This window comes from Marinobacter sp. DSM 26671 (genome assembly GCF_900112835.1).
In the GTDB taxonomy this organism is placed as follows: domain Bacteria; phylum Pseudomonadota; class Gammaproteobacteria; order Pseudomonadales; family Oleiphilaceae; genus Marinobacter; species Marinobacter flavimaris.
In genome coordinates this window covers 144,287-259,629 of sequence record NZ_FONF01000001.1, presented here as the reverse complement: position 1 = coordinate 259,629, position 115,343 = coordinate 144,287, and the positions used below count along the sequence as shown (strand labels likewise).

102 protein-coding genes and 1 pseudogene (2 of these 103 running past the window's edge) are annotated in these 115,343 nt (G+C 57.0%); 56 read left to right on the top strand and 47 right to left on the bottom strand.

Annotated features, from left to right (window positions below):
• Positions 1–612, bottom strand: partial view of a MurR/RpiR family transcriptional regulator gene (locus tag BM035_RS01125; RefSeq protein WP_008174607.1) — the 5' portion only. Its footprint begins 261 nt before the window's first position; the window shows 612 of its 873 coding nt (coding positions 1–612); it begins with the start codon at positions 610–612; the stop codon falls past the left edge of the window.
• A 211-nt stretch (positions 613–823) separates the two neighbouring features.
• On the opposite strand from BM035_RS01125, the gene zwf reads away from it, so the two are divergent.
• From zwf to BM035_RS01110, 3 genes are read left to right on the top strand one after another with little or no spacing between them, the layout of a single operon-like run.
• Complete coding sequence (gene zwf, locus BM035_RS01120) at positions 824–2,299, top strand: glucose-6-phosphate dehydrogenase (RefSeq protein ID WP_062782442.1); 1,476 nt, start codon at positions 824–826, stop codon at positions 2,297–2,299.
• On the top strand, positions 2,292–3,005 hold the full coding sequence (gene pgl, locus BM035_RS01115) for a 6-phosphogluconolactonase (RefSeq protein ID WP_008174611.1): 714 nt from the start codon (positions 2,292–2,294) through the stop codon (positions 3,003–3,005). The genes zwf and pgl overlap by 8 nt, the downstream gene beginning before the upstream one ends.
• Positions 3,006–3,022: 17 nt before the next feature.
• Complete coding sequence (locus BM035_RS01110) at positions 3,023–3,682, top strand: bifunctional 4-hydroxy-2-oxoglutarate aldolase/2-dehydro-3-deoxy-phosphogluconate aldolase (protein WP_175497316.1); 660 nt, start codon at positions 3,023–3,025, stop codon at positions 3,680–3,682.
• Positions 3,683–4,109: 427 nt separating this feature from the next.
• Here the strand turns inward: BM035_RS01110 and pyk are convergent, their stop codons facing one another.
• A complete protein-coding gene (gene pyk / locus BM035_RS01105) occupies positions 4,110–5,558 on the bottom strand; it encodes a pyruvate kinase (RefSeq protein ID WP_092029884.1) in 1,449 nt (482 codons plus the stop codon).
• 68 nt (positions 5,559–5,626) lie between these two features.
• On the bottom strand, positions 5,627–6,631 hold the full coding sequence (gene gap / locus BM035_RS01100) for a type I glyceraldehyde-3-phosphate dehydrogenase (RefSeq protein WP_092029882.1): 1,005 nt from the start codon (positions 6,629–6,631) through the stop codon (positions 5,627–5,629).
• Between the two features lie 169 nt (positions 6,632–6,800).
• Here gap and edd point away from each other — a divergent pair, with 169 nt between their 5' ends.
• Together edd and BM035_RS01090 are read left to right on the top strand one after the other, a co-directional pair.
• Positions 6,801–8,621, top strand: coding sequence for a phosphogluconate dehydratase (edd, locus tag BM035_RS01095; protein WP_092029880.1), 1,821 nt, complete (start codon positions 6,801–6,803; stop codon positions 8,619–8,621).
• Positions 8,618–9,583 (top strand): glucokinase, encoded by a 966-nt coding sequence (locus BM035_RS01090; protein WP_092029879.1) that lies wholly within the window; start codon positions 8,618–8,620, stop codon positions 9,581–9,583. Before edd ends, BM035_RS01090 begins: the two co-directional genes overlap by 4 nt.
• Positions 9,584–9,604: 21 nt before the next feature.
• Here the strand turns inward: BM035_RS01090 and BM035_RS01085 are convergent, their stop codons facing one another.
• Complete coding sequence (locus BM035_RS01085; protein WP_092029877.1) at positions 9,605–10,345, bottom strand: nitroreductase family protein; 741 nt, start codon at positions 10,343–10,345, stop codon at positions 9,605–9,607.
• Positions 10,346–10,437: 92 nt separating this feature from the next.
• Between BM035_RS01085 and BM035_RS01080 the strand changes: the two genes are divergently transcribed.
• On the top strand, positions 10,438–11,046 hold the full coding sequence (locus BM035_RS01080) for a uracil-DNA glycosylase family protein (protein ID WP_092029875.1): 609 nt from the start codon (positions 10,438–10,440) through the stop codon (positions 11,044–11,046).
• A 51-nt stretch (positions 11,047–11,097) separates the two neighbouring features.
• Here the strand turns inward: BM035_RS01080 and BM035_RS01075 are convergent, their stop codons facing one another.
• Positions 11,098–12,849 (bottom strand): ABC transporter substrate-binding protein, encoded by a 1,752-nt coding sequence (locus BM035_RS01075; RefSeq protein WP_254775331.1) that lies wholly within the window; start codon positions 12,847–12,849, stop codon positions 11,098–11,100.
• A gap of 370 nt (positions 12,850–13,219) precedes the next feature.
• Here BM035_RS01075 and BM035_RS01070 point away from each other — a divergent pair, with 370 nt between their 5' ends.
• Complete coding sequence (locus tag BM035_RS01070; RefSeq protein ID WP_092029872.1) at positions 13,220–14,347, top strand: porin; 1,128 nt, start codon at positions 13,220–13,222, stop codon at positions 14,345–14,347.
• A 301-nt stretch (positions 14,348–14,648) separates the two neighbouring features.
• Here the strand turns inward: BM035_RS01070 and glpD are convergent, their stop codons facing one another.
• Both glpD and BM035_RS01060 read right to left on the bottom strand, forming a co-directional pair.
• Positions 14,649–16,178 (bottom strand): glycerol-3-phosphate dehydrogenase, encoded by a 1,530-nt coding sequence (glpD, locus tag BM035_RS01065; protein ID WP_092029870.1) that lies wholly within the window; start codon positions 16,176–16,178, stop codon positions 14,649–14,651.
• Between the two features lie 180 nt (positions 16,179–16,358).
• On the bottom strand, positions 16,359–17,117 hold the full coding sequence (locus BM035_RS01060; RefSeq protein WP_053112348.1) for a DeoR/GlpR family transcriptional regulator: 759 nt from the start codon (positions 17,115–17,117) through the stop codon (positions 16,359–16,361).
• Between the two features lie 204 nt (positions 17,118–17,321).
• Here BM035_RS01060 and glpK point away from each other — a divergent pair, with 204 nt between their 5' ends.
• The gene (gene glpK, locus BM035_RS01055; RefSeq protein ID WP_092029869.1) at positions 17,322–18,794 is read left to right on the top strand and encodes a glycerol kinase GlpK; all 1,473 of its coding nucleotides are present in this window, start codon (positions 17,322–17,324) and stop codon (positions 18,792–18,794) included.
• A gap of 28 nt (positions 18,795–18,822) precedes the next feature.
• On the opposite strand, the gene BM035_RS01050 is transcribed toward glpK, so the two are convergent.
• Positions 18,823–20,703, bottom strand: coding sequence for a sigma-54-dependent Fis family transcriptional regulator (locus BM035_RS01050; RefSeq protein WP_092029867.1), 1,881 nt, complete (start codon positions 20,701–20,703; stop codon positions 18,823–18,825).
• Positions 20,704–21,037: 334 nt separating this feature from the next.
• Between BM035_RS01050 and BM035_RS01045 the strand changes: the two genes are divergently transcribed.
• From BM035_RS01045 to BM035_RS01000, 10 genes are all read left to right on the top strand, one after another.
• Positions 21,038–22,132, top strand: a complete 1,095-nt coding sequence (locus BM035_RS01045) for an ABC transporter ATP-binding protein (protein ID WP_014577503.1) — start codon at positions 21,038–21,040, stop codon at positions 22,130–22,132.
• Positions 22,132–23,232: an ABC transporter ATP-binding protein gene (locus tag BM035_RS01040; RefSeq protein WP_092029865.1), complete on the top strand. Its 1,101-nt coding sequence runs from the start codon at positions 22,132–22,134 to the stop codon at positions 23,230–23,232. The genes BM035_RS01045 and BM035_RS01040 overlap by 1 nt, the downstream gene beginning before the upstream one ends.
• On the top strand, positions 23,232–24,098 hold the full coding sequence (locus BM035_RS01035) for a carbohydrate ABC transporter permease (protein WP_014577501.1): 867 nt from the start codon (positions 23,232–23,234) through the stop codon (positions 24,096–24,098). The genes BM035_RS01040 and BM035_RS01035 overlap by 1 nt, the downstream gene beginning before the upstream one ends.
• A gap of 10 nt (positions 24,099–24,108) precedes the next feature.
• Complete coding sequence (locus BM035_RS01030) at positions 24,109–24,915, top strand: carbohydrate ABC transporter permease (protein WP_008174643.1); 807 nt, start codon at positions 24,109–24,111, stop codon at positions 24,913–24,915.
• A gap of 11 nt (positions 24,916–24,926) precedes the next feature.
• Positions 24,927–25,202 (top strand): DUF2160 domain-containing protein, encoded by a 276-nt coding sequence (locus BM035_RS01025; RefSeq protein WP_014577499.1) that lies wholly within the window; start codon positions 24,927–24,929, stop codon positions 25,200–25,202.
• A 221-nt stretch (positions 25,203–25,423) separates the two neighbouring features.
• A complete protein-coding gene (locus BM035_RS01020) occupies positions 25,424–27,166 on the top strand; it encodes an ABC transporter substrate-binding protein (protein ID WP_014577497.1) in 1,743 nt (580 codons plus the stop codon).
• Positions 27,167–27,379: 213 nt separating this feature from the next.
• Positions 27,380–29,386 (top strand): methyl-accepting chemotaxis protein, encoded by a 2,007-nt coding sequence (locus BM035_RS01015; RefSeq protein ID WP_092029864.1) that lies wholly within the window; start codon positions 27,380–27,382, stop codon positions 29,384–29,386.
• Between the two features lie 163 nt (positions 29,387–29,549).
• Positions 29,550–30,851, top strand: coding sequence for a phosphopyruvate hydratase (gene eno, locus BM035_RS01010; protein WP_041645293.1), 1,302 nt, complete (start codon positions 29,550–29,552; stop codon positions 30,849–30,851).
• Between the two features lie 22 nt (positions 30,852–30,873).
• Entirely contained in the window at positions 30,874–31,680 is an 807-nt protein-coding gene (tpiA, locus tag BM035_RS01005; RefSeq protein WP_092029862.1) for a triose-phosphate isomerase, read from the top strand.
• 11 nt (positions 31,681–31,691) lie between these two features.
• On the top strand, positions 31,692–33,323 hold the full coding sequence (locus tag BM035_RS01000; protein ID WP_014577493.1) for an NADP-dependent glyceraldehyde-3-phosphate dehydrogenase: 1,632 nt from the start codon (positions 31,692–31,694) through the stop codon (positions 33,321–33,323).
• A gap of 23 nt (positions 33,324–33,346) precedes the next feature.
• Here the strand turns inward: BM035_RS01000 and BM035_RS00995 are convergent, their stop codons facing one another.
• Positions 33,347–34,597, bottom strand: a complete 1,251-nt coding sequence (locus BM035_RS00995) for a substrate-binding protein (protein WP_092029861.1) — start codon at positions 34,595–34,597, stop codon at positions 33,347–33,349.
• A gap of 401 nt (positions 34,598–34,998) precedes the next feature.
• Here BM035_RS00995 and BM035_RS00990 point away from each other — a divergent pair, with 401 nt between their 5' ends.
• Positions 34,999–35,892: an FAD:protein FMN transferase gene (locus BM035_RS00990; protein ID WP_008174651.1), complete on the top strand. Its 894-nt coding sequence runs from the start codon at positions 34,999–35,001 to the stop codon at positions 35,890–35,892.
• Between the two features lie 21 nt (positions 35,893–35,913).
• Here BM035_RS00990 and BM035_RS00985 read toward each other — a convergent pair whose 3' ends face one another.
• The 3 genes from BM035_RS00985 to BM035_RS00975 are packed head-to-tail and all read right to left on the bottom strand — an operon-like array spanning position 35,914 to position 41,218.
• Complete coding sequence (locus BM035_RS00985; RefSeq protein ID WP_092029860.1) at positions 35,914–37,473, bottom strand: general secretion pathway protein GspF; 1,560 nt, start codon at positions 37,471–37,473, stop codon at positions 35,914–35,916.
• Between the two features lie 12 nt (positions 37,474–37,485).
• Positions 37,486–39,951 carry a LamG domain-containing protein gene (locus BM035_RS00980; protein WP_175497315.1) on the bottom strand — a complete coding sequence of 822 codons (2,466 nt, stop codon included), beginning with the start codon at positions 39,949–39,951 and terminating at the stop codon, positions 37,486–37,488.
• Positions 39,952–39,982: 31 nt separating this feature from the next.
• Positions 39,983–41,218, bottom strand: coding sequence for a hypothetical protein (locus BM035_RS00975; RefSeq protein ID WP_092029857.1), 1,236 nt, complete (start codon positions 41,216–41,218; stop codon positions 39,983–39,985).
• 170 nt (positions 41,219–41,388) lie between these two features.
• On the opposite strand from BM035_RS00975, the gene BM035_RS00970 reads away from it, so the two are divergent.
• The 15 genes from BM035_RS00970 (at position 41,389) to BM035_RS00900 (ending at position 56,561) form a co-directional block, all read left to right on the top strand.
• A complete protein-coding gene (locus BM035_RS00970; RefSeq protein ID WP_092029855.1) occupies positions 41,389–44,091 on the top strand; it encodes an HzsA-related protein in 2,703 nt (900 codons plus the stop codon).
• A gap of 22 nt (positions 44,092–44,113) precedes the next feature.
• Positions 44,114–44,866: an SH3 domain-containing protein gene (locus BM035_RS00965; RefSeq protein ID WP_014577485.1), complete on the top strand. Its 753-nt coding sequence runs from the start codon at positions 44,114–44,116 to the stop codon at positions 44,864–44,866.
• A complete protein-coding gene (locus BM035_RS00960) occupies positions 44,836–45,480 on the top strand; it encodes an outer membrane beta-barrel domain-containing protein (protein WP_092029853.1) in 645 nt (214 codons plus the stop codon). Before BM035_RS00965 ends, BM035_RS00960 begins: the two co-directional genes overlap by 31 nt.
• Positions 45,481–45,491: 11 nt before the next feature.
• Positions 45,492–45,995: a TlpA family protein disulfide reductase gene (locus tag BM035_RS00955; RefSeq protein ID WP_014577483.1), complete on the top strand. Its 504-nt coding sequence runs from the start codon at positions 45,492–45,494 to the stop codon at positions 45,993–45,995.
• 18 nt (positions 45,996–46,013) lie between these two features.
• Complete coding sequence (locus BM035_RS00950; protein ID WP_039882064.1) at positions 46,014–46,250, top strand: DUF4266 domain-containing protein; 237 nt, start codon at positions 46,014–46,016, stop codon at positions 46,248–46,250.
• Entirely contained in the window at positions 46,237–47,397 is a 1,161-nt protein-coding gene (locus tag BM035_RS00945) for a DUF3570 domain-containing protein (protein WP_039882068.1), read from the top strand. The genes BM035_RS00950 and BM035_RS00945 overlap by 14 nt, the downstream gene beginning before the upstream one ends.
• Before the next feature lie 19 nt (positions 47,398–47,416).
• On the top strand, positions 47,417–47,968 hold the full coding sequence (locus BM035_RS00940) for an AraC family transcriptional regulator (protein WP_092029852.1): 552 nt from the start codon (positions 47,417–47,419) through the stop codon (positions 47,966–47,968).
• Positions 47,969–47,976: 8 nt separating this feature from the next.
• Entirely contained in the window at positions 47,977–49,920 is a 1,944-nt protein-coding gene (locus tag BM035_RS00935; protein ID WP_254775329.1) for a hypothetical protein, read from the top strand.
• Positions 49,913–52,798, top strand: coding sequence for a tetratricopeptide repeat protein (locus BM035_RS00930; protein ID WP_049784480.1), 2,886 nt, complete (start codon positions 49,913–49,915; stop codon positions 52,796–52,798). Before BM035_RS00935 ends, BM035_RS00930 begins: the two co-directional genes overlap by 8 nt.
• Positions 52,785–53,354, top strand: coding sequence for a tetratricopeptide repeat protein (locus BM035_RS00925; RefSeq protein ID WP_053112302.1), 570 nt, complete (start codon positions 52,785–52,787; stop codon positions 53,352–53,354). The genes BM035_RS00930 and BM035_RS00925 overlap by 14 nt, the downstream gene beginning before the upstream one ends.
• Positions 53,355–53,369: 15 nt before the next feature.
• Entirely contained in the window at positions 53,370–53,675 is a 306-nt protein-coding gene (locus tag BM035_RS00920) for a hypothetical protein (RefSeq protein WP_053112299.1), read from the top strand.
• Between the two features lie 139 nt (positions 53,676–53,814).
• Positions 53,815–54,522: a MotA/TolQ/ExbB proton channel family protein gene (locus tag BM035_RS00915; RefSeq protein ID WP_014577476.1), complete on the top strand. Its 708-nt coding sequence runs from the start codon at positions 53,815–53,817 to the stop codon at positions 54,520–54,522.
• A 25-nt stretch (positions 54,523–54,547) separates the two neighbouring features.
• Positions 54,548–55,060: an ExbD/TolR family protein gene (locus BM035_RS00910; RefSeq protein ID WP_092029849.1), complete on the top strand. Its 513-nt coding sequence runs from the start codon at positions 54,548–54,550 to the stop codon at positions 55,058–55,060.
• Positions 55,057–55,557, top strand: coding sequence for an ExbD/TolR family protein (locus BM035_RS00905; RefSeq protein ID WP_092029847.1), 501 nt, complete (start codon positions 55,057–55,059; stop codon positions 55,555–55,557). Before BM035_RS00910 ends, BM035_RS00905 begins: the two co-directional genes overlap by 4 nt.
• Before the next feature lie 2 nt (positions 55,558–55,559).
• Positions 55,560–56,561 carry an AgmX/PglI C-terminal domain-containing protein gene (locus tag BM035_RS00900; RefSeq protein ID WP_092029845.1) on the top strand — a complete coding sequence of 334 codons (1,002 nt, stop codon included), beginning with the start codon at positions 55,560–55,562 and terminating at the stop codon, positions 56,559–56,561.
• Positions 56,562–56,585: 24 nt separating this feature from the next.
• Here the strand turns inward: BM035_RS00900 and BM035_RS00895 are convergent, their stop codons facing one another.
• The 3 genes from BM035_RS00895 to BM035_RS00885 all read right to left on the bottom strand — a co-directional run bounded on the left by BM035_RS00895 (position 56,586) and on the right by BM035_RS00885 (position 60,194).
• Complete coding sequence (locus tag BM035_RS00895; RefSeq protein ID WP_008174680.1) at positions 56,586–57,950, bottom strand: sodium:solute symporter family transporter; 1,365 nt, start codon at positions 57,948–57,950, stop codon at positions 56,586–56,588.
• Between the two features lie 99 nt (positions 57,951–58,049).
• A complete protein-coding gene (locus tag BM035_RS00890) occupies positions 58,050–59,852 on the bottom strand; it encodes a PHA/PHB synthase family protein (protein ID WP_092029843.1) in 1,803 nt (600 codons plus the stop codon).
• Positions 59,853–59,861: 9 nt separating this feature from the next.
• Complete coding sequence (locus BM035_RS00885; RefSeq protein ID WP_008174685.1) at positions 59,862–60,194, bottom strand: phasin family protein; 333 nt, start codon at positions 60,192–60,194, stop codon at positions 59,862–59,864.
• A 143-nt stretch (positions 60,195–60,337) separates the two neighbouring features.
• On the opposite strand from BM035_RS00885, the gene BM035_RS00880 reads away from it, so the two are divergent.
• From BM035_RS00880 to BM035_RS00830, 11 genes and pseudogenes are all read left to right on the top strand, one after another.
• Positions 60,338–60,658 (top strand): TraR/DksA family transcriptional regulator, encoded by a 321-nt coding sequence (locus BM035_RS00880; RefSeq protein ID WP_008174687.1) that lies wholly within the window; start codon positions 60,338–60,340, stop codon positions 60,656–60,658.
• 8 nt (positions 60,659–60,666) lie between these two features.
• Entirely contained in the window at positions 60,667–61,398 is a 732-nt protein-coding gene (locus tag BM035_RS00875; protein ID WP_008174689.1) for an ABC transporter ATP-binding protein, read from the top strand.
• A gap of 21 nt (positions 61,399–61,419) precedes the next feature.
• Positions 61,420–63,801: an ABC transporter permease gene (locus tag BM035_RS00870; RefSeq protein ID WP_092029842.1), complete on the top strand. Its 2,382-nt coding sequence runs from the start codon at positions 61,420–61,422 to the stop codon at positions 63,799–63,801.
• Positions 63,802–63,833: 32 nt separating this feature from the next.
• Positions 63,834–65,039: an efflux RND transporter periplasmic adaptor subunit gene (locus BM035_RS00865; RefSeq protein WP_092029840.1), complete on the top strand. Its 1,206-nt coding sequence runs from the start codon at positions 63,834–63,836 to the stop codon at positions 65,037–65,039.
• A gap of 98 nt (positions 65,040–65,137) precedes the next feature.
• Positions 65,138–66,886 carry an N-acyl-D-amino-acid deacylase family protein gene (locus BM035_RS00860; protein ID WP_092029839.1) on the top strand — a complete coding sequence of 583 codons (1,749 nt, stop codon included), beginning with the start codon at positions 65,138–65,140 and terminating at the stop codon, positions 66,884–66,886.
• 20 nt (positions 66,887–66,906) lie between these two features.
• On the top strand, positions 66,907–67,512 hold the full coding sequence (locus tag BM035_RS00855; protein ID WP_008174699.1) for a DUF2238 domain-containing protein: 606 nt from the start codon (positions 66,907–66,909) through the stop codon (positions 67,510–67,512).
• A 51-nt stretch (positions 67,513–67,563) separates the two neighbouring features.
• Positions 67,564–68,678 (top strand): annotated as a pseudogene (locus BM035_RS00850) (SLC13 family permease).
• 203 nt (positions 68,679–68,881) lie between these two features.
• A complete protein-coding gene (locus BM035_RS00845) occupies positions 68,882–69,682 on the top strand; it encodes a C39 family peptidase (RefSeq protein WP_092029837.1) in 801 nt (266 codons plus the stop codon).
• 54 nt (positions 69,683–69,736) lie between these two features.
• Positions 69,737–70,747: a hypothetical protein gene (locus BM035_RS00840; protein WP_008174703.1), complete on the top strand. Its 1,011-nt coding sequence runs from the start codon at positions 69,737–69,739 to the stop codon at positions 70,745–70,747.
• Positions 70,748–70,785: 38 nt separating this feature from the next.
• Complete coding sequence (locus BM035_RS00835) at positions 70,786–72,411, top strand: OmpP1/FadL family transporter (protein WP_092029836.1); 1,626 nt, start codon at positions 70,786–70,788, stop codon at positions 72,409–72,411.
• Positions 72,412–72,474: 63 nt separating this feature from the next.
• The gene (locus BM035_RS00830; RefSeq protein ID WP_092029834.1) at positions 72,475–73,539 is read left to right on the top strand and encodes a MalM family protein; all 1,065 of its coding nucleotides are present in this window, start codon (positions 72,475–72,477) and stop codon (positions 73,537–73,539) included.
• 4 nt (positions 73,540–73,543) lie between these two features.
• Here BM035_RS00830 and BM035_RS00825 read toward each other — a convergent pair whose 3' ends face one another.
• Genes BM035_RS00825 through BM035_RS00815 form a run of 3 tightly spaced genes read right to left on the bottom strand, consistent with a single transcriptional unit; the run spans position 73,544 to position 75,959 of the window.
• Positions 73,544–74,575 carry a polysaccharide deacetylase family protein gene (locus BM035_RS00825; protein WP_092029832.1) on the bottom strand — a complete coding sequence of 344 codons (1,032 nt, stop codon included), beginning with the start codon at positions 74,573–74,575 and terminating at the stop codon, positions 73,544–73,546.
• Positions 74,576–74,620: 45 nt separating this feature from the next.
• A complete protein-coding gene (locus tag BM035_RS00820) occupies positions 74,621–75,295 on the bottom strand; it encodes a DNA-J related domain-containing protein (RefSeq protein ID WP_092029830.1) in 675 nt (224 codons plus the stop codon).
• Positions 75,296–75,314: 19 nt separating this feature from the next.
• The gene (locus BM035_RS00815) at positions 75,315–75,959 is read right to left on the bottom strand and encodes a TetR/AcrR family transcriptional regulator (RefSeq protein ID WP_092029828.1); all 645 of its coding nucleotides are present in this window, start codon (positions 75,957–75,959) and stop codon (positions 75,315–75,317) included.
• Between the two features lie 72 nt (positions 75,960–76,031).
• On the opposite strand from BM035_RS00815, the gene ttcA reads away from it, so the two are divergent.
• Positions 76,032–76,946: a tRNA 2-thiocytidine(32) synthetase TtcA gene (ttcA, locus tag BM035_RS00810; protein WP_092029827.1), complete on the top strand. Its 915-nt coding sequence runs from the start codon at positions 76,032–76,034 to the stop codon at positions 76,944–76,946.
• 4 nt (positions 76,947–76,950) lie between these two features.
• Here the strand turns inward: ttcA and BM035_RS00805 are convergent, their stop codons facing one another.
• The 9 genes from BM035_RS00805 to ccoN form a co-directional block, all read right to left on the bottom strand.
• On the bottom strand, positions 76,951–77,640 hold the full coding sequence (locus BM035_RS00805) for a sulfite exporter TauE/SafE family protein (RefSeq protein WP_092029825.1): 690 nt from the start codon (positions 77,638–77,640) through the stop codon (positions 76,951–76,953).
• Entirely contained in the window at positions 77,637–77,897 is a 261-nt protein-coding gene (gene ccoS / locus BM035_RS00800) for a cbb3-type cytochrome oxidase assembly protein CcoS (protein ID WP_039882065.1), read from the bottom strand. Before ccoS ends, BM035_RS00805 begins: the two co-directional genes overlap by 4 nt.
• Before the next feature lie 37 nt (positions 77,898–77,934).
• The gene (locus tag BM035_RS00795) at positions 77,935–80,382 is read right to left on the bottom strand and encodes a heavy metal translocating P-type ATPase (RefSeq protein WP_008174723.1); all 2,448 of its coding nucleotides are present in this window, start codon (positions 80,380–80,382) and stop codon (positions 77,935–77,937) included.
• Positions 80,379–80,894, bottom strand: a complete 516-nt coding sequence (locus BM035_RS00790) for a FixH family protein (RefSeq protein WP_008174725.1) — start codon at positions 80,892–80,894, stop codon at positions 80,379–80,381. The genes BM035_RS00795 and BM035_RS00790 overlap by 4 nt, the downstream gene beginning before the upstream one ends.
• A 44-nt stretch (positions 80,895–80,938) precedes the next feature.
• Positions 80,939–82,369: a cytochrome c oxidase accessory protein CcoG gene (ccoG, locus tag BM035_RS00785; RefSeq protein ID WP_092029823.1), complete on the bottom strand. Its 1,431-nt coding sequence runs from the start codon at positions 82,367–82,369 to the stop codon at positions 80,939–80,941.
• A gap of 127 nt (positions 82,370–82,496) precedes the next feature.
• Complete coding sequence (gene ccoP, locus BM035_RS00780) at positions 82,497–83,387, bottom strand: cytochrome-c oxidase, cbb3-type subunit III (RefSeq protein ID WP_092029821.1); 891 nt, start codon at positions 83,385–83,387, stop codon at positions 82,497–82,499.
• A complete protein-coding gene (locus tag BM035_RS00775; RefSeq protein WP_008174730.1) occupies positions 83,384–83,569 on the bottom strand; it encodes a CcoQ/FixQ family Cbb3-type cytochrome c oxidase assembly chaperone in 186 nt (61 codons plus the stop codon). The genes ccoP and BM035_RS00775 overlap by 4 nt, the downstream gene beginning before the upstream one ends.
• Positions 83,570–83,572: 3 nt before the next feature.
• On the bottom strand, positions 83,573–84,181 hold the full coding sequence (gene ccoO, locus BM035_RS00770) for a cytochrome-c oxidase, cbb3-type subunit II (RefSeq protein WP_092029819.1): 609 nt from the start codon (positions 84,179–84,181) through the stop codon (positions 83,573–83,575).
• Positions 84,182–84,196: 15 nt separating this feature from the next.
• Positions 84,197–85,627, bottom strand: coding sequence for a cytochrome-c oxidase, cbb3-type subunit I (ccoN, locus tag BM035_RS00765; RefSeq protein ID WP_008174734.1), 1,431 nt, complete (start codon positions 85,625–85,627; stop codon positions 84,197–84,199).
• Between the two features lie 220 nt (positions 85,628–85,847).
• On the opposite strand from ccoN, the gene BM035_RS00760 reads away from it, so the two are divergent.
• Complete coding sequence (locus tag BM035_RS00760) at positions 85,848–86,489, top strand: alpha/beta family hydrolase (RefSeq protein ID WP_092029817.1); 642 nt, start codon at positions 85,848–85,850, stop codon at positions 86,487–86,489.
• A 9-nt stretch (positions 86,490–86,498) separates the two neighbouring features.
• On the opposite strand, the gene BM035_RS00755 is transcribed toward BM035_RS00760, so the two are convergent.
• A complete protein-coding gene (locus tag BM035_RS00755) occupies positions 86,499–88,340 on the bottom strand; it encodes a sensor domain-containing diguanylate cyclase (RefSeq protein WP_092029815.1) in 1,842 nt (613 codons plus the stop codon).
• 112 nt (positions 88,341–88,452) lie between these two features.
• On the opposite strand from BM035_RS00755, the gene rlmM reads away from it, so the two are divergent.
• Positions 88,453–89,529: a 23S rRNA (cytidine(2498)-2'-O)-methyltransferase RlmM gene (rlmM, locus tag BM035_RS00750; RefSeq protein WP_092029813.1), complete on the top strand. Its 1,077-nt coding sequence runs from the start codon at positions 88,453–88,455 to the stop codon at positions 89,527–89,529.
• Here the strand turns inward: rlmM and BM035_RS00745 are convergent.
• The gene (locus tag BM035_RS00745; RefSeq protein WP_014577445.1) at positions 89,526–89,816 is read right to left on the bottom strand and encodes an antibiotic biosynthesis monooxygenase family protein; all 291 of its coding nucleotides are present in this window, start codon (positions 89,814–89,816) and stop codon (positions 89,526–89,528) included. The two genes, rlmM and BM035_RS00745, sit on opposite strands and share 4 nt — an antisense overlap.
• An 86-nt stretch (positions 89,817–89,902) precedes the next feature.
• Here BM035_RS00745 and tusA point away from each other — a divergent pair, with 86 nt between their 5' ends.
• Positions 89,903–90,142 carry a sulfurtransferase TusA gene (gene tusA / locus BM035_RS00740; protein WP_014577444.1) on the top strand — a complete coding sequence of 80 codons (240 nt, stop codon included), beginning with the start codon at positions 89,903–89,905 and terminating at the stop codon, positions 90,140–90,142.
• Positions 90,143–90,154: 12 nt separating this feature from the next.
• On the opposite strand, the gene dsbD is transcribed toward tusA, so the two are convergent.
• Positions 90,155–92,050, bottom strand: coding sequence for a protein-disulfide reductase DsbD (gene dsbD, locus BM035_RS00735; protein WP_092029811.1), 1,896 nt, complete (start codon positions 92,048–92,050; stop codon positions 90,155–90,157).
• A gap of 187 nt (positions 92,051–92,237) precedes the next feature.
• Here dsbD and BM035_RS00730 point away from each other — a divergent pair, with 187 nt between their 5' ends.
• The 3 genes from BM035_RS00730 to pdxB are packed head-to-tail and all read left to right on the top strand — an operon-like array spanning position 92,238 to position 95,251.
• Complete coding sequence (locus BM035_RS00730) at positions 92,238–92,792, top strand: elongation factor P hydroxylase (RefSeq protein ID WP_092029810.1); 555 nt, start codon at positions 92,238–92,240, stop codon at positions 92,790–92,792.
• Between the two features lie 6 nt (positions 92,793–92,798).
• Entirely contained in the window at positions 92,799–94,082 is a 1,284-nt protein-coding gene (locus tag BM035_RS00725) for a DEAD/DEAH box helicase (protein ID WP_053112247.1), read from the top strand.
• 17 nt (positions 94,083–94,099) lie between these two features.
• A complete protein-coding gene (pdxB, locus tag BM035_RS00720; protein WP_092029808.1) occupies positions 94,100–95,251 on the top strand; it encodes a 4-phosphoerythronate dehydrogenase PdxB in 1,152 nt (383 codons plus the stop codon).
• A gap of 49 nt (positions 95,252–95,300) precedes the next feature.
• Here the strand turns inward: pdxB and htpX are convergent, their stop codons facing one another.
• The 3 genes from htpX to BM035_RS00705 form a co-directional block, all read right to left on the bottom strand.
• The gene (htpX, locus tag BM035_RS00715) at positions 95,301–96,182 is read right to left on the bottom strand and encodes a protease HtpX (protein ID WP_053112243.1); all 882 of its coding nucleotides are present in this window, start codon (positions 96,180–96,182) and stop codon (positions 95,301–95,303) included.
• Positions 96,183–96,277: 95 nt separating this feature from the next.
• Positions 96,278–96,748 carry a hypothetical protein gene (locus tag BM035_RS00710; protein ID WP_088557032.1) on the bottom strand — a complete coding sequence of 157 codons (471 nt, stop codon included), beginning with the start codon at positions 96,746–96,748 and terminating at the stop codon, positions 96,278–96,280.
• 11 nt (positions 96,749–96,759) lie between these two features.
• Positions 96,760–97,974: a pyridoxal phosphate-dependent aminotransferase gene (locus tag BM035_RS00705; protein WP_014577437.1), complete on the bottom strand. Its 1,215-nt coding sequence runs from the start codon at positions 97,972–97,974 to the stop codon at positions 96,760–96,762.
• Between the two features lie 252 nt (positions 97,975–98,226).
• Here BM035_RS00705 and BM035_RS00700 point away from each other — a divergent pair, with 252 nt between their 5' ends.
• Positions 98,227–98,718: a glutathione peroxidase gene (locus BM035_RS00700; protein ID WP_092029806.1), complete on the top strand. Its 492-nt coding sequence runs from the start codon at positions 98,227–98,229 to the stop codon at positions 98,716–98,718.
• Positions 98,719–98,727: 9 nt separating this feature from the next.
• On the opposite strand, the gene BM035_RS00695 is transcribed toward BM035_RS00700, so the two are convergent.
• Positions 98,728–101,055 (bottom strand): hybrid sensor histidine kinase/response regulator, encoded by a 2,328-nt coding sequence (locus tag BM035_RS00695; RefSeq protein WP_092029804.1) that lies wholly within the window; start codon positions 101,053–101,055, stop codon positions 98,728–98,730.
• A gap of 53 nt (positions 101,056–101,108) precedes the next feature.
• Positions 101,109–101,876, bottom strand: coding sequence for a hypothetical protein (locus tag BM035_RS00690; protein WP_014577434.1), 768 nt, complete (start codon positions 101,874–101,876; stop codon positions 101,109–101,111).
• 235 nt (positions 101,877–102,111) lie between these two features.
• Between BM035_RS00690 and BM035_RS00685 the strand changes: the two genes are divergently transcribed.
• Complete coding sequence (locus BM035_RS00685) at positions 102,112–103,122, top strand: LysR family transcriptional regulator (protein WP_039882066.1); 1,011 nt, start codon at positions 102,112–102,114, stop codon at positions 103,120–103,122.
• Here the strand turns inward: BM035_RS00685 and BM035_RS00680 are convergent.
• The 8 genes from BM035_RS00680 to BM035_RS23105 all read right to left on the bottom strand — a co-directional run bounded on the left by BM035_RS00680 (position 103,111) and on the right by BM035_RS23105 (position 110,162).
• Positions 103,111–104,076, bottom strand: a complete 966-nt coding sequence (locus tag BM035_RS00680) for a GNAT family N-acetyltransferase (protein ID WP_092029802.1) — start codon at positions 104,074–104,076, stop codon at positions 103,111–103,113. The two genes, BM035_RS00685 and BM035_RS00680, sit on opposite strands and share 12 nt — an antisense overlap.
• Positions 104,077–104,081: 5 nt before the next feature.
• Positions 104,082–105,233 carry a cupin domain-containing protein gene (locus tag BM035_RS00675; RefSeq protein ID WP_008174755.1) on the bottom strand — a complete coding sequence of 384 codons (1,152 nt, stop codon included), beginning with the start codon at positions 105,231–105,233 and terminating at the stop codon, positions 104,082–104,084.
• A gap of 17 nt (positions 105,234–105,250) precedes the next feature.
• The gene (gene purB / locus BM035_RS00670; RefSeq protein WP_092029800.1) at positions 105,251–106,618 is read right to left on the bottom strand and encodes an adenylosuccinate lyase; all 1,368 of its coding nucleotides are present in this window, start codon (positions 106,616–106,618) and stop codon (positions 105,251–105,253) included.
• Between the two features lie 87 nt (positions 106,619–106,705).
• Positions 106,706–107,350 (bottom strand): high frequency lysogenization protein HflD, encoded by a 645-nt coding sequence (hflD, locus tag BM035_RS00665; RefSeq protein WP_008174761.1) that lies wholly within the window; start codon positions 107,348–107,350, stop codon positions 106,706–106,708.
• Entirely contained in the window at positions 107,347–108,534 is a 1,188-nt protein-coding gene (gene mnmA, locus BM035_RS00660; RefSeq protein ID WP_092029799.1) for a tRNA 2-thiouridine(34) synthase MnmA, read from the bottom strand. The genes hflD and mnmA overlap by 4 nt, the downstream gene beginning before the upstream one ends.
• Before the next feature lie 36 nt (positions 108,535–108,570).
• Positions 108,571–109,035 carry an NUDIX hydrolase gene (locus tag BM035_RS00655; RefSeq protein ID WP_092029797.1) on the bottom strand — a complete coding sequence of 155 codons (465 nt, stop codon included), beginning with the start codon at positions 109,033–109,035 and terminating at the stop codon, positions 108,571–108,573.
• Entirely contained in the window at positions 109,032–109,664 is a 633-nt protein-coding gene (locus tag BM035_RS00650) for a pseudouridine synthase (RefSeq protein WP_008169204.1), read from the bottom strand. Before BM035_RS00650 ends, BM035_RS00655 begins: the two co-directional genes overlap by 4 nt.
• Before the next feature lie 186 nt (positions 109,665–109,850).
• Positions 109,851–110,162: a cold shock domain-containing protein gene (locus BM035_RS23105; RefSeq protein WP_092029795.1), complete on the bottom strand. Its 312-nt coding sequence runs from the start codon at positions 110,160–110,162 to the stop codon at positions 109,851–109,853.
• Positions 110,163–110,468: 306 nt separating this feature from the next.
• Between BM035_RS23105 and clpS the strand changes: the two genes are divergently transcribed.
• Both clpS and clpA read left to right on the top strand, forming a co-directional pair.
• Positions 110,469–110,828 carry an ATP-dependent Clp protease adapter ClpS gene (clpS, locus tag BM035_RS00640; RefSeq protein WP_008169202.1) on the top strand — a complete coding sequence of 120 codons (360 nt, stop codon included), beginning with the start codon at positions 110,469–110,471 and terminating at the stop codon, positions 110,826–110,828.
• Positions 110,829–110,846: 18 nt separating this feature from the next.
• The gene (gene clpA, locus BM035_RS00635) at positions 110,847–113,117 is read left to right on the top strand and encodes an ATP-dependent Clp protease ATP-binding subunit ClpA (protein ID WP_092029794.1); all 2,271 of its coding nucleotides are present in this window, start codon (positions 110,847–110,849) and stop codon (positions 113,115–113,117) included.
• A 106-nt stretch (positions 113,118–113,223) separates the two neighbouring features.
• Here clpA and infA read toward each other — a convergent pair whose 3' ends face one another.
• From infA to trxB, 4 genes are all read right to left on the bottom strand, one after another.
• Positions 113,224–113,442 (bottom strand): translation initiation factor IF-1, encoded by a 219-nt coding sequence (gene infA, locus BM035_RS00630; protein ID WP_008169200.1) that lies wholly within the window; start codon positions 113,440–113,442, stop codon positions 113,224–113,226.
• An 80-nt stretch (positions 113,443–113,522) separates the two neighbouring features.
• Positions 113,523–114,236: an arginyltransferase gene (locus BM035_RS00625; protein WP_008169199.1), complete on the bottom strand. Its 714-nt coding sequence runs from the start codon at positions 114,234–114,236 to the stop codon at positions 113,523–113,525.
• Positions 114,237–114,950, bottom strand: coding sequence for a leucyl/phenylalanyl-tRNA--protein transferase (gene aat / locus BM035_RS00620; RefSeq protein ID WP_092029793.1), 714 nt, complete (start codon positions 114,948–114,950; stop codon positions 114,237–114,239). It abuts the gene before it with no gap.
• 200 nt (positions 114,951–115,150) lie between these two features.
• A protein-coding gene (gene trxB, locus BM035_RS00615) for a thioredoxin-disulfide reductase (protein WP_008169196.1) crosses the window boundary here: on the bottom strand, positions 115,151–115,343 show its final stretch. Its footprint extends 761 nt past the window's final position; only the last 193 of its 954 coding nucleotides appear in the window; the start codon falls outside the window, past its right edge; the stop codon is at positions 115,151–115,153.

Below are 115,343 nucleotides of genomic sequence, written 5' to 3'. Positions count from 1 at the left end.
TGCGATATCCACGGTTTCCCGGGTGCGGCCCGTGTAGGAAATGAGCACGATAACATCGCCCACGTTTGCTCCGGCCGCCACCATGCGCTGCATCAGGGCGTCGTCGTAGGACATGACCGGGATATTGAAGCGGAAAAACTTGTGCTGGGCATCCATAGCCACAGCAGCAGATCCGCCCATGCCAAAGAAATTGATCTGTTTGGCCTGGATCAGGTAATCAATGGCCGTTGCCAGGGCTTTCGGGTCGAGCGCTTGCCGAGCCTTGTCCAGGCTGGCAATGGTACTGAGCATGATCTTGTCTGCGAATTCGGCAACGGTGTCGTCGGGCTCCACGTTCTGGCCGATATAGGGGGTGCCGGTAGCGATACTCTGGGCGAGGCGAATCTTGAAATCCGGGAAACCTGTTGCCGAGAAACCCCGGCAGAAACGGTTAACGGTGGGTTCGCTGACGTCGGCGGCTCTCGCCAGGGCAGCTATGCTGTAACGGGTGGCCGCGCTTGGGTCACGGAGAATGGCCTCGGCCACTTTCCGCTCGGATTTGTTAAGGGTCTCCAGCCTGGACTGGATGTCCTCAAGCAGATTGTCGTCACGGTGCGCCTGGTTCGCGGCCATCAATGGTACTCCCTGAATCATGGGCGGTCGTTGTCTTGAAAACGCGGTGATTATACCGCTTTTTTACCGGTTTTGGGGTAGTAAAAGTATCACGAAACGCAGTTTTTTCTTGGAAAAACGATTTTTGGATGTCATTATTTGGTTAAAATTACTACATTGAGTTCTGTCGTCGAGTTTTTGCGACGGACTGCCCACCAGAGAGAAGGAACCAATGGTCAACAAGATCAATACCCGTTGTGACCTGATGCTCTTCGGAGCCTTGGGTGACCTTGCCCAGCGAAAACTGTTTCCGGCGCTGTACCAGCTTGAGCGCGCCAACCTCTTGGCGGAGGGGAGCCGGGTCCTGGCCATTGCCCGCTCAGATGCCGATACCGAGACCGTGCGCCAGCAGTTGTTTGACAAGCTGAAGCAGTACGTAAAGCCGGAAGAGTTCGATGCTGGACTGGCCGAATCCTTCCTTAAGCGGGTCGATTACCAGATTTTGGATTTTAACGAACCCGACGCTTTTGGTGTGCTCAACGAGTGGCGTGATGATGCCAATAATGAGCTTATTGTTTATATGGCCACCCCGCCGTCCATGTATGGCGTCATAGCCCGAAATCTGCGGGCCGCCAGTTGCTGCACCGAGAAGACGCGGGTAGTGGTCGAGAAGCCGATCGGTCACGACCTGGAGTCGTCGAAGGTGATCAACGATGAGCTTGGCGAGGTCTACAACGAGAACCAGCTGTTCCGGATTGATCATTACCTGGGTAAGGAAACGGTCCAGAACCTGATCGCTCTGCGTTTTGCCAACAACCTGTTTGCCTCCCAGTGGGACCAGAACCACATTTCCCACGTGGAGATCACGGTGGCCGAGAGCGTTGGCATCGAGGGACGGTGGGGCTATTTCGACAAAGCTGGCCAGATTCGCGATATGATCCAGAATCACCTGCTTCAGCTGTTATGCCTGATCGCCATGGACCCGCCCTCGGACCTGTCTGCCGACAGCATCCGGGATGAGAAGGTCAAGGTTCTCAAGGCCTTGAAGCGCATAACGCCCGATATGATGGACAGTTACGTGGTGCGTGGCCAGTACACCGCCGGCACCAGTAACGGCAGGCCGGTGCCCGGCTATCTGGAGGAGGAGGGGGCAAACAAGGGCAGCGCTACTGAAACTTTCGTTGCCCTGAAAGCAGAGATCGACAACTGGCGCTGGTCAGGTGTCCCGTTTTACATTCGCACTGGTAAACGCCTCCCCGAAAAGCTGTCCCAGATCATCATCCACTTCAAGCCTGCGCCGCATTACATTTTTGATCCGGACCAGAAGCACCTTGCCAACAACAAGCTGATTATCCGTCTTCAGCCTGACGAAGGCATGGCCCTGAAGATCCTCACCAAGGACCAGGGCCTGGATAAGGGCATGCGACTTCGTCAAGGCCCTCTGGAGCTCACCTTTTCTGAGACCTTTGTTACCGATCGGATTCCCGACGCCTACGAGCGTTTGCTTTGGGAGGTAATGAAGGGTAACCAGTACCTGTTCGTGCGCCGTGACGAGGTGGAGTATGCCTGGCGCTGGGTCGATCAGGTTATTCGGAACTGGAAGGATGGCGGCGAGCCGCCAAAACGTTACGCGGCGGGAACCTGGGGCCCCGTTGCTTCCATCGCCATGATTACCCGGGATGGCAGGAGCTGGTATGAAGATGTCTGATCTGCGTTTGCCCGAGGGTGTCAGTGATCGCTCAGGTGAAACCGCTGATGGCGTGGCCCTGGATCTTGCTGATGCCGTGGCGGGATTTCTGGCGGCCCGCCTGAGAGAGGTGCCCAGGGCGAGCCTGGTGGTATCCGGCGGTTCCACGCCGCTGCCATTTTTCAGGGCGCTGTCCGGCAAGGATCTGGATTGGGGCAGGGTAGACGTTCTGCTGGCGGATGAGCGTTGGGTGGAAGAAAACGATGACGCCAGCAATACCCGCCTGGTTCGGGAGAACCTGCTGCAGAATAAGGCGGCCTCGGCCCGGTTCCTGTCGCTCAAACAGCCTGGTGCGACACCCTCAGAGGGTCTTGAGCGAGTGAAGGCCGAGCTCGTGAACCTGGCCCTGCCCATCGACGTGCTGATTCTTGGTATGGGCAACGACGGCCATACCGCCTCACTGTTTCCCGACGCACCCGAATTGGAAAGTGCGATGAATCCTGAATGCCAGGAAATCGTTGCGCCCGCCACGCCCGCGTCGCAGCCGCAGAAACGCATCACCTTGACCTGGCCACCCCTGAGGGATGCCCGATTTACCGCGTTGCATCTGAAGGGCGAGGACAAACTGCAGACACTGGACCGTGCTATGTCTGAACCGGACAAGGTGCTCGAGATGCCAATCAGAGCTTTCCTGAAACCAGGCCTCCAGGTGTTCTGGAGTCCCTGAAACGCCCGACATTTGTTATGGAGAAAACCGTGAGCCAACTTTCCGATTACCATCGCGAGCGCGTCAGGGCAGTACTGCAATCCTCACCCCTGGTGCCGGTCATCGCCATTCAGGACCTCGACGACGCCGTGCCCCTTTGCCAGGCTCTCGTTGATGGCGGCATCAACGTCCTCGAAATTACCCTGCGCACTGAACACGGCCTAAAAGCCATCGAAGAAGTCCGCAAAGCCATCCCGGATGCGTGGGTCGGGGCGGGCACCGTTACCAGCATTGCCCAGTACCGACAGGTAGAGGCCGCTGGCGCCCAGTTCGTAATCACCCCGGGCGTAACCGAAGCCATTCTGGAATTCGGCCTGACCTCCGAAGCCCCGCTGTTGCCGGGCATTGCCACCATCTCGGAAATGATGATTGGCTATAACCTCGGCTACCGCGAATTCAAATTCTTCCCCGCCGAAGTCGCCGGCGGCATCCCGGCCCTCAATGCCTTCAGCGGGCCATTCCCGGACGTTACCTTCTGCCCAACAGGCGGCATCCGCCGCAACACCGCGGCAGACTACCTGGCCCTCGGCAACGTCCAGGCCGTTGGTGGCACCTGGTTGACCCCTGCAGATGTGGTGGCGGCTAAAGACTGGGCGCAGATTACCGGGATTGCGCGGGGGAGTCTGGCGGACCTCTGACTTTGGTCTTGTTCTCGTTCTTGTAGCCTGAAGGTTTCGGCATTTGCGCGCTTCTGGGCGGGGCTGACGGGAAACGCTACGAGCACATCCATGTGCGCTTGGCGCTGGCCATCCATGGCCAGCGACATTCCCGTCAGCCCCGCCCAGAAGCGCTTAGCAAAACTTCCGATAACGCGAGTATTCGTCGCAACTTTGTAGGTCTCAATAGTCGAGAAACTGTCACGCCGAGAAAACTGCAACATTCTGAACGAGGGAGTGGGGTTCCCCTTTCCAAAAATGTCTGTGGCCAAGGATGGCCACAGCCAAGCGCACATGGATGTGCTCGTAGCGTTTTTTTGGAAAGGGGAACCCCACTGCCGATTCGCACATTGCCGCAGGCTACAAGGCCACGCACCAATCGACTAAGGGCTGGAAAGAAGGCTTACAGTCAGCGAATATCAGAACCAACCCGAACAATCTTCATGGTATTGGTACCACCCTGGGCATTCACATAGTCACCCTTGGTAATCACCACCAGATCCCCTTCCTTGACTGCACCCTGATTAACCAGCTCCGACACCGCCAAAGCGTTGGTCCGCTCGTTCGGAATCTTGGCAGAATCGAAAGGCACCGTCTGAACGCCACGGAACATAACGACCCGATGCTGGGTGGAGTGATGGCGCGAAAACGCAAAGATTGGCAGGCTCGATTTGATGCGAGACATCAACCTTGGCGTGGCACCCGTCTCGGTCATGCAGATAATGGCCGAGACACCCTCAAGGTGGTTCGCTGCGTACATGGCGGAAAGAGCGATAGCTTCATCAACTTCCTCCATGCTCTCGTGAATCCGGTGTTTGGACTGATGCATCGACGGATGCTTCTCTGCGCCCAGGCAAATGCGCACCATGGCTTCGACTGCTTCCTTGGGATAATCACCCACGGCCGTTTCCGCAGACAGCATCACTGCATCGGTATAGTCCATCACCGCGTTGGCAACGTCTGAGACTTCGGCTCGCGTTGGCATGGGGCTGGTGATCATCGACTCCATCATCTGCGTGGCCGTGATCACCGCGCGGTTGAGAACGCGGGCGCGGGAGATGATGTGCTTCTGTACGCCCACCAACTGGGCGTCGCCGATTTCAACGGCCAGATCGCCACGGGCAACCATCACGGCATCGGATGCTTCGATTACCGCGTCCAGGGCTTCGACATCGTCGGCAAGCTCTGCCCGTTCGATTTTGGCGACTAGGCCGGCGTCAGAGCCTGCTTCCTTAAGCAGGCGCCGGGCGATGTGCATATCCTCGGCGGTGCGAACAAACGAAACCGCCACGTAATCCGCGCCCAGTTTGGCGGCTGTGACGATGTCCTGCTTGTCCTTTTCCGTCAGTGCCTCAGCGGACAGGCCGCCGCCGCGCTTGTTCAGGCCCTTGTTATTCGAGAGCGGGCCTCCGATAAGCACGGTGGAAGTGATGCTGTGGTCGCTGACCGACTGCACTTCCATCTCAATGCGGCCATCGTCCAGAACCAGAATGTCTCCCGGTTCCACATCTTCGATCAGTTGCTCGTAGTCGATGCCGACCTTTTCCTCGGTACCCGCCTCCTTGTCCATGGCAGCGTCCAGGATAAACGTCTGGCCTGCCTTGAGGGTGACCTTGTTCTCCGAGAACCGTGCGATGCGCAACTTGGGGCCCTGCAAATCGGCCAGCAAAGCGACAAACCGGCCTTGGGCCGCTGCTGCTTCGCGAACCCGGCGAGCGCGGCCGATGTGCTCTTCGGCGCTGCCGTGGGAAAAGTTGAGTCGGGTGACATCCACACCGGCGGCGATAATGGCCGCGAGGGATTCCGGTGAATCGGTGGCCGGGCCGAGAGTGGCGACAATCTTGGTACGCCTGAGCATGGTTGGTGTCCTTTGGTTCTTCAAAATGGTCTCGAAAAGAGTAGCGGAATCAGCTGAAACGGCCAGATTTACTGGCCGGCCTCGAAGAGGGCGAGGGCATTATCCAGCATACGATTCGAGAAGCCCCATTCATTATCGTACCAGGCCATGACTTTTACGTGACGACCCAGGACGCGGGTGTGGTTGGCATCATAGATGCTGGAAAGTGCGTTGTGATTGAAGTCGATGCTGACCAGTTTCTCGGTATTATAACCAAGAACCGGGTTTTTCTCGGCCGCTGTTTTTATCGCCTCGTTTACTTCGTCAACGGTCGTTTCGCGGCTGGCGATAAAGCCAAAGTCCACCAATGATACGTTGATGGTGGGGACGCGAACTGCGAGGCCATCAAGCTTTCCCTCAAGTTCCGGAATAACCTTGCCAATGGCGGCAGCCGCGCCGGTCTTCGTTGGAATCATCGATTGAGTGGCAGAGCGAGCGCGGTAAAGATCAGAGTGGTACACGTCGCTCAGTTTCTGGTCGTTGGTGTAGGAGTGGATGGTGGTCATCAGGCCACTCTCGATGCCGATGGCCTTGTGCAAGGCTTCGACAACCGGTGCCAGGCAGTTGGTAGTGCAAGACGCGTTGGAGATAATGTCGTGATTGGTGGTCAGGGTTTCGTGATTCACGCCGTAGACAATCATGGCATCCGCATCGGGGCTGGGTGCAGAGATGATAACCTTGCGCGCGCCGGCTTTCAGATGAGCTGCCGCCTTGTCCCGTTTGGTGAAAAGCCCGGTGCACTCGAAAACAACATCGACACGGTGATCTTTCCAGGGCAGTTCTTCGGGGTTGCGCAGTGCTGTGATGGCAATGCGGTCGCCGTTCACTGTCAGCGATTCTGAGTCGTGGCTGACATCTGCCTCAAATCGACCATGAACACTGTCATACTTGAGCAGATGGGCGTTGGTTTCGGCGTCGCCAAGGTCGTTAATGGCAACAACCTGTAGCTGGCTTCGGTAGTTATTTTCATACAATGCTCTGAGAACATTGCGACCGATGCGGCCAAAACCGTTAATTGCGATACGGATTGTCATTGTCTGACTCCTTGGGTGGTCTTTTTTTGTTCGTTAAACCTCAGAAATGTAGTAAATATAACAACAAAAAAAGAAGAAATGAACGATGAAACGGTGGAAATGCCAAAAAAAGGAAGTAAAATTACGTCTAAAAACGACCACTCTAATAAATTACGCAATGGAGCCCACCATGCACCCGACCGTAGATAAGGTTACCCAGAGAATCATCGAGCGCAGTCGCCCAACGCGGCAGGATTACCTGAACCGCATGAATGCCCTCAAAGCCCAGTCTCCACACCGGAGCTCTCTGTCCTGCGGCAATCTGGCCCACGGTTTCGCGGCCTGTAATCAGGGCGACAAAGACACCCTGAAATTCATGAACAAGGCCAACGTGGCCATGGTAACGGCCTATAACGATATGCTTTCGGCCCACCAACCCTACGAAAAGTTCCCGGATATTATTCGGGAGGCGGCCCGTGGAATGGGGTCGGTGGCTCAGGTGGCCGGGGGCACGCCGGCCATGTGTGACGGCGTAACCCAGGGCCAGCCGGGTATGGAGCTGAGCCTGTTCTCCCGGGACACCATTGCCATGAGTACGGCCGTGGCCCTCAGTCACAACATGTTCGATGCCACGCTGCTTTTGGGGATCTGCGACAAGATTGTGCCTGGCCTTCTGATCGGCTCGCTGAGCTTCGGCTATCTCCCTACCATTCTGGTCCCCGCAGGGCCGATGCCTTCAGGGCTCCCGAACAAGGAAAAGCAGCGGATTCGCCAGCTTTACGCCGAGGGCAAGGTTGGCAAGGAAGAATTGCTGGAGGCCGAGAGCAAGTCCTATCACAGCCCCGGCACCTGTACGTTTTACGGCACCGCCAACAGCAACCAGCTGTTGGTGGAAGTCATGGGCCTGCATATGCCGGGGTCTGCGTTTGTGAACCCCAATACGCCGCTCCGTGATGAGCTTACCCGGGCGGCGACCGAGCAGGTGATCAGGCTGTCCAAGCCTCACGGTGGCGAGCTGGGTCTGGGCGATATGGTGGATGAAAAGAGCATCGTCAATGCTCTGGTGGCGCTGCTGGTTACTGGCGGTTCCACCAATCACACCATTCACTGGATAGCGATTGCCCGGGCGGCGGGGATCATCATCGACTGGAACGACTACGCCGAGCTTTCCTCCGTGGTTCCGTCCATGACCCGGATCTACCCTAACGGGCAGGAAGACGTGAATGCTTTCCACGAGGCTGGCGGAACGCCGTTCCTGATCAGGGAGCTGCTGAGCGGCGGATACCTTCATAACGATGTGAACACAGTGGTTGGCTATGGCCTTGAGCGCTATACCGAGATGCCGGAGTTGTCGGATGAGCAACTGGTGTGGAAGCCCGCGCCGGAAAAAAGCCTTCGCCCGGATGTGCTCAGCCCGGTTGCCGAGCCGTTTGCACCCGATGGTGGGCTGAGGGTGCTTGATGGCAACCTCGGTCGGGGCGTTATCAAGGTCTCTGCCGTTGCCCCGGAGCACCGTAAAGTTGAAGCGCCGGCCGTTGTGTTCAACGACCAGAACGAACTCAAGGCAGCCTTTGAGGCAGGGGATCTGGACAGGGATTGTATTGTGATCGTGCGTTTCCAGGGTCCCAAGAGCAATGGTATGCCAGAGCTGCACAAGCTTACCCCCTACCTTGGCGTGTTGCAGGATCGCGGATTCAAGGTTGGTCTGGTGACGGATGGCCGTATGTCCGGTGCGTCGGGCAAGGTACCTGCGGCGATCCATGTCTACCCGGAGGCGCTGGACGGTGGCCCGCTGGCCAAGGTCAAGAATGGCGACATGGTTTGTCTGGATGCCGAGAGTGGTGTTCTTGCCATCCGCGTGGATGATCAGGAGTTCGCCGGCCGGGAATCTGAAAAAGCGGACCTGACCGGGTATCATCGCGGCTACGGTCGGGAGTTATTTGGCTGGATGCGACGCGCTGCCAGCAATCCCGAGGAAGGGGCCAGCTTTTTCTGGAATCACGAGGCATGACAGCAACACGCTATTCACTGGTCGGTGATATTGGTGGCACCAATGCGCGTTTTGCCCTGGTAGAGCAGGGAACCGTGCAGCCTCGCGCCATCAAGATTTTGCCCTGCGGAGAATATGCGAACCTCGATGACGCAGTGCGGGATTACCTGGCTAGGGTTGGGGTTTCGGAGGTCGACGGGGCCTGTCTGGCTGTTGCCTCACCGGTTCGCGGGACCCAGGTTCGGATGACCAACAACCACTGGCTTTTTGATACCGAAGAAGTCCGAGCACAGTTTGGCTGGTCCAGGTTCAAGGTGATCAACGATTTTACCGCCATGGCCCTCGGCGCTCCTCACGTTGCGAACGACCATCTGGTGCATGTTTGCGGCGGCCCCGGTGACAGCCGGCGCCCCAGGCTGGTGATGGGTCCGGGAACCGGGCTCGGCGTTTCAGGGCTGGTGCCCATCGAGCATGGCTGGGTGCCGTTGATGACCGAGGGTGGCCACGTGGATTTCGCGCCCACGGACGATGCCGAAATGGCTGTGCTGCGGATTCTGAAGGCCCGGTTTGGCCGGGTTTCCGTGGAACGGATCCTGTGCGGTCAGGGCCTGTTGAACCTGTATCAGGCCCATGCAGAGATTCAGGGCGTTGCGGCGCCACTGGATGCGCCGGAGAAAATCACCGCGGCTGCGGTAGAAAACACCGACAGGCTGGCCCGCCACACGCTCAGCCATTTCTGTGAAATTCTCGGTCGGGTAGCCGGCAATGGCGTTCTGACCTTGGGTAGCACGGGTGGTGTCTTCCTGTGTGGCGGAATCCTGCCCCGTTTCCTCGAGTTCTTTCTCGAAAGCCCGTTCCGCAACGGCTTTGAGGATAAAGGAAGAATGCGCCCGCTACTGGAGTTTACACCGGTCTATGTGGTCACCGAGCCCTACACCGGCCTGCTGGGGGCTGCCGAGGCACTGGGCAATCCGGAAGTATGAGGCCGGATTGCCGTTACTGGATCAGAGGTAGTGCACCATCTGGCGCTGATCAAAACGGTACTGGCGGTTATAGACGCCGTTTTCAGCCCGTCGGCCGGCTGCCAGTACCATGGTTACCAATCCTTTTCCGGGCAGATTAATAAGCTTCTTCACGCGATGCTCGTCAAAACCCTCCATGGGGCAGGAATCATACCCGTGGGCGCGGAGCGCAAGCATGAGGTTCTGGGCAGCCAGGGCTGTGGATTTGGTAGCCCAGATTTTCATCTCGCAATTGGAGTAGGGCCCCCGGGGCACCGGCCTGGTAATTCCCACCGCAAGGCCTGCCGCTTTTTTGGCTAAACCCAGAATACCAAGCGGCCCCTGGTTGTAATGAATCGGGGCAACTTTGCGATAGTATTTTTCAACGATGGGCGGCAGTTTTTCTTCTGGCCAATCCTCAAGAGCTTGCCGTGCATGAGCCCGCCAGCTATCCGGTCGGGCAACCACTACGATCAGCGCAGCGGCGGTTTTCGCTGCATTCTGGCCAAGACAGGCGTGGGCGAGTTTTGCCTTAAGCTCCGGCGTGCGGACAACGAAAAATTCCCAGGGCTGGAGGTTACTGGAATTCGGAGCCAGGGTTGCCAGTTCCAGGCAATCTTCAAGCACGGCCTCAGGAATCGGCTCATCGGTAAAGCGCCTGATGGAGCGGCGCGTGCGAACAACTTTCCGGAACTCTTCGATATCGATTTCCGGCAGCGGGAGAGAGCCTGCTTTCGCATTCATGATGTGTCCTTCGAGACTTGTTGTGTCGTGATTGTGCCTCTATCGTTACGGGAAATGACGGTATATGCAATCACCCTGATAACGGAACGCTCATGACAGAGGATCTTTCCCGGCTTCCCTTCGATGACCTGGTTCGACGCGTGCGGGCGTGTACGATTTGCGCCGACGTTCTTCCACGCGGGCCGAGGCCTGTCATACAGATATCTGAAAGCGCCAGAATTCTCGTAGTCGGGCAGGCCCCGGGCAGGCGCGTGCATGAGACCGGGCTGCCCTTCAACGATCCCAGCGGCGATAGGCTTCGGCAATGGATGGGGGTTACCCGGGATACCTTCTATGACGAGCAGAAGCTCGCGATCCTGCCGATGGGGTTTTGCTATCCGGGCACAGGCAAGTCCGGAGATCTTCCACCGCGGCCGGAGTGCGCTCCAGCCTGGCGGAACCTGCTGCTGGATCGTCTGCCGCAGATTGGGCTCACGCTGGTAATTGGGCAGTATGCGCACGCCTGGCATCTGGCCGACTGCCGAAAATCCGTAACAGCCAACGTGCAACATTGGCAGGACTACTGGCCAGAGGTTCTGCCGATGCCTCATCCCAGCCCGAGAAACAACCTGTGGCTGCGTCGCAATCCCTGGTTCGAAAGTGACGTTGTGCCTGAACTGCAGCGTCGGGTGGCTCGTCTTCTCGCACCCGAGTACGGATAGCCGGTGTGCTCAACCGGCAACGTCCGCTGGAGTCTCTAGTTTCATCGGTGTTCATTTGGCAGCAACGTCCCACTGCTTGAGCAGATCCTCGTATCGGATGGTTTTGCCCGGCGGTTTCTCGTTGCGCAGACGTGGTTTGGGCGCGCCCGGCTGCGCCAGCCACCAGTCGGCGTCCTTTAATTGCTCTTCCTTTGCCATTTTCGGGCCGCAATCACCGGCCAGGAAATTACGCTCAATGACCGACAGAGTCCTGTCCTGCGCTGCGGCCAGGTTATCGAGCGCCTGCTGAGGAGTGACTTTGCCTGTTACCGCATCGGCGATGTTAGGCCACCATAGTTTGGCCAGGCGGGGATAGTCTGGCACGTTCACACCCGTCGGCGACCAGGCTGTCCTGGCAGGACTCCGATAGAATTCGACCAAACCGCCCAGTGTCGGCGCTTTTTCTTGCATTTGCGGCGACTCCAGGTCTGAGAGGCGAATTGGGGTGAGGCCATAGAGGGTCTTCTGCAGTGATACCGTACGCGAGACGGTAAATTGAGCGTAAAGCCAGGCTGCTTTCTGCTGGTTCGAACCCATGGCCCTGGGTATGGTCCAGGCGCCAACGTCCTGGTATCCCAGTTTCATTCCCTCTTGCCAATAGGCGCCGCGAGGAGAGGGCGCCATGCGCCATTTCGGTGTGCCGTCTTCATTGACGACGGGTAAACCCTCTTTTGCCATGTCGGATGTGAAGGCGGTATACCAGAAAATCTGCTGTGCTACCTGGCCTCTGGCCGGCACGGGTCCGGCTTCTGAAAACGTCATGTTTGCGGCTTCAGGAGGCGCGAAGCGCTGTAACCAGTCTATGTATTTTGCCAGTGCGTAGACCGCCGCAGGACTGTTGGTGGCGCCGCCGCGACTGACAGAAGAGCCAACAGGATGGCAGCCTTCCATCCGAATGCCCCATTCATCGACGGGCAGGCCGTTGGGAATACCCCGATCACCCGCGCCTGCCATGGAAAACCAGGCGTCGGTGAAGCGCCATCCCAGGGAGGGATCACGCTTGCCGTAGTCCATGTGGCCGTAAACCCTTTCACCATCAATTTCCCGAACGTGTACCGTGAAAAATTCTGCAATATCTTCATAGGCAGACCAGTTGACGGGCACGCCAAGCTCGTAACCGTAACGCTCCATGAACCGAACCCTCAGTTCCGGGCGTTGGAACCAGTCGTATCGGAACCAGTAAAGGTTGGCGAACTGCTGATCGGGCAACTGGTACATCTTCCCATCCGGCCCAGTAACAGATTCCAGCCCAATGAAATCTTCCAGTGACAGGGTAGGCAGGGTAAATGCCTCGCCCGCGCCCTCCATGTAATCGCTGAGTGCGAGAGCCCAGCCGCTGCGGGAGTGGGTGCCGATCATGTCTGAGTCGTTAACGAACGCATCGTATCGGCCCTTGGCAGCCATGATTCGCTGGAGATTGATCTGGCGAATGACTTCGCCCTCTGGCCTTCTATCGTGTGTTACCGGAATCTCCGTCAGCTCGGAAAAAGCAGGTGCCAGGACTTCTGCCTCGTAATCGTGGGTCGGCAGTTGTTCGGACAGAACCGAGATCTCTGTTCCCTTTAGCTCAGAGGCTGCATGGGCAAACCAGGCCAGCTCTTCCGCCTGTTCATCCGCGGACAGAGTTGAATCCGGGAAATGGTCTTCGATCAGCGTGCGGATCTGCGACTGCTTCTCCCCAGAGAGCGACTCGAAAAGAGGCCCGGCGGTTACCGGTGGGCCAATCAGTAGTGTCAGCCCTATTAACAACGCGAGTTTGTTCATGATTGTCTCTTGTTTTTGTTGCTTTTCGTACAATTTACGATCATATGGTTCGCTAAAAGGTTCGTCAACGAAAAAATTTAGGATTAGGCTATTTGAGATTTAATACCATTAATACAACAAGTTAAAGTCATTAAATGGAATTTTTGCCTATGTGCGGCACGTCTAAACGAAAATTTTTTCGATCATAAACTTTTCATTTGGAATTTTGAGCGCTAAATTTGTGCTGTTTCGAACTGTTTTGTCTTAAAGCGAAAATAAATCGGTTCGTTAACGCAGTTGGCTGCCACGCGCCTGGCCGGGGCTAAGGCTTTTGGCGAGGTGTTTCGGTTGGCTGGCTAAAGTTCAGCGCTAACAAAAACAGGAAATTAACATGATCGAAAATAACAACGTTTTTATATCGTCCAACAACCGCTCTTTCCGGAAAGCCCCAATGGCAGCCGCACTGGTATTGGCGGCAGGTGTCTCCTCTCCAGTCATGGCGGAAGTTTCTTTCGAGTCCGATAATGGGTGGAAGGCGGGCTTCAACGGCCATATTCCGATCTTTGCGGTGTTCGGAAACTATGACGAGCCAACCGATGAGGATTCTTTCACCATCACAACCGGTTTTAACCCCGCAACACTGCAAACGAACATCTATGCGCCCACCCAGAACGGCTTGGAGGTGTCAGGCCACTTCCAGATGAATGCCAATATTGCGCCCGGTGATGCCAATACGGAGTTCCGCAGTCGGGTCTCGGAGATTGCAGTGGCAGGTGATTTTGGCAAGGTTAATATAGGAAAAGGCTTCGGGATCTATGGGGTTCCTGCCATTGGTGATAACGGCAGCGCGTTGGGTGTCGGCCTCATTGGCGGGCCAGACCAGGTGGCGGCCACCGCCGGGCGCATCGGTAACGGGTACTTTTACGCCAACTTCACGCCCCGTGTGATGTACACCTCCAACAACTTGGGTGGCCTGCAATTCAAGGTTGGTCTGTTTAGCCCGTCGAAAGTGGATGGCGTTACTGATGCCGAGTACACCATGCCCCGCATCGAAGCGAACGTGGTCTATTCCGGCGACAACTTCTCCCTTTGGTCCAGTGGCTTTACCCAGGATGTGGACTCCAAAATCGGCACCTTCGATGACTACACTATGTCTGGTATCGATTTCGGTGGTTCCGTCTCGCTGGGTGGTCTGAGTGTTCGTGGCAACTACGGCATCACCCAGGGCACAGGCAACGGTGTGTTTGCCGCGCGCCTGGACCCGAACGAAGAAGACGCAAGCCAGTGGTATGTTGAAACAACCTATCAGATCAAGCGGACCACACTGGGTGTCAGTTATGGTGAAGGTGAGGACGACTTCATCGCCGGTGATGGTGACGATACCGATCTGACCATGCTGTTTGCCCGCTACGCAGCAACAGACCACCTCACCCTGATGGCGGAATACACGACACTGGGCACGGGGAATGGTCAGGGCGAATACGATGCGATCATCTTTGGTTCGCAACTGACGTTCTGATTGTCTCAAACAGAGGCAAGCATCCTCGGAAGTCGGTGCTCAAAAGGTTGAGGTTAATTCCTCAACCTTTTTTATTGTCCGAGATTCCGGAAATGTATGGGAGGGCAGGCAGAGGAGGCTCCTAAAACCGCGCGGAGCCATGGATGGCGGAGCCGAGCGTACAGGGAAGTATTTACAGCGTGTTTTAGGAGTCTCCTCTGCCTGGCCGACTTCTCCCAAGCCAAAAATCCCTGGCCGTGGAAGCGCCGAAAAAAGCTCCGGGCGGAATTATCCGGCCGGAGCAAGGATGCCTGAGAGAGCTTCAGGCGCTGTGGTGGAGAGCAGTTTTGCGAGTTTCAGTGGTGACAGTTTTCATCAGATAACGTTCCAGGGATTCGATATCGGAGTCGCTGGCGTATAGCCCCTGTTTGGTCCTGCGCCAGAGAATATCCTCCGACGTCATGGCCCACTCGTTCTTGACCAGGTGTTCGACCTCACGTTCATAGAGAGTTCCGGCGAAATGAATACCGAGGTCTTCCATAGACGTGCAATTTCTGAGAATGTCATAACTGGTTGTGCCGTAAGTGCGAACATAGCGGCTGATGACCTTCTCGGTGAGCCATGGATAGTCGCGACGCAGAGTTTCCTCCAGAGCCTCGTGATTGGCAAAGTCACCGCCTGGTAAAACCCCTTTCTTGGTCCAGCGTCCGCCGGCTTCGGGAAAGAACTGGCACAGTTTGTCAGTCGCGGCTTCGGCCAGCTTGCGGTAGGTCGTTATCTTGCCCCCGAAGACTGAAATCAGCGGTGCCTTGCCTTTCTCGCTGTTGATCTCAAAAGAATAATCCCGCGAGGCTTTCTGAGCGTTTTCCTGCTCATCATCCATCAGAGGGCGTACGCCGGAGTACGACCAGATCACATCTGAAGGTACAAGTTGTCGCTTGAAGTGAGAGTTCACAATGTTGAGAAGATAATCAGTTTCCTCGGGCGAAATCTTGGCTTTTTTAGGGTCACCCTCGTAGTCCACGTCGGTTGTGCCCACGAGCGAAAATTCATCCTCGTAGGGAATAACAAACACTATCCGCTCATCTTCGTTCTGGAGAATATAGGCTTCGGTTCCCTTGTTCAGCCTCGGAACAACGATATGACTGCCTTTAACCATGCGAATCATCTTCGGGGCGGGCATCGACAGCGTTTCTCCGAACAACCGGCTCACCCAGGGGCCCGAAGCGTTCACTATTGCCTTTGCCGAGACGGTTTTCTCGGTCTCATCGGTCATGTCACGGAGGGTCACTTGCCACTCTCGGGAGCCCTGTTCGGCTTTGACGCATTTGGTGCGTGTAAGAATCTGCGCACCGAATTGCTGGGCTTTTTTTGCGGTCAGAACCACCAGGCGGGCATCGTCAACCCAACCGTCCGAGTACTCAAAGCCCTTGGTGATATCGGGTTTGAGCGGATCGTCTGCCCCGAATTTGATCGAGCGAGAGCCCGGCAGGATCTCACGCTTTGCCAGATGGTCATAAAGGAAGAGGCCGGTTCGAATCATCCATGCCGGGCGCAGGTGAGGGCGGTGAGGTAGCCGAAAGCGCATTGGCCACATGATGTGTGGCGAGTTGCGAAGCAGAGACTCGCGTTCAGCCAGTGCCTCCCGGACCAGTCGGAATTCGTAGTGCTCAAGATAACGAAGGCCGCCGTGTATCAGCTTGCTGCTGCTGGATGAGGTAGCCGAAGCCAGATCATTCATTTCACATAGCAGGACTTTCAGGCCTCGCCCGGCTGCGTCCATGGCAATGCCGGTGCCGTTGACTCCGCCGCCAACGACAATAACGTCAAACTGTTCGTGCTCCATAGTCATTGTTGGTCATCTCCTGACGCCACTGGAAAAGACGCTTTGTTGTGATGCGCACTTTTCAATGTTCAATAAGCGGTATGGAACTATTATGCGAAAGGCAAGGATATTCGTAAAGGAAAAAATAGAAAAAAAACGAAAAGAACGAGGCGATCACATTTTCGAACAGGAGGGACCGAAAAGAAATCAGACGATATGAAGCTGTACGTTATGCTCGGTCAGCAATTGGCGGATCTCGACAGGAGGTTGCTGGTCGGTAAACACGTGGTCAGCCTGGGAGATGCTGCCGAGACGGACCATGGCGTTGCGCCCGAACTTGGAATGGTCGGCGGCAAGAAGAACCTGGTTGGAGTTGGCAATGATTGCCTGGGCGACGCGGACTTCGCGGTAATCGAAATCGAGCAGGGAGCCATCGTTATGAATGCCGCTGATGCCGATAATGCCGAAGTCCATCTTGAACTGATTGATGAAGTCCCGTGTGGCTTCACCGACGATGCCGCCGTCGCGGTTACGTACTTCCCCACCGGCAATGATGACATGGAAGTCTTCTTTGGCGGAGAGAATAGATGCGACGTGCAGGTTGTTGGTGACGATCTGCAGGTTGTTTTTCTCAAGCAGTGCCTTGGCAATGGTTTCGGTGGTGGTGCCGATGTTGATGAACATTGAGGAGTTGTCAGGAATAAGCTCCACGAGTGCTTCGGCAATTCGTTCCTTGGCTTCAAGATCCATGATCTTGCGGGCCTGATAGGCGGTGTTCACGGTGCTGGAGTCAATGCCGGCTCCACCATGGTGCCTGCGGAGTTTCTTCTGTTTGGCGAGTTCATTCAGGTCCCGGCGGATGGTCTGAGGCGTTACCTTGAACTGGTCTACCAGCTGTTCGGTGGTGACGAAACCGTTCTGCTGGATCAGCTCCATAATCAGATCCTGTCGGCGACGCTGTGCCATTAAAACCTCCTCCGCTCTGTCATTTTTCTCATGCGAAATATAGTGCGTCCGAAAACATTCCCAAAGTTTAGTGGTTTTCAGCGGGTTATGCAGCTTTTTTACCGGGACAGGTTGGCCAGATGCGCGCTTGCCGTGAAAACCACTTGGCATTTATGTTCAAAAAAGTAAAAATACGAAAAAATAAGAAACCGAGGTCGAAATTCTATGAGCCAGTACATACTCTCCATTGATCAGGGAACTACCAGTTCCAGAGCCATACTCTTTGACCTGCAGGGCAACATACACGCCACCCGCCAGCAAGAGTTTCCGCAGCATTTCCCGGCCAGTGGCTGGGTAGAGCACAATCCGGAGGATCTCTGGTCATCGGTTAAGCAGACCTGCGACGCGGTGATGGCTGAGGAATGTGGTGATCGCGATGAAGTGATCGCGGTGGGCATTACCAATCAGCGCGAGACCACTGTGGTATGGGATCGTCAAACCGGGGAGCCCGTATACAACGCTATTGTCTGGCAGGACCGGCGGACAGCCTCCTACTGCGAATCCCTGAAGAGTGAGGGGCTTGAGCCGTGGGTCAGCAGCAAAACCGGGTTGTTGGTTGATCCGTATTTCTCGGCCACCAAACTACGCTGGATTCTGGAAAATGTCGCTGGAGTCAGGGAGCGTGCGGAGCGCGGAGAGCTTGCGTTCGGGACGGTTGATAGCTTCCTGTTGTGGCGGTTGACCGGTGGCCGTGAGCACCGTACTGACGCCACCAATGCCAGTCGTACGCTGCTGTTCAACATTCACAACCAGAAATGGGATCCGGAGCTTCTGCAACTTTTCGATATTCCCGAATCGCTGTTGCCGGAGGTGATGGATTCCGCCGATCAGTTCGGGCGGATCACCGAGGGCGGGGCACTCAACGGCACCTCGGTATTGGGGGTGGCCGGCGATCAGCAGGCGGCCCTGTTCGGTCAGACCTGCTTTGGCATTGGCATGGCGAAAAGCACCTACGGCACGGGTTGCTTTCTGATGCTCAATACTGGCGACAAGGCTTTGCAGTCGAAGCACCGTTTGCTTACGACGGTGGCGTACCGGGTAAATGGCAAGCCTACCTATGCCCTTGAGGGCAGTATTTTCATTGCCGGGGCCACCATTCAATGGCTGAGGGACGGGCTTCGGCTTATCCGGGATGCCTGTGAAACAGAGCCGTTGGCAGAGGGGACGCCGGTCGACCACGGCGTCTATCTGGTGCCTGCGTTTACCGGGCTTGGGGCACCTTATTGGGACCCCAACGCGAGAGGCGCGATATTCGGCCTGACTCGTGATACCGGTATCAAGGAGATTGTGACGGCAGGTCTGCAATCGGTCTGCTACCAGACCAAGGATCTGCAAAAAGCCATGGAAAAGGACGGCATCCGCCCAGTCAACCTCAGAGTCGACGGTGGTATGGTGGCCAACAACTGGGTCCTCCAGTTCCTGGCAGACATTCTCGGCGCCCGGGTGGATCGACCTTCACTGGTTGAAACCACGGCGCTTGGCGCCGCCTACCTCGCCGGTCTGGAAGCCGGGGTCTATGGCTCTCTCGAGGAGCTTTCGGACTTGTGGCGATGCGATCGGAATTTTGAGCCGGTTATGACTAAAGAGCATCGGGATAAGCTCTACGACGGCTGGAGCCAAGCGGTGCAAAAGCTTTGACACAACAAAGCGGCCGCGGCAACGAACGTCAGCGAACACCCATTTCCCGCAGGCGCTTATAGAGGGTGTTGCGGCTGATGGACAGCTCTCTGGCCGCCTGCGAGATATTGCCGGTGCATTTCCGGTAAATTTGCAGGGTTCTAGCAAGGGTGTCCTCGGTTTCTGCTTCGGAACCAGCAACTGGCTGTTCCTGCATCGGTGGATCGCTCTGTTCAAGGGGGTTGGCCTCGAACTCTGCAAGAAAATCTTCTGGCAGGTGCCAAACCTGCACCTGCTCGCCGTCGGCAATTGCGATGGCGACCCTCAGCACATTTACCAGTTGGCGGATGTTACCGGGCCAGGGGTGGGCTTCCAGGGCCGAAAGGACTTTCGGTGAAAGTTGCTCAGACTGACCCGGATCCCGGTGCCGGGCATACAGGCTCTGTATCAGGATCCGCCTGTCGGCACGGTTTCGAAGGGCTGGGAGTTCGACGCACAACCCGTTGATGCGGTAGTAGAGGTCGGCCCGGAAGTGGCCGTTTTCAATCCGGGTGGTCAGCGGTCGATTGGTTGCCGTAACCAACAGAATATCGACCGGGACGCTGTCGGTGGATCCCACCGGTGTAACGACCCTTTCCTGGAGAACACGCAATAGACGCGACTGCGCAGAAAGAGGCATTTCGCCGATCTCGTCGAGGAACAGAACGCCCTTGTGCGCTTTTCGTATGAACCCCAGTGATCCCTGCGCCCTTGCGCCGGTGAAAGCACCGGCTTCATAACCGAACAATTCCGATTCGACCAGCTCCGGCGGAATGGCTGCGCAGTTGACCGCGACCAGCGGCTGGTCCTTGCGGTGGGATGCGCGGTGAAGAGCTTTCACCAGCACTTCCTTGCCTACCCCCGTTTCGCCGGTGATGAGTACCGGTAAACCCCGCTCCAGAACTTTGAGACTTTGCGTAGCACAGCGTTTGACCGCGGAATCGCCGTAATCAAGATTGTCGATGTCGAGCGGTCGGGCGGATTGTCGGAGGTCCTCCGGTACTGGAGACGGCTTTGTTTTTCCGTTGGCGTCGGGGATTCGGGTGGGGCGTTTGATCCGGGCACTAAGACGGACCTTGCTCCGGGTGGTCAGTTGCAGGGTTTCTGTTTTAGGGTGGCCGAGGATGTGATTCCGGTGGCGGGTGAATAGCTCATCCAGCCTGGCTTCGACGGTGTTCATTCCCAGAAGCTGATCTGCCCTCTGGTTGCTGGCGATCACCTGACCGGAATCATCACACACGAGAATGCCGGACCAGGGGCTATCGAAGTTGTCCGCCGTTGTATTCAGGGTGATCTGGAAGTGATCCGGCCCGAACTGACGATTGATCAGGCGGTTTTCCACAGATTGGGACAGCAGTCGCACCATGCCTAACGTGTGAGCCTGAGGCAGATAGGCGTCGCTAAACACGCTCAGAACACCCGCGATCTGGCGGTGGGCATCGAAAATCGGTGCGGCAGAGCCGATGATGCTCCGGTTTGTTTTCAGAAAATGTTCATTACGCTGAATCTGAACGGGCCCCCCCACCGCAATTGATGTGCCAATAGCGTTGGTACCGCAGTTCTGCTCTTGCCAGTTTGCACCGGTCTGGAACCAGGGTTTGAGACGGGTCTCGGTGATGCGTTCATCACCCCAGCTGCTGAGTACGGTTGCGTGCTGATCGGCAAGCAGGATGAGACATCGGCTGTTTGATAGGACGTTTCGGTAATAGGGCAGAACTTCTGCTTCGGTCACCGAAAGCAGTTCGCTGTGCTGTCGATTTATCTCCTCTAACCTCGCGGGCTCTGGTCTCAACGGTGCTGGCTCATGATCGTGATCAAGGCCCCAGGCAATACAGCGGTTCCAGGAATCGGCAATCACACTTCGATAATCCGAATATTCGTTTTTTCTCATCAGGCGTCACTCAGTTTTTCGTTTGTTGTTCTGGTTGACGATTCGAGCAGCAAAGTGGAGCAGGCCTGTCCTTGCTGTTGCTCAATAATCTGTGCAAATGCTGTTCACGTCAATGTTCATTTTGAACAAAGTATTGCTAAACGAGCATTGCTATTTTCGGATAGGAAATCGTCATGAAAATTTAAAGTCTTGAAAAACAGTGCTGTAGGTAGAGATACCTACAAACCTTAAAGAAGTGGTACACCGTTTGCGTTAGTGGATTCGAAATCGAATTTTCGCGGTCGGTGTATGCCGGTCCCGAAGCGCGTTTCCATAAGAACAAAAAGGAAAGCCTATGTCCTTAACACTGGAGAATCTCTCCCGTGAGGTCGACGGTGTCGACTACATACGGGATGCCAACCTCACCTTTGAGGCAGGTTCCTTTAACGTTCTGCTCGGCCGGACACTGGCCGGAAAGACCTCGCTGATGCGATTGATGGCCGGGTTAGACAAGCCCGATAATGGCCGTCTGATATACAACGGCGAGGACGTAACAGGGCAGAGCGTACAGAACCGTAATATTTCGATGATCTACCAGCAGTTCATCAATTATCCCAACCTGACGGTCTACGAAAACATTGCTTCGCCCCTGCGGCTTGCAAAGATGACCGAGTCCGAGATTGATCGTCGGGTGAAAGAAACCGCGTCGATGCTCCGGATTGACCCTCTGCTGAAGCGCTATCCCCTGGAACTGTCGGGTGGTCAACAGCAGCGAACGGCCATGGCCCGGGCGCTGGTTAAAGATGCCACCCTGGTGCTTTTCGATGAGCCACTGGTCAACCTTGATTACAAGCTGCGCGAAGAGCTCCGGGCGGAACTGCGGGATCTGTTCCGCGAGCGCCAGTGTATTGCGGTGTACGCAACCACAGAGGCCAATGAAGCCCTTGCACTCGGCGGTACAACAACATTACTGCACGAGGGGCAGGTCGTTCAGACCGGCCCGGTGATGGATGTCTATCGGGCACCGGTGAACACTCTCGCTGCACAATTGTTCAGCGAGCCTCCAATGAACATGATTCGTGGCCGGGTTTCCGAAACCGAGGTGACCTTCGACGAATACTCCCACCACGCGCTCACGCAGGAATTGGCGAAGCTGAAACCGGGTGATTACTGGTTCGGGATCCGTCCCAGCCATATCGGTCTGGTGCCCACCAGTGATGATGACCTGGAGATGTCCATGGAGGTGGAGCTCAGTGAGATCAGTGGTTCTGAAACCTTCATGCACGTTGAGAACAGCCACTTTGAAATGGTGTTGCAACTGATGGGCGTGCATCAGTACCACACGGGTTCACCCATCAAGGTGTACCTGCCAATCAACAAGCTTTTCGTTTTCGACAACGACGAGCAACTGGTGCACACACCGTCCCAGGTTTCAGGAGGGTCTGTCTGATGGCTGAAATTCAATTGAAATCACTCGCCCACAGCTACAGCGATATGCCTACCGGGCCGGATGATTACGCGATTCGCCAGCTTGACCATGTCTGGCACAAAGGTGGGGCATACGCTCTGCTCGGTCCGTCGGGCTGCGGAAAAAGCACCATGCTGAACATTATTTCCGGTCTTGTTCAGCCTTCGGAAGGTGATGTTCTGTTTGACGGCAAGCGGGTCAATGAACTGTCTCCCCGGGACAGGAATATCGCCCAGGTTTTTCAGTTCCCCGTCATTTACGACTCAATGACGGTATACGACAACCTGGCGTTCCCACTGAAGAACAACAAGGTGCCAGCCTCCAAGATCAAGGCCCGCGTCCATGAGATTGCAGAGGTCCTCGAAATAGAGGACAAGCTCTACAAGAAGGCGAAGAACCTGACCGCGGATGAAAAGCAGAAGGTATCCATGGGCCGCGGCCTGGTTCGGGAGGACGTGTCCGCGATTCTGTTCGACGAGCCACTGACGGTGATCGATCCGCAACTCAAGTGGAAACTGCGCCGCAAGCTAAAGCAGATTCACGAGCAGTTTGACATCACCATGGTGTATGTCACCCACGACCAGCTCGAGGCCTCCACCTTTGCCGACAAGATAGCGGTGATGTACGGCGGGCAGATTGTCCAGTTTGGTACGCCGACCGAGCTGTTCGAACAGCCCAACCATACCTTCGTGGGCTTTTTCATTGGCAGCCCCGGCATGAACCTTATTGAAGTGCAGCGGTGTCCCCGGGGCGTGTGTTTCGGAAGCACAGTTGTGTCACTCGAGCCCTGGCAGGTAGATGTCTTGCAGCGGACCAGGTCCACCAACATCAAGATCGGAATCCGTCCCGAGTTTGTGGAAGTGTCCTCTGTGGCTTCAGACGACACCTTCGAGGCCGAGGTCCTGGATGTAGAGGACCTGGGTACCTACAAGATTGTTACCGTTCAGCTTGACCATGAAAAAATGAAAGTCCGGCAGAGCGAGGAGTTCGCCGCATCGATTGGCAGTAAGGTTCACCTCTCGTTCCCGAGGCAATGGCTGAAGCTGTATGTGGATGAATTCCTGGTACAGGAGCAACAGTGATGCAAAAGGTACAAAACAATAGAGCCTGGTGGCTGGTGCTGCCGGTATTCCTGCTCGTTGCCTTCTCGGCGCTGATTCCCCTGATGACCGTGGTGAATTACTCGGTCCAGGATATTTTTGGCCCGGGCCAGGCGTTCTTTGTAGGCACAGAGTGGTTTAAAGAGGTACTGACTGATGAGCGCCTGCAGGATTCCCTGATTCGTCAATTTATATTCTCGGGTGCGGTACTGCTGATCCAGATTCCTCTGGGTATCGGTGTTGCCCTCATGATGCCGAAATCCGGTATCAAGGGTTCCCTGTGCCTGATTCTTCTGGCCATTCCACTGCTGATTCCCTGGAATGTGGTTGGCACCATCTGGCAGATTTTTGCCCGCGGCGATATCGGTCTGTTCGGATGGGGCATTAACCAGTTGGGTATAGATTACAACTACACCGGAGACACCCTCGATGCCTGGCTGACGGTTCTGTTGATGGACGTCTGGCACTGGACGCCCCTGGTGGCCCTGCTCTGCTACTCCGGGCTGAGGGCGATTCCGGAAGCTTTCTACCAGGCGGCTGAGATCGACCGCGCCTCGAAATGGGCCGTGTTCCGGTATATCCAGCTCCCCAGGCTTAAAAGCGTTCTGATCATCGCGGTTCTCCTGCGGTTCATGGACAGTTTCATGATTTACATAGAGCCTTTTGTGCTGACTGGTGGTGGTCCCGGCAGTTCCACGACCTTCCTGAGCCAGACTCTTACAACTATGGCCATCGGGCAGTTCGATCTCGGGCGCGCGGCCGCGTTCTCGCTGATCTATTTCCTGATCGTCTTGCTGATTTCGTGGCTCTTCTTTACCGCCATTACGCACGCCGACAAAGAAAAATAAGGAGAGTGTGATGAGACAGACACGTTCGAAAAACGTCGGGATTACGCTGTTTATTCTTTTGCTTCTGACTCCGATCTACTGGTTGTTGAACATGTCGTTCAAGACCAACCAGGAAATTCTGGGCGGGCTTACCCTTTGGCCCCAGAACTTCACCCTGGATAACTATGCCGTGATCTTTACGGATCCCAGCTGGTACAACGGCTACATCAATTCGATGATCTACGTGTCGATCAACGTGGTCATCACGTTACTTGTGGCCCTGCCTGCCGCCTATGCGTTTAGTCGCTACAAGTTCCTGGGTGACAAGCATCTGTTTTTCTGGCTGCTGAGCAACCGGATGGCGCCGCCGGCGGTCTTCCTGCTGCCTTTCTTCCAGCTTTATTCATCCATTGGCCTTTTCGATACCCACATTGCGGTGGCACTGGCTCACTGCCTGTTCAACGTGCCCCTGGCTGTCTGGATTCTGGAAGGGTTCATGTCCGGTGTTCCCCGTGAGTATGACGAGATGGCCTATATTGATGGCTACAGCTTTCCGAAATTTTTCGTGAAGGTGTTCCTGCCGATGATTCGTTCCGGGATCGGGGTGACGGCCTTCTTTGCCTTCATGTTCTCCTGGGTAGAGCTGCTGCTGGCCCGGACGCTAACGTCCGTGGACGCCCAGCCGATCGGGGCGATTATGACCCGAACCATAGGGGCGAGCGGTATCGACTGGGGTGTTCTGGCTGCCGCCGGTTCGCTCACCATTATTCCCGGCCTGCTGGTGATCTGGTTCGTTCGTAACCATGTTGCCAAAGGCTTCGCCCTCGGACGCGTGTAAGGAGACGTTTTATGATTGCCTGGATGAACTGGACGCCGACCGTCGCCATCTTCTTTGCAGTGATTGCGGGAATTCTAGCGGTAATGACGGTTTACGAAATTGTCTCCCCGTGCACCGAGAGAAAGGGGTTTCTGCCGATAGCCACCACCCGTGGTGACCGGTTGTTTATCGGATTGTTATCGGCTGCGTATATACATCTAACCTTCCTGGCGGTCAGCGATATCACCCTCTGGGTGGCGCTGGCGGTTTCGGTGGCCTGGTTACTGGTGTTGTTGCGTTGGGGATGAATTTGAAGCCGGATGTTCGCTATGTTGTTTTTGCGAACATTCCGCCCGAGAAAATCTGCAAAAACACTTGTAATGATTTCGTAAACGAACTATTTTTATTTTAATGATCGGAATCGATCACGGGAGATTCCGGTGAAAAGAATAGCGACCAGAGCGCTATAAATGCGGAAACGAAACCCGGCTGTTTCGTTCCATTCATAACAAGACGAACGAGGTTGGATATGTTCAACAACAATAAATATCCGAGGACCCTGTTGCTCAGCGCCGCCGTTGGTGTTGCCAGCTTGGGTTTGAGCCTGCATGTCAGTGCCGATCAATATAGTGAAGCAGCTGAGAAGTGGGTTAATGAAGCGTTCAAGAACTCCACTCTGAGCAAGGAAGAGCAACTCAAGGAAATGGAGTGGTTTACCAAAGCCGCTGAGCAGTTTCGTGGCATGGACATCAACGTGGTTTCCGAAACCATAGCGACTCATGAGTATGAGTCCAATGTTCTGGCCAAGGCGTTTTCCGAAATCACCGGGATCAACCTTACCCACACGCTGATTCAGGAAGGCGATGTTATCGAGAAACTCCAGACTCAGATGCAGTCTGGACGGAACATCTACGATGGCTACGTGAACGATTCCGACCTGATCGGCACCCACTTCCGCTATGGAAAAGTGGTGGCTGTTGAAGACATCATGAATGGTGCTGGTAAGGACCTCACTTTGCCCACCCTGGATCTCGATGATTTCATCGGGCTCGACTTTACCACCGGGCCTGACGGCAAGCTTTACCAACTCCCCTCCCAGCAGTTTGCAAACCTTTACTGGTTCCGTGCCGACTGGTTTGAACGTGAAGATCTGCAAAAGCAGTTCAAGGACATCTACGGTTACGACCTGGGTGTACCTGTCAACTGGTCAGCCTACGAGGATATTGCCGAATTCTTCTCGGTGCACGTGAAGGAAATTGATGGCGAGCGCGTTTACGGCCACATGGACTATGGCAAGAAGGATCCATCTCTGGGCTGGCGTTTCACCGATGCCTGGTTCTCCATGGCGGGTGCTGGCGACAAGGGCCTGCCCAACGGTCTGCCGGTCGACGAGTGGGGTATTCGGGTTGAAGAGTGTCACCCGGTAGGGTCCAGCGTCAGCCGTGGCGGTGCAACCAATGGTCCCGCTGCCGTTTATGCCACCGAGAAATACGTGGACTGGCTGCGTGAGTATGCGCCACCCGAAGCCCAAGGCATGACCTTTTCCGAGGCCGGCCCGGTACCTGCTCAGGGTAATGTTGCCCAGCAAATCTTCTGGTACACAGCCTTTACCGCGAGCATGATCAAGGATGGCCTGCCGGTGGTGAACGAAGATGGCACACCCAAATGGCGCATGGCGCCGTCGCCACGCGGGCCATACTGGGAAGAAGGCATGAAGCTGGGCTACCAGGACGTCGGCTCCTGGACCTTCCTGGACTCAACGCCCGAGAAGCGTCGTCTTGCAGCGTGGCTGTATGCTCAGTTCACAGTATCCAAGACCGTTTCTCTAGAAAAAACCATTGCCGGTCTGACTCCGATCCGGGAATCCGATATCGAGTCTGAGGCGATGACTGAAATGGCTCCCAAGCTCGGTGGTCTTGTTGAGTTCTATCGCAGCCCTGCGCGCGTTCAGTGGTCTCCCACTGGTACCAACGTACCGGACTATCCGAAGCTGGCCCAGCTGTGGTGGCAGTACATCGCTCAGGCAGCCAGTGGCGAAGCTACTCCGCAAGAAGCCCTTGATGGTCTTGCGCAGGCTCAAGATCGTGTCATGGAGCGCCTCGAGCGCGCCAATGTCCAGCCGACCTGTGGTCCGAAGCTGAATGAGCCGCGCGATCCGCAATACTGGCTGGACCAGCCAGGCGCACCCAAGCCCAAGCTTGCAAACGAGAAGCCGCAAGGCAAAACCGTTGCTTATGATGAGCTGCTGAAAACCTGGGAAGAGGCGCGCTAAGGCGAGCTGATTCCTGAAGAGCAATGCCTGTCGCAACAGGACCCTTTGGTTGCGGCAGGCAGAGCACCGTTGTCACGGTGGGTTTTGGCCGGTTGCTTATAGTCCCCCCCTTATCAAGCATTTCAAGGTAGCCCCTCCCGGGGTTAACCCTGCCGGCCCTTTTTCTACCGTTTGGCCCGCCTCTGCATGTCGATAGCGGGAAGGGTGTTTCCAATGAACAAAATCTCCGTAATTCATCGTTTGTACGCGGGCTTTGGCCTGCTTTGCGTGATTATTGTGTGCTGGGGAGCGTTCAATATCAGCGTCATGTCGTCCTTTTCAGGAACTACGGACAAACTAACATCGGATGTTTTTCCGCTCAGCGGTTTGATTCAGGAAATGGAAGCCCATCGTTCTGAAACCGCCAAGTATGTGGTGGAGGTAGTCTCGGCCGACGATCCGGAGGCACTGGATGCCAGGCTGGAAAAGCTTTCCAACAGCATTGAGCGACTGCGCGGCAGTGGTGACACGCTGTTAACCACGAACAGTTCTGCCATGTTTCCTCCACTGCAGGCTGTCAACAGGACAGCTCAGTCACAGCTGTCGAAACTTGATCGCAGCACTGACGCGCTGGCCTCTCTCAAGGCACGGGTGTTGTCGGTTTCGGATGCGGTGAATACTGGCCTGACTGAATTTCTCGCCAATAACGGGGAAATCAAACGAACCCTGGTTCGGGAGGGTACCGAACCGGCAGGCCGGGATATTTACATCCGTGATCTGTTTACTACCGTCATGGAGAATCTGGCGAACATCGAGTTGTTGGTCATGCAGATGGTCAGCACCGAGGATGCGCGTCAGCTCGATGCCATAGTCGAGAATCTCCGATTCAATACCCAGACCATCGAGCAGGACATATCGGCCCTGGTTGAGGAGGTACCACGTCTGGATGGTTTGCCGGCACTTGTGACGACGTTTCTGTCTGCGGTAAATGACCAGGCCGGGATAATCAGCCAGTACTCGGGTTATCGCCAGAGGCGGCTAGAGCTGGATAATGTTGCCAGAGAGGTCGAGGAGAAGCTGGCAGCATTGGCGTCAGCCCTGGATGAGGCTGCGAAGACGGTCTCTGATCGTGCCAGCGCCTCGGTGTTCACACTGGATGCAACCGCTCTGACTTCGGAAAAATTGGTCTACTGGTTGTTGCCCGTGGTGGTTCTTCTGACGCTCGCAACCTCGTTCAGGCTGGGGCGAATGATCAGCAGGCCACTGCAGGTGACCCAGGCTCATCTTGCTGCAATGGCCGAGGGTGACTACTCACAGGTTCTCGAGTTTCCTGCCTGCGGCGAATTTATTGATCTCAAGAGTTCTGTTAACCGGCTGTCGGAGGCCATGGCCACGGTTTTGGGTAGTTTGCAACAGGCGGGTTCAGACATCTCGGTGATTGCGTCGGGCAACGCGAGGTTCGCCCGCGAATTCAACGAACGGACAAGGACTCAGTCTGACGAACTTGGTTCCATTGCGGCTGCCATGACTGAAATGGAGGCTTCTGCAAGGGAGGTGGCAAGATCGGTTCGGGATACCCATGATCTGGTTGGCAAGGTCAATCTCCAGGTGGACGACAATCTCTCTGCCGCTAAACGCGGCATGGACTGTGTTGCAGATCTGGAGGTCCAGGCGGAGCAGACCGCAGGGAAGCTGCGTCAGCTTGAGCAGGCGTCCTTCGATATTGGCAGGATTACCGAGGCAATTGATGACATCGCCAATCAGACCAACCTGTTGGCCCTCAACGCCGCCATCGAGTCGGCACGCGCCGGTGATGCCGGTCGCGGTTTTGCAGTGGTCGCCGATGAAGTGCGGGGTCTGGCCCAAAAGACTACTGAGAGCACCGATAGTATCCGGAGCCTCGTAGAAGGGCTTCAGGCAGAAGCGTCGGAATCGGTCAGCTCTATGAACTCCAGCTTCGAACAGCTGCGATCTGTGCGTGAGCTGATGGCCAGCGTTTCCGAGGGCGCAGGCAGAATTGGCTCGGCGATGGAGCGGATTCATCAGGGTGCTGAGCACATCCGCCACGGCATGGACGAGCAGGAAAACGTCAGTCAGTCGGTGGCCCGACAGGTCAGTGATATCAGCGGTTCTGCGGCTGAAGGGCTTGAAAGCATTGATGATTTGGTCACAACCTGTGACCGGTTGGAGGATTCGGTGACAAACATTGAGTCACTGATGGCTCGCTTTCGGATCCAATAAACAAATCGGCAACTGACCAACTTTTGTTTTCATATAACAAATTTGTCTGATCCAACGTTCATTTTCGCTTGAAGATGTTCGTTTACGAATATTAAGATGTTTAGAATGTTCGTTATCCGAAAATAAAATTCACAAACAACAATGATGTGACAGGAACGACACCATGGAACATATAAAAACAGTGACGGCTCGAGAGATTCTGGATTCCCGAGGATTGCCTACAGTGGAAGTGGACGTGGAACTCCGAAACGGCGTGGTCGGGCAGGGCCGGGTGCCATCCGGTGCCTCGACAGGAACCCGGGAAGCGCTTGAAAAGCGAGACTGTGATGACAGGCGCTATAACGGCAAGGGCGTTCTGCAAGCCGTCCGGTGCGTTAACGAATGCATAGCACCAGCACTGGAGGGCCGTGTGGTGTTTGACCAACTGGTGATGGACCGGCTCATGTGCGAAATGGATGGCACGCCCAACAAGGCAGAGTTTGGCGCCAATGCGATTCTTGCCGTGTCCCTGGCCACGGCCAACGCCGGGGCCAATTATCGGCAACAGCCTCTGTACCGGTATCTTGCCGAGCTATACGGCTGCAACGGCCCCAGCATCCTGCCGGTGCCCATGATGAACATCATCAACGGCGGCGCCCATGCAGACAACAACGTTGATATCCAAGAGTTCATGATCCAGCCCGTCGGGGCGCCCAGTTACAGTGAGGCGCTACGCATGGGAGTGGAAACCTTCCATGCCCTGAAGGCGTTGCTCCGCAAAAACGGCCTTTCCACCGCGGTTGGCGATGAGGGTGGCTTCGCGCCGAATTTGCGTTCCAGCGAGGAAGCCCTCGATCTGATTCTGGCGGCCATCGAAAAGGCGGGCTATCGGCCCGGATCCGATGTGGTCCTTGCCCTCGATTGCGCCGCGTCGGAATTCTATGAAGATGGCCATTACAACCTTAAGAGCGCTGGAAAGCAGTTCACTTCCGAAGAGTTCTCGGATTACCTGCTCGATCTGGCCATGAAGTACCCGATCGCCTCGATTGAGGATGGTATGGATGAAAGCGATTGGGACGGCTGGAAGCTTCTGACCGAAAAACTTGGCGAACGCGTCCAACTGGTAGGGGACGACCTTTTCGTCACGAATACCTCAATCATTACCGAAGGCATCAGGAAGGGCATTGCCAATTCAGTGCTGATTAAATTTAACCAGATCGGAACCCTGACCGAGACCCTTGATGCTATCGGAATGGCTCAGGATTCCGGCTACACCACGGTGATTTCCCACCGTAGCGGCGAGACCGAAGATACCTTTATATCGGATCTGGCCGTTGCAACGCGATCAGGCCAGATAAAAACTGGCTCTCTCTGCCGATCAGACCGGGTTGCCAAGTACAACCGCCTGCTGCGCATTGAACAGGATCTTGGCGCTCACGCGTTTTATCCGGGTGTCGGCGCGATACGTTGTGCCCTCGATACATGACTTTCTTTGCGGGAGAAACACCATGAGAAAACCGATTCTGATTGGAAACTGGAAAATGAATGGCAGCCTCCAGGCAAACCAGGCCCTGATGGTGCGCGTCTTACCCCGACTTCGGATGTTCCGTAAGTCTGTTGATCTGGTGGTATGCCCGCCGCATCCGTACCTGTTCCAGGTGCGTGATCTGCTTGGCTATACCGGCATCATGCTGGGCGCCCAGAATGCATCCGGGTTTGTCTCTGGTGCCTACACCGGCGAGGTCAGCGCCACCATGCTTCAGGAAATGGGCTGCCGGTATGCGCTCGTGGGTCACTCCGAGCGCCGACTACTGTTCGGCGAGGGCAACCAGGAAGTGGCAGCCCGATACCGCTCGGTTTTGCAGTCCGGCCTTACACCGGTGCTATGCGTCGGTGAGACTCTGGAAGACAGGGAGTCGGGCCGTACCGGTCTGATTATCGAACAGCAGCTACAGGCAGTGATTGACGAGGTCGGCCTGGCGGCCATGGCTAATGGAATCGTTGCCTATGAACCGGTTTGGGCTATCGGAACGGGCAAAACAGCAACGCCGGAGCAGGTTTCGGAGGTGCATCAACAGATCCGTCAGTTCCTCGCCAAAAGCGCGCCCGAGTCAGCCGACGACGTCAGCGAGGAGCTGCGGGTGATATACGGGGGCAGCGTTAAAGTTGCCAATGCCTATGAACTGTTCAGCCTTGCCGACGTTGATGGCGGCTTGATTGGCGGTGCCTCACTGCACGCGGATGAATTCGGAACGATCGCCGGAGCCCTGGCTGAGGCTTCCGGAATTCTGGCCGGCGAATGCGAAACCCACTGATGGAGATGTAAATGGATCCAACACGCTGGATGCAAACCACGTTTTTCCCGAAAGAAACCGATGTGCCGGAGGAGTTCCGTGAGGGAGGCGTGAACTTAAATCATACCCTGGTTGGCGGCGAACTGCGTCCCTGGGACGGTTCTTATGCAGAGGTTCGCAGCCCGATTTGCTCAGCAGCGCAAGGCGACGGAGTTCCTCAACCTCTGCTGATCGGGCGGACGCCTCTGATGGATGAGGCGGCTGCTCTGGAAGCACTGGACGCGGCGGTTCAGGCCTACGGTCAGGGAAGTGGCGACTGGCCCAGCATGTCTGTCGCCAACAGAATCGAACATGTCGAGCAGTTCCTCGCGGAGATGCGTAACCATCGGGAGGCCGTGGTAAAGCTTCTGATGTGGGAAATCGGCAAGACCCGGAAAGATGCCTGCAAGGAATTTGACCGGACCTGCGACTATATAAACGATACGATTCATGAGCTTAAGGTGCTTGACCGCCGGTCCTCGAGATTTGAAATCGTCGGTGGCGTGGTGGCTCAGACTCGTCGCCTACCGGTAGGGGTAGCCCTCTGCATGGGGCCGTTCAATTACCCGCTCAATGAGACTTTCACGACGCTGATTCCGGCGTTGATCATGGGCAACACGGTGGTTTTCAAACCCGCCAAATACGGTGTGCTGTTGATTGGCCCGCTGATGGATGCATTCCGGAAGTCGTTTCCGCCAGGAGTCATCAACATTATTTTCGGACGGGGCAGGGATACGGTTGGGCCATTGATGGAAAGCGGCAAGGTCGACATGTTCGCCTTTATAGGAACCCACCGGGGTGCGTCAGCGCTCAAACAGATGCATCCGAAACCGCATCGCTTAAAGGCAGTGCTGGGCCTGGACGCTAACAATCCGGCCATCGTGCTGCCGGATGCGGACTTTGAGCTTGCCGTGAGTGAATGTATCAGCGGAGCGCTGTCTTTCAATGGTCAGCGCTGCACCGCCCTGAAACTGCTGTTTGTCCATGATTCCCTTGCGGACCAGTTTGTCAGCAAGCTATCGGATGCGGTCAATGAACTGGTTGCGGGCATGCCATGGGAGCAGGACGTATCGCTGACGCCATTGCCCGAGCCGGGCAAGATCGGGTTTCTCAGGGAACTGGTAGACGACGCAATCGCCAAGGGCGCATCCGTGGTCAATGAGTGTGGTGGCGAGGTCAACGGCACGTATTTTCACCCTGCCGTGCTTTACCCGGTCACTGCCGAGATGCGCATCTATCATGAAGAACAGTTCGGGCCGGTCATTCCTGTTGCTGCTTTCTCGGATGAGCAGGAAGTGATTGAGCACGTTCGGGATTCCAGCTTCGGGCAGCAGCTAAGTATCTTCGGTTCGGATTCCGACACGGTGGGCAGGCTGATTGATCTGCTTGCAAATCAGGTGGGTCGGATCAACCTCAATGCCCAGTGCCAGAGGGGGCCCGATACCCTGCCATTTAACGGACGCAAAGACTCCGCGGAAGGCACACTTTCGGTATCGGATGCCCTTCGGGTGTTCTCGATTCGCACAACCGTGGCCACCAAGTCCAGTGAGAGCAATCGGGACCTGGTGACCGGCATTGTGCGGGGACGAAGCTCGAAAATACTGACAACCGACTATCTGTTCTGATCGCCGGACCCTCTGTCTTGGATCTAGAGCTGGAGGGGCTTGCCAGCCTCCCGGCGCCGCTCTTCCCATTCTTCCCGGGTCTGCGCCGCCTGGTCACCCGGCATTGAATCGATGATGCTGAAATAATCGGAACTGTATTCGTCAGCAATGATTGTGTTGCGCGGTTTTACCTTAACCACATACACCGTCTGGACATTCTGGTGATCGAATTCGCGCCAGTACTGTTCGTCTTTTAGGAAAGTGTACCTGTGTCCCTCCAGGGCCCGGATCAGGCTGGCGGTATTGGTGGTACCGGCACGTTCCACCGCATCCTTGTATTGATAAATAATGCTGTAGGCCGAGGCCGCAGCGGTGGATGGTCGCATTTCATATCGGTTTGAGAAGGCTTCTACAAACTCCTTTCCTCTCGGATAGTTCAGCTCGTAGGGTACGTTCCATACCCAGGGCGAGCCGCCGATAACGCCCTCCATAATGGTGGGACCTACCTGCCGAGCCATGCCCAGGGTCAGGTTGGGCACAACAATCTGCATTTTCTTGGTAAGGCCCATTTCGTAGGCAACATTCAGTGCTCTCACCATGTCGTCGCCGAACAGGACCATCATCAGAACCTTGGCGTTACTGGCCTCTGCCTGCTCCAGCGCCTCCCTGAAATCGGTAATCAGTGCCCGGGGGAAAGGGGTTTTCACGCCCTGATGGCGGTCAGTGTCTTCGGTTCCCGAGAACTTGCGAACAGACTCCTCCACAGACCAGCCCCAGGTGTAGTCGGCGGTAATGTAGAAGTAATCGTCTTCCGCATGATTGGTGGTCAGATACTGACTGAGCGCCTTTGCAGTCATCCAGGCGTTGTAGGGCTCACGGAACATGTATGAATGCCCTTCGGCGCCGGTGGTGGCGTTCGAGTAGGTCAGCGTGCCGAAGTAGATCCGGTTGCGATCGCGAGCAGCTTTGCCTGAGGCAATGGCAACGGCGCTGGACACACCGCCGAACACCATCTGGACGCCTTCACGGTCGATGAGTTCTGCGGTGTTCTTTGCGCCCTGGGCAGGGTCACCGCGGGTATTTCTGATCACCAGCTCCAGCTGACGCCCCATCACGCCACCGGCTTTATTGATTTCATCAAGCGCCAGAAAGGCGCCCAGACGTTGTTGCAGACCCTGATCCTTGTAACGACCGGTCTGCGGGTAGTTCAGGCCGATTTTAAGGGTTTCGGCATACACAGTAGTGCTCGCCAGCAACAGCAGACAAGCAGAAAAGAGTACTTTTCTGACGTTCATTCAGGTTGGCCTCCGGAATTGCAGCGCCAATGGGGAAAAGGGCTGCCAATCATTGTTTTGATTATTTGTTAAGCAACGCTAGTGTCTCTGCTGATTATGAGGCCAACAATGGGACAAAAGTGGAATTTTGGGTAACAAATTGTAGGTTAGTGATCTGCATCTTGTCTGGCCTATGTTGTTCCCATGAATCGGTTCGGCTGCAGCCGAAGAAATGGATATACTTTCCGGAATTGCCCGGTGTGGGCTTCGCTGCAGCCAATGGAGTTTTGTGGGTCTTGGTAACTATAAAGCGCAGGAAATTCGGACTTGGATCGACTCTCTCGTTTCTTTTGGCGGCAATGGGGCTTGTCATCGTCCCGATGTCGGCCAGCGCCGAGTGGTATCGGTTTTCGGATACTGCAATGACCACGCCTATCGAACTGGAGTTCTGGGCGGAGGATAAAGAGCTGGCGAACCGGGTTGGCAAAGAGGTGCTGGCGGTTTTTCATCAGGTTGATGAACAGATGAGTCGCTATCGGGAAGAGTCGGAGGTCTCCAGGCTCAACCTCAATGCACCCGACGGGCCAGTAGAAGTCAGTGACGGGTTGTTCGAGGTGATTGAAAAAGCACGGGAGGTTTCTCTACTCAGCCAGGGCGCCTTCGACATCACCTTTGGCTCAGTGGGTTACCTGTATGACTTCAGGGCCGGCAAAAAGCCCACGGACGAGGAGCTTCGATCCGGCTTGCCGCGGGTGAATTTTCGGGATGTGATTCTTGATGAGGATGATCAGACGGTCGAATACCGGCAGGCAGGGATTCTGGTAGACCTCGGTGGCATCGCCAAAGGGTATGCAGTGGATCTGGGAATCGAGCGTCTGGTCAGTTTTGGCATTCGCCATGCCCGGCTGAGTGCTGGCGGCGACATGCGACTGTTAGGGGACAAGCGGGGCCGGCCCTGGTACGTGGGCATTCGGGACCCCCGTTCAGAAGGGCGCAACGCGGTGGTTTTGCCGCTCGAGGATGTGGCAGTGTCCACCTCCGGCGACTACGAGCGGTTCTTCGTGGATGAGGCGGGAGAAAGGGTTCATCACATCCTGTCGCCTGAGACCGGCAAATCGGTCCAGGGTGTCCAAAGCGTGACCATTATCGGCGAGGATGCGTTAACAACCGACGGCCTCTCCACGGCGGTTTTCGTGCTCGGGCCCAAAAAGGGACTGGAGATGATTGAGCGTTTGAAGGGTATCGATGTTGTGGTTATCGATGATCAGCGCATGATGCATGTTTCAGAAGGCCTCGTTCCGCCCCAATCAGACTAGGGGCGGAACGAGCAGTTTCTGTCAATTTCCGATAGTGCCGTTCACGACATTCGAGAACGCAATCAGGCTGTCCTGAGATGTCCCATTGCCCAGCCCGTGGCCGTTGAAACGGGTGCCGAAGTCACCCTGCTCCCCGTGCAATGCCATGTAGTTGAGCAGCACGGTCTGAACCAACTGGTTGACGTTGTTGGCCGCAGGACTGGAGGCAGTTTCCACCGACGCATCAGAGCGCATGAAGCCGATCTGCCTGCGAATCGGAGTGGGGCGGCCCGCCGGGTTGTAAACCAGGAAGAATGAGGCGGCCGTCTGCTGGTTGTCGCCGGTCCATTCGCCCTTGCCACGACCGTCCATGGAATCGTCGATTCGGCCGTTGCTCGACACCGAGCCGTCACTGAACACATAGAGCATCAATGGCATTCCTACCCGGGCGGCGTATTCCAGACAGGCGCCCATACATCGACCGGCCTGTTCATCACGACGCTCGCCGGTTCCGCGCTCACCCGTATGGTAGTCGTAGCCGCCCATGGTGATCGTGCCGGCGCCCGCGTAGCCGTTCAGCACCAGCTTCATGACAGACGCAGTTTTGCGGAACTCACGGTTATTATTGAACTCATCGCGGGTGAAAATGCCGGTAGGGCCCACGATTTCGAGGTCCAGCTCTGGATCCAGTTCTGCCGGATTGCCGAAGCGGTCTGCCAGGTCTGCACTCTTGATGTAGCCGCAACGAACCAGATCCTTGACGACGTCGTCTGTAGAGATGCCGGTGTTGACCTGATTCATCTTGGCGTCGCTGATGCGCTGAATGGATTCCATCACGGCGACCGCGTCTGATTGATCCAGAATGCCGATCAGGTCGCCCACATCCACCAGGCCGGTAACGTCTGATGGCCGGTCAATCTTGGTGGGGCGAACCTCCGGATTGATCAGGTTCATCGGTGCCAGCGAGTTACCGCCGGATTCCGAACTCTGGGACCCTATGAGGGAGAGCAGGGAGCCGTCGGCACCCGCGTGATGGATGCCGTACATCGGGTTGTGGGGGTTGTTTCCGGTGTCGTTTTCCGAGCGGGCCGCAATAATGGCGCCGTCGATTCCAGCTCGGGTGCCGGCACTCGTGCTCTGGAGAATGCCCCGCAGGAAACCACTGTCCGAATGGAACGCCAGGCCCAGCTCAGTGTTCACGAACGCCGGGTCGTTCGGCAGCATGTCACCTGGTAACCCGAGTTTGTTGTAGCCCGCGGTGCTCAGGAAATCCATTTGCCCACCGGATTTGCCCATCAGCACGTTAGAGCCGGCAATGTTGGCGCCTCCTGCCAGGTCAAAGCAGATAAACGGAATCTTGCCGGCACCCTGAACCGCGATGCCACAGCTTGCTTTCAGCGTTTCCAGATCCGAAGAGAGCGCCGCGGATGCTGTTCTCGGATTACCGAACAGGCTGAACAGGGAAGCACCGAACACCGTCGCTGAGCCTGCCATCAGGCCCTGTGCGATGAATTCGCGCCGGGTCCGTGGCTTGCCGTGATCGTCGTGGAGTAGTGGGCTGCCGTTGGCCAAAGGCTTTTTACGGGATTTGCGTATAAACATGATCGGCTTCCTCTACTGAACCAGGGTGGTGGCGCTGCCAAGCACGGCGGCACAGCTTGCTTTCACGACTGTTTCTGTGCGGTCAGGCTCACACCCTGCATCACAGCTGGTCAGTCTATTCATGAGCTCGCTGAGCTCTGTTTCGATTGCGCTGTCACCAGGCTGTGATGCCAGGTTGCTGCCTACAAAGCGCGACAGCAATGGCCCGGTAACCAGGCTCTTGCCACCGAGGTCGAAGGCGGTGCCGGCCGGGGCGGAGAAATCGAACCCTGGGAACATCTGGTCCCGAAGCTGCGCATTTGAGACCAGGGCATCGCAATACTGGATGGCCATCTGGGTTACCGCCATCTGATGAGAGGACAGGAAACCCTGAATAGTCTCTACCGTAGGCAATTGCTGTTTTACGGTGGTGTATGTGTTGAATACATCCGGGTTGGTTGTGGGAACACCGGTCATACGCGACATGGACTCGTTGATCTCGTCAAAGGTCTTCAGACCGATCTGCGATGATGGCGGCAGGTCAGCGGGTTCCGGCTGCGGCGGCAGCGAGGGTTCGGAGCGGGCAAAGTTGTTTCCGCCCAGTTGGTCGAACGTCAGGAAGAACTCATCGTTTCCGGGCCCATTCTCAAGAGCGATGATGGTGCCCAGGGAGGAGAGAGGTTGCCCAGTACCCGGTTCATAGCTGCCACTGTCGAGGGTAACGTCCAGATTGGCCCAGGCCTGTCCCACCGTTGCCTCCTTGCCGTTAATACCCAGTCGCATGCCACGCAGCGGAATATTTGATGGCTCGACGGAGTCATCAAGGCTGATAAAGAAGGGACTGGTGAATCTGTAGGCGTAGCTGTCGAACTGGCTGACTTCGAACACGATGAAGCTCTCGGGCAGGTCGATCAGGTGAGAGACCCCGAACAGAAGGTAGAACTTCTGGCCCACGCCCACCTCAAAGTTGGCCTGGACCTGTTCCGGTGTCAGCGCCCGATTGTGGATGGCGACCATCCGGATCGCGCCCTGCCAGGGCGAGTTGCCATCGGTCTCGTTGCCCAGGACCAGGGCAAAACTGTCGTCCCATTCGGTCAGTAGTCCGCCGTCGTCCGGATCAACATCGCCGGTTGGAACGCCATTCACAAAGATCTGGCGACCGGTCGCCGGGGTGTAGTTAACCACTACGTGCTGGAGCGTTGCCTGCAGGAGCATGTCGGCGTCCTGGGTTGCGAAAGGCGTGTTTTCGTCACTGGTGGTGCTGCGATGCAGTACCTCGTAACGCTGGAGCGACTGGCTCAGGGTGACGTTGCGGGTGGTGGATGAGCCGGAGTAGGTCACGATCCGGGCATCTTCCTGGGTAATGTTGCCCGGGGCGACCCAGGCCTCGATGCTGTATTCGCCGGAGGCGGTCAGCAGGGTGTGCAGCTTCCGGCTGGCGGTGGTGCTGCCCTGGGCCTTGCCCGCGGGGATCATGAAGCCCTGCTCGTTTTCGCCCGCCGGGCCAAGGTCGATGCCCCAGCCGCCAACCCAGTCAACGTTTCCGCTCAGGGTCAGATCCAGCGCTGGCGATACGCCGCTGGTATCAAAGGCAGTCTGGCCTTCACCAAACTTGAATTCGTACAGGGCAATCACGTTGTCTTCAAACCGGCCGCCGGAGTTTGCGAGCAGGCCGTCTGCCTGCAGGTTGAGTGCCTTGCTGGCAACGATTGCCGGGTCCACGGGTTGGGCGCTCAGATCCTGGACCATTTCAAGAATCTTCAGTTCCATCAAATCGGCTGAGGCTTCGCAGTCGTCGTCCCAACAGTTGTGGAAGTCGTAGCGCAGACGTTCAACCAGTCGGGATGCGCCCGGATTCATAGGATCAATACGGCTTTTCGCCTGATCGTAGGCAGTAGTGACATCGGCGCTGGCAATGTAAGGGGTTTGCCCACCATCAGCATGGCAGTCGCTGCAATACTGTCTGAGTTCGGGGTATACCGTGGTGGAAAACAGGCCAGTGTCGGTTGGAAGGGCAACCGTGGCACCCGGTTCTTTGAGCGCCGGAGCGCGAAGTTCCACGGTTTTGGCAGAGCCTTCTGACCCGCCTGCCCAGTTGGAAATATAGGTGGTGAGAATGTCCACACAGGCTGACGTGCTCCGGAGCCAGCAATTGTGGCCACCTGCCACCTTTGTCACCATCGTTGACTGGGATGGATCTGAAAGATTAACAATAGAGTTCGCCTGTGCGTAAGCAAGGTTAACGTCAAGCTCATTGACGAACGTGGGCGCCTGGCCATTGGAGCCGTGGCACGCGCCGCATTTATCCTGGGTGACCAGGTTGTCCCACACGGTGCGTTTGAAGTTGGCTACATCATCCGTCGAGGGGGGAGGCCCGTTGTAGGTAACCGTGCCGGAATTCTGGGAGGTATTCGGCAGTTGTTCCGTGGATTCGCCACCACAGGCTGACAGCAGAAGGGCCAGGGCAGTGATGGCAAGGACCGATTTGAGGGAGCTCATTGAAATTCCTTTAAATGTTTTCATAGCGTCCTCACTCCCCCATGCAGTACACGGCGGATTCTGCAAATACCCGCTTCAGGTCGTACCCCTGACTTGCGAAGCTGGCAACCATACTGCTTACCTGCGAACGGTCTGCGCTGTCGGAGGGAGGTCGCAGGCAGACATTCTCGAACACCTTCTTGACCTGGCACTCTGCGAAGGCCTCGGAATTCGCGAATTCCATACCCAGGCTCTTGGCACCGCTGCCGGAACCCGGGAGTGAGGGATCCCATCCCAGTCGGCGATTGGCGCCCTGGCGCCAGTAGTTATCCCAGCTGTCGTCAGGTGTGACATAGCCCTGCTCGAAGGTTGCAGAGTTGATGTGGTACTTGGCCTGAACCCTGGAGCCGGTTTCTGGATCTGTTTCGCCAATGGCGTTGTAGACCAGCCTGCCCAGCTCTCCATCGGGGTCGGTGTTGGCATCATACTCGTAGTCGTAATAGGCAAACGCCTGGGTCATGGGGTCCATGCCGGTGTGGCACCCCACACAGTTGTTCAGGAAGACCCGGCTGTCACCACCCGGGCTGCGGGAAACATCCTGGCGAATGCGGTCCGTGGGCAAGGTAACGTCCGCAACCTGCTCCAGGTCGTTGCACATATGATTGATCAGTGTGAAGCGGAACATTGCCCGGTTGGTGCCGGCACTGAAGAAAGCCCGGGCGGAAGCTCTTGATGTGATGACGCCGGCGGTGGCCGAGGGAGGAAGGCCCGTATAGGTCGACTGGTTTACCCGCTCCAGGTTGTCCTTAAGGCTGGCTCCACTGTTCTCGAGGGATTCATAGTGGTTGTTGTTGCTGGTGGAGTAGTTTGGCAGGTTCAGGGATGGATTCCCGATGTAAAGAACATCGTCATACAGAACTTTTCGGAAGTCTTCCCCGTCCCGCACCAGGCCGATCACCGTGGCAATGTAATCATTGAGGGGCACGAACTTTGACATCGCCTCGTTGGTCCAGGGGGCTGCAAAATTCTTCAGGGTTACGTCGTAGAATGCACTGTCCTCCATGGCAGTGAACGCGGCGTCAATTGTGTTGCCCGAAACGATGTCACTTTCCATAGCGTTGAGAACATCGGCGGAAGGCGGAACGCCGGCAATCCGGTCGTAGATTCGTTTGGCCTGCTCCCTGGGACCGGCCTGAACAAGACTGGTCTGCCCAAAAACCAGTGCAACGAGAACTGCGGTACTGCAAGCCTTTCTGATCAGGCTTCTGATCCTGTTCCGGCCGGTCATGTCCTATCCCTCGGTGATCGTTAGCAATCGCACATTAATGCCTTTTGACATTTGTTAAAAGTTTACGGCTTGCTATATCCTTCGTTTTGAGCTGTAGGCCACGTTATTACATTAGGTTACGTAAAAGCCTTGGAGCCTACCCTCGGAACCGACTTAATTTATGTCATGGAATGTCATCCGAAACAGGGTTTCTCACGTTGGAAATTAAGTCGCCCACTCTAAACATCTCCCGCAGTACTCGCCTGGCTGTCGCACTCGGCTCGCTTGCAGCTCTGTCTGGCTGTCTTTCGAGCAGCGACAGTCAGCAGGCCGATCCGGTTGTCGTCGAGAACCCTGTGGCTTATGTCGAACGGGCTCTGCTTTTTGACGAAAACACCGGGGCCCTGGTCGAGGACAACCTGGCCGACCCGAGCGCTTTTCGCCCCGGAGCGCGGCTGTTTCTGAAGGCCAGTGCCACTGCGGACGCCGAGACGCGGGATATTGCCTCAAGAGCATTCGCGGGGCCGCAATTCCTTGATGACAATGGTCAGTTGCGTTACGACGTGAAAGATCTCCACGTTTCCCACGATGGCTCCAGACTGCTGTTTGCCATGCGTGCGCCGGAAATCGAGGACGCAGACGACGAGGATCAGCCAACCTGGAATATCTGGGAATACGACGTTAGTACCGACATCCTGCGCCGGATCATCGATTCGGACGTTACCGCCGGGGCCGGGCAGGACGTTGCGCCAGCCTATCTGCCTGATGGCAGAATCGTTTTCTCGTCAACCCGTCAGCGGATTTCCAAGGCGGTGCTGCTTGATGAAGGCAAACCCCAGTACTCCGGTCTGGACGAGGAGGGTGATAGCCCCGGGTTTGTTCTGCATGTGATGGACGACGATGGTCAGAACATTGAACAGATCACCTTCAATCAGAGCCACGACCTCGACCCCATGGTGGCGGATGATGGCACCATTGTGTTCAGCCGCTGGGATAATGCCGGCCAAACCCGGAACAACGGTGTGAACCTCTACCGCGTCAACCCTGACGGCACTGGCCTGAGTTATCTTTTCGGTCGTCACTCCCACGATTCGGTGCCAGAAGCGAACGACATACAGTACCTGCAGCCACGCAAATCAGACAGCGGCAATCTGCTGGTGCAGCTAAGGCCGTTTGAAACGGATGATTACGCGTCTGTGTTGGCGGAAGTCGATGTTGACCAATTTGTTGAGGCCAATCTTCGTCTCGATGGCACCGAAGGTTCGGGCCAGCGCTCGCTAGTGCCCGGCGTGGGCCTGGATGGCCAACTGTCGCTGAAAGGCAGTTATGCATCGGTTTCACCACTGCTTGATGGTACCAACCGCTACCTGGTCAGTTGGACGCCCTGCCGGTTGCGTGAAACAGCGACGGACCGGATTGTGAACTGCACGGAAGATCGCCTGCAATCCGAAGACTATCAACCCGCAGAGCCCGTCTACGGTTTGTGGCTTCTGGATATCAACAGCGAAACCCAGCGGCCGGTGGTTCCGCCGGTAGAGGGCGTTCAGTTTGATGAGGCGGTCCTGATGAAGGAGCGGCCTCTGGAAGGGTTCATCCCGGAATCCCAGTTCACGGGTGATGAGGGGGCCCTCGGCGATGCCGGCTACGGCGTCCTGCACATTCGAAGCGTCTATGATATCGATGGAGTGGACACCACGCCGACTGGTATTGCTGCAATGGCTGATCCGCTGCAAACGCCGCCGGAAGATCGCCCGGCCAGATTCCTTCGACTGGAAAAGCCCGTGGCCATCCCCGATGAGAACGTCCGGGATTTCGACAACAGCGCCTTTGGCCGCAGCCGGGCTCAGCTAATGCGGGAGATTCTGGGCTACGTGCCGATAGAGCCTGATGGGTCAGTGAAGGTGGCGGTGCCCGCCAATGTTGCTTTTGCCATCAGTATTCTCGATGAGAAAGGCCGGCGTGTTGGTGGCGCTATGGGCAACCGGCACCAGAACTGGCTCACGGTGCGCCCCGGCGAGACCCTTGAATGTTCAGGGTGCCATAACCCGAGCAGTCCGACACCCCATGGCAGACCGGATGCCGGTCCAGCGTCCGTGTGGGGTGGGGCCGCAACCACCAGCCTTCCGTTCCCGAATACCGACCCGGCTCTGTTTGCCGACATGGGTGAAACCATGGCTCAGGTGTTTGCCCGCATCAACGAGATTCGCCGGCCGACGCCGGATGTGGTCTATGCCGATGAATGGTCCGGAGATGCCGTGGATCCCAAGCCTGACAGCTTTGCCTACGCCTATGCCGATCTGCAGACACCGCCGCCAATATCCGGCGTTTGTGCAACCGACTGGGCGCCGAATTGCCGGATTGTGATCAACTATGAGCAGCATATTCATCCGCTGTGGAGCGTCAATCGGGAGGTATTGGACCCGGACACCATGGCGGTCGTGGATGACTACACCTGTACCAGTTGCCATACGGACACCGATGCGGCGGACGCTCAGCAAGTGCCGGCTGGACAACTGGATCTGGGCGATGGCCCGTCACCCGATGAACCGCTACACTTCAACGCCTACAGAGAACTGCTCTTCCCGGACAGTGAGCAGGAACTGGTGAACGGCGCTCTGATCGATGTGCTCGTGGACTCCGGGGAGGTTTTGAGGGACGAAGAAGGCAATCCCATTCTGGACGCCAACGGAGATGAACAACCCATCCTGGTAACTGTGCCGGTGCAGGCTTCAATGTCCGTCAACGGTGCTCTTGCCAGTCGTTTCTTCGACGTATTCGCCGACGACGGTTCACACAGGGATTTCCTCTCGCCCGCCGAACTGCGACTGATTGCAGAGTGGTTGGATATTGGCGGCCAGTATTTCAACAATCCGTTCGACGCTCCGGAAGACTGATCCAAGGACTGAAATTCGCACCATGCCCATCGCCATTCTTATGTTTCTTTTGTTGTTGCCGGCCCAGAGCTGGGCCGGCTGGCTGTGGGGGCAGGCTGAAGACGATGCATTGAAAGTGCAGGTGGCGGAGCCCTATGTGTCCTGGCGAACCGGACCGGCAACGGGCTATCCGGTTTTTCATACCAGCGAAAAAGGGGAATGGCTGACCATTCTCCAGCGCAAGACAAGTTGGATCAAAGTGACGGATACTCGTGGCCGGGAGGGTTGGATAGCGGTTGCGGATATTGCGCAGACGGTGGATGCCACGGGTAATCGTGTGGATCTTCAGGTGCCGGATTTTGAGGCTTTTGAAAGCCGGCGGGTGGAAGCTGGATTGATGATGGGGGAGTTTGACGGTGCCGCTGTCACGGCAGGCTACGGAGGCTTCTGGATGACCAGAAACCTGTCCGCCGAGCTTTGGGCTTCTCAGATTCTGGGCAGCGCCTCGGAAATTAGGATGGTTAATGCGAATCTGGTGCATCAGCCATTTCCTGACTGGCGGGTATCACCCTTTTTTACCCTGGGGGTCGGGCATATCTGGGTTGATCCCAAGGCCACTCTGGCTCAGCCCGAAGAACGGGATAACAGCATTGGCCATGCAGGGCTTGGCATCCGCGCCTACATCACCGATCGATATTTCATCCGTGCCGAAGTGAAGGACTACAAAGTGTTCACTACCCGGTCCACCAACGAAGAAGCGACAGAATGGAAAATCGGACTAAGCATCTTTTTCTGAAAACGCTGTGTCTCGGGGCAGGGCTATCCATAGCCACAGCAACCCAGGCCCAGGATGATCGGCCGCTGATCGAGCCGGATGTTACCCCGGTGCCGGTCACCGAGGCGCTGATTGACACCGAGAACTTTGAAATTGGCGCTTTTGTGGGCGTGCTCAATATCGAGGACTTCGAGTCGTCGCTGCTTTATGGCGGCAAGCTCACCTACCACCTCAGCGAGTCCTTCTTTTTCGAGGCAGGAGTCGGCTTCGCGGAGGGTGGAGAAACCAGTTTCGAGAAGCTGGCCGGTAACGTGGAGGTGCTTACCGACAGCGAGCGGGATTACAGCTATTACAACATCAACCTGGGTTACAACGTGCTTCCGGGCGAGGCCTTCCTCACTGAGAACTACGCGTTCAACACCAATTTCTATCTGATTGCGGGTGCCGGCGCTACCGATTTTGCGGGTGACACCCGGTTTACCCTGAATGCCGGCGCGGGCTATCAGGTTCTGTTGACGGACAGCGTTGCAGTTCAGATTGGCGTAAGACAGCACTACTACCGAATAGATGTTCTTGGGGCCGAGAAAACCTCCATGAACACAGAGGTCAGCACTGGCCTGTCGGTCTTTTTCTGATTACAGGAGCAATGGTTATGAAAGCATCCATAAAATCACTGGCGGTGGCGGGCGTCCTGGCCTGTCTTAGCCCCATGGCGGGCGCCGAGGCCATCAATGTGCCAGCTCCGGATTTCACCCTGGAAAGCCGTTCCGGCGAAAACCTGAGGCTGGAGGACCACCGTGGTGAAGTGGTGATGCTGAACTTCTGGGCGTCATGGTGTGGCCCTTGCCGCCAGGAAATGCCGCTGATGGATGAGCTTTACAGCCAATACAAGGATCTCGGCTTCACGATTCTGGCGGTCAATGTGGATGAGAATCGGGAAGAGGCCCATCGCTTCCTGGACAAGGTGCCCGTGAATTACCCGATCCTCTACGATCCGGAGAGTTCGGTGAGCGAGCTTTATGAAGTGCAGGCCATGCCAACGACCGTGATGATCGATCGCGATGGTAATGCCCGGTATCTCCACTACGGCTATCAGCCGGGTTACGAAGACGAGTACGAACAGCAGATTCGCGAGCTGGTGCGCGAATAATTTTCGGACGGAACGTTTATGCGTAATTTGTCGATCTTCACTGCCTCTGCTCTTTTGGTCGCGACCTTCACGATCTCTGGATGCAGCTCAATCAAGCCGTGGGTAAAGCCCTATGAACGGGATAATCTGGCGGATCCGGTCATGAGTCTCAGCCGCCATGGCAAGGCGGATTCCTACATGCATCACGTCTATCAGGTCCGGGAGTCTGCGCGGGGAGCAGAAGGCGGTTCTGGGGGTGGCTGTGGCTGTAACTGACGGCAAAAGGTTAGTGCGCTCCGTCTGCGCTCTGTTCGTGCTGATGTTGGCCGGGCAACAGGCGATTGCGGCGACCTTGCCAGTGGATAACGTGGATGTTCTCTACCACCGCTATGACGGTGGTGGCATGGTCATCGATGGCCCCTCAGTTTTGGTGCGCAAGGGTATTGGCTCGTCGGTTTCGTTTTCCGGCCAGTACTATGTTGACTCCGTTTCGGCTGCCTCTGTGGACGTTCTGGCCACGGCGAGCCCCTACGAGGAAGAACGGAACGAGTACACCTTTGGTGTCGATTACCTGCACGATAAGTCCATTTTGAGTCTGGGTTTCACCAACAGTTCCGAAAACGATTACGAAGCCAACACCGTTTACTTCTCGCTCAGCCAGGAGTTTTTCGGGGGCATGTCCACAGTAACCATGGGCTATGCCAGCGGCTGGGATGAAGTGGGCCGGGTTGGCAACGATTCCTTCAGCGAGGAAGCTGATCGTCGGAACTATCAGCTCGGACTGAGTCAGGTCGTCACCCGCAACAGCCTGGTAGGCCTGGATCTTGAGGTGGTTACGGATGAGGGCTTCCTGCAGAACCCTTACCGACAGAACCGCTACATCGACCCGAACGATTCCACAGCGTTCCTGTACCAACCGGAGCGTTATCCGGAAACCCGAACAAGTACCTCCGTGGCCATGCGAGCGCTTTATTATCTGCCATATCGCGCCTCAATTCGCGGTGAATACCGTTATTTTTCCGATACCTGGGGCATCAACGCCCACACGGTCGAACTGGGATACGTGCACGGATTGAACCAGCACTGGACCCTTGAAGGTTCCATTCGTTACTACAGCCAGAGCGAAGCGGACTTTTACAGCGATCTTTTCCCGTTCGAGAACTCCCAGACACACCTGGCCCGTGACAAGGAACTCAGCTCCCTATCCGGGACAACCCTGGCGGTGGGCGCGGTCTACGAATGGAAGCAGACGTCGCTTCCCGGCATCGATCGCCTGCAGTTCAGCTTACTGGTGGACTGGCTGAATTTTGAATATGACAACTTCCGGGATGTCACCGCAGCAGGTGACTTTCTCCCCGGCGAAGAACCCCTATATTCCTTCGATGCCTACGTAACCCGGGCGTCGTTGATTCTTGAATACTGAGCATGCAGGAAGAACGACCATGGCCACTTGCTTGAACTCCCGATTTCCGGTGCTTTTAGCGGCATTGACCCTCGCCCTGACAGCCCCCGCATTTGCCCAGACCAATCCCGGGGCGGAGAAAGATGATACAGCCGTCGCCGAGCAGGTGGAGGCGCTCAAGAAGAAAGTGATACGCCTGAATCGTGACCTGTTTATCCTTGAGGAAGATCTGCTTTTTCCAGCCAATACCCAGGTTGCCGTGTTTCTCAGCGTTGATGCCGGGAAGTTTCTGAAGCTGGATGCGGTCAAACTGAAAGTCGACGACGAGATTGTTGCTTCCCACCTGTATACGGAGCGACAGGTGACTGCCCTTGAACGCGGCGGCATGCAGCGGCTATACGTCGGCAACCTGAAAACCGGCGTCCATGAGATGACGGCGTTTGTTGAGGGAATCGGCCCGGATAAGCGGCCTTACAAGCAGGCGGCCTCCCTGGAGTTTGAGAAGGGCACTGGAACGGCCGCTCTGGAAATCCGCGTTGAAGATCGCTCCTCCAACTACCAACCCTCCGTATCCATTGTGGAGTGGGAGTAAGCCGCGTCGTGGGATTGAAAGCAAGCCAGTCCTCAGGTCGACGCCCGTTCATTTACGCGGGTGCCCTACTGTGGCTGATGATGACCCCGGTCCATGCCGATGAGGCGCAACCCGAGCGGGCGAAGGACCTTCGTTATGGTTGGGCGCTGTACGAATACCATCAGGGTAACGCCTTCGAGGCTTTGACCCAGCTGGCCGTGGCACGCGAACGGGGCGGCATCGAAGGGCACGGAGATCATCCGGCTCTCGTCGAGGGCGGGCTCATGCTGTCCTGGGGGATGACCCGAGAGGCGAGCAGGTTGTTTACGCAGCTACTCGGGGCCGATGGCGCCGGCAGCAATCTGTCGCCTGATGTTCGCAACCAGGCCTGGTTCTATCTCGGTAAGGTGTTTTACCTCGAGGGGAATCAGGCGCTCGCACGTGAGAACCTCGATCGTGTGGATGGCGAGATACTGGCCGAGGCCGACCACGATCTTTTCCGCGAATGGATTTATCTGCGCTCCCGGCTGGTCATGATGTCTGCCCGCCCTGATGATGAACCCGAACTGGCTTCGCTTCGGGAGCAGCTGGACGAAACGGACATCTGGTCCCTTTACCTCCGGTACAATTCCGCGGTCTCCGCTCTCGATGCGGCAGACGTAGCTGCCGCCGAAGAGGAACTGAAAAAGCTCATCGCCATCCTCGACCAGTCCATTGACTCCGTCGAGCCAGATGCCGAACGGGAGGGCCTGCTGGGCCGCGCTCGCCTCTCGCTTGCGGGCCTGTACCTGCGTGATAACCAGTTTGAGGCAGCTCTGGAGGTCCTGGGAGCCATGCCACTGACCGGCGTGTTCGCCGATCAGGCTCTCTTTGACTACGCCGTTGCCGCGGCGGGCCAGGGCAGGCCGGAGAGGGCTCTCGACGCCCTTGATACTCTCGCGAACCGTGAACTGTTTTTGCCCTGGCGCCAGCAGGTTCCCTTTGCCCGCGCCTATGTTCTTGAGCAGATGAACGCTCCACAGCGTGCATTGCCTGCGTTTAAAAAGGCAGCCGACCATTACGAGGCCCGTATCAGGGAGCTCGACAATATCCGGGATCGGCTGAATGAAGAAAGTCTGATGGCCCAGCTTGAGTTCAGCCGTGACAGCGACGGGATTCTTACAGATTCCTATGGCCGGCTGCGCGTGCAGCCCCTCGATTCTGGTATGGCAGAAGTGCTGGCTTCGGAGACGTTCCAGCAGGCGCTTGCCGAATTGAACGAACTCTACCGAATGCAGTCCTTCATCGCCGAGCGGCAGTCCAGGTTTGAATCGTTCCGGATCATGCTGGAGACCCGTGAGCAGCAACGGCAGATTCGTATTGCCGAGACCCGTCGGGCACTCGAAACCCAACAGGCAGACCAGTGGCAGCAGTTGCACGAGGACTTCACGGACAGAGTTTCCTCGGCGCTGGCAGACGAAGATGCGGGATTCTTCATGACCTCGCAACAAAAAGCGCTTAGAGACAAGCTCGCTGAGGTTGAGAAAACTCTGGCGGATTTGCCTGACGACGCGACGACCGCCAGGCAGCGTGCGACGTATCGGCGGATGCGTGCCTACTTCGATTGGTGGATTGCGGATGACTATGGAATCAATCGCTGGGCGGCGCAAAAACAGCTCATGCAACTGGATCGCGAGATGCAGAGCTTTCAGGCCCAGCGGCAACGGGTTGAAAGCCTGATGGCCGATGATGCCCGCCATGCGGAACTGGCTCGTCGGATCGCTGCCAGCGAACGGGAGCTCGCGACCCTTGGAACAGAAGTGTCCGATGCATTGGGCAGTGCCCGGAAAACACTCCTGACGCAGGTTGATCGGATGCTGGCTGCCCAGCAACAGGAGCTTAATGGATACCTGCTGGCCTCTCGCCACGCCCAGGCGAGGCTAGCGGACCAGTTGTTCCGCGCATCGCAAAATGCAGGTGCCGGTGATGAATAATCGGATGGCCGGCAGGACTGTTAAAGGCCTCCTCATGGTTGGGGCCCTTGTCATGGCGAGTGGCTGCCAGATGTTGCAGTCGATGATGCCTGCCGGTGGCGAAGAAATGCCGCGAGTCCGTGAGGGCACACTGGCTGCGCTTCCGGCAATCGAAACGCGGCAGGAAAGTGCAGATGCAGCGGCGGTCAGCGACCCCGCAGAAGATGTTTCCATTGAAACGGTAATGGACAGTTACAAGGCGCTTTTGCCACTCGTAGAGGATCCCCGCAAGCAGGTTACCATCAGGCATCGGTTGGCCGATCTGGAATTCCAGCGTGCGGAGCGGAAAATGGCGGATTCGGCTGTCGATGAACTGTCCGGCGCCATCGATGCCTACCAGCGTCTTCTGTCGGAATATCCAGAGCGTGAGGGCAATGACCAGATCTATTATCAGCTTGCCAGAGCCTGGGAGCTTCGAGGCGCGACGCCGCAGCAGCTTGAAGCCCTGAATACTCTGGTTCGCCGCTACCCGGATTCAGAATACTGGGTTGAGGCTCAATTCCGCCGCGGCGATCTGTTGTTTATCGATGGTCGATACGGGGAAGCGGAACAGGCTTTCGACGAGGTTACCCTCGCGAGCCAGGAACGCATGGCCGATCCCTCGTTCCTGGTGAACGCGCATTACATGAAGGGCTGGAGTCTGTTCAAGCAGGCGCAATACCAGGAAGCGCTCTTCAGTTACGTTGAAGTGCTTGATCTTGTCATGCCCGAGGGCAGGCCGGTGGCGGACGTGGATCAGCGGAGCCAGACACTGATCGAAGATCTGTTCAGGGTGGTAGGGCTGTCCCTGTCGTACCTTGACGGAGCGGAAACCCTCCAGGCGCTTTTCCGCCAAACGGGTGGTCGCCCCTACGAAATACTGGTCTACGACCGCTACAGCGAGCTCTTGCTCGAGAGAGAGCAATACAGTGATGCCATCGATGTCTTCGAGGCCTACATAGAAGACCATCCGGAGAGTCCCTGGGCCCCGCGCTACCACATCCGGATCATTGATACCCTTGAGCTGGCCGGTTTCACCCGTACGATCCCTGAACGAAAGGCCGGCTTTGTCAGCCTTTACGGAATCTACAGCGATTACTGGCAGTCAGCGGGCCCCGATGCAATTGGCTTTATCGAGCAACAACTGGAACAACTGTTGCCGGAACTGGCGGACCGCCAGTACCTGCTGGCAGGGGAGGCGGAGGATGATCAGCAGGCGGACGATCACTACCGCAAAGCCGCCAGTTATTACGCCGAATTTGCGGCTACCTTCCCGGACCACCCCCGTACACCGGAGCGGCTGTTCCTTCTGGGTGAGACATACCTGGAGCTGGAAGACTGGCCGGCAGCAATCGCAGCTTTCGAACGCGTGGCCTATGACTATCCGGAAGACACAGTAGCCGATCGGGCAGCTGAAGCCGGGTATGCCTCGGTGCTGGCATTCCGGGAGTACTCGCAAACCTGGGAGAGTGAACCGGTATCGGAGCGGATGGCCTATCAGGAGCTGCAACAACTGAACCGGCTGCGGTTCGCAAATGCGTTTCCCGGCGACGCCCGGGCACCGGCGGTGTATTACATTGCGCTGCAGCGTGAATTTGACCTGAACAACTGGGAAGAGACCGTCAATATGGCGGCCCGACTTGTTACCTGGCAACCCACGCCCCCGGATGAATTGACGACGGAAGCTTTGCTGTTATCCGGGCACAGCCTCTCCGAACTGGCCCGATACGCCGAGGCGGAACAGGCTTATCGTGACGCCCTGGCAACAATGGCCGAAGACGATGAACGCAGAAGCGGCGTTCGTGAAAATCTGGCAGCCGCGGTCTATCGACAGGCGGAGCAGTTAGCTGATGCCGGAAATGTGGAGGCTGCGGTGAGCGAATTCCTGCGAGTCGGCACGGCCGTTCCAGAATCCGCTCTGCGGGCAAACGCCGAATACGATGCTGCCTCACTTCTTATCACCGCCAATCTCTGGGAGCAGGCCATCGGTGTGCTGACCAGTTTCAGGCGGTCTTTCCCCAATCACGAGCTGATTGACACAGTCCCTGCAAAACTGGCGTTGGCCTACCGTGAAACGGAGCAGTGGGAGCGAGCCGCCGACGAACTCCAGCAAATGGTCTCCCTCGCCAAGACGCCGGAAGAGCGAAGGGAAAACCTGTTGATTGCAGCAGAACTGTACGATCAGGCCGGTAACCGGGAGAAGGCGATTGATACCTGGCGAAATTACGCCAACAGCCACCCCGAGCCGACGGACGTCTACATGGAAGCGGCCAATCGGCTGGCTGAGCTCTATCAGGAAGACGGGGATGCCGAAAGCAGGGATTACTGGTTGCGAAAGCAGATGGAAACGGTGGACCGGGACCCGGACGCCGCAGACGATCGCATGCGGTACCTTGCGGCGTCAGCCTCTGCAATCCTCGCCCGCGACGCCCTTGCCAGGTATGACGGCATCAGGCTGACTCTTCCACTCAATCAAAGCATGACAGCGAAGACCGATGCGCTTGAACGAGCGGTCAACGCCTACAAGAAGACGGCCAGCTATGGCCTTTCATCATTTGCAACCGAGGCCGGTTACCAGATCGCCCACATCTATGCACGCCTCGGTGCCGATCTCATGGACTCGGAGCGGCCCACCGGATTGAGCGAGCTTGAACTGGCTCAGTACGAGCTTCTCCTGGAAGAGCAGGCCTACCCGTTTGAGGACAACGCCATCGATATCCACGAGCAGAATATCCGGCGGGCCCGGGAGGGCATTTTCGATGAATGGGTCAAGCGCAGTTACGAGGCCTTGAAAGCCCTGTTGCCCGGACGTTATCGGAAAGAAGAAGTTACCCAGGGGGTTGTCTATGAGCTCGATTAAGGCCTGCGGACTCTGTCTTTTCGTGATGTTTTCGCTTTCGGGGTGTGTAACGGCGCCGGCGCCGCCGGAGTCTGAGGCAGAAGTTGAGCAAGCTGTACTGGAAGCGTCATTCGCCAAGGCCGTGAGTGCCATGGAGGAGGGAAATCTCGCCGAGGCCAAAACCCGATTCGAGCAACTGGCGAGCGACTACCCCGGAAGAGCCGGCCCCATGGCCAACCTTGGCATTATTGCGTTCCAGGAAGAGGATACCGAGACCGCGAAAAGTTGGTTTGAACGCACGCTGGCGGTGAATCCGGAACATGTGCAGGCGCTGAATCATCTGGGAGTAATTGCCCGGAACGCAGGAGAATTCGACGAAGCAGAACGGTATTATCGCGCGGCACTGTCTGCTGATCCGAATTACGCGCCTGCTATCCTTAATCTGGCCTTCCTGCTTGATATCTACCTGGGTAAACCTTCCGAGGCGGTCGACCTTTATGAGCGTTATCAGTCCGCGGCCAGTGAGCCGCACCCCAGACTGGAAGACTGGATCTTCGATGCCAAAAACAGAATCTGATGTGGACTATGTGATATGAAACGTCTCGCGCTAATCGCTCTGGCAGTTTCCGCCCTGTTGCCCACGGCGCCGATGGTCTTCGCCCAGGACGCCCCGGGTGTGGTTACCATTGAAGGCACACGAATCCGTGGCGATCAGGAAGTGCCCACGGTGATGTATCTGGTGCCCTGGCAGCCACCGGAAGTGGACGAGTTGCGTGCGCCAGAAGAACGCCTGATGGTTGATCAGGGCCTTCGGCCCCTGGAGCGCTATGAGTTCCAGCGATTTATCAAGTATCACGAAGCCTTCATCACACAGACCCAGGCAGCAGCCGGGGACTAGAGTGTGATGCCTGTCGCATCCTGAGTGTGTCGCTGCGCAAGATTAAACAAACCCTCACACAGACTTTCGCGAACTTACCCGCACAAGGTCAGGCCGCGCATAGACTGATCTGAAAACCGGACCATGGAGTGCCCAGAAAATGATCGATACCGCCGTTCGCTTCTTCCAGGAAGGTGGCTTTTTTATGTTTCCGATTGCAGTTGTGCTGATTGTCGGACTCATTGTTGCCATTGAACGTTACGTTTACCTTTCCGCCCAGAAACTGACCAACCGTCGGGACTTCAACCGCCTGCATCAGATGATCGCCAAGCGTGACCTGAAGGGCGCCCTGAACTACACCCAGGAATCCGGTAGTGCCATGTCGACCATGATCGGCTTCGGCCTTCAGCGCCTGGCCCGCCGCCAGGGTCGTGAAGAGATCGAATACGCGATGGAAGAGGGGTTACTGGATGTGATGCCGCGTTTGGAAAAGCGCACCCAGTATCTGGCAACGCTGGCCAACATTGCCACGCTGCTTGGCCTGCTGGGTACCATTATCGGGTTGATTGCAGCATTTACGGCGGTAGCTGCAGCGGATCCGGCCCAGAAGGCGAGCCTTCTGTCCCAGAGTATCTCGGTTGCCATGAACACCACCGCCTTCGGCCTTATGTCTGCTATTCCCATGCTGCTGATCCACTCACTGCTGCAGACCAAGACCAATGAGATCGTCGACAGCTTTGAGATGGCGGGCATCAAGGTCCTGAACCTCCTCAGCGATGGTTCCGGCAGTAAGACCGCCGCTCAACCACAGGGACAGAATGCCGCTGCGCCGGCACAGGTAGCGACTCCGGCCGGTAGCCCGGCCTGATAACCAGCCAGAAGGATGTCAGGCCATGAGACGGAAACATCGTCGCCTACAAAGTGAGGCCGATCTCGACATCACGCCCTTCATGAATCTCATGATTGTGCTGGTGCCGGTACTGCTGCTGAATATGGTGTTCGCCCACACCAGCGTTCTGGAACTCAACTTCCCGACCGGTGAGAGCCTGTCGGGCGAGCAGGCGGAAGAGCTGCAGATCCAGGTGGTGATCTATGAGGATCGCCTGGTCGTTGCGGATAACCAGGGCGGCGTGATCAAGAACATCCCCCAGCGCGAGGGCGAGTATGATTTCGTTCTGCTCAAGGATGTCATGAAGGAAATCAAGAGCCGTGTGCCGGACAAGAAGGATGTGATTATTATGCCGTCCCGGCAGACGTCCTATCAGTCTCTGGTCTCGGTGATGGACACGGTGCGCTCATACGAGGCGGTTGTGGCTGGTAGTGTGGTTGAAGCGGAGCTGTTCCCCGAGATCTCTCTCGGCGATGCGCCCGCACAGCCTTCGGGATCCGCGGAGGTCAGTTCATGAAAGAATCTGCCAAGGCCCGCCGCCAGAAACGCCATTACCGGCGCAATAAAAGCCAGGGAAAGATGAACCTGGTCTCGTTGATGGATATCTTCACCATCCTGGTGTTCTTCCTGATGGTGAACTCCTCCTCCGACGTACAGGTATTGAACCAGAACAACACTATCAAACTGCCGGATTCCACCGCTCAGCAACCTCCTGGTGACGTCCTGGCCCTGACCGTCACAGACCGGGATATCCTGGTGAACGGTCGGCTGGTAGTGAAACGCGACGCCTTCCAGATGTTTGACGGACAGGTGGAGCCTGCCCTGAAGCAGGAACTGGACTATCAGGCCAGTCGCTCGTCGGCACCTGCCCCGGATGCGGGTCGACCCATTACCATTCTTGCAGACCGCGAACTGCCCTACGAGCTGCTGAAAAAAATCATGTCCACCTGTGTGGACGCCGGTTACGCCAGTATTTCCCTGGCGGTTAATCAGCGTGCGGAACAGGGAGCCTGACCATGATGGATTATCGGTACGGATTGCCCTGGAATCAGGAGCGCGGTGAACGTAAGCGGTTGTTGGCCGCCGCTGTTTTTGTGATGCCATTGTTCCTTGCAATTGCAGGTTATGTCAGCTGGGTAGAGCTGCCAGAACGTGACAGGCAGGAACAGGAAGCTCTGCCGCCTCAGCTGGCCAAGCTGATCATCGAGAAAAAGGAGCCCCCAAAACCGGTGATGCCCGAGCCGGAGCCCGAACCGCCGAAGCCTGAGGAAAAGCCGGTGGAACAGGCCAAACCAGAGCCCAAGCCGGAGCCGGTTCCTGAACCGGTGATGCCGGAACCCGAGCCGGAGCCTCAGGTAGCCGAAAAACCGGAGCCCAAGCCAGAACCCAAGCCTGAAGAGGTCGCCAAGGCGCGGGAGAAGGCAAAGAATACCGGTATTCTGGCAATGGGGAACGAACTGAAAAAACTCAGTTCGCTGGCGGAGTCGGTCAAGCTGGATGGCCCGGTTGCCAATACAGCGGAACCTATTGCCCGCAAAACCGGTGATACTTTGGCCTCGCGCGCGACCGCGAGCGCGAAGAGCAGTGGGGTGAACGAGGAAGCGCTCAATCGGGAGGCCGGTCAGGTCGCCCTGGCCGAGCGTCAGCGCGCGGAAGTTGCCGAAGCAGAGAGAGTTGCTGCGGTGAAAGAGGCGGCACGCAAGGAACAGCAGGAAACTGCGGCCAGAACCCGGAGCAAGGAAGAGTTGCGCCGGACCATGGATGCCAACAAATCCGCGATCTACAGCATCTACAACCGGGAGCTTCGTCGCAAACCGTCGCTGCAAGGAAGTATTACCCCGGAGTTGGTCATTGAGCCGAACGGTGCAGTATCGAGTTGTTCGGTGGTGGAATCTACACTCAATGAGCCGGCGCTGGAGAGCAAGATCTGCAATCGTCTGAGGTTGGTGGATTTCGGGGCCCGACCGGGCGTTGATCAAACCAAGATCCGTTATCCGATCGAATTGCTGTCCAGCTAGGGCGCTGGACAGCAAGGATGCCGCTTAGCGTTTCCGGGTTGTGGTCGCGATCACGACACTGACCAGTCCGGAGCCTACCAGGGCACCAACGAAAGGCATCAGGGTGGGAATGCTGCCGGGGAAGCTGGCAGCTTCCAATCCGGCCATCAGGCTGCCACCGGTAATCCATCCGGGCAGAATCGCGCCGAAAAGTCCCGCCAGACAGCCCAGGATCGCCGCCCTCGTGGTCATCTTTCCCCAGAGCCCCATCAGTACAGGCAGAACCGCCGTGGCGCAAAGCAGGTCTGCGATCAAAAATAGCCGCAGCACGGAAATCCCCTGAAGTGCCACCAGAACCACAGGAATCATCAGCAGCACGGTAAACCATCGGGCACTGACAATGGACAACCCCTGTTTTTCGGTAACCGCCAGCGACGCAAGTGCGTTCTGCAGGGTATCCACCGAGGATGCCACGAGTGTGATGGCCAGGATCAGGGCCGGTAAAGCGAGCCAGGCCGGCGCATCAGCAAGCAAGGCAAAAAACGGAATCGGCGGGCTGCCCAGGTCGGCGCCGCTCATGGCCGCCAGTATTCCCAGCCCGCCAACCACGGCGACAACGGCGATGGTGACCACGCCGCCCAGCAACGCGCCGCGGCTCAGGGCGTCCGTATCACGAGCCGACCATAAACGCTGCCAGTATCCCTGGTGGAACAGGTTGGCGGCGGTGACGGCAATCACCAGGGTCAGCGCCACGCTCAGGGCCGCCGACGCAGGGATATCCGGTAGCGCTGCGGGTGCTGCGTCCGGAAGCTTGCCTACGGCAACAAAACTGACGATAGCCAGCAAGCCGATCAGTAACAGTGCCTGCCATTGGTCGGTAACGATGCTGGCCCTGAGACCACCGACAGCGGTGTATACCAGCGTGGTTATGGCAACGCCAATGACCACAATGCCGCCATCAATACCGGAAAGCAGCGACGTTATGGCACCAATGGCAGTAAGCTCCGCGGTGAGAAAGCAAAGCATGTAGAGCACCGAGATCGTCGAAACGTAGCGGCGTACGCCATTGCCATAACAGGCGTTGGCGAATTCGCCGATGCTGCGTCCTTCCGGAAGGAAGCGGCGAATAGCGGGGCCACAGAAAGCGAACACGATAAACGGCAAGGCGGCGCCCAGGGCATAGCCAGCCAGAGCCAGAGGGCCAACCAGTGCGCCAACCTCAGGCGGGGCAAACAGTATCCAGCCGCCCATGCCGGAAGCGAGGAAAGACAGTCCGAGGGCCCTGGCTCCCTGACTGTTTCTTGCCGTTACATAGTCATCCAGTCCGCCGTCGGCGAGACGGGCTCTCAGTCCGAGCCAGGCAAACAGGATCATGGCGACCACGATCGCCGCGAGGGTGGTATAAAACATCGGGAGGTTCTCCGCCGTTCATCAAGCGGGCCATAGTGCCACAACGGCGGAAGCGGGGCGAGATACGTTGGCCCGCAGGAATGCGGGCCACGCAGAGCTCTACTGCTTCACGGCCTCGGCAGCTTTAACTTTGACGTAGCTGCCGGGTGCATCCTCAATCGCAGGAAGTTTCCCTTCGCCGGGGATGCGAGCCGGCACGTCGCCGTCTGAGAAACGGGCAATCCACTCGAGCCAGTGAGGCCACCAGGATCCCGGATGGTGTTCGGACTTCTCGAACCAGGTGTCTGCATCCGGCACCAGGGTGTCATTGGTCCAGTAGCCGTACTTTTCCTTGTAGGGCGGGTTGATCACGCCAGCGATATGGCCGGAGCCGGAGAGCACAAAGCGGACATCACCGCCGTGGGCCAGCGCCCCTTTGTAGGTGGTTTTCCATTTGGCGATGTGATCCTGTCTGGCGGACAGGAAAAAAGAGGGTACATCGATTTCGGACAGGTTGATGGACTCGCCCAGCAGATTCAGGGAATCTGGCTTCACCAGACGATTATTCAGGTACATCTGGCGCAGATAGTAACTGTGCATTCGCGCTGGCAGGTTGGTGCCGTCGGTGTTCCAGTAGAGCAGGTCAAAAGCCGCGGGCTTCTGGCCTTTAAGGTAGTTATTGGTCCAGAACGACCAGAACAGCTCGTTTTCTCTCAACAGGTTAAACGTGAACGCCATAGCGCGACCGTCCAGGTAGCCCTTGCGCTCCAGCATTTTCTCAATACCCCGGATCGAGTGATCGTTGATGAAGACACCGATTCCGCCAGGGTCCGAGAAGTCCAGAAGTGTCGTCAGATAGGTAGCACTGGCTACCGGATTACGGCCTTTTTTCTTGAGCCAGGCCAATGTTGAGCCCAGCAGGGTGCCACCGATGCAATAGCCGATCAGATTCATCTGGTCTTCGCCGGTGGCTTCGGTAACCGCATCCATGGCCGCCAGTGGCCCGAGTTCCATGTAGTCTTCCCAGCCTTTGTCCCGCAGGGAGGGCCCGGGATTTCGCCAGGAAATAATAAAAACAGTCTGTCCCTGGTTGACCAACCACTGGATAAAGGAGTTCCTGGCGGTGAGGTCCAGGATGTAGTACTTGTTGATCCATGGCGGAACAATCAGCAACGGGCGTTTGCTGACGGTCTCTGTTGTTGGCGAGTACTGGATCAACTGCATCAGTTCGTTCTGGAACACGACCTTGCCAGGGGTAGTTGCCAGGTTACGTCCTACCTCAAAGGCAGAGCGATCTGTCATCCCAACATTGAACAGGGAAGGATTCTGCCGCAGGTCTTCGATCAGCTGCCGTCCACCGTCGATCAGGTTCATCCCTTTGCGTTCCCAGGTAATCCTGAGCACTTCCGGATTCGTGGCGGGGAAATTCGATGGCGACAGTGCACTGGTCAGGTGTCGGGCGTAGAACAGCATCTGGTCCCGTCCTGCCGGGGGAATCCCTTCCATGCCGGCCGCCCAGTTCAGAAAGGCCTGTGAGTTGATCAGATAGGCCTGGTGGAGGACATCAAAAGGCAGATGCTTGTGCCACTCCTCGGCCTGGAAGCGTCGGTCGTCGGCCTCTGGTTCGACAACGGGCTGCTTATGCTTGCCCACGAGCCGTGCAAGGGTGTAGTGCCCCAGCGCGGCATGTTTGCGGGCCAGATCCAGTTCCGCTCCTGCAAACCGGAGCGGGTGCAGGAGCAGGTCCTCGGCCATTGTGCGGTAGGCATCGGACATTTCCGTTATCGTGGAGAGCGTTGCCGCATCCAGGACGCCAGCATCTCCCAATGCTTTCTCCAGTTGCTGCTGTCCCTGGCGGACGTTGGTTTCGAAGCCGTTGACGAGCTGACCTACGGCTTTCCCGAGCGTATCCAGACCGAACATAACTATCCCTTATTTGGCGGTTTTCGGGCCGGGCTTGGCCGATGCCTCGGGTGCTTTCTCGAACACCTTCTGAATCTGCTCCCTGCTTTCGTTGAAGTAGTCCTGCCAGGCTTTCCAGTCTGCGGTGAACTGCTCGCTCAGTGATTTCAGGGTCTCCGCCTGATCGCCAGTCAGGCTTTTCAGGCTCTCCAGATCACGGACCTCAGACACCTTTTTAGCCTGCTCCATGGTGACATCGGCATAACGTCGGAAGGCGTTCATCTGCATTTCTGCAGCCTTGCCAAATTGCTCGAACAGGGTTTCGTTCAGACGGGTCGCTTTTTCGAAAAGCTCGGTGTTCATGGTCACAACTCCTTTGCGTATGGATTTGATGGAATTCTATTCTGCCTCATCCTGCGTGACGCAATTTTGACAAGCATCAATCCCGGGTTCAGCTTATGCTTTACTGTAGGAACATGTTTTCCCGGCAAGGCAGGAGGCGCCATATGACCAACCGGAAATCCGAACTTGAAACACTGAGAGCCGACCTGACGGCCAGACTTTCCCGTTATGAGGCGCATCAGCATCGGGAAGGGGGTGCGTTAGACAAGGATTTCGAGGAGCAGGCTACCCAGACCCAGAACGACGAAGTGGTCGATTCGCTGGAAACCGAAACCCGTTCCGAACTCGCTCAGATTGAACATGCACTGGCTCGGATTGATAACGGTGTGGGTGACGAATGCGAATCCTGCGGCGAGGCCATTGACCCACGCCGCTTGCAGGTTCTGCCCTATACCACGGTTTGCGTGGATTGTGCCGAAGACTGAGTGACACCATGGAGCCACTGCAGGCATCCACGACCGGCTCGGCCGTATTCCAGACCCGGGGCCTGACGAAAACCTATGATCAGGGGGAGGTTCAGGTTCATGCCCTCCGTGGCGTAGATCTGGATCTCTATGGCGGCGAACTGGTCGTCATGCTGGGCGCTTCCGGTTCTGGCAAATCCACACTCCTTAACATTCTTGGCGGGCTGGATGTGCCATCGACCGGCGAAGTCCGGTATCGGGATTTTGATCTCAGTACTGCCGGCGACCGCGAACTCACCCGTTATCGCCGTGAACACGTGGGTTTCGTGTTCCAGTTCTATAATCTCATTCCCAGCCTCACCGCCAGGGAAAATGTGGCGGCAGTGACCGAGATAGCGACCAATCCAATGACGCCGGAAGAGGCACTTGAACTGGTTGGGCTCAAGAGCCGCATTGACCATTTTCCGGCCCAGCTTTCCGGTGGTGAACAGCAGCGCGTTGCCATTGCCCGGGCCATTGCCAAACGACCGGATGTACTCCTGTGCGACGAGCCAACCGGCGCTCTCGATTCCGCCACCGGCGTTCTGGTGCTCGAGGCACTGGACAAAGCCAACCGGGAGACCGGCACGACTACCGTCATCATTACCCACAATGCTTCCATCGCCGGCATGGCGGATCGCGTGATAACGCTCTCGGACGGCAACATCAGCGGTGAGCGTCTTAATGAGCGTCGCCAGGATCCCCGTACACTGTCCTGGTAACGGTACTGAAGAGTAACAGCGATGTCCCCGAAGGGATTGAACACGGTTCTGAACGTAAAGTTACGGCGGGAACTCTGGCAGATGCGCGGTCAGGTACTGGCCATCGCACTGGTTATTGCCGGAGGCGTGGGCGTGTGCGTGATGTCTCTCGTGAACTATTCATCGCTGTTGGCAACCAGAGCCCAGTATTACGAACAACACGAATTTGCCGAGGTCTTTGCGCCGGTCAAACGGGCTCCACGCCATACTCTCAAGGACACCGCTGCGCTGCCTGGTATCGCCAGGTACGAGGGGAGGGTCGAAGGCGCTGCGAAACTGGAAATACCCGGGTTTCCGGATCCGGTGTCGGCTCGCCTGGTGTCTGTTCCGCCGGAAGGTCAGCCTGACGTCAACCGCCTTTTTATTCGCCAGGGACGGCTCCCGGCTGCTGGTCGAAGCCAGGAGATCGCAGTTATCGGAAGCTTTGCCGAAGCGCATGAGTTGGTTCTGGGAGATCAGTTTGAAGCCATTATCAACGGCCGCCGGCAGGCTCTTACGATAACCGGCATTGTTGAGTCACCGGAATTCATCTACGTCATTCCTCCGGGCGGTATGCTGCCGGACTATCAGCGGTATGGTGTTCTCTGGATGAACAGAGAGTCCCTGGAATCCGCCATGGATATGCGGGGCGCTTTCAACAGCCTGGTGGTGACGCTCAAACCTGGCCATTCTGCTGCCTCCGTCATTGATGCTCTGGATCGATTGCTGGCCCGGTATGGGGCAACGGGGGCTTTTGGCCGGGACGACCAGTTTTCCCACCGTTTTCTGAGTGACGAGCTCAATCAGTTGAAAACCATGGCGACGGTTTTCCCCCTCATTTTCATGAGTGTCGCCATGTTTTTGTTGAATGTGGTGATTGGCCGTCTGATCAGCACCCAACGGGATATCGTCGCGGTACTCAAGGCCTTCGGCTATAGCAACCGTCAGATCGCCTGGCATTACAGCAAACTGGTCATCGTGATTGCCGTCATCGGTTTGCTGGCGGGGCTTGGCCTTGGCCTATGGCTTGGACGCTCTCTCGGCGAACTGTACATGGATTATTACCGCTTTCCGGGGCTGTTGTTTCGCATTGACCCCGCATGGGTTGTGCTGCTGGGGTTGATGACAATTGTGGTCGCCTGGCTCGGTGCCTGGCGAGCCATCAGGCAGGCAGCGGCACTGCCACCCGCTGAAGCCATGAGGCCTGAGGGGCCCGCCAGGTACCGGGTGACCATAGTGGAAAAGCTGCTCTCGGGAATCCGTTTCGCCCAGCCCTCCCGAATGATCGTGCGCCAGCTCTCCCGTCGTCCGGTTCGGACCCTGTTATCCATGACTGGGGTCGCTATGGCCACTGCCATCGTGATGGTGGGAAACTTCCAGTTCGACTCGGTGTCCCTGATGGTCCACACGCAGTTTGCACGGGTTCAGCAACAGGATCTGTCCGCGACCTTTATTGATCCGGTGAACAGCGCGGCGTTGTTCGGCTTGCAGCGGCAAGCCGGGATACGTTACGTGGAGGGGCGACGCTCGGTCCCGGCACGTCTTGTTTCCGGCCATCGGGAGTGGCGAAGCGCAGTCACCGGAATACCCTCCGAGGCGCGCCTGCAATTTGTCATCGACAGTGACCTGCAGCCGGTTCCGCTCCCCAGGGAGGGGTTGTTGTTGACCGATTTTCTGGCCGATGAACTGGGTGTCGGTCCGGGAGATGTTCTGCAGCTGGAGCTCCTGGAGGGCGACCGCCGAACGGTTATGGTTCCGGTCGCCGGTATCACCAGCGAGTTTCTCGGGGTTGGTGCCTACATGGATCTGGATGCCCTCAACCGGGCACTGGGGGACGGGCCCCTGATCAATCAGGCCCTGATCAACCTGGACCCGGACAAGGCTTCGGAAGTTTATAACAGTCTTCGCGAAACCCCGGGAGTGCTTGGCCTGAGCATCCGGCAGGCCATGCTCGACAGCTTCTACGACACCCTGGCGAGAACCTTCCTGACGTTCACCTTTTTCAACAGCCTGATGGGCGGAATCATCGCTTTTGGAGTGGTCTACAACATGATCCGGATTTCACTGGCGGAAAAAGGTCGGGAGTTGGCGAGCCTGAGAGTGCTGGGATACACCCAGAATGAAGTTGCGCATATATTGTTGGGAGAGGTTGCGCTCTTGCTGTTACTGGGCATTCCGCTCGGTTGGCTGATTGGCCAGGGGCTGGCACTGATGATTGTTACTGCCATGCAAACGGAGCTGTATCGGGTGCCCCTGACCATAACCACCCAGACGCTTGGCATGTCCGCGCTGGTCGTGGTGGTTTCGGCAATCGCTTCCGGGGTGATTGCCTGGTGGCGCCTGAAAGCGCTGGATCTGGTAGCCGTGTTGAAAACAAGGGAATAGGTGCGGAAGCAACCAGGGAGTGAACTGAGGTTATGACGAAAAAAGGGTTTGCGGGGAAATGGTTGTTCTGGGGCGTGTTTGTTTTGCTCGCCATTGCTGCAGTCGTGGTCACGATCCGGCCCGATCCGGTTTGGGTGGACCTGGCGCCGGTAACCCGTGGACCCATGGAAATCACCATCAAGGAAGAAGGAAAAACCCGGGTGCGGGACCGTTACGTGGTGTCTTCCCCGGTTGCCGGCTACTTACACAGGGTCTTGCTGGAGGTGGGGGATCCGGTTATTCCAGGAGAGCTGCTGACAGAGGTGGACCCCATGCCTGCCAGCACCCTGGATGCCCGCAGCCGGGCAGAAGCGGAGGCCAAAGCACAGTCGGCCCGATCGGCGCTCAATTCCACTCGTCAAAAAGTCGCAGCCGCTGAGGCGGAAGCAGATCTGGCCGTTCGGGAACTGGCCCGCCTGCAGGCTCTGAGTGATGACCATTTTGTTTCCGACGAGCGTTTGCAGCAGGCGAAGGCCGCTGCGGATAGGGCAAAGGCCATTCTGCGTTCCGCCCGCTTTGACGAGGAAGTAATGGCCCATGAACTGGCAGCGGCCAGAACCCGCCTTGAAGTATCTGCTGCACGGGCAAACGGTAATGGAGCGGTTGAACGTGTGCCGGTCAGATCTCCGGTGAATGGTTCGGTCCTCGGAATAGTCCGGAAAAGTGAGGGCGTCATCCAGGCCGGTGAAGCCATTCTGGAACTGGGAGACCCCGGGGCGCTTGAGGTGGTTGTCGATGTGTTGAGTTTTGACGCTGTGAACCTTCAACCCGGTATAGCGACGCGCCTCACTGGATGGGGTGGCGGCACTCTTGATGCTGTCGTCCGTCGGGTTGAGCCGGTCGGATTCGAGGACATGTCGGCCCTGGGTGTTGAAGAGAGGCGGGTACAGGTCGTTGCGGACATTACCAGCCCTACGGACGCGTGGCAGAGCCTCGGAGACGGGTACCGTGTGGACGCCGAGTTTCTGCTCTGGCGATCAGACAATGTTCTTCAGGTGCCGGAATCTGCCATCTTTGTCAGTGAGGGTCAGCATCAGGTATTCCGCGTTGTTGACGACAGAGCGGTGCTTACAAACGTGTCGGTGGGACGTACAAACGGATTCCATACGGTGATTCAGGATGGTCTTGGTGAGGCAGACAGTGTGGTCCGGCACCCGGATCGCCAGTTGGAAGACGGCAGCCAGATCAGGGTTCGTTAATGGCCCGTATTGCCGGCCTTGTCCGCTGAAATGAGAGGACATATCACGTTTTGCTGGCTAGACTGACGGCATAAAACAACAAAAAGGAGCCTGGCACTGTGAACAAGTTCGACACTCTCATTATTGGTGGTCGTTACTTTGACGGTACCGGCGGACCTTCACGCATAGCCCATGTTGGCGTCAAAGATGGGCGGGTTGCCAGGGTATTTGATGCGCAGCCCGACACCAGCCTGGCGAAACGCACGATTGACGCCAGCGGGTGCTGGGTGACACCGGGGTTTCTTGACACCCATACCCATTACGATGCCGAGCTTCTGGTAGCGCCGTCCCTGTCTGAATCCGTGCGTCACGGTGTCACCACGGTGCTGATCGGCAGTTGTTCCCTGAGCATGGTCTGTTCCGATCCGGAGGACGCCTCGGATATTTTTACCCGGGTGGAAACGGTCCCGAGGGAAAAAGTGCTGCCCATTCTGAAGCAGCACAAGTCCTGGCAGACACCAAAAGAGTGGGTGGCGTTCATGGACCAGCATCCACTGGGGCCCAATGTCATCAGCTTTCTTGGCCACAGTGATCTGAGAACCGCCGTGATGGGTCTTCATCGCGCCACCGACAGGAACGTGACGCCGACTCCCGAAGAACAGCAAAAAATGGAGGCTCTGCTGGAGGAGGCGCTGCAGGAAGGATTCCTCGGTCTTTCCACCATGTGCCTGAAATGGGACAAGGTGGACGGTGATCGGGAGTGGTCCAAGAGCCTGCCAAGCACTTACGCCCGCTGGCGGGAGGTCAGCCGTCTGAATGCACTTTTGCGCCGGTACGGGCGGGTGCACCAGGGCGCACCGAATGCGGCCAATCCGTTGCAGGTGACCCAGTACCTGAAAGAGACCCTGGGCTGGTTGAGAAAGCCGCTGAAAACAACCCTCATTGCGATGATCGACCTCAAGGGTAACCCCACGGTCAAACCAATGGCGAGTCTGGTCGGATGGCTGGCCAACAGCTTTGGAGGTAATTTTCGCTGGCAGCTGCTCCCGACACCGTTCACGGTCTATGCCGATGGCATGGATATCGTGCTGTTCGAAGAATTCGGTGCCGGTGAAATGGCCCTGGATATTCGGGATCAGCTTGAGCGCAACGATCTCCTCAAGGACGAACAGTACCGCCGGAAATTCCGGAAGTTCTATAAGGAAAAGCTCTCGCCCCGGGTATGGCAGAGGGATTTCGGCGATGCCGTTATTCTCGACTGCCCGGATAAAAGCGTGGTTGGCCGCAACTTTGCTGAGCTGGCGGCCGACCGTGGCATCCATGTGGTCGATTTCTTTCTCGACATGGTGGTTGCCCATGGCCGTTCACTGCGCTGGTTCACCACGGTAGGCAACCACAGAAAGGATCGGCTCCGGAAAATGGTCACCAATCCCGGTGCCCTGATCACCTTTTCCGATGCCGGCGCCCACATCCGTAATATGGCGTTCTACAATCTGCCTCTGCGGTTTCTCAAGCTGGTTTACGAAAGCCATGTGGAGAGTGAGCCGGTCATGTCGCTGGAACGTGCCGTACATCGACTGACCGGCGAACAGGCAGATTGGCTTGGAGTTGATGCGGGTCATATCAGGGAAGGTGATCGGGCCGATATAACGGTACTGGACCCCCGTGGCCTTGATCAGGATCTGGAACAGGTTGAGTGGGCCGAGATGGAAAACTTCGGACTGGAGAGAATGGTCAACCGGGTGCCTGGTTGTATCAGAGAGGTGCTGATCAACGGCCGACCCGCGGTAACGGATGGTGAGGTTGAAGCTGCCCTGGGCCGGGAGCCTGGCTATGGCCACTTCCTGCGCGCCGGTGCGTCTGGATAACCACGTACAAAAGGAAACCTATGAACCTGCGATTTGCGCCCGCCGTCTGGGTGGTGGTCTTTCTTGCAGTCTTTGTCTGGTCTGCCATCGGACCCAGGGATCGGGCCACCTGGGCGCTGGAAGTCCTGCCCGCTGTCATTGGTTTTGTGCTGGTTGTCTGGTGTTTCTTCCGTTATCCCCTGACGCCTCTTGTCTATTTCCTGATTCTGGTCCACGCCGTCATCCTGATGGTTGGAGGGCACTATACCTACGCGGAAGTACCTTTGTTCGACTGGTTTCGGGACTGGTTTGACTGGGAGCGCAATAACTACGACAAGCTTGGCCACCTGGCACAGGGGTTTATACCGGCAATCATTGCCAGGGAAGTGGTCATTCGCTTCGACGTGTTCTCCAGTCGCCGCTGGGCGGCGTTTTTCATCGTCTGTTTCTGTCTGGCGCTAAGCGCCTTTTACGAGCTGATTGAATGGTGGGTGGCCTTGCTCAGTGACGAAGCGGCCGAGGCCTTTCTGGGCACACAGGGCTACGTCTGGGATACCCAGTCGGATATGGCCTGGGCCTTGTCCGGCGCCATTCTGGCTCTTATCCTGCTCGGGCGTTTTCATGATCGCCAGCTTCAGGCGCTCTGACGTTTCGCCCGCCTGCTGATGTTGAATGTCTGAATGATGGAATAGAACTGTATGTCCGAAGAGCTCAACGCTGACAAACAGGCCGAGGGGCTGCCCCGCAGCCAGGTCATTGGACTGATCCTCGGGGCTGCCTTTCTGCTGGCAACCATCATACTCCCACCTCCGGAAACCATGGCCGCGGAAGCCTGGGCGGCGCTGGGGTTGATGCTGCTGATGGCTACCTGGTGGTCTACCGAAGCCATTCCGATTCCCGCCACTGCCTTGCTGCCAATCGTGCTGGTTCCCGCGCTCGGGCTCGGGACGGTTGGTGAAGCCACCGAGCCCTATGCCAATCCGATCATTTTCCTGTTCCTGGGGGGGGGCTTCACACTCGGGCTTGCGATGCAGCGATGGAACCTGCATCGCCGGATCGCCCTGATGACGCTGAAGGCCGTTGGCAGTAAACCCCGGCGGCAGATTGCCGGGTTCATGTTGGCAACCGCGTTTTTGAGCATGTGGGTCAGCAATACTGCAACAGCCATCATGATGCTGCCGATTGGTCTGTCGGTGGTGGCGATGATGAACAGCAATGACAATCCCGAGGGCATTCGGCGTTACGCCACGGCCCTCCTTTTGGCTATCGCCTATTCCGCCAGTATCGGTGGTATTGCCACACTTATCGGCACACCGCCAAATGCCTTGCTGGCGGCCTACCTGAGCGAAAACCAGGGTATTTCTGTGGGCTTTGCCCAATGGATGTTGCTGGGGGTTCCAGTGACGGTTGTCATGCTGGCCCTGGCCTGGTGGTGGCTGACCCGGCGCGACTTCGGGCTGGGCATGGCCGGCGCCCTGCCAACCCTTGTCATGATTGTTCTGGTGGCGGGTATCATCATCTTTCTGACCGAAGTTACCAGCAATACCGCAACCGCGGCGGCGTTTCTGCCGTTGCTGGGGCGCTGGCCCTGAGTCAGGGCGTGTCACCGTTACTACTCACTGTGCCTGCCGCCATCGCGGCCAGCTGTGCCTTCATGATGCCGGTGGCCACGCCACCCAATGCCATCGTGTTCTCCAGTGGTCACATGCAGATCAGCGACATGATCAGAGCCGGGTTTGCTCTCAATCTGATGGGCATTGTCGTGGTAACTGCCCTGAGCTACCTGTTACTCGGCGTGGTCTTTACCTTTTGAACGGCAGGCCCGGCAACCGGGCCTGCTTCCCGATTCCCATCCATGTCATGAAACAGTTCTCAAATCCCCTTCCTAAGGCCCCTCCTGCAGCGACAGATTTGAGGCACAGTTATCTTTAAGGGCGCAGGCTTTTCGGTATCTTACCGTAACAACATGTAACCCGCTTAATAACGTGGCCAATAAAAACAGGGACTTCGTCTGACATGCTGCTGGTGCTCGCTGGATCCATTCTTACATTCACCATGGTGCAGGAAGCGACCGTGGTGGAGCCTTTTGAGAAGGGCCAGATCGTCATTGAGCAGGATGTGGATTCCAGTCCTGTTGAATTGCGCTCCGACGTCAGGGTGGAGCCTCTGGTTGAACAGAAGTTCCGGAATATCGTGCGTCAGGCCTATGACTACAGCTGTGGAAGCGCGGCGCTGACCACGGTGCTGAACTTCTATCTCGGACGGACCTTGTCAGAACGACAGGTCATGGAGGGGCTGCTCCACTACGGCGAAAGTGAGCGCATCGTTGAGCGGCGCGCGTTCTCCATGCTCGATATGAAGCGGCTGGTGACGGCACTCGGTTACCCGTCAGGCGGCTTCCGGGCCACCATCGATGACCTCAGGGACCTCGATCACCCGGCGATCGTGCCCATCCACCACGCGGGCTTCAAGCATTTCGTGGTGTTACGGACGATCCGCGACGGGCGCGCCTACCTGGCAGATCCTTCAGTCGGCAATATCTCCTTTACTCTGGCCCAGTTCGAGGAGAAGTGGGACGACAACGTGCTTTTCATCGTCTTTCCGGGCAGTGACAAGCCCCTGGATAACCTCGAGCTGAAGGAGGAAGACCTTCGCTTCGTGGATGACCAGACAATGACCCTTCTGGCGCTGGAACGGATACCGGCGTTTCACGAATCCACCCAGCGGCGGATCCAGAATCTGCTGGAACGCCAGAAAAACAATCCCGACGGCAGTGTAGAAAACACCCGAAAGCAGTTGCACTACCGTCGTAACTAATTCGCCGGGTAATCCCCGGGGCAGGAACACTACAAATAAAATAAGGGAGTCAGGATGAATCGTTGGTTTGTGCGAGGTTTTATCCTTGTTTCCACGGCAGGTCTGCTTCCGGGCATGGCCCTGGCGCAGGAAGGGAGTGTGGACCAGGCGCGGGAAGCGCTGGCCAAGCAGGAAGGAGACGAGGACGCTTCACAACAGCTTGAAGAGGTGTTCCAGGCTGCAGAGAAGAACTATTCGCTGCAGAAGAAGGGTTCCCATTCATTGAATTATTCGTTCGACTATTCCTACACGGCAGACCAGCGGCTGGATCTGGCCATCACCAATGGATCAGTGAGAAACCTGGACGTGGTGCCGTCGGCAACCCACAGCTTCACCAATTCCTTTTCCTACGATTACGGCCTGTTGGACAACCTGACGGTGGGTACCCGTATTCCGCTGGTCGTCAAATACGACACTCAGGACGAGCTGAATATCTATGATTTTGGCGATATTTCTTTTACCGGGCGCTGGCAGCCATTTGCCTACGTTCCAGGCAAGATGTCGACCACCTTGTTCGGAACCCTCTCCACAAAGACCGGCGTCAGCCCCTACGAGATAGACATCAACGAGCAGCTGTCCACCGGCAGTGGCTACTATTCCATCGGGGGTGGAGCGAGCCTGTCCAAGGTCCTGGATCCGGTGGTGGTGTTCGGCTCAGTGAGCGCCACCTATAACTTGCCGGCTGAAGATCTGCAGCAGGTGCGTGGTGCACGTCTTCTGGAAGAGGTGGACCCTGGCTTCGGGCTCTCCGGGTCCGCCGGTTTCGCCTACTCCCTGTCCTACGACATTTCTCTCAGCATCTCGGCCCAGCTCAGCTACAGCGACGAAACCGTCCTGACCTTCACGAATGGCGACCAGGCCGTCGCCCAGGACCAGATGACGGGGTTTATGAGCATGTCTCTGGGGACCCGTATCAGTGATACCACCATTGTAAACACGAGTTTGGGTATCGGTCTTACCGAGGATGCCCCGGACTTCTCCCTGGGGGTCTCCCTGCCCATTAACTTCTCCGGTCTCAAAGAGTGATTGGTGTCGTTGACGATCTACGGGAAGGGAAGGATTTCATGGGACAGAGAAACCACAACCGTCAGATTCTCGCGGCACTGGTTGCCACGACCCTTTCTTGCGGTGCCCAGGCCCAGCTGGCGCAGAACCTGACCATTCATCCCAAGGCACTGGCACTTGGCAACGCCGTGACCGCCGATCCGCCCGGGATCATGGCGATTCACTACAATCCTGCTGGCCTGACCAAACTGGACGGGCGTCAGCTGGAAGTGAATCTGATGAGCGTCTATCTGGACATTGACGCGGATTTCACGGCACCGGAAGGCTATGAGATTTTCGGTATCGACGGCCTTGAAACGGATCCACTGACCGGAAAGCAGCGGGACCCGGTTGCCAATACCCGCAGCCATACCAACAACGTGGCCCTGTATCTGCCGGGTTACGGTATTCTCCGCGCGCCCCCGGGACCGGCCCTGGCGCCGTCAGCAGGTATCAGTATCAACCCGCCGGGCTCCAAACTGACCTTCGGGAATGCCTTTTACCTGCCGTTGGCAGCCGGTTTCTACCGTGATAAGGATGACCCTGGCCGTTACCAGCCCCAGGCCACGGCGCTGCAGCGCACGACTTATCTCTCACCCACGGTCGGTTATGAAATCAATGACGACTGGTCCGTGGGTGCCGGTATCCACCTGTCCCATATGGGAATCGCGGCAGACCAGTACATGCGGGCGCCCAACCTGCTGCTGGGGGTGGCTGAAGTTCTGCAGGACGCATTCAACTGCGAGAGTGGTGACGAGCCCCTGCAGCCCTGGCTAGCGCTTTGTGGCGGTAATGTCGGTCCCTGGGACGATATCGGTGCTCTGAGTATCAACGTTCAGGAAACCCTGTCACCCACCTATGCACTAGGGGTGATGTGGGAGCCAACTGATTGGTTCAGCTGGGGGGCGAGCTATACCTCTGAAGCTGAAATGAACATGAAGGGCACCTTCGAAATCCAGTACACCGATGACTGGTCCGGCTTCTGGCAGAGAGTTAACGGATCGGTGCTGGGTGCGATTACCTCGGCGATCCTGAGTCTTCCGTCCGGTGCGCCCAAGGAATCCGGCAACGTCAGTATGGATCTGGTGTATCCCCAGCACTTCCAGACTGGTATCAGTGTTGACGTGCATCCGAAACTGACCCTCAACGCCGACATTGGCTGGACCGATTACAAACAGTGGGACGCCTTTGTTTTCCGGTTTGATCGTAATCTGGAGTTTCTCAATGCGGCCCGGATCCTGTCGCCGGACAATGCCACGCCGAATACCCTGAGGTTGCCCCTGGGTTTCAAGAGCCAGTGGAACTGGGCGTTTGGCATGGAGTTTCATGCGTCTTCCCGTCTGGACCTGCGTGCTGGCGTGGAAATACGGGATTCGGTTATCCCGGATGATCAGCGACAGGTTATGGCGCCATTCGGTGGGGCAAACCTCTACAGCATCGGTATGGGGTACCAGTGGGATAAGGACACCGAAATCGACATGAATCTCAGTTATCTTCATTCGGTGGAGTCGATTCCCGCGGACACCAGCTGTAATCTGAACTGCGACAACATCACCAACATTATCTACAACCCCTATGCAGGCCTGGATGTCAAAACCTCGCTACGGGTTGTGATGGCGGGCCTCAGTTTCCGGACCAAGTTCTGAGTGGTGCCATTGACCAGAGGGTAGTCATTCGCAGTGATTAACGGCTCTTTACGGAAATCAGCCTTGTGCCTTTCTCTGGCAGCAGTTCTCGGAGGCTGCCAGATTGGCGGGTCTACGGTGTCGGAACGGGAAGGTTATTTCACGTGGGTAGACGAGCAGGGCAGGGTTCGATACTCACCGATAACCGGAGCCGAGCAGAAAGACTTGAATCGTGAGTCTGCAGAGGTAGTTGAAGAGGTAGTTGAAGAGGTAGCTGAAGAGCAGCGCGATCCGGAATCCGAGAAACACCCGGTGCAGTCAGATAGTGGGGCGAGCCCGGAGTCAGGACCGCAGGAAAACACCGAGTACACACTCGAAAACTACCCGGATGCCGGCGAGCTTGAAAAAGATGGCTACGTTCGGCCGGGGGAGCGGCAACCCTATTTCACCTGGCGAGACGCCGAGGGCAATGTCCGGGTCAGCTATTACCGGCCGGACATCCGCTCTGATCTTGAGAAAGGGCTGGTGGAGCCACCCGTTCAGATCACCGAAGCCAGCGTTTACCGTGCAGGTCCCGATGGCGCAGGCCACGCTCCGGTAGAGGGCTATGATCCGGACGCCTTTGCCATCCTGGGCATTGAGGCTTCAACAGACGATTTCTTTGCCCGGTTTTCAGCGACCTGTTGCGATTCCATGGATGCCGCCAGTCGACAAGGGTGGCAATCGGGACGGGAGTTTGGCGTTACCCTCTCGGATCGTTCAGCTACATATCCGTTTCTTACCGGAACCAGCCCCTATCAACTGATTGCACTTCCGGACGCGGATAAGCACGGCAGTCTTGTCATACGCCTGCGCTCCTATGCCAAAGACGGGGTGGTGGTGCCCTCCCTGGTGTTTCTCGATGAGAAGATGGCGCCGTTAAGGCTGGTAACAGACCTGGTTATGGATTTTACCCCCGAGAACTGGCACCGGCGCGGCTATCTGGAAGCATGGGTTCCTGCTTTTCCGGGCCAGGGAGAGCGTTGGCTTGTCCTGTTTACCCGAGAGCAGGACCTGGAGGGCCAGACCGTTATAGAGACCCGTGCCGGCCCCGAGAAAATTTCCCACATCAGGCACGGTGAAATTGGCCTGATGCAGGTGGAGGAGTGAGGGTTCAGTCTTCAGGTTTGCTCAGGTCCAGCCACTGCTGGGATAGCCAGTAGTAACTGCCATCGCCCGCAGGGTGGGTGCAGTTGTAGCGGAATCGCCGGCTATTGAAGGCCTCAGGGGCCTTTACTTCCACATTGCCATCAGTCACGTCAAAGTCGATACGTCCCTGACCGGAGGCAAAGCAGGTCAACCGGTTGGCATCAATGGGTTCAACCAGCGGGAAAACCAGGGTGGGCGGATTCTCCGAGATCACCCCGTCCGGCAGCTCGCCGGTATCAACAGGGAAGGCTTTGCTGCGAAGTTTGTTCTCAAGGCTCCCCAACTGTCCGTAGGCGTTTGCCATCGGAAAACGCGGCAATCGGGTTTTCTCGGTTTGTTGGCCGATGGCGCCGGATTGCTGGCCAAAACCGTACCAGCCCCGCTCGGCCACTTTGCGCTCCAGTGCTTCGTCAAACTCGCCGTAAGGGTACGCAAACATGGGTGCAGGCGCCTTCAATTCCCTGGAGAGGGTCCCCTGGGCTGAGTCGAGACTGCTGGTAACCCTGGCTTGCCAGTCACTCTGACTTTCGTTCGGTTTCCGGGCGAGATGCCCATGGTCAGCGCTGTGGTTGGCAATCGTTACGCCCGAACGTTCGGCCAACTCCCGAATCTGATCCCAGGTCATGTAGCCGTTTCGGCCAACGGCTTCTGTATTTACAAAAATCGTGTAGGGATAGGCCTTGTCGGCCAGCAGCGGCGCCGCCGTATGGTAGACGGAGTCGTAGGCGTCATCGAAGGTAATGGCGATGTGATTACCTTGCCCATCGGTACCGGCCAGCGTTTTTTCGGTGCCTTCCTGTAGATCCACAACGTCCAGCTCCAGATCCGAGATCATGTCCAGCTGGCCCTCGAACAGGGATACAGACGTGCTGGTCGCGGGCGGCGTTGAATCGCTGACATGATGATACTGCAGGACAACGAGGTCTGCCCGGGCCGAGGTTGCGGTCGACATAACCGCGACAGCCAGGGTAATTTTCAGGAATGCTTTGAGCGGCATATCGTCTCCTGTGTTTCTTCGCTCCGACGCGATCAAACCGGCCGGTCAGATGTTGTGACGGAAGTGTGCTTTGAGTACGGCAAAGGCCTGATTCAGATCCTGAATGGTTTCGGTCTTGCCTCCGCGATCCGGGTGGGCGTTCATAACCGCCCGGCGGAAACGCTTCTTGACGGTCGGGAAATCAGAAGGGACAGCCTGGAAGCCCAGTATTTCCGCTGCTTCCCGTGTTTCGGCCTGGGCCGGTGCCTGCCCGGGCGCACCGGCCCAGAAATCATTCATCATCCGTTGGATCGCTTCTTCCGGCAGACGGTATTGGGAGAGATCCAGATAGAATTGACGAAGCGTGTCGACACTGTCCGGAACGCCCTCGCCACTGACCACACTCTGCTTTTCGATGCGTATATTGAGAGGCGATATCTGGAGGCTTTCGCCGGCCTCGGACAACTGGTCCCGAAGACGGTAGAGTACGTGGAACAGCAGAAAATGAACCGGGTAGAGTTTTTCGGGTTCGCTGAAAACAACGTCTCCAAGCAACTCCCACGGTTGCCCCTGGAGCGCCTTGATCAGCGACAGCTCATTCATGCCCGCCGGTGTTGACCGGATTTCATGCTCAACAGCCACCAGCAGGTGTTGAATCTGCTGCTCCAGGCAGTCATCTTCGTTCACCGCTCCAGGGTAGGACATTTTGATCGGGGCTTGGCTTTCGGTCATGGAGTCCATGGTAGGGTACTCCCGGCCATCAGGGAAGTGCAGCCAGCCGCGGAAGCCCGCCCATGAACAGGGCGGTCGAGAATCGGGTTGCGGTCAACGCTTCAGCTTCCGCTGAATCCGGGTTCCTGTGGGCCCGCCTGGCAAGCGTCAGGCTGGTCTCATAGGCGACGCCGAAAAAAGCGGCACACAGGTATTCATGATCGATCTGCGGAAGCAGTCCCCGCGCCATCGCCTCGCGAACATCGTCTTCCAGGGACAGCATGGTCAGACCGAGAATATCCGAACCAAACAGCTCCCGTAGCGCTCGATCATTTCGGTGCGCGAGCTCGTAAACCAGTGGATCCCGGGCGGTCGCAGTGAATAAAGCCATGTAGGCGTAGTGGATAAAATCTTCTGTGGTGTCCGCCGCGCGCCGATGGCGCGTGAGGTTGTTATTCAGGTTGGTCAGGAAGTCGGTAAGCAAGGCCGCGAAAATATCCTGCTTGCTTGAGAAATAATTGTAGAAGGTGCCGGCTGCAAGACCCGTTCGCCGAACGATGTCGCGGATGGTTGAGTTTTCGTACCCCCGCTCGCGAAAACACTCCCGGGCGGCATGCAGGATTGCCCTGCGGTTCCGGATACGGTTCTGTTCCCGTTTGCCTGTGATCTCTTCACCCGATTGCAACATATCCATGTCGGTATCCTGTCCCTGAATCCATGTGACGCGTATAATCCCACGTCCACTTGCCTTATGAACGTAGTTGGTATGTCCGAAGCAATGATCGCCAGTTCCGAACAGTCTATCAACCCAGAGCGGGAGCGCCGCCAGAAACTGGAATTGAACAAGCTGCAGAAACGTCTGCGCCGCGAAGTCGGGCAGGCGATTGCCGATTTCTCGATGATTGAAGCCGGCGACAAAGTCATGTGCTGCCTCAGCGGCGGCAAAGACTCTTACGCACTGCTCGATATTCTGCTCAACCTGCAGAAGAGCGCCCCGGTTTCGTTTGAGCTGATTGCCGTCAACCTTGATCAGAAACAGCCCGGCTTTCCGGAAGAGGTGTTGCCCGAATATCTGTCCTCCATGGGTATCGAGTATCACATCATCGAGAAGGACACCTACAGCATTGTTAAGGAAAAAGTGCCGGAAGGGAAGACGACCTGCGGCCTGTGTAGCCGTCTACGCCGGGGAATTCTCTATAATTTCGCGGAAGAGCATGGGGTTACCAAGATTGCCCTGGGCCACCACCGGGACGATCTGTTGGAAACCCTGTTCCTGAACATGTTTTACGGCGGCAAGCTGAAGTCCATGCCTCCGGTGCTGCACAGTGACGATGGCCGCAACACGGTTATCCGGCCGCTGGCCTACAGCCGGGAAAAAGACATCGCCCGCTACGCGGGTCTCCGCGAATTCCCCATCATCCCCTGCAACCTGTGTGGTTCCCAGGAGAATCTCCAGCGCCAGGTGATCAAGGATATGTTCCAGAGCTGGGACAAGCAGCATCCCGGACGGTTGGAAACCATGTTCCGGGCCATGTGCAATGTGGAACCCTCGCACCTGGCGGATACCAATCTCTACGATTTCAAGGAAGGCAAGCGCCTCGGTGGCAAGCGCCAGGCCGTACAGACGGCTGAACCCGAGACCGCAACTGACTTCGGTCGCCTGGATGTCCTGAATATCTAGCCGGCTAGTGTCCGGCCAGATGCAGGAAAGGCAGTGTCCAGAGTCCGAACAGGATAAGCAGGCCGCCGGTCACCTTCCGGAACAGTTGATGGCTCTGTAAACCCCGGATCCAGTTGGCCGCGAAACCCGTGGCCAACATGGAGGGAAGCGTGCCGAGCCCGAAAAACAGCATGGTCAGCGCGGCCGAGCCCACTGTCGGTTGCAATGCTGCCCAACCGAGCGTGCTGTATACCAGTCCGCAGGGCAGCCAGCCCCAGAGCGCTCCAAGAGCAAGTGCCTGTCCGCCGTGATTCACGGGCAGGAAGCGGCGGGTCAGCGGGGAGAGGCGCGCCCAGATTGGAGCACCCACCCGCTCAACGTAGCGAATTCCCTGCCACCACTGGCCCATGGACAAACCCATGAAGATCAACAGCAGCCCTGCCAGGGTCCGAAGCACCAGGCCGGCAGAGGCCCACTGGCTGGCGGCCGAGGTACTGGCCAGCGCAACCAGTGTTGCGATCAGGACATAGCTGCCGATGCGCCCGAAGTTGAAGGCCAGAAGCATTACCGTTTGCCGGAACCGGAACCCCCGGCCCACAGGCAGGGCCATGGAGAGGGAAGCGCTGATGCCGCCGCACATGCCGAGGCAGTGCGTGCTGCCTAGCAATCCGATCAGGAAGGCGCTCGGGTAACTGAGGTAGAGTTCCGGATTCATCCTTTTTGGGACTTATCCTCACCCGTATCAGCGGTATCGCTGACTTCAGCTGTTTGCTCCGGGGTTGGCTCCCCGGCAGCCGGTTTGTCGGTGCGAGCGTCGTCCGGGATCATATCCTTGTCGTCATCGTAAAGTATCCGATGCGCCGGGCCTTCGAGATCATCGTACTGACCGTTCTTGACCGACCATGTGAACAGGGCGACGCCTACCGCCACCAGTATGAGCATCACCGGGACCAGAAACATGACGATTTGCACGGTGCAACCTCGCAGAAAAGATTAGAAGTTCACGGTATCAGGACAACGCCTGGGCGCCAACCGCGAGATTGTCCTGACTCTTCCGACTCGGTGCCTTGCCAAGCCGCAGCGCATTCAGAACGACCACCAGAGAGCTGAGAGACATGCCAATTGCTGCCAGCCAGGGTGGGACCATTCCGGCCGCGGCCAGGGGAAGCGCCAGCACATTGTATATGAGAGCCCACCATAGATTCTGGCGGATGATGCGCTGGGTCTGGCGACTGGTTTTAAGGGCTTCGACCAATTGCAGCAATTGACCATTCAGCAGTACTGCATCAGCTTTCAGTTGGGTCAGGTCGGCAGCCGTGCCCATGGCCACCGAAATTCCGGCGCCAGCCATAGAGGGCAGATCGTTCAGACCGTCGCCCACCATCATAATTTGCCGGCCCTCGGCTTGCAGCTTCTCCAGCACAGCCAGTTTATCTTCTGGGGAGGCTTGTCCGATAGCCTCGTCAATGCCCAGTATGTCTGCCACCTGGTTTACATGCCCGGAACGGTCGCCACTGAGGAGCAGGGTGCGAATGCCGGAATCCTGAAGAGCTTTGATGGCTGCCCGGGCATCGTCACGGGGCTGGTCGTCGAGCCTGAAACAGGCCAGCCACTCGTGGTCAGAGGCCAGCCAGATTTCCATACCCTGATGCGGATCCTTTTGTGGCGCTGGCGCGGTGGTATGTTGTTCGACAAACCCCCTGTGGCCGATGAACAGCTGCAGGTCTCCCAGCCGGCCTGAAAGCCCACCGCCAATGTGATTTTCCACATGTTCGACCGCAGCAGTGGTTCGACGGTGAAATACTTTGGCTATGGGGTGCTCGGAGTATTTCTCCAGGCCCGCGGCAAGCTTGAGGCAAGTCTGCTCATCCATGCTGCCAACGATTGTGGTGCCGGCCAGGCTGAGCTCGCCCCGTGTGAGTGTCCCGGTTTTATCGAAGACCACGGTGTCAATCGTGTTCATTGATTCAAGGGTATGCCCCCGAGTCGGGAGAAAACCAAGCCGCCGGAGCCTGACTGTTGCCGAGGTAATGGCAGTCGGTGTCGCCAGGGAGAGCGCGCAGGGACACGTCACCACCAGAACAGAAAGTGTGATGTCGAAGGCGTTGTCGGCACCGGCCAGCCACCAGCCTATCCAGACAACTGGTGCCAGAATCAGAACCCGCCCGACGAATTTTCCGGCCATCCTGTCGGCCATCATTGCAACGCGCGGTTTTTCCGACTGCACGCGGTCCAGCACTCGCAGAATGCCTGAGAGCCGTGTCTGGGTGCCGGCCTTGACCACCCTGACATCGAGCGGATTTTCCCCGTTTACGCTCCCGGCGTGGACAGTATCCCCGGGATGGCGGGTTTCAGGGAGGTATTCCCCGGTTAAGGCTGCTTCGTTCAGGGTTGATTCTCCCCGCACAATCTCGCCATCGACGGGCAGGGTTTCGCCGGGGCGCACACGAACGATATCGCCTGGCCGGATCTTATGGGCAGGGATAATGTCGGTAGTATCGCCCTGGACCAGTGTGGCGACGGTCGGCTGAAACCCTGCAAGCGCATTGCCTGTCAGGCCTGCCCGGTAGCGGGCCTGAACTTCAATGTAGCGCCCGAGCAGGAGGAAAAAGGTGAACATGCAAACGGACTCAAAGTACACTTCCTCGCCGCCAAAGACGGTTACCCACGCGCTGGCGAGGTAGGCGAGTCCGATGGCAATGGCAACCGGCACATCCATGGTCAGATGCCGGCTGCGGATATCCCGTTGGGCATTGCGGAAAAAAGGTGCAGCGCTGAAGAGCACCACGGGGGTAGCGACCAGAAGGCTGAACCAGCGAAAGAAGCTGACGAACTCGGGCGACAGCTCGCTGACCAGTTCGAAATAAAGGGGAAACGCCAGCATCATGCTCTGGAACGAACCGATTCCGGCAATGGCGAGGCGGATGAGCATGGACCGATGCTCGGCCTTGAGCGCCTGTTCCGCCTCGTCTGCCTGGTAGGGGCGGGCGGTGTAGCCGAGCTCGTGGATCGCGATCAGCAGGTCACTCAGCCGAACCTGATCCGGGGACCACACCAGGCGCGCACGTTGGGTGGTATGGTTTACCGAGAAGGAGTCGACACCGGGCTGCTGCTTCATATGGTTTTCAAGCAGCCAGATACAGGCGGCACAGGTGATGCCACCAATCAGCAGTTGCGCTTCCTGTGCGCCTTTTACCGGTGCAACAAACGACTCCTGAACCAGAGGGTGATCAAGCTCTCTGATTCGGTTCAGTTCCGCCGGGGTCAGCTGCTTTGGGGTAACGGCCGGTTTGGTCCGGAAATCATAGAACCCGGCGAGACCCTCGCTGCGAATGGTCTGGCACACCGCTTTGCAGCCCTGGCAGCAGAAGTGACGGGTAGAACCTTCGAGCTCGAGGGTGATGGGCGGCTCACCGTCCGCTGGCTCACCGCAGTGAAAGCAATCCAGCCTGGTCAACCTTGGGCAGACCCCCCGGCCTTGACTGTAATTCCGTCTTCAGCTGGCAGCCAGGCTTCGCCTTTTAATCGCCACTCGTTAGCTGGACCCCGTAGATCGTAGTACCAGCGGCCGTCTATGTCATTGAGGAGCTTACCGGCAAAGCGCCCTGGAGCGATTTGCTGGAATTGAACAGTGCGATCCTTGTCGGAAAGCGTTGGATGGAACAGGTTCAGGATCAGATACGGGAAATCCGCCGGACCCTCAACGGTGTTCAGGTTGACGGTGATATTTTTGCTCTGGAAATCAATCTGGGCCTCCATACCGAGATCTTCCGCCTTCTGGTCTCTTGCTATGGACATGTTAATTCCGCGCCCTTCTTTGGACCAGTCGTCGGTGACCATCGCATTTTCTGTGCTGACAGCGATAGTGATGGCAACGGCGCAGTAAATGATGGACGCCCCCGGAAAAATCAGCAGGAACCAGAACCAGGGTTGGCGGTACCAGGGTGCTACGGGTGTTTCAGTAGTCATAAATCAATGTCTCATTCAAACGGTCAGTGCTGCACGATCGACGATCAGCGCGTTGGACCGACAAATCGGCTTTCAGTTTCAAGGCTCAGCGAAGAATCGGTCTCGGATTGTGCCCTGAACAGGATATCGTTATTGGATTCGGTGATGGATTCCGGCGGCACGTCGACTACGGTCGGCAGTGAGCGGTTTTCACCACTTTCAACGGTTACCGAAGTGTCCGTCAGGATCCGGATCCCCTCCAGGCCAGTCACTGACAGAGTGAAGGTTTGGGGAACTTCGGTCATGTTGGCGATTTTTAGGGTGTAGGAGTTCTCAATCCGCCCCTCGCCATTGAAACTGTAAAGAGCACCGCGATCCCGAAGAGCATCCATCTGGGCTGGCACACGGGTGGCGATGGTGAAGATAATCGCGGCAATCATCAGTGACAGCACCGCGCCATAACCGAAGGTTCTTGGTCGCAGGAGTTTGGAGGTCTTGCCTTCAAGTTCATTCTCCGTGGTGTAACGGATCAGCCCCCTCGGGTAATTCATCTTGTCCATGATCTCGTCACAGGCATCAATGCACAGCGCACAGCCGATACATTCGTACTGAAGGCCGTCCCGGATATCAATGCCCGTAGGACATACCTGAACACACTGGCCGCAGTCGATACAGTCGCCCAGACCGGCCTCGGCCGGATCCACGCCCTTCTTGCGGCCACCCCTTGGCTCGCCCCGGTTCGGATCATATGAAACGACACGGGTGTCGGGGTCAAACATCACCGACTGGAAGCGGGCATATGGGCACATGTAGAGGCAGACCTGCTCCCGCATCCAGCCCGCATTCAGGTAAGTGGCAACGGTGAAAAAACCAACCCAGAAGTAGGCCCAGCCATTTGCCTGTAATGTGAAAAGGTCGCCCAGCAGCTCGCGAATAGGGTAGAAGTAGCCAACAAAGGTCAGGCCGGTGGCAAGGGCAATCAACAGCCAGACGGCGTGTTTGGCGGACTTTTTGACCAGTTTCCCGGCTGATCGGGGAGATTTGTCCAGCTTCATGCGCTTGTTACGGCTGCCCTCGATCCGTTCCTCGACCCACATGAAGATAAAGGTCCAGACGGTTTGCGGGCAGGTATAGCCGCACCAGACCCGGCCGAACAGAGTTGTGACGAAGAACAGACCGAAGGCGGCGATAATCAGCGTGCCCGAAAGCAGAATAAAGTCCTTGGGAAAGAAGGTAACGCCGAAGAGGTGAAATTCGCGGGCTGGCAGATTGAAATAAATCAGTGGTTGCCCGTCAAGCGTAATCCAGACAAACAGGAAATACATGCCCATCAACATGGTCAGGCTGACATTCCGGATTCGCTGAAAGGAGCCTTTAACTTCCTTTACGTAAATTTTCTTGCGGCTGGCGTAGAGTTCGACGGTTCCGGATTTATTGTTGTCGCCGGAGGGATCAGAGGATGGGTCAACCTGTTTGACCGGGATCTCACTGCTCATCGTTACCTCCAGAAAAACTGTAATGCGGGACAACAGGCCCTGGGACTGCTGATCTTTTCAAGCCTGTGCCCGCAGGGCAGACACAGGGTTGAAAAGACCGGTCCGGGGCAACCCCCGGCCGGGTGACTCAGTTAGACAGGCTGTATACGTAAGCTGCCAGAATCTGAATCTGATCCTCTGAGAGGCGACCCTGCTGAGCGGGCATCTGATTCTGACGGCCATTCATCACGGTTTCCTTGATCCACTCGTAGTTGGATCCGTACAGCCAGGTGTTGTCTGTCAGGTTGGGGGCGCCCATGGCCTGATTGCCCTTGCCGTCCTGACCGTGACAGGCCACACAGGCCTGAGCGAAGACCTGTTCGCCCGCTTTCGCAGCCTCGGCATCCTGTTCCCGCCCGCTGAAGCTCAGAACATAGTTCACAACCTGATCCACCTGCTCGTTGGTCATGCCGGGCATGGTGCCCTTGGCCGGCATATTACCCATACGGCCATTGTGCAAGGTTTCCAGGATTGCTTCCGGTGTTCCGCCCCACAGCCAATCGTCGTCGGTCAGGTTGGGGAAGCCAACCTGGCCACGAGCGGCAGAGCCGTGGCAAACCGCACAGTTGTTGGCGAACAGACGCTGGCCTATTTTCATGGCATCGCTGTTCTCGGCCAGTTCGGGAACCGGAGTCTCACCGTACTGGGCGTATATCGGGCCGTATTTTTCCTCGGCCTCGGCGACCTCTGCTTCCCACTGATTAGTGGAAGTCCAGCCAAGCAGACCCTTATAGTTGCCCAGTCCCGGGTAGAGGGCCAGGTAACCGAGGGCGAAAACACAAGTGGCCAGGAACAGGTAAAACCACCACTTTGGCAGTGGGTTATCGTATTCCTCAATGCCATCAAAGGAATGGCCCATGGTGCGGTCGGTTTCGGTATCGGTTGTCTGGCTCTTGCGGGTTGCCCAAAGCAGCCACCAGCAGCCGAACACGGTACCGAGCACGATCACACTGATCCAGATGCTCCAAAAGGTACTCATTCTTTTTTCTCCGTTTTTTCCTGTTCGAGCGTACGCTTTTCCACGTCGTCATCGTCGAAGGGCAGGTGAGCTGCCTCGTCGTTGGCCTTCCTGCGGTGGGCGCTGTAGGCCCACCAGACGATTCCCAGGAAAACCGCCATTACCAGAAGTGTGTGAATGCCGCGTAACTCATTAATATCCATGGTTCACCGTCTGTCTGAAATCACAGTACCCAGCTGTTGCAGGTACGCGACCAGCGCTTCGATTTCGAATTTACCTTCCACCTGAGCGGCTGCTTCGGCAATCTGCTCGTCGGTGTAGGGCACGCCCAGAGTCTGAAGTGTCTCCAGCTTGGCAGCGGTCTTGCTGTGGTCGACCTTGTCTTCAAACAGCCAGGGGAATGCCGGCATGTTGGATTCAGGCACTACGCTGCGCGGGTCGTACAGATGCTGGCGCTGCCAGGCATCGGAGTAGCGTCCGCCAACACGGGCCAGATCCGGACCGGTGCGCTTGGAGCCCCACAGGAACGGGCGGTCATAAACAAACTCGCCCGCAACGGAGTAGTGGCCATACCGCTCGGTTTCCGCCCGGAACGGGCGGATCTGTTGGGTATGGCACACATGGCAGCCTTCGCGGATGTAGATGTCCCGGCCTTCCAGTTCGAGCGCTGACAGGGGCTCAAGCCCCTCTACCGGCTCGTTAACGTCTTTCTGGAAAAACAGAGGCACTACTTCGGCCAGAAAGCCGCCACTGATGGTCAGGATGATCAGTACGATCATCAGACCAATATTTTTTTCGACAATTTCGTGTTTCATCTGATCTCTCTCCCGTTACGCCGGCTGAGTTGCCGCGTTATCTTGCGCAACCGCATCTTTCTGACGCACGGTCATGTACACGTTGTAAGCCATGATCAGCATGCCTGACAGGAAGATGACGCCGCCGAGGAACCGGACGAAGTAGCCAGCGTAGGATGCCTCAAGAGATTCAACGAAGCTGTAGGTCAGCGTGCCGTCTTCGTTAACCGCACGCCACATCAGGCCCTGCATGATGCCGTTAACCCACATTGCAACGATGTACAGTACGGTGCCCACAGTGGCGAGCCAGAAGTGCACGTTGATCATCGCTGTGCTGTACATGCCCTGGAGTCCCCAAAGCTTCGGTACCAGGTGATAAACCGCGCCGATACTGATCATGGCTACCCAGCCCAGAGCACCGGAGTGAACGTGGCCGATGGTCCAGTCAGTGTTGTGGGAGAGTGCGTTCACGGTCTTGATGGACATCATCGGACCTTCGAAGGTGGACATGCCGTAGAACGACAGGGAAACCACCAGGAAGCGCAGAATCGGGTCAGTGCGCAGTTTGTGCCATGCGCCTGACAGAGTCATCATGCCGTTGATCATGCCACCCCAAGAAGGTGCGAGCAGAATCAGGGACATCACCATGCCGGCTGTCTGTGCCCAGTCCGGCAGGGCGGAGTAGTGCAGGTGGTGGCCGCCGGCCCATACATAGGTTGCGATCAGGGCCCAGAAGTGAACGATCGACAGGCGATAGGAGTAGACCGGACGATTGGCCTGCTTGGGAACGAAGTAGTACATCATGCCCAGGAAACCTGCGGTCAGGAAGAAGCCTACTGCGTTATGTCCATACCACCACTGCATCATGGCGTCGGTAACGCCCGCATAGGCAGAGTAGGACTTGAACGCACCGGCTGGCAGCGCCATGTTATTCCCGATATGAAGCACTGCAACGGTCAGGATAAAGGCGCCATAGAACCAGTTAGCCACATAGATATGCGGTGTGGCCCGTTTCATGATGGTTCCGAAGAACACCAGAGCGTACGTCACCCAGACGACCGCAATGGCGATATCGATCGGCCACTCCAGTTCGGCGTATTCCTTTGAAGTGGTAAGGCCCAATGGCAGGGTAATGGCTGCCGCGACAATGATCGCCGTCCAGCCCCAGAAAGTGAACGCAGCCAGGCTATCCGAAATCAGTCGAGCCTGGCACGTGCGCTGAACGACATAATAGGAGGTAGCAAACAGGGCACTTCCACCAAAGCCGAAAATAACGGCGTTGGTATGCAGCGGCCGGAGACGGCCGAAGTGGGTAAAGGGCAGGTCGAGGTTGAGGGACGGCCAGACCAGCTGTGCTGCAATCAGCACACCCAGCGCCATACCTACAATACCCCATACCACTGTCATGATGGCGAATTGTCTCACCACCTTGTAGTTGTATGTCAGGTTTGCATTTACTGTGCTCATAGCCTTACCAATGGGTTTAAAGTGGGGAAATATGCGGGCGCAAGTATGGAGAAACGATTAGCTGTTTGCAATGACTCAGGTCAAGTCCTGACATCCGTCAAATGCGCCGAAATCAGCAACATGGCTTCCTTTTCAGTGCCGTTATTGGAGTTGTTTCAGCTAAGGGAATGTGTGTTGCCTGAGTGCAATGATAGTCGCTTAACTGGATGAGGTGAATTCTGTGGAGTTGATTAAGACCAAAGGCTATGGGAATGAGCCGAAAGTTGTACTGATTTTGGCCCACGGCGCGGGTGCGCCGGCCGATTCGACCTTCATGGAGGAGCTTTCGGCAGCGCTGGAGCAAGAGGGCATTGAGACAGTACGTTTTGAGTTCCCGTATATGCAGAAAAGGCGTCTGGATGGAAAGAAGCGACCGCCCGACAGAGAGCACGTGTTGCTGGACTGCTTTACCCGGGTGGTTGATCAGGTGCGATCAGATTGCGGAACTGGCAGCAGGGTACTGGTGGGTGGCAAATCCATGGGTGGACGCATGGCAAGCATCCTGGCGAGCCGTCGCGAGGGTATTGATGGTGTCGCCTGCTTTGGTTATCCCTTCCATCCGCCCGGTAAGCCCGACCGCTGGCGTACCGCGCACTTCCAGAATGTGAGCTGCCCTATGCTGGTGCTTCAGGGGACAAGGGATCCATTCGGGAAACCGTCCGAGATGGCTGGCCATGAGCAGGAGTTGGAGGGAATCCGTTTGCACTGGCTGGAAGGGGGTAATCATGATTTCCAGCCGCTGAAAAGCCAACCACAGACCCAAGCGGAGCTGATCGTGGTGGCTGCCCGGGAAACCCGGATCTTTGTGGACGAGCGGCTTTGAGCCTCATCTCTACTGCACCCCGACAGCCTCAGAGAGCTCAGCGCGGTTGCGGCCCCTGCTTTTTGCACGGTACAGGGCCTCATCGGCCCGTTCGAACAGTTGGTTCTGGGTCTCTCCGGAGACGAGTGACGCGATACCTGCGCTGAGGGTTATTCTCACTTTGTTGCCGTCTGGGGAGAGCAGTGGCGTCCTGGCGATGTCTTGCAGCAATGCAGAACAGACATTCAAAGCTCCATTTGCATCGGTTCCGGGCAGCAGTAACGCAAACTCCTCACCACCGAATCGGATGGCAACATCCCGGGGACGTTTCACGTGCCGGGTCAGCATTTCGGCGATGAACTGAAGGCAGCTGTCCCCAAAGCCATGGCCCCAGGTGTCGTTAATGTTCTTGAAATGGTCGGCATCGACCAGCGCCAGGGTCAGTGGCTGGGACGTGCGCCGCGCTTCGGCGCACAATTCCGGGAATATGTTGTTCAGGTGCCTTCGATTGTAAAGGCCGGTCAGGGCGTCGTTCAGGCTCAATGTCGATAGCTTGCGGTTGGCCTTTTCCAGTTCCCGCATGGTGTTCCGCAGCTGCGCGGTTCGTTCATGCACCTTGAATTCCAGTTCTGTCCTCGCATTATGTTCCACGTCCAGAAGCTTCTGGTTCAGCAGGCGCCACCTCTGCACCATCGCATAGTTCAGCAGGATCACCTGTCCTCCCACTGCGGATTGCATCAGCGCCTCCCGTGCAAGAAAGTCATGCAGATAGCCAAAAGCCGCCAGGGCATAGATCAGGCCACCAACGAGCATGATCAGCCAGGCCAGCAGATACCACATAGCCGGCTGATACCCCTGTTTCCAACGAACCGCTGCGATGATGAACAGGCTTGAAATAACCGTCAGTGCAAGAACGGTATTGAGCAGAATGGTTTTGTTGTAGGGCAGTATCAGTGTTAGTGCCAGGAAGCCAATGCAGAACCAGGCCTGCCCTTTGAGGACTGTTTCCGAGATGGTTCCGCGGTCTACTTCCAGGAAGGACCGGCCGAAAAGGATCATGGCCAGGGCGCAAAGGGACAAAGACAAGGGGATGGATGTATTGGCAAAGCCCGGGTTGTCTGGCCAGAAGTACTGGTTCGCGAAGCCGCCCATGGCGAACAGAAAGAGTCCGAGTGCTGCCAGGTAAAACGCGTTGTAGAAGTAATAGCCGGTCCCGGAGCTGAAAAACAGCAGCAGGTTGAAGACCGCAAAGACCAGGAGCGCGCCGTAGAATAGCCCGTGGGTCAGTGTCAGATGATTACTGCGGGCAATGACTTCTGCCAGGGTTTCAAAGCTGAGCGGCACGTTCAGAGCGCCATTGCTGTGGATTCGGATCGTCAGGGACCGGGTTTCACCGCCATCCAGTGTGACGGGAAGCAGAAAGTACCGGTAGTCTACCGCCCTGGACCCGAAAGGCCGTTGATCTCCGGTAACCAGTGTCTCTGTAGTATCATTCCCCGTCTGCCAGAATGTGACTTCGTCCAGCAGCGGGTAGTTGAGTTTCAGATACCAGGCGGCCCGCTCAGCGCCGGAGTTCCTGACGTGCAGGTGTACCCAGTAAACGGATTTGGTGTGGCTGAATACCAGGTCCCGGCCGTTTGCAGGGGTCCAATTGATATTTCGGGGGAGTTGGTCCGGATTCCTTGCTTCATGTCCGGGCGCGCCCGGCGGCGCACTGTAATAGCAAACGTATTGCATCAGGGAAGCGCGGGCAGCAGTATCGGTGGCCTCGAGGACAGGGCAGTCCGACGCCATCGAACCCGTGTCTGGCAGCGCCAGGGCAGGGGCCAGCAAAAGGCAGAGAATGGCAATCAAACGCAAAACGGACGACATTCATGGCTTCCCGCGGTTATCAGAGCGGGAAGTGTAGCCAGAGAAGACAATCTAAGCTGTTAAACAGTTTCAACTTTTACGGGTTGGTCTCCGACCCTGATTCAGGAAATGCATGGAACAGATTCTTGTGTTTTGCCGGCCAGGCTTTGAAACCGAAGCCGGCCGTGAAATGACCGACTCAGCCTCGGAGCGAGGTATTTTCGGGTATTTCGAGCCCCTGAAAGACCAGGGGCTGGTGCGCTTCTACCCGGCAGTTCCGGAAACTGCCGATGATGTGATGGCTCGTCTACCTCTTGAGGAGCTGGTCTTCGTCCGTGACTGGATTGTCGTTCTCGGGCAATTCAGACTGCCAGAGACCGACAGAGTCGGTGCCGTTATCGAGGGAATCCGTGGACTTGGGCGCGGTTTTCCGGGTTGTGCGCGGCTGGAAGTCCGGTTACCGGAAAACAACGCGGATGGAGACCTTGGAAACTTTGCCCGAAAGTGGGTGTCGCCGCTCTCCCGAGGTTTGCGAGGAGCCGGCCTCCTGAAGGCTGACCAGAATGCTCCTGCGCCGGCGCGTCTCGAGGTTTTCCTCCCCGATTTTACGTCGGCGGTCGTCGGTTTCAGTCTGGCGGATAACCGGGCACGTTACGTTGGTGGCATCCCGCGCCTGCGGCTGCCGGCATCAGCGCCCAGTCGTTCTGCCCTCAAGCTCGAAGAGGCCTGGAAGGTGTTTCTGCCTCCGGAACAGGAGCTGGACTACCTTGGTGGTGGCAAGAAGGCCGCGGATCTTGGGGCCGCTCCGGGCGGATGGACCTGGCAGCTTGTGCGTCAGGGGATGATGGTAACCGCAGTGGACAACGGCCCAATGAACCCTGAATTGATGGCCTCTGGACAGGTGGAGCATGTTGAGGCGGATGGTTATGGTTGGCGGCCAAGGCGCGGCATCGACTGGATGGTCTGCGACATTGTGGATCAGCCCCGGAAAACGGCAAAATTGGCTGTGACCTGGCTAGGTGACGGCCTTTGCCGTTACACGGTTTTCAATCTGAAGCTGCCTATGAAAAAGCGCTATGACGAGTGGCTGATTTGCCGGGACATTCTCGTTGATGGCTTGAAAGAGGCGGGCATCGGTTTTCGCCTTAAAGCCCGCCACCTTTACCATGACAGGGAAGAAATAACCTGTTTCATCGAGCGGACGGGTTAAAAGGCGCTTTGCTCCAGCACTGTAATGTGCTCTTCTTCGTCCATCATGGGGATAAGCTCCAGCATGAGTTCACGGCGCTCATCGGAGTGAAACCATCGATCCCAGTCTGCTTCGGAGCGCCAGTTCGCCAGTGTTATCCGGTGATTGGGGTCGTGGCTGTCGAGCAGGGTTTCGCCAGAAATGAAACCGGGGGCACTGACAGCCTGCTGCAGAACCTTGCGCGACCGTTCTTCGTAGGCTGTTTCAAGGGTTTCGGCAATATGGCGTTCGATCAGAACCCGGATCATGAGAAACCTCCAAGTGGTTTAACTGTTATAAACAATAATTTAGCAGGTTTTTACGAAAAATCAGGTTCATTGACAGGAGACGACGTGTGACCGCAACTGACTACGACCTTGAGCTGGACGCCCGGGGCCTTTTCTGCCCGGAACCGGTCATGATGCTTCATAATCGGATCAACGATGTCCAACCTGGTGGCGTGTTGCGGGTTGTGGCGACAGACCCCTCTACCACCCGGGACATACCGAGGTTCTGCCAGTTTCTCGGCCATGAACTGGTGAAACAGCTGGAAGAGGACGATCTGTTTATCTACCTGATACGCCGGGGACAATAGCGATTTTGTCAGTCAGACTTCCGGCTGCAGCGCCTGCAGGTGACCAAGGAATTCCTCCCGATCCATTTCGCCCAGCACTCTTCGTTGGGCAATTTCTTCCCCGTTGCTGCCATAAAATAGTATGGCTGGAGGCCCGAACAGGCCCAGTTCGTCCAGCATGGCCTGCTGCTCGGGCGTGTTGTCCGTCATGTCGATCTGAAGCAGGGTGAAGGGGCTGAGCGCCTGGATTACATCCGGTTTGCTGAAAACATTGCGTTCCATCACCTTGCACGAGATGCACCAGTCGGCGTAGAAATCGAGCAGCACGGGCCGGCCCTGCTCACGAGCCTGTTCTAGCATCGCCTGAATATCCGCTGGCCGTTCGACCCGCACGAAATCAGCGTGCTGAATGCCAGCGGTCCCAATGCCGCCTGACGATGCCGAGGCAATGGTGAATGGTGCCAGGGGTTTTAATGGGTCATTGGCGCCACCCACGGCGCCTGCCAATAACGCCAGACCATAGGCGAAGAGGACCAGGCCCAGACCTTTACGAGTGCGCTCCCAGCCCGCCTTGGCAGCGTCAAAGGCCCCCAGTTGAACGCCGGTGATGGCGACCAGGAGGCCCCACAGGGTCAATGCCAGCCACCCCGGCACCAGGCGCTCTACCAGCCAGATGGCTACGGCCAGCAACATCACACCATAGAAGTGCTTCACGGCGGTCATCCAGTGGCCGGTTGTTGGCAGGAGTTTCCGGCCACCCACCGCGACCAGAATCAGAGGAATGCCCATTCCAAGTCCAAGCGCAAACAGGGCAACCCCGCCGATTACGGCGTCCTGGGTCGTCGAGATGTACAGCAGGCTGCCAGCGAGTGGCGCAGATACGCAGGGCGATACGATCAGCGCTGACAGGGCGCCGATACCGAAAATACTGAATACCCGACTTCCCGTGAGCCGGTGACTGGCATCATTGAGTGGTTCGCGAATAAAGCGAGGCAGCTGGATTTCAAACAGATCGAACATCGACAGTGCGAAAACGACAAACATCAGCGCAAAGACGCTCAGAACCCAGGGTGACTGCAATTGTGCCTGAAGATTGAAGCTGGCCCCCAGCAGGCCGGTCAGCACGCCGGCCGCAGCGTATGTGAGTGCCATGCCCAGCACATAGCTACCGGACAGGAGCAGGGCATGGCCGGTTGTCCGGGTGTTTCTGCCGGAAACCAGCGAGGAAATAATCGGGACCATGGGCAACACACAGGGGGTGAAGGTGAGTCCCAACCCGAGGAGCAAAAATACACCGGCAATGACCAGGGTGGATTGCTGGGCCAGAAAGCCGGCGAGGCCGGTGGCGGTTTCCGTGTCGACGGGAACACTGTCGCCTGACGCAAAACCAGCTGTTGCGGCGGTCTGTGAGCCGGATCCGCCGCCACCCTGGTAGAACAGTACATCCCGGGTCTGGGGCGGGTAACACAAGCCTGCTTTGGCGCAGCCCTGGTAGGTTACCTGAAGTTCTGCTTCCCGAAGGCCAGCAGGCAGCGCGACAGGCACACGGGCGTCAACGGGATCAAAGAAAACGGTGGTTTTGCCGAAGAATTCGTCCTCGGTCACCGTGCCTGGCGCCGAGAAAGTGGGTTCGCCCAGGCTTACCTCGGGATTTGTAGCGGTGATGCTGATCCGGTCGCGATACAGGTAGTGCCCGGGCGTGATATTCCAGGAGAGAACCACGGTGTCAGCGTTGGTTGAGAAACTGAAGGGCAGTGCTTCGTCGACGGGCAGAAAGTCGCTACCCTGGCCACCGAAAAGCGAGCCTCCATTGCCGCCGAGTGCCCAGGCGGAGGGGGAACTCAAACACACAAGGGCGAGTGCCAGAATCAGGCCCAGAGGATTCGCCCATTGGCGTTTTGTCGTCGTTACTACAGCAAAAGCCATCATTGATTGTAAGATTTCCCGGTTGGTGTCTCTCTGTTCAGAGTCTTTTCAATTGCGACTGTTACACCGCAATCGGCGCCGGCGCAAGCCAGCCATGGACACGACGTGACTGTCAAAGTTCCCTCTGGTATTGGGGGCGGTAAAGTCGCACAATAGCCACCCAATGAATCACAGTCCAAATGATCTTATCATGCTGTTTAATGACCTTTTCCGGGAAGCATACCGGACAGTTCTGGTCAAAGGCAGTGATGAACCTGAATACTTGCCTGCCAGCGATCCGGAAGGTCTCGCACAGGTCGTTTTCGCTCACGGCTATTATGCCAGTGCTTTGCATGAAATAAGCCACTGGTGTATTGCTGGTGAGCACCGGCGCACACTTCATGACTATGGTTACTGGTACTGTCCGGATGGCCGGACACTGCAGCAGCAGCAGGCTTTCGAGCAGGTTGAGGTCAGGCCCCAGGCCATTGAGTGGTTGTTTTCGGTGGCCGCAGGAGCCCGTTTTCACATCAGCGTGGACAACCTCTCCGGCGTTGGCGCCGCCGATGAAGAGCGGTTTCGGCAAAGAGTCAGAGACCAGGCAGGTGAGTATCTGGAACAGGGGTTGCCGCCCCGGGCCCAGAGATTTTTTGACTCGCTGGCCACATTTTACGGTACCGGAGAAACCTTAGAAGAACGCTGGCATGAAGATGCCCGACGTATCGCTCCGCTATATTCTGAATCAGGACATTCCCAGGAAAACTGAGACTTTATGACATCTGACCCAAAACACACCGGCGATCTGAGATTCAGCGATCTGAACCTCGACAAACGTTTGCTGGATGCCATTACGGCCATTGGTTTTGAATACTGCACACCCATTCAGGCCGAAACACTGCCCTGGACACTGGCCTGCGAAGATCTGATTGGTCAGGCGCAGACCGGCACCGGCAAAACCGCTGCGTTTCTGATTACGGCGATCCAGAGTTTGCTGGAAACCCCGATTCCCGAAAAGGACCGTTTTGCCTCCGAGCCGAGGGTTCTGGCCCTGGCGCCAACCCGGGAACTGGCGATGCAGATCGCGAAAGACGCTGAGCAACTGTGCCAGCATACCGGGCACAACGTAGTAACCGTTGTCGGTGGCATGAACTATGACAAGCAGCGCGATCAGCTGCAGAATGAGATCGTCGACATTCTGGTTGCGACCCCGGGCCGTCTGATCGATTTTCTCGGATCCCAGGACGTGTTTCTGGACCAGCTCGACATCCTGATCCTTGATGAGGCTGATCGCATGCTGGACATGGGCTTCATTCCCGATGTGAAGCGCATTATCCGCAAATGCACACCCAAAGAGGAGCGCCAGACCCTGCTGTTCAGTGCCACGTTCAACCAGGACGTGCTGAACCTCGCCTCCATGTGGACCAGCAACGCGGAGTTTGTCGAAATTGAACCGGAGCAGAAAACGGCGGAGCGGGTTGAGCAGACCGTCTACCTGGTGGGCGACGATGAAAAGCTGCCGGTGCTCGTCAATTTCCTGAAGCGGCCGGAAGTGGAAAAGGCGCTGGTATTTGCCAACCGCCGGGATCAGTGCCGCGACCTGGAAGAAGATCTGAGGAATCAGGGCGTCAAAGTTGCCCTGATGTCAGGCGAAATAGCCCAGAACAAGCGCCTCAAAACCCTGGACCAGTTCAAAAAAGGCAGCATCCAGGTCCTGGTGGCCACCGATGTGGCTGGCCGTGGTATTCACGTCAACGGCGTCACCCACGTTTTCAACTACAATCTGCCTGATAATGCTGAAGATTATGTGCACCGGATTGGCCGCACAGGCAGGGCTGGCAAACACGGGGTTTCCATCAGTTTTGCCGGTGAGGATGACTCGTTCGCGCTTCCCGCCATCGAAACCTACATCAGCCAGAAGCTGAAGACTGCCGTGCCCGATGAAGCGCTCATGGCGCCGATGGACAATCCGCCAATTACCCGCAAGCGCGGTCGTCGCCCGCAGGGTGGCGGTGGACGTGGTCAGGGTGGGCGCAATCAGCGTCAGCGCAGGAACTGACAGGGCCGAATATCATCATGTTGATCGTAGCAGACGAAAACATTCCCTTACTGGATTCCTTTTTCGGCGATATCGGCGAGATTCGCCGGGTATCCGGCCGTTCCATGTCGAACGAGGATGTCCGGGATGCCGATATCGTCCTGGTTCGTTCCGTCACCAGGGTAAATCGTGAGCTCCTGGAGGGCAGTCGGGTTCGGTTTGTTGGCACAACCACCATCGGTACCGACCATGTCGATCTCGACTGGCTCGAGGCCGCGGGTATTCGCTTCTCGGCGGCGCCCGGCTGCAACGCCAACAGTGTTGCCGAGTACGTTTTGTCTGTGCTTTCGCTGCATGCCGAGCGGCGTGGCCTTGCAGACTGGTCCCAACTCAGTGTTGGTATAGTCGGGGTCGGCAATGTCGGTGGCGAACTGGCCCACAAACTGGAACGCCTTGGATTTGATGTGCGCCTCTGTGATCCGCCCAGGGCGGATCGGGAAGAGGACGACCAAGAGTTTGTGTCGCTGGAAGAGGCCATGAAGTGTGATGTGGTGTCCCTGCACACACCTTTGACGCGAGAAGGGGACCATCCCACGCTGCATATGATTGGTCATCCCGAGCTTGAGGCTCTGGGCGCAAATCAGCTCCTTATCAATGCTGGTCGTGGAGAAGTCATCGACTCGTCAGCATTGCTGGCCCGGCTTGACCAGGGTAACGCGCCGACCGTGGCGCTGGATGTCTGGGAACAGGAGCCGAGGATTCACCCCGAACTGGTTGACCGGGTCTGGCTGGCGACACCGCACATCGCCGGATACAGCCTCGAAGGCAAGGTTCAGGGGACGGAAATGATCTACCAGTCGCTTAGCCAGTTTCTGGGCTTGCCGGTTCGCAAAAAAGCCGGCCAGTTTTTACCCGAGCCGGCGCTCAGCAAGATTTCCTTTACCAGCTCGGCCGACGAAGAAGATGCCATCCGCATTGCGCTGAGGGCTTGCTATGACCCTCGTCCCGACGATGCCCGGCTGCGGAATGCCATGACCGGATCCGTTGAAGAGCGAGGTGCGGCGTTTGACAGGCTCCGTCGTGATTACCCGGTACGTCGGGAGTGTTCCAGTCTCAAGATTCAGCTCAAGGGCACCAGCAAATCGCTGCAGGACAGTTTCCGGGCCATTGGGTTCAAGTTGAAAATCTGAACGAGTCTCACCTGTACAACAAAAAACGGGGCCCGAGGGCCCCGTTTTTTTACAGCTTGGCGTGCTGCAATGCCTGTATCCGGTCTTCCAGGGGCGGATGCGTCATAAACAGGGCGCTCAGGCCGCCCCGGGCTCCGCGATTGATGCCGAATGCCTGGAGCGAATCCGGCATCTGATCCGGCACTTCACTCTCCTGTTTCAATCTTGCCAGCGCGCTGATCATGGCTGTGCGCCCCGCCAGTTGGGCGCCAGCGATGTCGGCCCGGAATTCCCGCCGGCGGGAGAACCAGAACACGATCGTGCTGGCCAGAATGCCCAGGACAATCTCGGCAACGATGCTGACGGCGAAAAACCCAAGGCCATGCCCACTTTCGTTCTTGAATATCACCCGGTCAACAAACGAACCGATGACCCGGGAGGCGAAGATCACGAACGTGTTCACCACACCCTGAATCAGAGCCAGGGTCACCATGTCGCCATTGGCCACGTGGCCGATTTCGTGGCCCAGAACTGCCCGGATTTCGTCCTTGTTGAAGCGATGCAAAAGGCCCTCGCTGACGGCGACCAGGGCATCGTTCTTGTTCCAACCCGTTGCGAAGGCGTTGGATTGGGACGCCGGGAAAATAGCCACCTCCGGCATTCCGATACCGGCGTTCTTCGCCAACTCGGCTACGGTATCCACCAGCCAGCGCTCGGCAGGTGTTCTCGGGGAATCAATAACCCGGGCCCTGGTGCTCCACTTGGCCATTCGTTTGGATATCAGCAGAGACACGATGGCGCCGGCAAATCCGAAGACCGCCGCGAAGGCCAGCAAAGAGCCATACTGAATACCATTCTGGGCGAGGTAGCTATCCACGCCCAACAGCCGCAGTGTAAAGCTCGCGACAAGGATGACAGCAAGGTTGGTTGCCAGAAACAGCAGAATACGCATGTTGGTGCCCTGATCAGTTCGTCAAAGAAAATAAAGCCGCTATTCAGACCGTTATATGCGGTCGCGGTTCAATCAATCAACGAGCTTACGGTGATTTAATAATTGCCGCGGTCGGCAAAAAAGGTTGCCTGCATGATCTGGCTGATTCGGGCGGAGTTCCCCCCGCGCAGCGCCTTGCGAATCAGGTGGATGTGAGTGGAAAGATCCTCCTGAACGGAAGGGGGCAGATTACCGGCAGCCGTTTCCTCGGGGATTCCGAATTCGCTGGTCAGAGTCTCTGGCGCCGGCGCGCTCAGGCGGATAAAGGCGTCTCTGGTCAGAACCGCCTGGTCCAGAGCTTCCTGGCGGATGGTGTCGACGTACCGGAGCAGACCTTCCTCTGCGAGCCAGAGCAGGGCGCCGAAACAGGCCATGTGTCGCTTGCTGTGCAGGCCAAATTCGTCCGGCTCATCCGGGCCGGCAATGTCCTCGACAAACAGGTTGATGCGCCTGGGAAAGGCACCATACAACTGCACCAGGGCAATGGCCGCATCCTTGTAGAATTCCTCGACGTGAATATCCGCCATGGTTTTCCCCGTTATTGCTGGTATTGGCCAAGGAAATTGCCGAGCCGGCCCATGGCATCCTCGAGGGTATCTTCCCTGGGCAGGAACACGACTCTCAGGTGCTGCCTGTCATCGATATTGAAGGCCGACCCCTGCACCAGGAGGATCTTCTCCTGCAACAGCAGGTCCAGAACCAGTTTCTCGTCGTTCACGATAGGGAAGTGCTTGGGATCCAGTTTCGGAAACAGGTAAAGCGCACCCTGGGGTTTGACGCAGCTTACGCCCGGAATGTCGTTAAGCATGCGCCAGGCGGTTTCCCTTTGCTCGTAGAGCCGCCCGCCTGGTGCCACCAGATCGTTGATGGACTGGTAGCCTCCCAGGGCTGTCTGAATGGCCAGTTGGGCCGGAACGTTGGCACACAAGCGCATATTCGAGAGCATGTCGATGCCTTCGATCAGATCTTTCGCCCGGTGTTTTGCTCCACTGACGATCATCCAGCCCGAGCGGTAACCCGCTGCCCGGTAATTCTTGGACAGGCCGTTATAGGTAAAGAACAGCACGTCGTCGGCCAGCGAGGCGGTCGAGATGTGCTGGGTACCGTCATAGAGGATCTTGTCGTAGATCTCGTCCGACAGAATAATCAGGTTGTGCTTGCGGGCCAGTTCGATGACCTGCTCGAGAAGCTCCTTTGAATACACTGCCCCGGTCGGGTTGTTGGGGTTGATCAGAACAATGGCACGGGTCCGCCGGGTGATCTTCTTGCGGATATCGTCAATATCCGGAAACCAGTCCTGCTGTTCGTCGCAGCGATAGTGCACGGGCTTGCCGCTGGAAAGTGTGACGGCTGCGGTCCACAAGGGGTAGTCGGGGGCCGGGATCAGGACTTCGTCGCCGGTATTCAACATGGCCTGCATCGTCATAACGATCAACTCGCTGACGCCGTTGCCCAGGAAAATATCGTCGATATCGACCTTGTCGATACCCCGCTGCTGGCAGTAGTGCATGACCGCCTTGCGGGCGGAGAACAACCCCTTCGACTCCACATAGCCCTGGGCCTGGTGCATGTTGTAGATGACGTCCTGCTGGATTTCTTCCGGGACATCCAGTTCGAACGCTGCAGGGTTGCCAATATTAAGCTTGAGTACCCGGTGACCCTCTTCCTCAAGCCGGCGTGCCTCCCGCAGAACCACGCCACGGATTTCATAACACACGTTATCCAGCTTGGCGGATTTGTAGTAGTTCTGCATAAGACCCGGACGTCCTTCTTTTGAGATCGAAAAATGGCACCTGCCAATACGAGAGGCCTTTATTCTAGCGGAGCGAGGCCCGGCGGCAACAGGGGAATTATGATGAATTGTGTCGTGTTAAGGCAGATTTAGCACACAAACCTGAACCGGTTTTTAAAAATGATCGCCGTAGAGCCTGCATTGCCATGGTTTTTTGGTCTGTGTTGTGAACAATGGAGTCACGACGAACACAAACATCGAAGGGAGAGCTTCATGGCAGGCGAGACGGTCTACGATTTTACGGTAAGGGATATCAAGGGTAATGAACAAAGCATGGCGGAGTACCGGGGCAAGGTGCTCCTGATAGTGAACACCGCGAGTAAATGTGGTTTCACACCGCAATTCGAAGGCCTGCAGTCCCTGCACAACGAATTGGGGAGCAAGGGGTTTGAGGTTCTGGGTTTTCCCTGCAACCAGTTCCTTAATCAGGACCCGGGCGACGAGGATGCAATTAGCCAGTTCTGCAGTCTCAACTACGGGGTCGACTTCCCCATGTTTTCCAAGGTCGAAGTCAACGGTGATGGCGCCCACCCACTGTTTCGCTTTCTCAAGCATGAAGCCAAGGGACTGATGGGGTCTGAAAAGGTCAAGTGGAACTTCACCAAGTTCCTGGTAGCTCCTGATGGCAAGGTAGTCCGTCGCTATCCGCCTACAACCAAGCCGGAGGATATTCGGGCCGACATCGAGAAACTGTTACCGGCCTGAAGGTCGCGGTCAAATCGCGGGGCGCCAGCGGTCGATGACCGTCCTGAGCTCTTCGCGCTTGTACGGCTTGGTAATGTAGTCGTTCATGCCTGAGGCGAGGCAGTCCTCGCGGTCGCCCTGCATCACATTTGCGGTAACAGCGATGATCGGCAGGTCTTTCCATTCGGGGTTTTGCCGAATCCTCTGTGTTGCTTCGTAGCCGTCCATAACCGGCATCTGGCAATCCATCAGCACCAGGTCATAGTGGTTGTTTTCCAATGCCTGTATGGCCTTGAGGCCGTTCTCTGCGTGATCTGTGCGATGGCCGAGTTTCTTGAGCAGGCTGACGGCCACCATCTGGTTGACCTGATTGTCCTCCACCAGAAGGATTTTCAGGGAAGCCTCCGTGCCGGTTTGCTCATCGTCTTCCACGGCGTTGGCCGTTTGTTCCTCGCTGTCCAGCAGCCCTGCGGCCAGAAGCAGGCAACGTAGCAATTCATCCCGACGCAATGGCAACGAGAGCAGCTGTTGCTGCCCCAGGGCAGGGGGCAGGGTGCCGGAAGAGTCCACCAGTACGACGCCGGCGCCTTGCCAGTTGTCGGCGAATGCCAGGGTTTCTTCGTCTCCGGCGTTGGCAAGGGCAAGTAGAATTCCATCCGGGTGTCTGCTCGCGCCGCGTATCGGGATGCCCCATTTGCGAAGTTGGGCTTCGATCGCAGACCGGTGTGGGTTGTCCGGTGGTATTGCCATCGCTATGCCAATGTCCTTGAGCCGGGAATCCACGCGGGGCAGATCATAATCTTCGCTGGCTTCATGAACCGGCAGGGGCAGGGTAACGGTGAAGTGTGTGCCGCTGCCCTCCCGGGAGTCCACCAGAATCTGGCCATGCATACGTTCGACAAGTTGACGGCAGAGCGTCAGGCCGAGACCGGTGCCCCCATAAAGCCGCGTGGTCTCTGCATCAGCCTGGGAGAAGGGTGAGAAAATCCGGTGCAGGCCCTCAGTAGACATACCGATCCCGGTATCCACGACATCGATTCTCAGGCTACCCCCGGAGTAGGCTGCCTCTAGTTTCACGCTGCCTTCGTCCGTGAATTTGATGGCATTGCTCAGGAGGTTGTTGAGCACCTGGCGTACCCGTGTCGGGTCTCCCAGGAAGTCTTCAGGGAGATCCGGATCGATTTCGGTGACCAGGTGAATACGCTTGCGCCGCGCCTGTTGGGCATGGAGTGTCGCGCACTCTTCGATCAGGTGCCGGACACTGAAGGGGATGTTTTCCAGACTGAGTTTGCCGGCCTCCACTTTCGAGATGTCCAGTATGTCGTTAAGCAGCCCGAGCAGGCTTTCACCGGCGTTCAGGGCAATTTCTATCCTGTTGCGCTGGGCAGAATCCAGCTCGCCCTCGAGTGCCAGGCCGAGCATCCCGAGAACTCCATTGAGCGGAGTCCGGATCTCATGGCTCATGCTGGCCAGGAAATTGGCCCGTGCCCGCGCCCGGCGAACTGCATCTTCCTTGGCTTTGACCAGGGCGCGATTACCACGCTGCAAAGCATCGTTCTTTTCGGAGATCTCCCGGGTCCGGTCCGCCACCTCCTGCTCAAGCTGGGTGGAGTAGTTTTTCATGGCACTCTCGGCGTGCCGGAGTTGTGCAAGGCTCGAATCGATGGTTTCCAGGTGTTGGTTGATGATGCCAACCATGGTCCCGATCTCGTCTTCCCGATGGTTTGCCGGGATCGGAAGCCTGACCTTTTCCGGAGAGGTAGCCCGCACCTGGCTCAGTGCGCTGATCACATTGAGCATGGGACGGGTCAGCACAAAATAGAAAATGGCAAGGAGAGCTGCAGACAGGATCAGGCTTTTCAGTAGCCCGCTGATCAGCGTGTATCCGGCTCGTTGGAGGAAGAGCGCCCCATAGTGATAGGTGTCAATGGTGACGATCAGATGCCCAAGTGGCAGATCCTCAAGTTGCGGAACCCGGAGCTCCTGTCGAAATACGCGATCCGGCCCGAACAGCAGATCGCTGACCCAGCGATAGGGCGAGACCGGGCTGCTCTTGCTGGATGCTGCCATGGTCTCGTCGTCATTATCGGTAATCCGGGCATCAATGGTCGCGGGATGGCGAAGCAGGCCGTCGAGCAATTCTTCCGCCAGGCGGACGTCGATGTTGTAGGCAATCTGGGAGGCCGGGCTGTTGCTGATATCGATCAGCGCATGGATTTCCTTCTCCATGGAATCCTTCGCGCTAAAGTAGTCCAGGGTAATCTGGACCACATTCAGCACCAGCCCGAGGGCCATGGCAACGAGGACCGTGTCTCGAGTCAGTCTATAGGAAAGCCGTTGTTTGAAGCCGTTGCTCACGGGTTTGCACTGTCCCTGTTGACGGGCCTCTCACAGCGACCCGTTCGGTACCTTCAGTCGTCGTAATCGGCCTTTTTCTTCCACTCATCGTCGTGGAGAAAAGTATCCCACTCTCGGTCCAGTTTGGACTCTCCCTGCGGGCTTTCCTTACCCTCTGCACTCATGGCCTCAAGTTCCTGAATGCGCGTCCGGAAGCTCTTCACTGCTTTCATGGCAAGTGGATTGTCGCGGGATTTACCCATTTCGGTACTGGCCAGGTGATAGGCATGAATGGCCTTCCGGATCTGGTTCTGGCGAACATAGTCCCGGGCCTGAAACACATGAAGATCCGCGTGGGTCTTGTGGACAAGGAAGAGCACATACTTGAGGTTTTTCTTGGCGGTGGCCGAATCAATCCGCCCGCTCTTGTGCATGGCTTCAATCATCTTGAACAGATTCTGAAGCAATTCCTTGACGTAATTCGATTTTTCCGCGGAATCAATCTTGACTGGCGTGGTGGTGTCGCGCTTTTCAACGATCTGTGTTTTCAGTTCTGCAGCGGACTTCTGCCATTCCTTGACCGGCAGGTTCGACTTCAGGCCGGCCAGCTCCGCGCAAGCTTCTTCCATGCGTTTAATCAGAAGCAGTTTCAGATCGGCTGTCAGGTATTGGCCTGGAATTTCGGTCAGCAGGCGATTGGCCCTGTTATAGGCGTCTTCCTGAGCGGTAATCTTGCGCGCCCGTTCAATGCGGGCGCGTTCCCGCATCTGGCTGAGCACAATAATGACAATCGAGACGGTAACGATGGCCGCCAGCAGAAGGACGATCGTAGTGGTATCCATTTTGTCAGTAACGACTCCGGCTTCAGGATCAAATGATGGCGGGTGTACAAACCGGCCTCAAAACACCGATATTATTCAGCAAGTATCCGAAAGACTAGCAGAAATACCGCTCCAGATCCGTTTTCAAATGTGAAAGTTCGTGTTGCTGATTGATTACGTGAATCCTCGCTATCATGTATATTGCTCTCGTGAATGAGCCTCGCTTTTCCTGTTGTTCTGGTGTTCCGGAGTTTTTGTGGATATTTCCCGTGTTGATCTGAACCTGCTCGTGTACCTGGATGTGTTGCTGCGCGAGCGGAATGTGACCAAGGCAGCGAACCACCTGGGTATTACCCAGCCTGCCATGAGCAATGGTTTGAAGCGGTTGCGGGATCTGTTCAGTGATCCGCTCCTGGTGCGAACCAGTGAGGGTATGACGGCCACGGAGCGCGCGCGTGAACTACAACCGCTGGTGCGGGGAATCCTGTCGGATATTGAACAGGCCGTGCAAGATAAGACACCCTTTTCAGCTCTTGAAAGCCAGCGCGTGTTCCGGATCATGGCCAGTGATTATGCCGAATCCTGCCTGATGCCCCGGGTTCTGAGGCGGATCCGTCAGGAAGCACCGCACGTCACCCTGGATGTGCTCACGCCCAGTGACGTCAGCTTCCTGGATGTCGAGCAGGGGCGGTTGGATATGGCGATCAACCGGTTCGACAAGATCCCCCAGTCTTTCCATCAGAAGACCCTCTGGACCGAGTATTTTGCCTGCCTGATGAACGCCCGTAACCCGGTATTGAAGGAGCCCTTTACCCTGGACACCTATCTGGACGCCAGCCATATCTGGGTCAGCAAGACCGGGTTTGGTGTTGGTGTTGGTGTAAACCCGAAGGATGTCCAGCGGCTGGGCTGGGTTGATGAGGCGCTGTCGAGAATGGGGCGAAAGCGTCAGATTTCCGTATTCACCCGTCACTATCAGGTTGCAATGCTGCTGGCCGAGCAGCATGACCTGATTGCCACGCTGCCATCCCGGGCAGCCTGGCTGCAGAAAGACAACCCGAATCTTGTGGTCAAGGTGCCTCCGTTCGAGATTCCACCGTTCGAGCTGAAAATGGCCTGGAGCCCTCTGTTGCAGCACAACGCGGACCATCAATGGCTGCGCAAACTGATTGCTGAGGTGGCTACTGAGGTGGATACCGAGTTTGCTCCGTTCGGGGCCAGGTTCGAAGCGCCGGACGCGCCCCAGGCCCATCACTCAGAGCGGTAGTTCCCGAAGCTCCAGGGAAGGGCGGGCTGCATCCCACATGCGTTGGAAGTTTTCCGACAAGAGCTTTACGCGGCCGCCGTCCGAGAACTTGGCGAAACCCTCTGGCTTGTAGAAATCATGTCGGTACACCACGCCTTCACGGTCAGCAATAATGAAGGGCTGGTCCTCAACCGGGTAGTCCTCGTTGACCAGTCGAAGTTCCATGCGGCTCGGCAGCCGGCGCATCAGTTCGACCAGTGTGTGTCGACGTTTCACCAGCGGCTTGTCGTCATGGATCAGCAACCTGACTTCGCTGAGCCGGTGCCGACGGGCCAGGGCGGAGATCAGCTCCCGGAAACGATGCCGGTCATACAGATCGTGTTCGAGCAGGCGGTCATACAGCCAGATGCGCTGGCCGGCCTGGCCAACCACCGAATCCATTAGCCCCAGTAGCCTGGCCTCGGTATCAAACAGCCAGGAGTCTGTGTCGCTGCCCAGAATCATCGGCCGGTCCCGGGAGCCAAGGCCCTCGGCCGCGAGTCCCGGTGCCAGGCTACGCATCTCAAAGTGGGGAATGCCGGCGTCGTCGTAAACGCCCGAACAGACGTGGAAGCCTGACCGTTGATAAAAAGGAATGGCGTGCTCCTGGGCAGACAACCTGAGCTCGGCAAAACGGTCAGCCGATTCTGCGATCAGGTGCCGGAGCAATGCTTCCCCGATACCCTGTCCGCGGTATTGGGGCAGGATCGCCATGCGACCGATGTGGCCGGTCTCTTCAAGGGTTGAAAACAGTCGTGCCACGCCTGCCGGGGTATTGTCTGGCAGCACTGCCAGATAGTGATCGGCAATTTCGTCGGTTTCATCCCACTCCAGCTCCGGCGGGACTTTCTGTTCCTCAATAAACACCTGCTGGCGGATATCCCGGATGGATGCCGGGGCCAGTTGCCAGCTGTATTTGCGAAACCGGATGCTCATAAAGCTTATTCGAAGTAAATCGAGCCTTGATTGTAGAGGGTGGTCAGAAGCCCAAGCAATGCTTCGTCTTCCGAGAGCCGGGCGAGGGTCGGCATATCGACGCGGGCCCCTGAGCAGAGAAGCGGAGCAAACGGTTGGGCATCGCCCTTGAGCAGGAACTGCTCGCCGTCCACAAACAGGGCGGTTTCGCTGGCAAACTCGTAGTACGCGAAACGTGAGCCTTCGTTCCACCGCAGCTGCTCGCCCGCGTGTATTGCTTCGGCGACGTCTCCGGTGGACGCAGGCTCCTCCGCAGGCACCACAATATCCATGCTCTTGGGCGCCGTTGAGAACTGGCCAAACCAGAGGGCCAGTTGCCGGCGGTCCTCAAGTTTTTCCCGGATAACGGTCTCGAGGCGGTCAACCACATCCGGCTGAATCGTGCCCGGATTGTCCTGTATTTTCAGATCCGGATCGTTCAGGTGATCTGAGGCGTCAGACTGGCTGCAGAGGAAATCGGTAAATCCGGTCAGAATGTCATCCACGGTGGGTGCACGGAAGCCAACCGACAGCGTGATACAGTCATCCTCGGCCACTCCATGGTGGCCAATACCCGGCGGCAGATACAGCATGTCACCGGGTGCCAGAGTAACGGTTTCTTCGCCATCCCAGCTGCTCAGAATGCGCAGCGGAGTGCCCTCCACGCGGGGAGAGGTATGATCGCAATGGCCTCCAAACGTCCACCGGCGGTGGCCCTGGGCCTGGAGGAGGAATACATCATACTGGTCGTAATGGGGGCCAACGCTGCCGCCTTTCGGGGCAAAACTGGCCATAATGTCATCCAGGCGCCAATTGGGGATGAAGCGGAAGTGTTCCAGCAAATCTGCAATATCGGGCACCCAGTGGTCCAGCCCCTGCACCAGGAGCGTCCAGTCCTGTTCGGGCAGGCTGCTGAACCGGTCCGGCGAAAAGGGGCCGTTGTGGAGCTGCCAGGGCTTGCCATCGTCATTTTCGATCACAATCCGGGACTCGACGCCCTCCTCACAGGCCAGGCCGGCCAGTTCATCAGCGCTGACCGGGCACTGGAAATCGGGAAACGCCTGACGGATAACCAGCGGCTTTTTCTGCCAATAGTCCCGCAGAAATTCAGAGGGTGTGAGTCCGCCAAGCATGTCCATGGGTGTTACTCCCGGTTTCAGATGTTTTGTGCCTGATCGACTGCGTTACCGATGTAACGGCCCGGCGTCAAAGCCATCAGTTCGGCCTTGGCCTGATCTGGAATGTCGAGGCTCTCAACGAAATTCTTGATCACTTCCGGCGTCATTGCCTTGCCACGGGTCAATGCCTTGAGTTTTTCATAGGGCTTTTCGATATTGTACCGGCGCATCACCGTCTGGATCGGCTCGGCAAGCACTTCCCAGGCATGGTCCAGGTCGTCATCCAGTCGGGCCGGATTGATTTGCAGTTTGCCCAGGCCTTTTAGGGTGGCTTCGTAGGCAATCAAGCTGTGCGCAAAGCCAACACCCAGGTTACGCAGTACGGTGGAGTCGGTCAGATCCCGCTGCCAGCGTGATATGGGCAGTTTGGCAGATAGGTGGCTGAACAGCGCATTGGCGATGCCAAGGTTGCCCTCGGAGTTCTCGAAATCGATGGGGTTGACCTTGTGGGGCATGGTCGAGGAGCCCACTTCGCCTTCCACTGTTTTCTGCTTGAAGTAGCCTAGGGAAATATAGCCCCAGACGTCACGGTCCAGGTCGATCAGGATGGTGTTGAAGCGAGCGACGGAGTCATACAGCTCGGCAATGTAATCGTGCGGTTCGATCTGGGTTGTGTAAGGGTTCCAGTCGAGCCCGAGGCTCTCGATGAACGCCCGTGCGTTCTGGGCCCAGTCGATTTCCGGATAGGCGGAGAGGTGGGCGTTGTAATTACCCACGGCACCGTTGATCTTGCCCAACAGCTCGGTTTCCCGGATCTGTTTTACCTGGCGACGCAGACGGTGAACGACGTTTGCCAGCTCTTTGCCCACGGTCGTGGGCGAGGCGGTCTGGCCGTGAGTGCGCGACAGCATCGGCTGTTCGGCGTGATCATGAGAAAGCTGCGCCAACTTGTCGACAACACGGTCCATGGCCGGTAGCAGGCCGTGGTCCAGGCCTTCCCGCAGCATCAGCGCATGGGAGAGGTTATTGATGTCTTCAGAAGTGCAGGCGAAGTGAACAAATTCCGTGACAGCGTGCAGCTCAGGAACGCTGGCGATCTTTTCCTTGATGAAGTACTCCACCGCTTTCACATCGTGATTGGTGGTGCGTTCGATGTCCTTGATACGCTCTGCGTCTTCCAGGCTGAATTCGCTCACCAGACGGTCCAGGAAGCCGTTGGCGTCGGCGGAAAACGCAGGAACCTCGGCCACGCCAGGGTGAGCGGCCAGTTTCTGTAGCCAGCGGATCTCGACGGTCACCCGGTTCCGGATCAGGCCATACTCACTGAAAATTTCACGGAAGACGCTGACCTTGTTGCCATAGCGTCCATCGACCGGGGAAATGGCGGTCAGGGCGGTGAGTTCCATCGAAAACCTCTCAAGTCATCAAAGAATCGGATCAAAAGAAAATAGGGGTGCATATCATACACCACCGCCGGCTCTGAATCAGCGCCGTCAGTGGTAGAGGGAGCGATTGGCTTCTTCGGCAAGCTCTTTGGCAAGCCCGATCACTTTCTTGCGGGCAAAGATCAGTTGCCAGCGTCGGCCGCCGGTCTGGCGCCAGAGCACGGCGGAACGGATACCCGCCAGCAGCAGTGCCCGCACTTTCGCGGCATTCTCCTCGCGCTGGAGCACAGAGGGGTTACCGCTCACCTGGATACGCTGGCGAAAGGTGCTGATGGTATCGGCGTAGACGGAAGCCAGATTGCTGATCAGGTTCGGGTGTGTGTACCCAAAGTGGCTGGCGGTGTGCCTTGCCTGATCAATGCGACTGCCAATCACGTCCAGCATGTCGGAGCGGCGATTCAGTTTGGATTCGAGCTGGATCAGGTTGAGGGCGTAGCGCAGAACTTCGATGTCCTGCTGCCGTGACTGCTGGCTGAGCACCGAGGACAGGGTGACGAGGCCTTCGCGGATATCGCGAAGCTCGCCTCCGTAGACGTCCAGTGTGTTCTCGGGGTTGGTGGCAAACAGGGAACGGATAGATGTTTCCAGGCTGGCCTCGTTGCACTGGCCGTTGTGGGCAATCTGCTGGACCAGGTTGGCGGCCTGGAATACCCCGGCCAACGCCAGGGTCTGATCCTTGAGTGAGCGGCTCATGCGGTCTGTTCCTCGGAACGTGTGCCGGTCAGACGGTCTGGAAGTGGTTCGTCATCACGCCAGGTCTGCTCAATAACGCCGCCACCAAGGCACACCTCGCCGTCGTAGAAAACCACGGACTGCCCTGGTGTGACAGCCCGCTGGGCGTCGTCAAAATCGACTCGGACACCGCCGTCGATCAACAGAACCTGGCAATCCTGATCCGGCTGGCGATAACGGGTCTTGGCCTTGCAGCGGAAACGCCCAGCAGGTGCCTCTCCGGCAACCCAGTCGATCGGACCGGATACGAGGCCACGGGAAAAGAGCAGCGGATGGTGTTTGCCCTGAACCGCAACAAGCACATTGCGGCTGAGGTCTTTCTCCGCCACATACCAGGGCTCGTCCCCGAATTCACTGAGACCGCCAATGCCCAGGCCCTGTCTCTGGCCGATGGTGTGATACATAAGGCCCTGGTGCCGGCCAATTTTCTGGCCGTCCGGTGTTTCAATGTCGCCGGGCTGGGCCGGAAGGTATTGCTTCAGGAAGTCTTTGAACTTGCGTTCGCCGATAAAGCAGATACCGGTGGAGTCTTTTTTATCATGGGTAACGAAACCCTGCTGCTCGGCAATACGGCGGACTTCCGGTTTTTCCAGCTCGCCGACCGGGAAAAGGGTCCGCGCAATGCGGTCGCCGGAGACGGCATGCAGGAAATAGCTCTGGTCCTTGTTCGGATCCAGTCCCTTCAGGAGTTGGGCCTTGCCCGTTGAACCAGCAATCGGCCGTTGCCGGGCGTAGTGGCCCGTTGCAATATAGTCGGCACCAAGGGTGATGGCATAGTCCAGAAAAGCCCGGAATTTCACTTCTTTGTTACAAAGAATATCCGGATTGGGTGTTCGTCCGGCCTGATATTCAGAAAGGAAGTGCTCAAAAACCCGGTCCCAGTACTCGGCTGCAAAACTGGCGGTGTGCAGTTTGATGCCGATGGCATCGGCAACGGCCTGGGCGTCGGCCAGATCTGTCATGGCTGTGCAGTACTCGGTGCCGTCATCCTCGTCCCAATTTTTCATGAACAGGCCTTCAACCTGATAGCCCTGGTCTTCCAGAAGCCAGGCGGCCACTGAAGAATCCACGCCGCCGGACATGCCGACGATCACACGCGTGTTGGCGTTACTGTTTGGAGAGGAGGCTTCGGGTGCGTTGGTCATGACAGCTTCGTTACCGACTAAAAAACCGCGAGTTTATCATCTTTCCGAGGGTGGCGTCTGCGCGTCCACCACCACGTCCAGCGGGTATCGCCGGCCGTTTCGGTAATCTTCTATGCACTGGATGACCAGCGGACTGCGCAGTTTGTCCCCCAGCGCGCGGATTTCATCCAGGGTGAGCCAGTGGGCGGCGATGATGCCATCGTCCAGCTGTTCAGTAACCCGGTCGCCAGCCCTCGCGGCATAGCAGAAACGATAGTAGGTAACGCCGTTGGCCGGAGCCTTGTAGGTGTAAATGCCAAGGAAGTGTATGGGCTCTATGTTCCAGCCCGTCTCTTCAAGGGTTTCCCGTCGGACGGCATCCAGAATGGCTTCATCTTCTTCGACATGGCCAGCCGGCTGGTTGAAAACAACCTTGCCGCCGCTGATCTCTTCAACCATCAGGTAACGGCCGGCTTCATCCTCGACTATAACGGCCACGGTAGCATGGGGTGTCCAGGTCATGATTTCCGGTTTCTCCTGGTTCGGGCGCCAGCGGCGTTGCCGCGGCGGGTTGGTTTTGGTGAAGCGGGTAGATTGACGGTGACCGTTCGATGGGCTCCCGATTCGAGGCCGTCAAGGGTCCAGTCACCAATCCGGTACCGGATCAGGCGAAGTGTCGGAAACCCGACGGCAGCGGTCATTCGACGTACCTGCCGGTTTTTGCCCTCGGTTATCGTCAGTTCAACCCAGCTCGTCGGAATGTTATCCCGATGTCGCACCGGAGGCACTCTCGGCCAGACCGCCGGGGCAGGCATTCTGTCGGCTTTTGCCGGCCGGGTCAGACCATCCTTGAGTTGCACGCCGGTAGCCAGGTGTCTCAGTGCTTCTTCAGAAATGTTTCCTTCTACCTGCACCCAGTAGGTTTTTGGCATCTTCAGTGATGGTGACGCTATGCGGTGTTGGAGGGAGCCTTCCGCGGTAAGAAGGAGCAGGCCCTCGGAATCGTAGTCCAGACGTCCCGCCGGATAAATGCCCGGGATGCGTACGTAATCTGCCAGGGTAGCGCGAGGTGGTTTACTTCCGGAAGCGCCATCGTCTGTGAATTGGCTCAGAACATGAAAGGGTTTATTGAAAAGCACGAGTTCGGCCATGCGCAGGTCTTTCCCGGATATCCGCTGTCTTTGAGCAGTGCAGCGTACTGCAAACAGGAAGGCTGGCAAAGTAGGGCGGGCGCCACCGCCCAGGGGGACCTGTCACCCGACGTTTTTTGAAGGACAAAAAAAGAGACCCCCACCAGCAGACGACCGGTGGGTGTGATTTTGCGTTACCAGAACAGGTCAGGCGTTGACTGCACGGGGCGGATAGCCGTCCCTGCCTGATTCCTGCTGGCCGGATTGTCCGGTAGAGTCGCTGCTGGCGTCAGTTTGCGCCTTGCTGGCAGGCAGCTCGTCGGGAACGATGTTGACTGCGTGAATGCCCTTGTCGCTGGGCTTTTTGTCGAAGGTTACGGCCTGGCCGGCTTTTAAGGTCTTGTAGCCGTCCATTTGCACCGAAGAGAAGTGCGCAAACAGGTCGTCACTGCAGCCATCCTCGATGATGAATCCGTACCCTTTGGCATTGTTGAACCACTTGACCTTGCCTCTTGGCATGATGAACTCCCCTGTTCTTTTGCTGTCTCTATTCTTGTTAATTCTCTGTGTGCCTATCGGCGCCGTCGCACAGTCGGTCCGAATCCTGTTACACAAACCTTGCATGGATTTACATTATTTTACATTGCAACTTAACTTTCGGCCAATCATTGCGGTGAGTCAATAGTTTCTATGCCTGGAATGTGTGGTTGAACGCAGTCTGGAAGCGGTATCATGTTCGTATTGATAAATATCTCATGCCCCGCTTGAAAACCCCGGGGCGGACATCCACATTTAACAAGGGCACCGATAAACCGGTAAGGAATGATGCGGACTATCGAAAATTCTCTACTAGTATTCAATCAGGGGGAGGACGAACAACCGGGGCGACAGGATGACCTCAGCGTTGCTCCCGAGAAGCCCGCTCTCAAGCGCCCGGCGCGATACAGGGTGGTGCTTCTGAACGATGATTACACGCCCATGGATTTTGTGGTCGATGTGTTGATGAAGTTCTTCGGAATGAATGAGGAAAAGGCGACGCAGGTGATGCTGCTCGTCCATACACAGGGAAAAGCTGTATGCGGGGTATATACCCGGGACATCGCGGAAACAAAGGCGGCACAGGTGAACCAGTATTCTTCGGAATGCGAACATCCGCTCCTTTGCGAGATTGAACGTGCGGACTGATAGACGTTGGGGTGGCCCATGCTGAGCAAAGATCTAGAAATTACGCTGAATACGGCCTTCAAGAATGCCCGGGACAAGCGTCATGAGTTCATGACTGTGGAGCATTTGTTGCTGGCCCTACTGGAAAATGAATCGGCAGTGGGCGTCCTGAAAGCCTGTGGTGCAGACCTCAAGCGGCTTCAGGAAGAGCTTGTCGAATTCGTGGACTCCACCACACCTTTGATTCCGAGCAGCGACAGTGAGCGCGAGACCCAGCCAACACTGGGGTTCCAGCGAGTCCTGCAAAGGGCTGTGTTCCATGTGCAGTCCTCGGGCAAGAAAGAGGTAACCGGCGCCAATGTGCTGGTGGCCATCTTCAGTGAACAGGAAAGCCAGGCGGTGTATGTGCTCAAGAAACAGAGCATTGCCCGCATTGATGTGGTCAACTTTGTTTCCCACGGTATTTCCAGGGTTCAGGGCGCCGAAGATCAGGAGAGTCACGATCAGGCGTCCCACGAGGAGGCTGGCGAGGAAGGCGGACAATCCAAGCCGCTTGAAAGCTACGCCACCAACCTGAACGAGCAGGCCCGTCAGGGCCGCATTGATCCGCTGATCGGCCGTGAACACGAAGTCGAGCGGGTGGTGCAGATCCTTGTACGCCGCCGGAAGAACAATCCGCTTCTGGTCGGCGAGGCCGGGGTTGGCAAAACCGCCATCGCAGAGGGGCTCGCCAAGCGTATCGTCGACGGACAGGTCCCCGATATTATTTCCGATGCGGTGGTCTACTCGCTGGATCTGGGTGCCCTGCTGGCCGGAACCAAGTACCGCGGCGATTTCGAAAAGCGTCTGAAAGGTCTGCTTGCCGAACTCAAGAAAGAAAACCACGCGATCCTGTTCATCGACGAGATCCACACCATCATCGGAGCGGGCTCTGCCTCCGGCGGCGTGATGGATGCGTCGAATCTGTTGAAGCCCATGCTCAGTTCGGGTGAAATCCGGTGCATTGGCTCAACGACGTTCCAGGAGTTCCGGGGTATTTTCGAGAAAGACAGCGCCCTGGCGCGCCGTTTCCAGAAAATCGATGTGAACGAGCCCAGTGTTGAGGACACCTACCAGATCCTGAAGGGCCTCAAGCCGAATTTCGAAAAGCACCACGATCTCAAATACACCGACAAGGCGCTTCGGGTGGCTGCAGAGTTGTCCGACCGTTACATCACCGATCGGCACTTGCCGGACAAGGCGATTGACGTCATTGACGAGGCGGGCGCGCGCCAGCGGCTTCAGCCGGAAGGCAAGCGTAAGAAGACCGTTGATGTCACCGAGATCGAGGATGTGGTTGCAAATATTGCCCGTATCCCACCGAAGAACGTGTCTACCAGCGACAAGGATCTGCTGCGGAATCTGGAGCGGGATCTGAAGATGACGGTCTTTGGTCAGGATCCGGCCATCGAATCGCTGTCCACTGCTATCAAGCTGGCTCGCGCCGGGCTCAAGGCCCCCGAGAAGCCAGAAGGTGCCTTCCTGTTCGCAGGGCCGACCGGTGTCGGTAAAACCGAGGTTACCAAACAGTTGGCCAAGGTTCTGGGTATCGAACTGGTACGCTTTGATATGTCGGAGTATATGGAGCGGCACACCGTATCACGGCTGATCGGTGCGCCTCCGGGCTACGTTGGGTACGATCAGGGCGGCCTGTTGACCGAGTCGGTGAACAAGCATCCGCACTGTGTCCTGCTGCTGGACGAGATCGAGAAGGCCCATCCGGAAGTGTTCAACCTCCTGCTGCAGGTCATGGATCACGGCACGCTGACCGATAACAACGGCCGCAAGGCAGATTTCCGCCACGTGATTCTGGTAATGACCACCAACGCTGGTGCCGAGAGCATGGCTCGTCGCTCTATTGGCTTCAGCGAGCAGGATCACAGCACTGACGGCATGGAAATTATCAGCAAGACTTTCACGCCGGAATTCCGCAATCGCCTGGACGGTATCATCCAGTTCGGCGACCTGCAGATCGATACCATCACCCACGTGGTGGACAAGTTCCTCACCGAGCTGCAGGCGCAGCTGGACGAGAAGCATGTTGTTCTGCATGTGGATGACGAGGCGAAGGCCTGGCTGGCCGAGAAGGGCTATGACGTCACCATGGGCGCCCGCCCGATGTCCCGCCTGATCCAGGACAAGATCAAGCGGCCGCTGGCCGAGCAGATCCTGTTCGGGCGCCTTTCAGAGAAAGGCGGGGATGTCTTCATCCACCTGCGGGATGACGAGCTGGTATTCGAGTACGAGGACGAGCCTGCAGAGGCGGTCTGAGGCAGGCTCGATTAAAGAAAAACCGCTGTCCGGGTAACCGGCAGCGGTTTTTTTGTGCCCTGACGAAAAAAAGCCCCCGAAGGGGCTTTCAGATGTCATGGGAGCATCAACGGGCGCGATATACGATCCGGCCCTTGCTCAGGTCATAGGGAGTCAGCTCAACCTTGACCTTGTCACCTGTCAGGATGCGGATGTAGTTCTTGCGCATCTTTCCGGAGATATGGGCTGTCACAACATGACCGTTGCTCAGCTCAACGCGGAACATGGTGTTTGGAAGGGTATCGATAATAACGCCTTCCATTTCAATGGCATCTGATTTCGGCATTCAGTAGAAACCTCGTTTGAATATGCTTCTGGTGATTCTAAATTGCGCAATTCTGCCTGATTTATCGGCGTTTGGCAAAGTTAGCCTGCGTCCAGTTCACGCCAGTGCCCGTCTCTCAGTGCTTCGATGGGTCGGAAGCGTGTTTTGTAATTCATTTTTCGGCACTGCTTGATCCAGTAACCGAGGTACAGGTGAGGAAGCCCCCTGCGGCGGGCTTCCTCAATTTGCCAGAGGATTGCGAAGGTACCCAGGCTGCGGTCCTCCAGATCAGGATCGAAAACTGTATAGATGGCCGAAAGGCCATCGTCCAGAAGATCGACGGCTGCCAGTCCTACCAGCCGTTCGCCCTGGTGGATTTCCAGAAACCAGGAATCGGTTGCGCCTTCTACCAGAAACGAGGTGAACTGTTCCCGGGTCGGCGGGTACATATCGCCGTCCTTGTGCCTTTGTTCGATGTAATTGGCGTAGAGCTGGTAATACCTCTCCGCAAAGGTGGCGGGCACCATGGTGCACTGCAAATCCTTGTTTTTGCGGAGAACCCGCCGCTGGCTTCTGTCCGGCTTGAAATCATCAACTTTCAACCGAACCGGTATGCAGGCATTGCACTGCTCACAGTGAGGGCGGTAGTAGTGGGATCCGCTGCGGCGAAAGCCAAGAGCCGTGAGTTGGCTGTAAAGCTTTTTGTCGATATGAGCCCGCGGATCCACAAACATGGTGGTGGCCTCGCGGTCTGGCAGGTAGCTGCAATCGTGCGGTGGTGTCGCGAAGAACACCAGGGTTCTGAGATTGCTCATTCACTCCTCCGGCCCGGGCCAACGCCATCGGAAGGTCCAGTCGGTCTGATCCGGTTTCTGATCGATGCTCATCCTGAGTATAGATAAAAACTCTTCCCGTGGAATAGTCCGTGCGCCCATGGTAAGCAGATGCCGGCTCTCTACCTGGCAATCCATGATCCGGTAGCCCCAGAGCTGTAACTGGTGTGTCAGGTGAACCATGAGAACTTTGGACGCGTTGGTTTCCAGAGAAAACATGGATTCACCGAAGAAACACCGGCCAATTGCCAGTCCGTACATGCCACCGGCCAATTCACCACGCTGGTTCCAGATTTCGATGGAGTGGGCGACGCCCCTGCGATGCAGCTCTGAGTAGCTGGCAATCATTTCTTCGGTAATCCAGGTACCTTCGGCACGGGTTGAGGCGCACAGGCGGATGATTCGTCCGAAGTGTCTGTCTGCGGTTACCTGGAAGCGTTGTTGGTTCAGGGTCCGGCGCAGGCTCCGTGAAACGTGGATTTCGTTCGGAAAAAGGACACACCGCGGATTCGGTGACCACCACAAAATGGGCTGGTCGTCGCTGTACCAGGGGAAGATGCCGTTCCGGTAGGCCAGTATGAGTCGCTCGGTGGAAAGGTCGCCGCCGAGGGCAAGAAGGCCGTCCGGGTCGTCCAGGGCTTCGTTGGCGGGGGGGAACCAGAGTTGGTCCGGGTCTAGCCAGGGTAGTGAGGTCATCCTTCTCCGGCAATTACTGCAATGTTTCGGTTCTATTTTACAGAGTACCGGCCGGTGGGAGCCGCCTTCTGAAACACGCTGTGAATACGTCCTTGTACGCTTGGCTCCGCCATCCATGGCTCCGCACAGTTTCAGAAGGCGGCTCCCACCGACCTTCGCAAACTTTTGAGTTCGCGTTCCTTTTCTTTACTCAAGCATAATCAGTCTTGCTGATCCAGAAACTTTTCCGCATCCAGGGCGGCCATGCAACCGAAGCCGGCGGAGGTGACGGCCTGGCGGTAGACGTGGTCGGCTACGTCGCCGGCGGCGAATACGCCGGGAATGCTGCTCTGGGTGGCCATGCCTTCGAGGCCGGAGCGGATGCGGATGTAGCCGTTCTCCATGTCCAGTTGG

Bases quoted from the DNA above. Each gene is read 5' to 3' on its own strand.
- BM035_RS00975 (WP_092029857.1), bottom strand. From the start codon at position 41,218: ATGACCGGCCGGAACAGGATCAGAAGCCTGATCAGAAAGGCTTGCAGT.
- pyk (WP_092029884.1), bottom strand. From the start codon at position 5,558: ATGCTCAGGCGTACCAAGATTGTCGCCACTCTCGGCCCGGCCACCGAT.
- BM035_RS00790 (WP_008174725.1), bottom strand. From the start codon at position 80,894: ATGACTACTGAAACACCCGTAGCACCCTGGTACCGCCAACCCTGGTTC.
- gap (WP_092029882.1), bottom strand. From the start codon at position 6,631: ATGACAATCCGTATCGCAATTAACGGTTTTGGCCGCATCGGTCGCAAT.
- mnmA (WP_092029799.1), bottom strand. From the start codon at position 108,534: ATGACCAACGCACCCGAAGCCTCCTCTCCAAACAGTAACGCCAACACG.
- ccoP (WP_092029821.1), bottom strand. From the start codon at position 83,387: ATGAGTACCTTTTGGAGCATCTGGATCAGTGTGATCGTGCTCGGTACC.
- BM035_RS00980 (WP_175497315.1), bottom strand. From the start codon at position 39,951: ATGAGCTCCCTCAAATCGGTCCTTGCCATCACTGCCCTGGCCCTTCTG.
- ccoN (WP_008174734.1), bottom strand. From the start codon at position 85,627: ATGAGCACAGTAAATGCAAACCTGACATACAACTACAAGGTGGTGAGA.
- BM035_RS01085 (WP_092029877.1), bottom strand. From the start codon at position 10,345: ATGAATGCGAAAGCAGGCTCTCTCCCGCTGCCGGAAATCGATATCGAA.
- BM035_RS00960 (WP_092029853.1), top strand. From the start codon at position 44,836: ATGGAAAATCGGACTAAGCATCTTTTTCTGAAAACGCTGTGTCTCGGG.
- BM035_RS00650 (WP_008169204.1), bottom strand. From the start codon at position 109,664: ATGGCCGAACTCGTGCTTTTCAATAAACCCTTTCATGTTCTGAGCCAA.
- BM035_RS00940 (WP_092029852.1), top strand. From the start codon at position 47,417: ATGGCCACTTGCTTGAACTCCCGATTTCCGGTGCTTTTAGCGGCATTG.
- BM035_RS00930 (WP_049784480.1), top strand. From the start codon at position 49,913: ATGAATAATCGGATGGCCGGCAGGACTGTTAAAGGCCTCCTCATGGTT.
- BM035_RS00700 (WP_092029806.1), top strand. From the start codon at position 98,227: ATGGCAGGCGAGACGGTCTACGATTTTACGGTAAGGGATATCAAGGGT.
- BM035_RS00825 (WP_092029832.1), bottom strand. From the start codon at position 74,575: ATGCCGCTCAAAGCATTCCTGAAAATTACCCTGGCTGTCGCGGTTATG.
- BM035_RS01050 (WP_092029867.1), bottom strand. From the start codon at position 20,703: ATGAGAAAAAACGAATATTCGGATTATCGAAGTGTGATTGCCGATTCC.
- BM035_RS00730 (WP_092029810.1), top strand. From the start codon at position 92,238: ATGCTGTTTAATGACCTTTTCCGGGAAGCATACCGGACAGTTCTGGTC.
- BM035_RS01035 (WP_014577501.1), top strand. From the start codon at position 23,232: ATGCAAAAGGTACAAAACAATAGAGCCTGGTGGCTGGTGCTGCCGGTA.
- glpK (WP_092029869.1), top strand. From the start codon at position 17,322: ATGAGCCAGTACATACTCTCCATTGATCAGGGAACTACCAGTTCCAGA.
- BM035_RS00875 (WP_008174689.1), top strand. From the start codon at position 60,667: ATGGAGCCACTGCAGGCATCCACGACCGGCTCGGCCGTATTCCAGACC.
- BM035_RS00675 (WP_008174755.1), bottom strand. From the start codon at position 105,233: ATGGACATGCTTGGCGGACTCACACCCTCTGAATTTCTGCGGGACTAT.
- infA (WP_008169200.1), bottom strand. From the start codon at position 113,442: ATGCCGAAATCAGATGCCATTGAAATGGAAGGCGTTATTATCGATACC.
- BM035_RS00840 (WP_008174703.1), top strand. From the start codon at position 69,737: ATGAATCGTTGGTTTGTGCGAGGTTTTATCCTTGTTTCCACGGCAGGT.
- BM035_RS00915 (WP_014577476.1), top strand. From the start codon at position 53,815: ATGATCGATACCGCCGTTCGCTTCTTCCAGGAAGGTGGCTTTTTTATG.
- BM035_RS00955 (WP_014577483.1), top strand. From the start codon at position 45,492: ATGGTTATGAAAGCATCCATAAAATCACTGGCGGTGGCGGGCGTCCTG.
- aat (WP_092029793.1), bottom strand. From the start codon at position 114,950: ATGACCTCACTACCCTGGCTAGACCCGGACCAACTCTGGTTCCCCCCC.
- glpD (WP_092029870.1), bottom strand. From the start codon at position 16,178: ATGACTATGGAGCACGAACAGTTTGACGTTATTGTCGTTGGCGGCGGA.
- BM035_RS00855 (WP_008174699.1), top strand. From the start codon at position 66,907: ATGAACCTGCGATTTGCGCCCGCCGTCTGGGTGGTGGTCTTTCTTGCA.
- BM035_RS00815 (WP_092029828.1), bottom strand. From the start codon at position 75,959: ATGGATATGTTGCAATCGGGTGAAGAGATCACAGGCAAACGGGAACAG.
- ccoG (WP_092029823.1), bottom strand. From the start codon at position 82,369: ATGAGCAGTGAGATCCCGGTCAAACAGGTTGACCCATCCTCTGATCCC.
- BM035_RS00995 (WP_092029861.1), bottom strand. From the start codon at position 34,597: ATGAACGTCAGAAAAGTACTCTTTTCTGCTTGTCTGCTGTTGCTGGCG.
- clpA (WP_092029794.1), top strand. From the start codon at position 110,847: ATGCTGAGCAAAGATCTAGAAATTACGCTGAATACGGCCTTCAAGAAT.
- BM035_RS00925 (WP_053112302.1), top strand. From the start codon at position 52,785: ATGAGCTCGATTAAGGCCTGCGGACTCTGTCTTTTCGTGATGTTTTCG.
- BM035_RS00805 (WP_092029825.1), bottom strand. From the start codon at position 77,640: ATGAATCCGGAACTCTACCTCAGTTACCCGAGCGCCTTCCTGATCGGA.
- BM035_RS00725 (WP_053112247.1), top strand. From the start codon at position 92,799: ATGACATCTGACCCAAAACACACCGGCGATCTGAGATTCAGCGATCTG.
- BM035_RS01000 (WP_014577493.1), top strand. From the start codon at position 31,692: ATGGATCCAACACGCTGGATGCAAACCACGTTTTTCCCGAAAGAAACC.
- BM035_RS00920 (WP_053112299.1), top strand. From the start codon at position 53,370: ATGAAACGTCTCGCGCTAATCGCTCTGGCAGTTTCCGCCCTGTTGCCC.
- BM035_RS00880 (WP_008174687.1), top strand. From the start codon at position 60,338: ATGACCAACCGGAAATCCGAACTTGAAACACTGAGAGCCGACCTGACG.
- clpS (WP_008169202.1), top strand. From the start codon at position 110,469: ATGCGGACTATCGAAAATTCTCTACTAGTATTCAATCAGGGGGAGGAC.
- pgl (WP_008174611.1), top strand. From the start codon at position 2,292: ATGTCTGATCTGCGTTTGCCCGAGGGTGTCAGTGATCGCTCAGGTGAA.
- BM035_RS00910 (WP_092029849.1), top strand. From the start codon at position 54,548: ATGAGACGGAAACATCGTCGCCTACAAAGTGAGGCCGATCTCGACATC.
- BM035_RS00905 (WP_092029847.1), top strand. From the start codon at position 55,057: ATGAAAGAATCTGCCAAGGCCCGCCGCCAGAAACGCCATTACCGGCGC.
- BM035_RS00985 (WP_092029860.1), bottom strand. From the start codon at position 37,473: ATGTTTATACGCAAATCCCGTAAAAAGCCTTTGGCCAACGGCAGCCCA.
- pdxB (WP_092029808.1), top strand. From the start codon at position 94,100: ATGTTGATCGTAGCAGACGAAAACATTCCCTTACTGGATTCCTTTTTC.
- BM035_RS00655 (WP_092029797.1), bottom strand. From the start codon at position 109,035: ATGACCTGGACACCCCATGCTACCGTGGCCGTTATAGTCGAGGATGAA.
- ttcA (WP_092029827.1), top strand. From the start codon at position 76,032: ATGTCCGAAGCAATGATCGCCAGTTCCGAACAGTCTATCAACCCAGAG.
- BM035_RS01030 (WP_008174643.1), top strand. From the start codon at position 24,109: ATGAGACAGACACGTTCGAAAAACGTCGGGATTACGCTGTTTATTCTT.
- edd (WP_092029880.1), top strand. From the start codon at position 6,801: ATGCACCCGACCGTAGATAAGGTTACCCAGAGAATCATCGAGCGCAGT.
- tpiA (WP_092029862.1), top strand. From the start codon at position 30,874: ATGAGAAAACCGATTCTGATTGGAAACTGGAAAATGAATGGCAGCCTC.
- BM035_RS00775 (WP_008174730.1), bottom strand. From the start codon at position 83,569: ATGGATATTAATGAGTTACGCGGCATTCACACACTTCTGGTAATGGCG.
- BM035_RS00690 (WP_014577434.1), bottom strand. From the start codon at position 101,876: ATGGATACCACTACGATCGTCCTTCTGCTGGCGGCCATCGTTACCGTC.
- BM035_RS00900 (WP_092029845.1), top strand. From the start codon at position 55,560: ATGATGGATTATCGGTACGGATTGCCCTGGAATCAGGAGCGCGGTGAA.
- BM035_RS01110 (WP_175497316.1), top strand. From the start codon at position 3,023: ATGGAGAAAACCGTGAGCCAACTTTCCGATTACCATCGCGAGCGCGTC.
- BM035_RS01015 (WP_092029864.1), top strand. From the start codon at position 27,380: ATGAACAAAATCTCCGTAATTCATCGTTTGTACGCGGGCTTTGGCCTG.
- BM035_RS23105 (WP_092029795.1), bottom strand. From the start codon at position 110,162: ATGCCAAGAGGCAAGGTCAAGTGGTTCAACAATGCCAAAGGGTACGGA.
- BM035_RS00755 (WP_092029815.1), bottom strand. From the start codon at position 88,340: ATGTCGTCCGTTTTGCGTTTGATTGCCATTCTCTGCCTTTTGCTGGCC.
- purB (WP_092029800.1), bottom strand. From the start codon at position 106,618: ATGGAACTCACCGCCCTGACCGCCATTTCCCCGGTCGATGGACGCTAT.
- BM035_RS00680 (WP_092029802.1), bottom strand. From the start codon at position 104,076: ATGAGCATCCGGTTTCGCAAATACAGCTGGCAACTGGCCCCGGCATCC.
- BM035_RS01075 (WP_254775331.1), bottom strand. From the start codon at position 12,849: ATGAACAAACTCGCGTTGTTAATAGGGCTGACACTACTGATTGGCCCA.
- BM035_RS00970 (WP_092029855.1), top strand. From the start codon at position 41,389: ATGTCATCCGAAACAGGGTTTCTCACGTTGGAAATTAAGTCGCCCACT.
- BM035_RS00885 (WP_008174685.1), bottom strand. From the start codon at position 60,194: ATGAACACCGAGCTTTTCGAAAAAGCGACCCGTCTGAACGAAACCCTG.
- BM035_RS00990 (WP_008174651.1), top strand. From the start codon at position 34,999: ATGACCACGCCTATCGAACTGGAGTTCTGGGCGGAGGATAAAGAGCTG.
- BM035_RS00950 (WP_039882064.1), top strand. From the start codon at position 46,014: ATGCGTAATTTGTCGATCTTCACTGCCTCTGCTCTTTTGGTCGCGACC.
- BM035_RS01070 (WP_092029872.1), top strand. From the start codon at position 13,220: ATGATCGAAAATAACAACGTTTTTATATCGTCCAACAACCGCTCTTTC.
- BM035_RS00745 (WP_014577445.1), bottom strand. From the start codon at position 89,816: ATGATCCGGGTTCTGATCGAACGCCATATTGCCGAAACCCTTGAAACA.
- BM035_RS01025 (WP_014577499.1), top strand. From the start codon at position 24,927: ATGATTGCCTGGATGAACTGGACGCCGACCGTCGCCATCTTCTTTGCA.
- BM035_RS00865 (WP_092029840.1), top strand. From the start codon at position 63,834: ATGACGAAAAAAGGGTTTGCGGGGAAATGGTTGTTCTGGGGCGTGTTT.
- BM035_RS01090 (WP_092029879.1), top strand. From the start codon at position 8,618: ATGACAGCAACACGCTATTCACTGGTCGGTGATATTGGTGGCACCAAT.
- hflD (WP_008174761.1), bottom strand. From the start codon at position 107,350: ATGAGCCGCTCACTCAAGGATCAGACCCTGGCGTTGGCCGGGGTATTC.
- BM035_RS00835 (WP_092029836.1), top strand. From the start codon at position 70,786: ATGGGACAGAGAAACCACAACCGTCAGATTCTCGCGGCACTGGTTGCC.
- htpX (WP_053112243.1), bottom strand. From the start codon at position 96,182: ATGCGTATTCTGCTGTTTCTGGCAACCAACCTTGCTGTCATCCTTGTC.
- BM035_RS00965 (WP_014577485.1), top strand. From the start codon at position 44,114: ATGCCCATCGCCATTCTTATGTTTCTTTTGTTGTTGCCGGCCCAGAGC.
- eno (WP_041645293.1), top strand. From the start codon at position 29,550: ATGGAACATATAAAAACAGTGACGGCTCGAGAGATTCTGGATTCCCGA.
- zwf (WP_062782442.1), top strand. From the start codon at position 824: ATGGTCAACAAGATCAATACCCGTTGTGACCTGATGCTCTTCGGAGCC.
- ccoO (WP_092029819.1), bottom strand. From the start codon at position 84,181: ATGAAACACGAAATTGTCGAAAAAAATATTGGTCTGATGATCGTACTG.
- BM035_RS00890 (WP_092029843.1), bottom strand. From the start codon at position 59,852: ATGTTCGGTCTGGATACGCTCGGGAAAGCCGTAGGTCAGCTCGTCAAC.
- BM035_RS00820 (WP_092029830.1), bottom strand. From the start codon at position 75,295: ATGGACTCCATGACCGAAAGCCAAGCCCCGATCAAAATGTCCTACCCT.
- BM035_RS00895 (WP_008174680.1), bottom strand. From the start codon at position 57,950: ATGTTTTATACCACCCTCGCGGCGATCGTGGTCGCCATGATCCTGTTT.
- BM035_RS00845 (WP_092029837.1), top strand. From the start codon at position 68,882: ATGCTGCTGGTGCTCGCTGGATCCATTCTTACATTCACCATGGTGCAG.
- dsbD (WP_092029811.1), bottom strand. From the start codon at position 92,050: ATGATGGCTTTTGCTGTAGTAACGACGACAAAACGCCAATGGGCGAAT.
- BM035_RS01045 (WP_014577503.1), top strand. From the start codon at position 21,038: ATGTCCTTAACACTGGAGAATCTCTCCCGTGAGGTCGACGGTGTCGAC.
- BM035_RS01040 (WP_092029865.1), top strand. From the start codon at position 22,132: ATGGCTGAAATTCAATTGAAATCACTCGCCCACAGCTACAGCGATATG.
- rlmM (WP_092029813.1), top strand. From the start codon at position 88,453: ATGGAACAGATTCTTGTGTTTTGCCGGCCAGGCTTTGAAACCGAAGCC.
- BM035_RS01060 (WP_053112348.1), bottom strand. From the start codon at position 17,117: ATGGCACAGCGTCGCCGACAGGATCTGATTATGGAGCTGATCCAGCAG.
- BM035_RS01080 (WP_092029875.1), top strand. From the start codon at position 10,438: ATGACAGAGGATCTTTCCCGGCTTCCCTTCGATGACCTGGTTCGACGC.
- BM035_RS00870 (WP_092029842.1), top strand. From the start codon at position 61,420: ATGTCCCCGAAGGGATTGAACACGGTTCTGAACGTAAAGTTACGGCGG.
- BM035_RS01020 (WP_014577497.1), top strand. From the start codon at position 25,424: ATGTTCAACAACAATAAATATCCGAGGACCCTGTTGCTCAGCGCCGCC.
- BM035_RS00625 (WP_008169199.1), bottom strand. From the start codon at position 114,236: ATGAGCAATCTCAGAACCCTGGTGTTCTTCGCGACACCACCGCACGAT.
- BM035_RS00710 (WP_088557032.1), bottom strand. From the start codon at position 96,748: ATGGCGGATATTCACGTCGAGGAATTCTACAAGGATGCGGCCATTGCC.
- BM035_RS00705 (WP_014577437.1), bottom strand. From the start codon at position 97,974: ATGCAGAACTACTACAAATCCGCCAAGCTGGATAACGTGTGTTATGAA.